The organism is Chitinophaga sedimenti (genome assembly GCF_023156195.1).
Taxonomy (GTDB): Bacteria; Bacteroidota; Bacteroidia; order Chitinophagales; family Chitinophagaceae; genus Chitinophaga; species Chitinophaga sedimenti.
Map to the genome: position 1 here is coordinate 730119 of NZ_JAKUKA010000001.1, position 110340 is coordinate 840458.

A 110340-nucleotide genomic window follows, 5' to 3' on the forward strand; every position below is an offset into this window, starting at 1 on the left:
TTTATTTAGCAAGACGGGACTGGTTATAAATGCGGCCTGTTTGTCTTAATACATCCCCTATAATGTCGCTTTTACCCACCATCGACGGTGTGGAAAACATGCACCTTTGTTGAAAACGGTCAAATCATGGAAACAAATCTTTCGCAACAGGCAGGGCAGGTGCTCGCAGCAATGTCAACACGGTTTTCGGCGTTCCCTGAACCGGACGTAAACATCGCACCCTTTGCCGGGAGCTGGACGCCCGCGCAGGTAGTACAACACATTTTGTTGTCGTTGGATGGATGCCTGGCCCTGCTAAACGGACCTACCGCCGCTACCGGACGTAATCCCGAACAACACGTGCAGGAGCTGCGCGACATCTTCCTCAATTTTGAAGAGAAGTACCAGTCGCCGCCGGATATTGTGCCCGAGGAAAAGATATACGATAAAACTGCATTGAGCCGGCAGCTCGACGATCTGCGCCGCAACCTGGAAACGGCTATCAGTTCCCACGACCTGACGCGTACCTGCACTACGTTCGAGTTTCCGACCGTCGGCTACCTGACGGGAATAGAGGTCGCGAATTTCGCTGTGGTGCATACGCAAAGGCATATCCATCAACTTGAAGAGATGCAATAGCTGTTTAACAGGAGGGTTACTTGCACGGAGGTGTTGCCGATGACGGTTATCAGTCTACTTATATTGAGAAAGAAGTCCCGGCATCCGGAACTATTTTTGCAGCTGTTATCCTAAACGATCTTATGGATACACCAAAAACTACGGAACCAGGCGGCAACGCCAGCAATCCGGCTCCAGGCCACCATGAACAACAACCTGGCAAAGGGCTGCTCGATGAAAAGGCAGAAAAGCTCTTCCGCGAAGCCGGCGCCCATGAAGATATGCCCGATGCGCAGGAGGACCAGGAGGCGATCGACCAGATGAAGGGCGAAGAGGGGTGAAGTACACCCAATTGTTTGAATTTTGTAAGTTTTCCTTTGGATGGTATAATTCCCGGGCCTGCCCGCCACGCTACTTTTGTGGAAAGGCATAAATTTGCACCGAATGGATAATCGTAGAAACATTTCCGCCACAGAAACGATCGAGCAGTTTTACCTGCACAAGTTTTACGAACTGCCGCCGAACCTTAATGCGCTGGCGAACCACTTCAATGTGTTCCGCCTGGAAGAGGTGCTGCGCTGCCAGCAGGCTTCGCCATATAGCCGCCGTGATTACTATAAAATCTGTCTCATCCGTGGTACCAACCGCTACCATTACGCCGATAAAACCCGGAAGTGACGGGCACCACGCTGATGTTCTTCAGCTCCAACGTGCCTTATACCTGGGAGCCTGTAGCGGGCGATCCTACCGGGTATTTCTGCATTTTTAAGGAGGGCTTTTTCCAGGAGGGACTGCGTGGCAGTATCCGGGATCTGCCCATGTTCGCGCCGGGCGGAAAACCTTCTTTCATGTTGAATGAGGAACAGGAGCGCATAATCGCCGGTATTTTCGAAAAGATGCTGGGCGAAATGCAATCTGATTACACCTATAAGTTCGACCTGATCCGCAACTATGTCACGGAAATCGTGCACAATGCGCTGAAGATGGAGCCATCCTCGCTGTTTTACCAACACCCGGATGCCAACTCCCGCATTACGGCCGTATTTACTGAACTGCTCGAACGCCAGTTCCCTATCGAATCGCCAATGCAGCAGTTTTCGATGCGCTCCGCGAAGGATTACGCCGAAAAAATGGCCGTACACGTTAATCACCTGAACCGGGCCATCAAACTGACCACGGGCAAAACCACCACCGAACATATTGCAGAACGGCTGGCCAACGAAGCCAAAGCGCTGCTTAAACACACGGATTGGAACATCTCTGAAATAGGTTACTGCCTTGGCTTCGAAGAGCCCTCCCACTTCAATAACTTCTTCAAAAAGCAGGTAGCGGTTACCCCGTCTGCTTACCGTATCGCATAAAAAAACGGTGTATATACTGTTTAGGCATATACACCGTTCGCTATCAATGTTGCGTTTATTGGTTATTCACGAATATTTTCTTCGTGTAGATGGTATGTCCTTTCTGGCCTACTGTAAACACATACATGCCATTGGGCAGCCCGCCGATGTTGATCGGTGAGTTTTGTCCCGATAAGCGCACGCCGCTGGCCCTTACGCCATTCAGGCTGAAAATCTCCACATCATACAGGTCGGTCGACGCGGGCGCATTCAGGTAAATGCTTTGCGAAGCCGGGTTGGGCCACAGGGACGGCAAATTCAGTTCCACCGGTTGGGAAACGCGCGCCAGCGGCGCTGCGAGCAACAGGCTGGAGGCGTAGGTAAACGGATAGTCGAACTGTGCCTGACGGAACTGTGCCTCGTAGGTATCATTCCAGCCAAACGCGGTATCTGCCTGGTTTTTCAGGTTGTAACCGGCTGCGCCGCTCCAGAAATGGATGAATTCACCCATGTTCAGGCCGCGGATATAGCTGCCGTTGCGTTGCGGGAAATATTCCGCCAGCAGTTCAAAATAACGGTTCAGCGCCTGGCTCGAATCAGCATTGGCGTAAATAGGGTAGAACCAGTTTTTGAACCACAACGTATTCGCACGGGGGAAGTTGTCTTTATTCGTTTGCATGTCGTTGTACAGCGAAGTCGCTTCCAGGTTCCAGCCCACGCGTTTGTACACATCGTAATTGAAAATCTCACACCATTTACTATCACCCCATATACCGAAGGAGTGCCCACCTTCCACGTTGTGCGCGGAGAACTCCACGATGTGGCCTACTTCGTGCGTGGTAGCGCCGTAATTCCATCCGGTACGTGTTTCCCATTGTCCGCCAAGGTCAATGGTGTTATGATAGTCGTGCGGTACATCGTACGTAGTGGCAGGGTGGCCGCCGGAATAGCCGGCAATGCTATGGAACACTGCATACAGGCGCGGATCGCTGAAGCTGCCGTAGTTCTGTTTGGTGTACTGCCATACGTTCGTGAAATCGGTAAACATCCAGTTGATGGCGGGATTCACCGCACTGTCGTAGTAAATCGCGATGTCGTTGTTCACGTACGTGCGGGTCAGCAGTTCATCGTGCTCAAACCAATGCTCGGTCCAGTTGAGCGGCGCTGCCCCGGTAGGCGTGGCTTTCTTTGTAAAGGCATAAGCCGAAGATCCATTACTGTTGCCGGATTTGATACGGTAGTAATAAGTTGTGAGCGGGGTCAGGTTGCGGGAGAAGTATTTTGTGTTGTTCGCCGGTACTACCGCATCGGTTACCCAGTTGGCGCTGTCGGTAGAGCGTTCGATGGTGAAGTAGCTCTCCGTGGTGGCATTGTCGGTCCAGCTGAGAATAAGCTGGTAGCCGTCCGAATTCGCCGCGCTGAAGTTGGAAGGTGCGGCAGGAGCGGCGGTGTTGCTGGTGCCGGTACCGGTGCCGTACAGTTCCAGTTCGGCCATCTGCGTATATGCACCGCCATTGTTCGCGGTGATATGCAGGCGGTAGTAAGTATAGGAAGTGCTGTTCACAAATGCATATAACTGTCGCTGGTAGCGCTGGTTAAACGTCTGGTTTTGTTTTTTGTTCAGGTCTGTCCAGGTAGCGCCGTCGTTGGAGCCCTGTAATACGAAGTTTTTCGGATCGCGGTCAGATGCGTCGTTTGCGGAAGTCAGCGCATAACGGTTAACGGTGGCGCCGCCTGGCAGGTAAAACTGCAGCCAGGTGGTGTTTTGCCGCGCAAGATATTTACCGTACGGATCGTTGTCGAATGCTTTCGGCAACCCTTCGCCGCCGGTGGTGTTCCATTGGTCAGTTACCGTGGCGTTGGTGAAGTCGGTTACGTCAATGCCCACAGTGGCGGTAGTGGTCGAAATAGCGGCCGTAGCGGGCGCAGAGGGACCATTGGCATTCACGGCCAGCACGCGGTACAGGTAAGCCATGCCGGTCGCGGTACTGCTGTCAATATAAGAAGTAGCACCAGGTGATAAAGTGGCTATGGTTTTATAACCGGCGCCGGCAATACCACGCTCGATGTTGTAACCGGTTTCGGTAGTGGCGTTGTCTGTCCAGGTAAGCTGCGTGCGGAAGTTGCTGATGTTGCTGGCACTCACGCCTGTTGCCGCTGCCGGTGTACCTGCCGCGATCACTTCCCATTCGGTGAACTGCGTGGCAGATCCGCCATTCACGGCCGTGATGGCGAGGCGATAATGCGTGTACGGAGTGGTGTTGGTAAAGCTGAACGTTTTACGCAGCAGGCGGGAGCTAAACGTTTCATTGGTGCGGGTGTCCAGCGTAACCCAGCTGCTGCCGTTCGTAGACCCCTGGAAGGTCCAGGTTTTGGGATCGCGGTCAGCCGCGTCGTTCCCGGAAGTGATGGCGTATTGCGTAACCACGGCGGAGTAGGGCGACTGGTACTGCACCCACAAATTCGTTTGAGGAATGTAGTATTTCGTAGAAGTACGGTTATCGACCAGGTTATGATAGTTTTCATTTTTCTGGTTCGTGTTGCTGTACTGGGCGGTAATGGAACCGTTAAAATCTGTAAGATCCGTTTGTGCGTTGGCGTTAGCAGCGAGGAAAACTGCTCCCGTACACAGGATCACCTTGTGTAGAAGTTTTGATCTCATTGTGGGTTTGTCTTTATTTTTTGGTTTATGTATTGGAGGATATCCGGACTTAGAATTTGGTTAAACAATTATCGGGTTCATTTACTATACGCTTCGCTCAAAAATGCAAGGGTCACAAAAATCTGTAAATGAATGTAGGCAATAAATTGCGAATAAATAAAACGGGGCAAAAGGGGCGCAGTTGCTAAACAAGTTGCTGGCTTGGTGTTAGCACCGGTAGTATATTGTTTTTAAAGTAATTAGGCCTGCTTAATATTTAGCGAAATGCTAAACGGCTATACGGCGTTTTAAAAATAGTTGCGGGTACAGACAAGCACTTGGCTTTGCTTATTCTTTAGCAGCCAAAAAAAAAAGCCGGCGTTAAGGCCGGCTTCCGTTATTTCCTGGTCGCTATGATCGTTTGTAAAGTTCCTTCTGTCCCTTGTTTCACTACTTTGATCACATGGCGGCCTTTGTTCAGCTGTACTTCGCCGTCTGCACGCTTCCCATCTACCCAAATCACGGCGCCAGCCGCTTCAGGAACGGTGGAGAAGCGGAACGTGCCGGTTTTCGTCACATGCACGCTATACTGGAGCCATTCGCCCGCTTCAAAATGATTTACTTCGTAGGTATCACCGCTGCGCTGGATGTCTACGCCATCGTTCCGGTAGGCCCGGCCACGGTTGCCGCCCTGCAGTTTAGGATCTACCGTGCGGAAGTTAGCCGTATCCGGTCGTAATAAGCAATACCATTGGGCCCCATATCATAATCCACGGCAGCGATCTCGGTGCGGCTTTCCAGTACATGCGTTTTAAACGGAATGGCAGTACGCTGGTGCGGCTGGCGGATCATGGCGTCGATCACATCTCGGTGCAGGATGTTGTGGCGAATATCCGTATCCGTAGCCAGTTGCATAAGGCCGGTACGTGCAGTGGCCGCATCCGGTGCGGCGCCCTTACCCGCCCAGTAATCCAGCAGCTGCTGGTATACGGGATTGATGGGAATTTCCAGCGGGTTATTGTTGCCCAGCTTTTTCAGCGGCCACCACGACCAGCCAATATTGTGTTTCTCCAGCAACTGGATGGCATCTGTAAACCACACGTTCGAGTTCTCCCCGGTTTCGCCGAGCCACGCGGGAATGTTGTAATCCTTCCGTGCTTTCAGGATATGCCCGATCGAGGCGTCGTCGTTATAATTCCAGTATTTGTGATAGCTGAGCACCATGTTTTTATCCCATGGCGGAAATATCCCGTTATAGTTATTGCCCCAGCCATTTCCTTCTATAATGATGATGTGCTTTTGATCTACTTCGCGGATCGCCGCGGTAATGTCTACCATCAACTGGCGCAGCGGGGCGTTTTTCTTTTCCTTCAGCCCGTTTTTATCGCCCTGGGGGTCTTCAAACCCCCAATTGGGTTCATTTAAGATATCATAGGCGCCGATCCATGGCTCATTTTTGTAACGTTCCGCCAGTTTGCGCCAAAGCGCAATCGTTTTATCCTGGTTGGCTTTACTGTCCCACAGCGAGGGTTTGGACGGATCGCGGTCTGCGATGTTCAGGTCGTTGCCCTGTCCGCCCGGCGCCGCATGCAAGTCAAGAATGAGATACATGTTGTTGGCCTTACACCAGGCCAGCAGGCTGTCTGTCATCGCAAATCCTTTGTCCAGCCAGGTGTTTTGTCCCGCAACGGGTTCTTTCTCCACCGGCAGCGTGTAAAGGTTGTAGTGCATGGGCAGGCGCACCGAGTTAAAGCCCCATGCTTTCATGGAATCGATATCTGTCTTCGTGGTGTGATGCGCCAGCCAGGTGTCGTATATCTCTTGCGTACCGGCTTCGCCCACCAGCTCTACCATCCGTTCGCGAATGCGGTATTGCTGTTGTCCCTGGCCGCTCACACGCAGCATATAACCTTCCTGCAACATCCAGCCGCCCAGGCCAATACCGCGAAGTAATACGTTTTCATGCTGTTCATTAACGATGTTGGTCCCCGATGTTTTCAAGAATCCCTGGGCATAAGTTGTGTTAACTGATAACGCGGTGAGCGAAAGACCGCAAAGCAAATGTCTGAGCATAACGTGTGTGGAGTTTGGGCTGTTAAAGTAAATAATACTTTTTTACAAAGGATGATATCATTTTACCATTCATCAAAAAGCGTCCCCGTGGCTGAGAACAAGATCAGCGGGCGCTTTATGCAATTATACGGGCCTGCACAACTGCTTAATCGTGTAAGCCGTCATAAAGCGTGTCATTTTTACACTTGAAGATGTTAGCTTACAATGATGTTGATATTTAAAACAGATAATGTGGCGAATCTTTCTAACTTTGCATTACATCATTTACTAGTTAAATTTTTTTCTTTTAGGTCTACAGGCCGCGGTATCCACTGCGGCTTTTTTATTGGCTTCATCAAAATGTTAAGGAAAATACAAAGTGTGGTGTGGGCTTGTATGTCAGGCCCTGTCAGACTTGCAGGCGAAAATGAACTTAAGATTAATTCATGCCGAACGGCATATTTCTTGCGTATTATTCAGTAAAATGCAATAAATTCAAGAAAATGACACAGACGATGAGTGACCATAACCAGAAAATACCATTTGACTTCCGTCCGGAAGATATGATTCCAGCAGTAAGAAGCTTCGAACCTGTATTATACCGCCAGGGTAACCTTTACTATTGTTTATTAGGTTCCGATGGTGAGCAAGGCATCATGGGATTTGGCGCTACACCCAGGCTGGCGATTGCCGATTGGGAGAGCAAGTTGCGTATGCGCATGGCTAGCTGATTACAAGGGGAGGTAAATAGAAAATACAGCCCCTTCACCACTTTTGCTATCCGCCATGATAAACCCTCCATGGTTTTCCACGATCTTTTGCACAAGGCCAGTCCGACGCCTGTACCGGCGTACTGGTCTTTGTTATTTAAGCGCCTGAAAATAAGAAATATCTTATCCGCATATTCCTGGTCAAACCCAATACCGTTATCGCGGAGGCGGATCAGTGCGTACTGTTGTGCTGTATTGCCGGTTATATCCTGCGGTAATGCCGATGCAGGCACGGTTTCATAACTAATATCGATGTGGGGACGGCCGGTGCAAAACTTCAACGAATTGCCCACGAGGTTACGGAACAGTTGCACCAGTTGGTGATGAACGCCCTGTACGACAGGCAGTTTAGCGCATTGCAGGCGGGCCTCTTTCTCCTCCAGCAGCAGGTCAAATTCCGAGAACACTTCGTTGAGCACTACATTCAGATCCACTGGTTCCGGCAGCTCCTGCCCGTTGGAAAGGCGGGAGAAGTTAAGCACCTGGCGGATCAGTTCGGACATATGCCCGGCTGCCTTATTGATTTTGGGCAGGAACTTGTCGCGCAGTTCCGGATCTTCCGGGTTATCGTGAATCATGCCGGAGAAGGTCTGTATTTTACGCAGCGGCTCCTGCAAATCGTGGCTGGTGATATAGGCAAACTGCTCCAGCTCGCGGTTGGAGCGTTGCAGTTGTTCATTGATCTGTTGCAGTTCGGCGGTGCGTTCGCGCACCAGTTCTTCCAGGCGTTGTTGCGCCAGTTTTTCTTCGGTGATGTCCAGCAGCGTACCGATGATGCTTTCTGCTTTTCCCCGGTGATCAAAAACACCTTACCCTGTATGCGCAGCCAGCGCAGCATGTTGTCGTGTATGCGGAAAAACCGGAACACGATGTCAAAATGGCCGCTTGTTTCGGGTGAGAAAAAGCTGCGTGCAGTGGAAATAAGCTGTAGCGCATCCTCCGTATTTACATGATCGAGCAGTGTTTCAAAGGGAGTATCTTCGCGGTGCTGGATGCCGCAGATAGCCAGACTTTCGTCACTCAACGTAAACTCGTTCTGTAGCACGGAGTAGTCCCAGGTGCCCAGTCGGGTGGCAGACATGGCCATGCGAAAACGTTCTTCTTCCTCGCGCAGTTTGCGTTGCATCTTTCTTTCTTCCGTGACGTTCCTTACGATCTTGGAAGCGCCGATAATTCTCCCCTGTCATTTTTGATGGGGAGATGGTGAGCGATACATCGATGAGCTGCCCGCTTTTTGTTAGCCGTTTCGTTTCGAAACAACTTAACCTTTCGCCATTGCGTATTTTTTGGAGGATCAGCGGTTCCTCTGCATGCCTGTCGGGCGGAACCAGCGTTAATATCGATTTACCAATAATTTCTGGCGCGGTATAACCAAACATGCGTTCTGCCGAAGCGTTCCAGCTGGTCACAATGCCTTCCAGCGTTTTACTGGCAATGGCATCGTCGGACGAAGCTACGATCGCGGCCAGGTGAAAGGCCTTTTCCGCCGCGTGCTGCTGTTCGGTAATATCGGTAAGGATGTTTACCCCGCCTACAACCTTATTCTCCTCATCGAACACCGGCATGGGATTGCTGGTAACGAGGCGGTGCTCGCCATCCGGGCGTTCAATTACAATATCTTCACCGGAAATAGCCCTGCCTTCACGGATGGCCCTGCACAAAGGGCTTTCTTCGAAGGGCATGATCCTGCCATCCGGATAAAAAATACGGGAAGAGCCGCACCAGCGGTCTTGCCCGATGACTGGTTCGCGGCCCCAGAGTTTGGCGGCGGCGCCATTATAGAACTGCAGCACGCCGCTGGCGTCGCAGGCAAATACAGGCAGCGGCAAACTGTGCAACAGTTTGACGTACATACTGCCGGTAGTACCGGAGCGCTGTTCGTTGTTGATAAGCGTTTTGATGATGTCCAGGCTGCTGAGTGTCTCCATGGCCTTCCTAATTTAAAACAAACCGCTCAGCTTTTCCACCAGCAGGGGAAGGCTGGGCTGTTTTTCGATATAATCCCGGGCGCCCATCTGCAAGGTTTCCTGTTTGTCGCGGGGGTCCGAGGAAGTTGAATACATGATCACGGGTACTTCCTTCAATTGCGGCAACTGCCTGATGGCTTCGAGGCATTGCCGGCCGTCCATGCTGGGCATGTTAAGGTCCGAGGAAGATATAGTCAGGCAAATTTGTCGCTTTTTTCAGATCGGCAATCGCCGTTTTTCCATTGCTGAACACCATACATTCAATCTCTCTACTAATCTGCTGCAGGGCATATTGGAATATCTCCTGGTCGTCTGTATCATCGTCTATTAAAATGCACCAAAATTTCCGGGCCATGCTGAAGTTTAAGGTTTTCCTTATGGAATTTGTTCTGCTACCCAATATAGTAAAAAAACAGGTAAATTTCAACCGGGTAAATTCTAATCGGATTCTAATGTGAGCACGAAGTCTGCCGTATTTTGCTCGCTGCCGTTGAGTATAACCGCCACGCGATGCCCGCCCGCATAAAATTTTCGTGTGGTAATGATCTTAAAGGACTGTTTCCGTTCTATTGCCAGGCTTTCGCCCGCCCGAATTTCCCTCTCACTTATTTTGAATACCTTTTTAGAGAACTGGTCGCGCTGCATGCGGTAGTAGATGGCATACTCAAGCCGCAGTACGCGGGTAGTGGCGGCGGTATTGCGTACGGAAAAGCGGAAATGGAGGTGACCGCCTGTTTTCACCTCTGGTGTCAGCACCCTGAACTCCGAAAAGTGGAGGCCGGTGCTGTCCAGCTGATAATGACTTAAAATGGCCGTATTGCCGCGTTTAAGCAGGGTACGGCAGCCGTGTTTGATAATCGCGTCCGTATCGGCACCAAGCCCTTTCCAGCGCGCGGCGACGTCGAGTACCAGGTCCGGGTGATCTTTGGATATGTCATTCAGATTATTGGCCACGCTTTTACGCACCCAGGGGTGCGGATCGTCCTTCAAATTTTCGAGAATGCGTAATACCGGTGCCGGGTTTTGTTTGAGCGATGGCACCGCCATGGCCCAGGGCAGTTTGGGCCGCGAGCCCTCGCTCGCAAAACGGCGCACGTGATGGTTTTTGTGTTTGGACCATTTTTCCATCTGCGCCAGCATTTTATCGCCATACTTTAACAGGAAAGGTCTCACCGCGAATTCACAGCTGATAAATTGCGTTACTTCCTCCAGTGCTTTCACCGATGCGGTGTAATGCTGCAGACCGTAACACTCAATATAATCGGGCAGGAAGATGAACGCGAGTGAGTAGTCCGCGAAGTCGTATTGCTTCAGTATTTTTATTAAGGAAGATATTTGTTGTAGCGCCTCCGGGTAGTCTTTCGACAAATGCGCGTGCAGCACCTGCGTGGTGTGGCGCATGCGGGCTTTCAGCTCCATGCCGGCCAGTGCTGGCACGTTTGCCTGTTTAAGGAATTGTTTGCTGTTAAAGCCGGGAACAGCCTGTTCAAGGGCGTTGGCGAGGTGTTTGTAGAAAGTGGGATTGTAAATGTCTTTGAGTGCAGCCATGAGGGAAAGATACGAATGCTTCGTTATTTATAAATTCATTATCTTAATTAATAGCCTTTTTATTCCGTTAAGCGTTTATCGAACCCAAACGCTTATTACTCCAGGATTTACAACGACAGGCCGATTGTACAAATCGTCTGTTCCCGGATGTGCCCCAGCTCTGTTACGCCGAAACGATTGTTGCCGCCGGCCCATTTTGGAGTATGAATTGCTCGCCAAACTTGTGACTCATGCGATACGTCATGGCGTTTTTTCTTGATTTTGACTTTTCTTTCGTTTAAAGAATGAATAATGATATTGACCTCCCGAGGGTAGCCCCGCCGGTACCCGTTTTGTTTCCCAAACGGCTAAAAACTGTTCCTGAACGGTCAATCATCCGGTTTAGTTATACCCTGGCTACACCCTCGGTGTAACATGGATATACGAAGGATATACAACGTATATAAACAGGATAAACAAAGCATACAGGAGGGCTGATAATCATTAATTTATCCTGAGCCTTCCCCCATACCATCTTTTTTCCCTACATTTATGACTTATGATCATCCGAAGCAACAAAATCATGGAGGACTACCTCCGCGAACTTTCTTACGATTTCCGCACCACTCCGTATGAATTACCGGGGTCCATCGCCGATGTGCTTAATCAGGGATTTTCCCAGAAGGATGGCACCGTTCTGTTGACTGCAATCAATACGCAAACCTGCTGGCCCACTTTTACGGACGACCAGGACAGGATGGATTTCGAATACACGAACAATAAGTTCAATACCGATTCGCCCGAAGAGGATGAGGAGCTGGAATATCTTAAACGTGCGCTGGAATGCGGCAACCGCATCGCCAATAAACTGAAGGAAGAATTTCCGGGTAAGATTTTTAAGGTGCTGGTGTTCTTTAATGAAACAAATTTCGAAAGCGAGCATATCGCGCTTTTTGCCGCCTCTTCCGTACGCTTTTATGAAGTAAAGCAACCCGACGGGGAAAACGACCTGGAAAGCTACCAGGGCGAGGCGGTGCTGGAAATTGAAGTGCAGTAATCATCGAATTTTTAATATAAAAGGCTGCCTTGTTGAGAGGCGGCCTTTTGCGTTCTTTACATCTGCTGGTCGTTCGCTTTCACGATCAGTTCTAGCTGGTGGTAATAGCGTTAAGGAATTATTAAGGAAACGTTATGACCAAATTCTGACGCGATTTCCTATCTTTCCGGCCTAAATACAGCATCAAGCTCATGATCATAGACACGCTTCAGCAGGCGCACCTTTACGCCGGTCTCGGCCCTCAGTTCGTAAAGGCTTTCGAATATCTTACTACAACAGATGTAGCAGCTTTACCAAAAGGAAAATATGAAATAGACGGGCAAAACATTTTCGCCATCGTGAATGAATACGATTCGGTAGATGCAGCCACTGAACAGATGGAGGCGCATAAAAAGCACATCGATGTGCAATACATCGTGAGCGGCGCGGAATTGATCGGGCATGATTTCCTGGTAAAGCAAACGCCGTCAAAAGCATATGATGAAGAAGCAGATTATATGCTGTTCGCCGAAAAGCCAGCCTTCTTCAGCCAGTTGTCGCAGGGTTGCTTTGCGATCTTTTTTCCAACAGATCTGCACATGCCCAACATCAAAATAGATGCGCCGGCGCCGGTAAAAAAGATTGTGATCAAGATCCGTGTTCCCGAATAATCTGCAAACGATGAAATATTTATTATGGCTGCTGCTTTCGGGCGGCATTATCCAGACCAGTAATGAGCACATGTTGTTTGAGCAGCTGCAGCAACGCATGCCGGGCAACATTTGTTCCGATACTAAAGTGCACGATAATGATAAGCAGGCGAAAGGCCGCATCACCTTTCTGAACCGCGATTTCCGCACCGCGTATTTCGCCGCCGCTACGTCGGTACGCTTTTTCGAGTGCGAAGACCGCCGCCTGCACCTGGCCATGATCAGCCTGGAGTTTAAAAACGAACAGGATATGGACCTCGCCATGGCCGCTATTACGGCAAGCCGGCGCACCGCTTTCCGGTTACCCAATAAAACCCGTTTCGCACCTAAGAAACTAGGCAACGAGCTGGTGATCATCTACTCCCAGACTTTTACCGACCAGCGTTTCCAGGATTTCGTGAACCGCAATTAATGCAGCGGTAAAAATACCAGGGTGGTATCTAACCGCGATGGCCCGCTGATCATTACATCTGCCATCAGCGTGCTATCTTTTTCATAAACGAGGAACATATAATGATGGCCGTCGCCCGCATTTGCTTTTACGTGCGAAAAGCTGGCGGTAACGCTGTCTAGGTAAGTAAAGCGCCATTCGTTCGCTCCCCTGGACTGTGGTATTACCTGCAAACTGTCGCGGAAAAAGGGGAGGCGTTGCATTAACGTATCGGTCGTTTTTAGTGAGATGTTGAACCGGTTCATTTTAAGCCCGTGTCCCAGCGTGATTTTGAAGTGGTCGGGATTTTCGGGTTTCCCTGGCTTCTTTGCAGGCGTAAAGTGACAGTAACAGGCATACAATGCCGGATGATACACGCTTCATGAGGAGCTGGATTTGTGTGAAGGTTCGGACTGGTGTTGCTCAAATTTTGTCCTCAGCTGCGATAAAAGTATTTTTTATTTTTTTAGAAAGTAGGGTAAGAGGTGCGATGTTTTTTACTCCAGCGGTATTGATGGGTCCAATAAGCCACTTTCATGGAAAGATAACCAAACCCCGCGCCGGCCAGCACATCACTGATGTAATGGCGGTTATTTGCAATGCGCAAAGCGCCCACCGTGGAAGCCAGGCCATAAGCGGCATAGGGCATCCATTTAAAACGGTGTTTATATTCTTCACTTAAAAACGTAGCCGCTGCAAAGGCATTGGCCGTATGCCCCGAAGGCCAGGAATTGTAGGTCGTTTCATCAGGCCGCAGTTGCCGGGTGAGTTTTTTCAATATGTTAACGGTGGCGTAATTGATCACTGCGCCTTTGGCCAGGATGATGCTCCGTTCCACAACCGGGTTGCGCGATTTAACCCCGAGGGCGTCCAGTCCGTAGGCAATCACCACCGGTGAGTACTGCAGGTAGTTATCGAACTTTGTACGGAAGTCGCGCATATTGTTGTTGCGCATTTCTTTTATTTCCATTTTGATGCTTTCCTCACCATTCCCGTTAAACAGGATGCCTGCCGTAATCAGCGCTGCGGGCGCGAACAGTTGTTGGGGGAATAGCGGATAGGCGGAGGTAAGCGGAAGGTATCCGATTTAGTTTGGTCCAGTGCCGGCCGGGCTCACCGTATCGGGACCAGGCTGCGCGTGCACCAGGAAGCCCTGAAGCAACAGCAGTACCAAAAGGCCAGCTCTCATGTTGTAGGTTTAATACCCACATATTAATAAAAAAATCCGGGATTTCCCGGATTTTAAGCTAAAAATGTATCGGTTACTGTTCCCATACCCATTCCTCGAATTCCGCTGTTAAACCGGGAGGATTGCCCTTGCGGGTCCAGGCGACAGGTTCATCGTAGTATTCCAGTTCATGGATGATTACGGGAACATCGCGGCCGAATTTGCGGCGGATCGTTCCGTCTTCGTGCAGTCGCAGCGACAGGCTGGTCATGATATGCAGGAAGGCCTCCTGTATTTTCACGCCCTTTTCAAAGGCGCCGTCATAATCTTCTTCCTCGTCGTCATCTGAGTAGTAGAAGGGGAGGGTTTTTACCCAGGCGTCGAAAGCCGCATCTTCGTCCCCCAATATTCAGTTCTTCATTTTGTAACCAGAAGGCATAGTTCCATTTAGCTTCTTCCTGGTAGGAAGGCGCATCTCCCGGGGCACTCAGTTTCCAGTTGGTAACGGTGTTGTAACCAACGGTGAGCAGGGGAAGGCGCAGGTCGTCATCTACATTACTCTTGTAAAAGGAAATGACGTAAATATCGTCCGTATCTTCTTCCGAAAAGTCGCGGATGGCGGCTTGCAGTTTCTCGTACGTCAGTTTGATGAATTTTTCCGTGGTCATGTTGCGAAGTTAATTGAATTTTCTATTGAGCTGTAGGATCATCCCAAAAGGGAAAAATGTCAATTCAGGCGTTTGGCGTTGGTGCGCGCGAAGCCACGCCATTATATTTGTATATGAAAAGTACGCTCCTGGTGCTATGGGCAGTATTACTCGGCGGCTGCGGCTTCTACGGCAAATCGTTCCGGCCTACTCCCTCGGAGCGCAACGATGCGTGGGTATATGTGCCCACCGGCCGTAAACAGGAAAAGATGCTCACCTTTCCGGCTGCCAGCTTTACCCGCGCGATCAGGGATTATAAGCTGTCGTATGGAAGCTTTCCGCAGGAAATATACATCCTGAAATCGTACAACCATAAAGCAATGCAGGACATGACCGATATGGGATACACAGACCTCCGTATTACCTATCTTTTTCTTGATTCGATGGAGATGGATTTTGTACGTGTACCGAAATGGACGCGGGATAACGATTACAAAACATTGGAGATGCGCATTGCCGGTAAGTTCGTTTTTTCCATGAAAGACTCATCGATGTTTACGCACACCGTGGTGTATTAATTACAGGTCGCCCCGCGCTGCAAGCCGCATCCGGTAAGCGTTGATCGCTGTTTCCCCGAGTTTGTTGATCAGCCGGTAGTTCACCACTACGCCCACCGCCGCCCCGATCACCGGTACTAGTTGCGCCATTTTGGCCAGGTCGATGTGGTCGCGGTATTCCTGTTGAAAGTGCAGCCAGTCAAATGCCTGTATATCTTCGGGCAGGTCCTTTGCTTTTTGCTTCCAGTTTTCTATTTCTTTGAACACCTTTTGCCGGTGCTGCTGGCTGCTGAAGGCTAGTATGAACACCTGCAGTATGTACACCCGCTCTTTATAGTCCTTCACATCAAACCCGTAAAACGTAGCGATATCAAATAGTAATTTCAGTTTGATAGCGAGCAGGATAGGGAAGTCGGCCAGTCCCATCAAAAATCCGCCAGCCCCCGTGATACCGCCTTCTGCGGCAGCGGTGTGCCTGTAAATACTGACCCTTTTCCGCACGGCCTCTTCCAGGTCGTGCAGTGAAGCAAATTCCTGGTTCGACGGCGCCGTATAGGCCGAGCCAAACAGTACGCCCCGCACCATTTGTTTGATGGCAGTGGTAATGACCTCATGAACGCTTTCAGGAATCATCTTGTTGATGCGGTCCTGGACGCCTTTGGTGGCCCTTTCTATCCAGGACGGGCGTTTGCGCATGCGTTGCTGCCAGTGTTCCATTTCCAGTTTGGCCTGTTGCTCATATAACATGCGCTTTTACGAGCATATAAAGTGCCGGAAAATTGCCTGCTAAAAAAATGAGTAGTGATTGAATGAATTGCTAAAAATATTAGTAATTTGCATTCATGGTAGAGGATGAAGACGTAAGGGTGAACTATTACTTCGCCCTTGACAATAGTGTGGTACGGATAAAGGCGGATGATCTTCGCCTCATGCCGTCGCTGGCCACGGATTTGCAGCCGCTGCGGATCACGGGGGACGATTATTTTCGCTGCAGTTCACGCCGGTGTTCGGATCGAATAATACCATTTGGGAAAAGTCGTTCGGCGGCATTACCGTACGCCTGAAAGCTACTAACAGTGACCGCTGGCTGGTGGAGCTGGATAAAACGGGCAAACTGCGGTACGTCCAGTACGTGCACCAGCTGCAGGATATGTGGCGCGGCCTGTTCGATGAACCCCTGCAAAGACGCGTCGGTGATATTAAAGTAGAAGTCCCCGTATTGAAACTGCGCCCGGAGTACCAGGTAAGCGTGGTGAGCGAAAAAAAAAAAGAGGTCTGCGTATCCCTCTGCAACGTTTGCCTTTCAGCCGCAGCAATTTTACCTGACCTGGGATTGTTTGTTCGTGGTATGCACGATGCCCCTGGTAGTATGGAAGGTGGTGGAAGATGATGCCTATTACAACTGGGGCGGCCGTAACTGGGGCTTTCAGTGTGTGTATGGAAAGGTGGATAAAAAGCTGACGGATAAAGCAGCGGATTGGGTGCGGGGCGAGTTGGTGAGCAAGCGGATGAAGAGTTGACTAACAACTGCAACCAGCTAATAAATACCCCGATAAAGCTAAAGAATGTCAATGATCAGTTAATTGATGCGAAACGCCGCCCGTTAAATCCGCCTACTTTTAGCAAATGGGAAAAAAATGGATCGTGGCCACATTGGCCCTGGCCGGTCACCTGGGCGCCTGCTTATGGAACGCCAACACGGCGATGGCGCAAGCGCCCACCCGCTTTCAACCGTCGCATGACGAACTGGTAGCAAGGTACAAACGGGCGGCCCGCATCGATAGTCTGACGAAAGACGCGGTATTCAAATATACTGTAGACGCGCATTGGCTGCCGGATGGCAAAACCTTCTGGTATTGTAATTTTTTAAAAGATAGTGTAGAAGAATATATTTACGTGGATGCCGCGAAAGCCGTCCGCCGCCCCGCCTTCGATGCGGCCGCGGTAATGGCCGCGCTCCGGAAGGCTGGCGTGCCGGTAAGGCCTGGCTACCTCGGCATACGGGAATTATTCCCCGAAAAGAATGGCCTGCGTCTCCGGATCGCCGGCAAATGGTACCGTTATCAGCAAAATGAGGTAACTGCCATGGAAGCACCGGCGCCTTCCACCGGGCACGAACGCGCCGCAAGGGCCGCGTTGCTGTCACCCGATAAGCAATGGGAAGCTGCAGTCAAAGACGGTAATGTATTCGTAACGCCAGTAGCCGGCGGTACTTCCATTCAATTTACGACGGATGGCACCCCGGACAAGCCTTATGGCCGTTTGAGCTGGAGCCCGGACAGTAAATCGCTCACGGGCTACTACATCCAGCCGGTGCGTGATACGCCGGTGTATTACATCCTCACCTCCGTTGCTAACACTACGCGCGGACAACTACGCTCACAGCCTTACAAGCAACCCGGTGATCCTTTCACCACCTTTACGCTGTTCGTGTTCAACCTTGAGCAACGCAAAGCCATCAAAGCGGAAGCCGATCCCATAGATTTCCTCCAGGCGCCCGAGCCGCACTGGCGTGCCGGCAACTCCCGATACTTCACTTACGAAAAAACGGACCGCGGTCACCAGCGTTTCCGGGTGATAGAAGTCGACGCCCTCACCGGCAAAACCAGGAACATCGTAGATGAAAAAACGCAGACGTTCATTTACGAATCCACGATGTTTACAGATTATCCCGAAGGCAGCACCGTATTGATTCGTACCTCCGAAAAAGACGGTTGGAAACACCTGTACCTGACCGATCTGCTGACCGGTAACGAGCAGCCCATCACGAAAGGCAACTGGGTCGTGCGCGGCGTCGACAGCATCGACGCAAAGAAACGCCAGATATGGTTTCACGCCAGCGGTATGCACGCTGGCGAAGACCCCTACAACATCCATTATTACCGCATCGGCTTCGACGGAAAAGGCCTGCTGGCCCTGACCCCGGAAGCGGGCAACCACGATATCGTGTTTTCGCCCGGCCGTGAATATTATACAGACAATTACTCGCAGGTGAACGTGCCGCCGGTTACCCGCCTGCGGCGGTCGGCCGATGCTAAAGCATTGCTGCTGCTGGAAGAAGCGGATGTTTCGGTGTACAGGAAGGCCGGCGTACAACCGCCTGAAGTGTTCGTCGCCAAAGCCCGCGATGGGGTAACGGATATTTATGGCATCGTTAGTCGTCCGTCTGATTATGATCCAAACAAGAAGTACCCCGTACTGGAGAATATTTATGCAGGACCGCACAGTTCCTTCGTCCCTAAAACGTTTACGCCCTACAGTGAAATGCAGAGCCTCGCCGAACTGGGCTTCATCGTGGTCATGATCGACGGTATGGGAACGGCGAACAGGTCAAAGGCCTTTCACGATGTTTGCTGGCAGAACCTGGCAGACGCCGGCCTGCCTGATCGCATCGGCTGGATAAAAGCCCTGGCGGACAAGTATTCTTATGTAGATGATGAGCACGTGGGCATTTACGGCACTTCCGCAGGCGGACAAAACACCGTATCTGCATTACTGTTCCACCCCGAATTTTATAAAGCCGGTGTATCCGCCTGCGGTTGCCACGATAACCGGGTAGACAAACAATGGTGGAACGAGCAGTGGATGGGGTACCCGGTGGGGAAACATTACGAGGAACAATCCAACGTGACCAACGCCGCCAAACTCCGGGGTAACCTGCTGCTGATCGTCGGCGAATACGATACCAATGTACCACCGGAGTCTACCTATCGCGTGGCCGACGCACTGATCAAAGCCGGCAAATCATTCGACTTCTGGCCGTGCCGGGGATGGGGCACAGCGATGGAGGCCCTTATGGCCGCATGAAGAAGCGCGACTTTTTCGTAAAACACCTGATGGGCGTGGAGCCGCCCGCGCATAACAATGGCGAATTGCCGATGGGCGCTGAGGTAGGTAGGGAACGATGGACATTTAAATAGATTTGCGATGATTTTGCCATCATTAGTGATGATTTAGTCAACTGTCCTCTACGTGCCCCCTTTCTCCGGAGCACAGATATGGCTATCTTTACCGTCGGCCGTCGCCATCGTCTATGAGGTTTTTGATTATTATTTGTTTGCAGTGCTGCTTTGTCCTGTCCGCTTTTTCACAGAAAGCGCGGTCAGGCAGGGAGTTGTCTGCTATGCAGGATACGGTGGCTATCCGTAAGCTGCTGCGACAGGCGAGTGCGCTGGTGTACAAGCCTGGAGAAAGGAAAGCGGATCTGCAGGCGGCCCAGTCGCTGCTGGACCAGGTGTTCAAAAAAGCCGGCAGATAGCCGATTCCAATGGTATCCGCATAGCGAATGACATACAGGTGCAACTCTTCACGGAGACTAACAACCGTTCGAAAGCCGCGGCGCTACTGCCGGAATTGCGGCCATCCAAACGTATTGAGTTGATAAAAGAGCTCATCATGAGCTATATCGGGGAACAACAAACCGACAGCGCGTTTTACTATGCCCGCATGATGAAGTCAGAAGGCCAGCGCAATCATCTGCCCGACGTGGCTAACGAGGCGGAGTATTACCTGTCACGTTGCCACTATCAACGCCACGAATGGCGGGAGGTAAAGGAGTGTTATCTTAACATGATCCGTTATCACCGCGCTAATCATGACCTCATAGCGGAGGCGAAGGCATGGGAGTTTCTGGCAGCTTCGACCAGTGAAACGGATACAACATATCCTACTAAGGAATTTTCTCTCAGGCAAACAATGATGATGGCCCTCCTTCGGGGGATAAATTGCAAAGCGCCTTATCCCTGGCCGAGCTGGGGCGCGTGCACTTTGCGTATGGAGCAATAGATCTGGCGGAGGGCGAGCTGTTAACTGCCGATGAGCAACTGAAGGCGCTGGGTGTGCAGGAACGGTCATTTGTGTACGAATGCCTTAGTCGCCTCTACGTGCAAAAAGCCAATGGAGGTAAGGCCCTTTACTATGCCCAGGCCACACTGGAAAATATGCGGCTCAATGGCAAATGGAGTAGCGATAATGCGTTCTATTATGTACGGGTGGCGGAAGTGTACCTCACCTTCGGGCAAACTGAACGCTATCACAGTACCCTTTTCAAAATGCTGGAGGGGCGTAATCCGGCCACGGAAACCGATAACTATTATGTGGTGTTGTTTGCCCGGCAGATCAATCTGAAACAGGGGCCCGCAGAGGCGATCAACTACTTGTCTGCCCGTCTCACCAACAAAAAAATATTTAATGATTCCGCGGATATAGCGGTAGGACATATGTACATAGGCGACTTTTACCGGCAGCTGGGACAGTCTCAAAAGGCCATGGAGTACTACCTGGTCGCTGAAAAGGAGATGATCCCGAATGACCTCTACCGGCGTACAGCACCGCTCGAGTTGAACCTCCGTTTGGCCACGCAGCTGTACGATCAGGGAAAATATACGAACGCACTCGAATACCGGATAAAGTACGGTGGATGCAGCAGGCGGGCCCGGTGCCGCTGCGGAAGCAGATAGAAATGTATGGCCTGTATTATCGCATTGATTCCATCCAGGGACGTTACCAGTCGGCTTTACGGAATTATGCATTGACTAAAATGATCAGCGATTCGGTGTTCAATATAGAAAAATGGGGACAGATTGAAGAGCTGCAACTTAAATACGAAACGGCGCGCAAAGACCGGGAACTGCAGCAACGCGCACACGACATAGCCTGGCTAACTGAGCAGGGGATACTTCGGGAAGCTTTGTTTGAACAAAAGAACTCAGTACACGGCAACGGGAAATGCTGAAAGACCGCGATATTGCGCAGGCGCAGCAGCAGGCCCGGCAACGCGGCGATTCCCTGCGGAACAAAGAGGAACGCATTGCACTGCTGGATAAGAAATCGGAACTGCAGCAGGTACTGCTTGATCAAACCCGCACCACCCGAAATATTATCATTATCGGCAGTGTGCTGGCTGTGTTACTTTTTTGGGTGATCTACTACCAGAAACAGCGCAGCAACGGGCAATTGAAGAAACAGCAGGAGCTCATCAAAAATAAAAATGAGACCCTTGAAAAGCTGCTGAGTGAGAAGGAATGGCTGTTAAAAGAAGTGCATCACCGGGTGAAAAACAACCTGCAGGTGGTAATGAGCCTGTTGAACATACAGTCGTTTTACCTGCAGGATGACAATGCCATTTCCGCGATCCGTGATAGCCAGCGCCGCGTGAACGCAATTTCTCTTATCCACAAAAAATTGTACCTGTCGGACAACCCCGCGCTGGTCGACATGCAGCTGTACATCAAGGAGCTGGTAGACCATCTGCGCGAATACGCCGACGATCGCCGGGGCATTACGTTCGGGCTGTCTATCGACCCGATTTCGCTGGATGTGGGACAGGCCCTGCCCGTTGGGTTGATATTGAACGAAGCCATCACGAATGCCTTCAAATACGCGTTTACCGTGGGTAATTCCGGGAAAATACAAGTGGTGCTAAAGAACGGGCCGGAAGAAGGCTGGCTTACATTGCTGGTGGCCGACAATGGCATTGGTATGGATCAGGCGTCCAGCGCTATGCAGGACTCGCTGGGCATGAACCTGATGAAGGGCCTGGCTAAAGACATGGATGGCACACTGGTCCTCCAGAACCAGGACGGGTTATCGATTACTGTGATGTTCCCCGCCGAAACAGAAGTGCGGCATCACGCTAAATCTTCAGAAATAATTCAGGCATAAACAGATAGTTGCAATGAGACATTGTACGTTACTCCTCCTTTTGTGTTGCGGCATGATACACGTCTGTGCCCAGGATGCCCGTGCCAGGCTGATGCGCGGCTTTCCGGCGGACCATGTGTACACGCTGCGCGATACTGCCACTATCCTCGATATACTTAATGTTGCCTGGTCCTGTGTAACGAAGCCCGGTGAAGAAAAAGGTAGATATCGATAGCGCACGGTACCTGGGAACGCTGGCCATGACGTACAGCAAAAAAATCGGCTTTGCCCAAGGTGAACGCATCGCAGGCGCGACGCTTGCCCAGGTGGCATATGAGGGAAGGAATGTAGTGGACCTGGTGCGATTCAGCAATTACATTAAACAGCCCGATCGGGTATGGTACATGCGTAACATGGTGTTCCTGGTGGCGTCGGGCGACGCTAAAAATAGCCCGGATTCGTTGCTTCGCTGGTCGCAGTTGACGAAACAGGCTGCCCTGGAGGCGAAAGATGCAACTGTCGCAAATGAGGCGGAATATTACATAGGATGGGCGTACTACAGGATGGGCAAACAGCGCGAATGCAAACGGGCCTTTCTGACCATGATCAACTACCATAGCCGGCGCAACGATCCCGAGGCCGAGCTGGAGGCATGGTATCAGTTGTCAACATTGGTAGATGATGCTGATACGAGTTATCCTTCTACGATCGAGGCGGCGGAGAAAGTGCTCGCATTAAGTAAGATTACCGGGCATATGTCCTATATGGCTCATGCCTATTTGAAAGCCGGTTACGGCTATTATGTCCGTGGCAACATCGAAAAATCGCAGGCCGTACTACTGGAGGCAGAAGAAGTATTGTTCCGGGTAGACGTGAAAAACCGGCGGTTTGTGTATGAATTGCTGACTAAAATATACGCTGTAAAGGGCGACGGCGCCCGGGCGTTGCACTATGCCGAAGCTACGCTGGACCACGTACGGCGGTATGATAATACACCGGAGAACATTCGCCTGTACAGCATTCGCCTGTCGGAAGTGTTCCTGCATTTCGGTAAGACTAATGAGTACGAGGCCACATTGCGCAGCGTGCGGGTAGCCTCCCCGCCGGAAAAGGCGACAGACTGGTTTTATATTATCATGCTGGCGCAGATTATGCGCCGCACCGATCCACAGGAGGCTATTGACTACCTGCTCGATAGAAAAAAATGTACCCATTAACGAGCTGATACGCGAAGTGGAACTTAACCGGGAGATAGGGTTGAACTATCAACTTCTGCAAAACTATCCTGCCAGTTTAAGCTACTTATCCGAAGCCGAACGGCTGATGAAAGGCTTGGATATCCGCTTCCATGGGACGTTTGCGGATGTATGGATCAACATGGCAAAGTCCTCTTTTTTAACGGACAATGGGATAATGCGGAGAAGTACGTTACGAAGGTAGAGTCCGTGCCGAAAGGTGTGGTGCCGATTAATACACAGCTGTACGCGGAGTTCCTCCGGTTTAAGATCGATAGTGCAAGGATGCAGTATTTGTCGGCCATCAGGCACTACACGCGGCATAAAATTTTAAACGACAGCATTGCCAACGTGCAAAAGATGAATGAGCTGGAAGTGCTGAACGTTCGCTACCAGACGGCACAAAAGGAACATCAGCTGGCGCAGAATGCGCAGCAAATCGCGTTCCTGGACAGGGCTCGTACACTCAGCGACGAGCTGCTGCGCAAAACGCAGGACAGTGCACAGCAGGCGAAAATATTGCAGGAGCAGCGGTTATATATTGTTGGTAACGAGAGCCGGCAACGCGCCGATTCGTTGCGGCATGCAAAGGAAACCAACCGCCTCCTGAATATTGAAACGGCGCTGAGCAAAGATCTGCTGGCCCAGGCCGATAGTCGCCGCAACTGGATGATCGCCGGCGGAGTGTTGCTGGCAATGCTGCTGCTGGTGACTTATAGCCGTTATCTCCTGAAACAGCGCAACAACCGTCAGCTGGAACAACAGCAGGCTCTCATTACCAGTAAAAATGATTCCCTGCAGAAACTGGTGCACGAAAAGGAATGGTTGTTGAAAGAAGTACATCACCGGGTGAAAAACAACCTGCAGGTGGTCATGAGCCTGTTAAACATTCAATCGCATTACCGGAAGATGATACGGCGATTTCTGCCATCCGGAACAGCCAAAACCGGGTGAACGCCATTTCGCTGATCCATAAAAAACTGTACCAGTCTGACAATCCGGCGATGGTGCATATGCCGCATTATATTAAGGAACTGGCCGAGCAGCTCAGCGATTACTCGGAGCAGAGACACGATGTCAACATGGTATTGGCGATTGATCCCATTGTGCTTGACATCAGTAAAGCATTGCCGATTGGACTTATCCTGAACGAAGCCATCACCAATGCCTTTAAATACGCCTTTCCGGACGGTCGCCGGGGAACCATTACCGTTCGGCTGACGCAGCCTGCGTTGGATGAGGTACTGCTTATGATTGCCGACAACGGGATCGGGATGCCCGATGCGCAGGCGCGTGCGGACGGCAATTCACTCGGCATGAGCCTGATGAAAGGGCTAAGCGCTGATATGGACGGAGAATTCTGTATAAAAGTGGAGCACGGAACGCAAATAACGGTAACGGTTAGACTCGATGGTCAGGCTTCTTCCGGGTAGAGCTTTTCTACTTCCTGCAAAGTGGCTTTCAGCTCCTGTAGCTGAGCGCGGGTGAAATTTCTTTTCCAGACGCCGGCCAGCTCCTTTTACCACGATAGAAATACAAACGGTCGCGGAAAGAGAGTACACGCCGCTGCTCTTCATAATAGAAAAAATCGTCAAAAGGAATGATAAAGGTTTTACCGCCTGTAAGCACGCGAAGCACCTTCAGCGTAACGGTTTGGGCGCTAAAATCAAACCGGATGGATGCAATGTGTTTCTTGAAGAACGAATACACCAGTACCAGCAGGCAGATAATGGTCACAATCTGTTTATCTGTATCGAAATTAAGTACAAACCGGCCTTTCAGGATCGATATGCCGTAGAACAGTACAAATATGATACATAACATGAACAGGGTGGAAGCCACGTAACCGAGGCGGCTTTTAAGCGATGGGTTATGTATGGTAACGGTTTCCGGCATGCGTTAAAAATAGTAAAAGATCATGAATGAGGACGAATGACATTTTTTTGCGGTAACTTACTTATCATTTAACCGGAAAAGCATGAATTACACCCTACTTGTTGTTATCCGGTCATCGTGGTGCTGTTTACATGGGCGATATCGCTCTATAACAGGCTGGTGGCTAACCGCAACCGCGTAAAGGAATCGTGGAGCGGTATTGATGTAAGTCTGAAAAAGCGGTACGACCTGGTACCTAATCTCGTTGAAACGGTGAAGGGGTATGCCCGCCATGAACAGGATACACTGGCGAAAGTGACCAGCTATCGCACCGCTTCCGTGAACGCCACTACGCCCGAACAAAAGGCGGAAGCCGCCACCGGCCTTACCCGCGCACTGGGATCATTATTCGCCGTAGCCGAAAATTATCCTGACCTGAAAGCGAATTCCACCTTTTTACAATTGCAGACAGAGTTGGCCAACATCGAAAATAGCCTCGAGTCGGCCCGCCGGTACTACAATGGCACCGTGCGCGAAAACAACAACCTGGTGGAAAGTTTCCCGTCTAACGTCATCGCCGGTATGTTTGGTTTTAAAACCAGTCCATTTTTTGAAACGGAAGATAATACTCACCGCGAAACGCCTAAGGTTACTTTTTCATGATGAAACATTTATGCTTACTGTTCTTCGCGCTGTTTTGCGTGATGGGCCGCCTTTCAGCACAGGATGATGGTTTGCATCCCTACTACAGCGAGGGTATTATTCTTTTTCATTCGGATATTGATATTGCCCGCGACGGGGTGGTCCGTGTGGCCGAAACGATCCGGGTATATGCCGCCGGCGACCAGATCAAACGGGGCATCATCCGCGAAATACCGCAGTACCGCACCGACAAGTATGGCCGCAAAAAGCGCGTTAAGATACATGTGGTAGAAGTGCTGAAAGACAGTGTTACCGCCTCCTACAGCGAACAGGAGGAGGGTACTAACCTAAACATCCGCATCGGAGATCCGGACGTGATACTGGGTAATGGTGTATATGAATACAAAATCGTTTATGAATCGCGTGGCCATATCGGCTTTTTCGATGGGTTTGATGAATTGTACTGGAACGTAACGGGTAACGACTGGCGGCTCCCGATTGTGAAGTCCTCGGCCACGGTACATTTACCCGGGGGTGCGAAGGTAAAGCAATCGGCCTGTTATACCGGTGTAAAAGGCGCTACAGATACAGATTGTACGATTGAGTACGATGCAAATGGTACGCCCACCTTTACCACCTCGACGTTGTTATCACCCGGCGCAGGATTTACCATCGCCATAGGCTTTACCGCCGGCATCATCCAGCGCCCGCAGCCACCCGGTCCATGGGAGCGGTTACTGGAGTGGTTCGATATTGCGAAGGCGTATTTGCTGGCAGTCATTGGCATGCTGGTACTGGTGCCCGTATTATACCGGAAGTGGCGTAAACACGGTAAGGACCCGGACAGGAAGGTGGTAGTGGCACGCTTTGATCCGCCACGTAACTATTCGCCGGCAGCGTTACGTTATATCTTCACAAAAAGCTGGACCATAAATCCTTCGCGGCCGCCCTCGTGAACATGGCGGTGAAAAAGTCGATCCGGATCACTAATGAACCAACCGGATTCGTGCTCACCCGCGGCGATAATGGGGTAAAGTCATTAAGTGCCGACGAACGCGAGTTATATGATAAGTTGATGAAAACGCGTGATACACTGTTGCTCGATGATACACACGCCAGTTACGTTCGTGACGCGAAAGATGCATTAGAGACCAGCGTAAAAGGGAAACACGACCTAAAAAATATTTTCTCCGGAATACCAGACAGATGTGGACCGGTGCGCTGGTCACCATGGCAGTACTGGCGCTATACCTGCTGGCAATAAACTGGAAATCATTGCTGCTGCTGGCTTTTATCACACCTTTCCTGGCTATCGGTGTTACCGTCTTTATTTCTGGTATTCGTTCTTTCAGGGAAAGCGGCTGTGCGGCATTTTTTATGATCGCCTTCGGTGGCGTATTTACCGCGGTACCTGGCTTTATGTTTTTGATGATGGCGACGGAGTTGCCCTTTATCGCCATTCTTTTCGTGATAACGGTAGTAACTATGTTCGGCTTTTATCTCTGGTTGATTCCCGCACCCACAGAGATTGGCGCGGAATTGAAAGCGGAAATAGAGGGCTTTAAGGAATATCTCTCTGTAGCGGAGGAACACCGCCTGAACATCTTAACACCACCCGAACATACCCCTGAACTGTTCGAACGGATGTTGCCCTATGCCATCGCATTGGAGGTGGAAAATGAATGGGGGCGCAAGTTTAAAGACCTGCTGGAGTCTATCGACTACATGCCGGACTGGTACGGTGGCCGCAGCTTTGCGTATGGCCGCATCGGCGATACCTTCAGCGACCGTTTTGCTACTACCGTACAGAAATCATCGGCGCCGGTACGGTCGTCGTCCGGCTCGTCTGGCTGGTCGGGCCGCAGTTCGTCCGGCAGTTCCAGCTGGAGCAGCGGTTCGTCCGGTGGTGGTTCCTCCGGCGGCGGTGGTGGCGGTGGCGGCGGCGGTGGCTGGTAAATCAGCCACAACTTAATATTCCGGGCAGGGAAAGCGGTCCAATCCGGTTCCTTGCCCTCTTTTTTGCCGGCGAACGCTCGATAAAATGTACAACACACCCATTATTTGTTAGTTGTTCACCGCAGTGGCCGCCCGTAGCTTTACAGGGAGTACCGCAACAATTTACGGGCGCTGCTGTTATTGTTGCGGGCTTTAATCATCAGTTAAAGAACTTACATATATGAATCAGGGCAATATCCTCGCCATCGATATTGGCGGCTCGCACATCAAAGCGTCAATAATCGACCCGCGTGGTACCGTCCGGCAACACTACCAGGCTGTAAAAACACCTAAAAAACCGGAGCCGGGCAAAGTGATCGAAATGATCCGCGAACTGGTGAAAGATTTTCCGACTTTCGGTAAGGTTTCCGTCGGTTTTCCCGGGTATGTGGATAAGGGGGTAGTCATGACCGCCCCCAACCTGGGAACCGATAAGTGGTACGGCACGCCTTTCCGCGAACGCCTGGAAACCTTGTTCGGAAAGCCAGTACAGGTACTGAACGACGCTGACCTGCTAGGGCTTGGACTCATCCATGGTAAAGGCCGCGAAATGGTGGTGACGCTTGGAACAGGATTTGGTACAGCTTTGTTCTATAATGGCGCTTTACAGCCGCACCTGGAGTTAGGACAACATCCTTTTACTTCTAAACACACGTACGATAGGTATATCGGCGCCAAAGCCCTCGCCAGAGAGGGCGCCGAAAAGTGGAACAAACGCCTGAAAAAGGTTATCTCCGTATTGCAGACCGTTTTTAATTACGATCATCTGTATATCAGCGGCGGCAATGCCGAAGAAATCAATTTCGCACTGGATAAAAACATCAGCGTGGTCTCGGCGAAAGACGGCATGCGCGGCGGCGCCAAACTCTGGATGACGGCGGAAGAAGAAGTAGTGTTACAGGAATTATAAAAAATATCAGCACATATTATGGGATCTTATTCAGTTAACATCGCGGAACGGGCGATCAATACAGCCCGATTACTGGCCATCGACGGCGTGGAGAAAGCGAAATCCGGTCACCCGGGCATGCCCATGGGTGCAGCTCCTATGGCACATACGTTATGGGCGCATCACATGCGTTACAATCCCCGAAACCCACACTGGGCTAACCGCGACAGGTTTGTGTTATCGGCAGGACATGGTTCCATGTTGCAGTACGCCTACCTGTACCTCACCGGTTATAACATCAGCATAGAAGATCTGAAACAGTTCCGCCAGATGGGCAGCAAAACTGCGGGCCACCCGGAGTACGGGCTGCTCGATGGCATTGAAGTAACGACCGGCCCGCTGGGACAGGGTTTTGTAAATGGCGTAGGCATGGCCATTGCGCAAAAGCACCTGGCTGCGCGTTACAACAAGCCCGGGTTCGAGCTGTTCGATTACCACATCTATGCAATTTGCAGTGACGGCGACATGATGGAAGGTGTTACTTCTGAAGCCGCGTCCATCGCGGGGCACCTGCAGCTGGGCAACCTGATCTACTTTTATGATGATAACCATATTTCTATAGAGGGTGATACCGCTGTAACGTTCAGCGAAGACGTGGCTAACCGGTTCGAAGCTTATCACTGGCACGTGCAGGTAGTGAACGACGGCAACGACCGGAAGCGCTTTCAGAAGCAGTGGAGAAGGCCCGCGCCGAAAAGGACCGCCCATCGTTGATTAAAGTGCGTACGCATATTGGATATGGTAGTCCGAACAAAGTGGATACCGGCGGCGTGCACGGTTCGCCGCTGGGGCCGGATGAAACGAAGCTGGTTAAGCAGCGCTTTGGTTTTAATCCGGAAGAATCTTTTGCAGTGCCGGAAGATGTGTTTAATTATTACCGCGAATCGGGTGATAAAGGCGAGGGATTGGAAAAGGAATGGAACAAATTGTTCGCTGAATACAAGAAGAAATACCCGGAGCTGGCTGACAGATACGAGGAAGAAAGCCGGAACGAGCAGCCTGCCGAATGGCAACTGGACCTGCCGGAGTTTGAGCCGGTAAAAGGCGGTATTGCTACACGCAAGGCTTCCGGGAAAGTGTTGAATGCGATTGCGGACGCGCTGCCGGGTTTACTCGGCGGTTCCGCAGACCTTGCGCCTTCCACGGACACGAACCTCGACAAATACACTTCGTTCGCCGCCGGTGACCGCAACGGCCGCAATTTCCATTTCGGTATCCGCGAACATTCGATGGGGGCTATTCTGAACGGCATGGCCTTAACACCGGGCTTGATCCCATATGGCGCCACGTTCCTGATATTTTCTGAGTACATGCGCCCGCCAATCCGCCTGGCCGCTATCATGAAAATACGGCCCATCTTCGTGTTTACGCACGATTCCATTGGTTTGGGTGAAGACGGTACCACCCACCAGCCTATCGAACAGTTAATATCGCTGCGCTCCATTCCGAACCTCATTGTGATTCGTCCGGCTGATGCCAACGAAACCGCGCAGACCTGGAAAGTGGCGATCGAACATACTACCGGCCCGGTGGCGATTATCCTTACGCGGCAGAACTTACCCGTACTGGATCAAAAGAAATATACCAGTGCTGCTGAACTGGCCAAAGGCGCCTACATTCTTTCAGAAGCTCACCAGGAGCCGGACCTGATTTTAATGGCGACCGGTTCGGAAGTGCAGCTGGTGCTGGAAGCGCAGGAAAAATTGAAAGCCGATGGCATCGCGGCACGCGTGGTGAGCATGCCCTCCTGGGAGTTGTTCAACAGGCAGGATGCGGCTTACAGGGAAAAAGTACTGCCGACAAATATTCGTCGCAGACTATCGGTGGAAGCAGGTTCTACGCTCGGCTGGCTGAAGTATGTAACCGAAGACGGAGATGCCATGGGTGTGGATACTTTTGGTGAATCTGCCCCCGCTGCGGAGTTGTTCAAACACTTCGGTTTAACGGTGGATGACGTTGTAAAAAGAGCAAAAGCATTAATAAGATAAAATGGACGCCACCAATGTAAAAGTGTTGTTCCCTGGACGTGGGCGGCGTGCTGCTCACCAATGGCTGGGGACATAAATCACGCGAAAAGGCCGCGCAGCAATTCAATATCAGCTATGCCGAAATGAATACCCTGCACGATTTCATCTTCAATGTGTATGAAATTGGGCGTATCTCCCTGGACCAATACCGGATTTTACGGTATTTAATCACCCACGCGATTTCACGAAGGAGGATTTTAAATCCTTCATGTTTTCGCAGTCGGAAATGTTGCCGGATATGTTGCCATGGCTGCTGGAATGGAAACAGTCGGGCTGCGGGTTCCGCATTATTTCCATCAATAATGAAGGGAAGGAGTTGAATGATTATCGCATCAAAAATTCAGACTGCATCAGTGTTTCGATGCGTTCATTTCCAGCTGTGATGTGGGTATGCGCAAACCCGATCCCGGTATATTTCAACTGGCTATGGGTATTGCACAGGTGAATCCCGATCAGTGTTATTATTTTGATGATCGTATAATGCTGACTGAAACGGCAAAGGGGCTTGGTATCAACGCATTTCATCACACCGATTTCAAGACCACTAAAAGCATTATCGAGCACTTATAGGGTGAAAGTCTCATCGAAAAATTGTAGTTTCAAATACCGGGGAGCAGCAATGCTTCCCGGTAGATGATGCTAAAAACCGATGGTATGACAAGAGAAGCAGCAAGACTGGCACAACATTACGACAAGCAGGAGAATTGGCTGAAATGGGGGCCTTATTTGTCTGAACGGCAATGGGGAACAGTGCGGGAGGATTACAGCCGCGACGGCAGCGCATGGGACTATGTATCGCACGATATGGCCAGGAGTAAGGCTTACAAATGGGGGAAGATGGTATTGCAGGCATCAGTGATGAAAAACAGCTGCTCTGCACCAGCCTCGCCCTCTGGAACGGCAAAGACCCCATACTGAAAGAACGCCTGTTCGGCCTGACCAACGGCGAAGGCAACCACGGTGAAGACGTTAAAGAACTCTATTACTATCTCGACAATGTTCCTACGCATTCTTATCAGCAGTACCTTTATAAGTATCCACACGAAGCCTTCCCCTACAATTGGCTGGTGGAAGAAAACGGGCGGCGCAATAAGCAGCACCCCGAATTTGAACTGACAGACACCGGTATTTTTGCTGATGGCCGTTACTTCGATGTGTTCGTAGAATATGCCAAGGGCGGGCCGGATGATATTTGCATGTTGTATACCGCGTATAACCGTGGCCGTGAGGATGCCGACATTCATCTCATTCCCCAGCTTTTTTCCGCAACACCTGGAGCGGACCATCTCCCGCGCCGAAGCCGTTGATTACCTATGCAGGCGAAGGCAAACTGGTATTAAACAGCGAGGCTGCAGGCAATTATTTTTGTTATGTTGATGGGCAACCACAGTTACTGTTTACCAATAATGAAACCAATCACCGGCGTTTAGGCGGTCGCCAGACGAATACTTCCCCATATGTAAAAGATGCGTTCCACGAGAAAATTGTACAGGGCCGCGAGGGCGCTGTAAATGCGATGCTGGAAGGTACAAAAGCAGGGTTATGGTACCAGTTGCGCGTACCGGCAGGCGGCAGTGTACAGGTTCGTTTGCGTTTAAGCAGTGCGGCTATTGCCAATCCCTTTGCGGATTTTGAGCAGGTGTTTGCTGCGCGAAAGGCGGAAGCAGATGAGTTTTATGCGGAGAAACAACCGCCGGGCAGCAGCGTGGACGAGCAACTCGTACACCGGCAGGCCTGGGCGGGCATGTTGTGGAACAAACAATTTTACGCCTATAATGTAAACCAGTGGCTGCACGAAGATCCTGACCGCACGGGCGGTGAAGTGACCATGCGCCATGCCCGAAACCGTGAATGGCGGCATTTTGTGGCAGAAGATATTATCTCCATGCCCGATAAATGGGAATACCCCTGGTTTGCGGCCTGGGACCACGCATTTCATGCGTTGGCATTTGCGCCCATTGACCCTGATTTCGCGAAACATCAGCTGGAGTTGCTGCTGAAGGTCCGGTACATGCACCCGAACGGGCAATTGCCTGCCTACGAATGGGACTTTAGTGATGTAAATCCGCCGGTGCATGCCATGGCGGCTTACAAGGTGTTTAAAACCGACTGGAAGCTGAAAGGCAAACCCGATCACGTATTCCTGGAAAAGGTTTTTCAAAAGCTGCTGATGAACTTCACCTGGTGGGTGAACCGTAAAGACAGTAATGGGAACAACATTTTCGAAGGAGGGTTCCTCGGGCTGGATAACATCGGCATTTTTAACCGCAGCGCCCCGGTACCCGGCGGCGGCCACCTGGAGCAGGCCGATGGCACCAGCTGGATGGCCATGTACGCTTTAAATCTCACACAAATAGCCATAGAACTGAGCTTGTACAACCCTGTGTACAAATCGATGATCATAAAATTCTTTGAACACTTTTTACAGATAGCGGGTTCCATTACCCACATGGGAGATGATTCAGAAGGTTTGTGGGATGACCAGGACGGCTTTTATTACGACGTGCTGCGTCGTCCGGATGGGAGCTGGGACAGGCTCCGCCTGCGATCCATCGTGGGGCTTATTCCGATGTATGCCACCATCCTGTTCGATACACCCACCTGGGAAAAGCTCCCGGACGTGAAAGAGGAACTTGACCGTTTTGCGGTTCGCCGCCCCGACCTGGCGGCACTCGTAAGCCGCTGGCGCGATGAAAAAGGAGATGAGCAGCACCTGATGTCACTGTTGCGTGGCCATCGCCTGAAATTGCTGTTGCGTCGTATGCTCGACCCCAACGAGTTTTTATCCGACTATGGTGTAAGGTCGCTGTCGAAAGTATACCGCGATCAGCCTTACGGGTATTGGCTTAACGGCGAAGATTACTCCGTACGCTATGCTCCCGGCGAAAGCGAAACCAATATGTTCGGTGGCAACAGCAACTGGCGCGGGCCTATCTGGTTCCCGCTGAACTTCCTGCTGGTCGACGCTTTGTACAGCATGCATGATTATTATACGTCGGAATTCCGGGTAGAGTATCCTACCGGCTCCGGCCAGTATTGTTCCCTCGCCGATATTGCCAATGCGCTAAGCAAACGGTTGAAAAGCATTTTTCTGAAGGATGCGAACGGCGCGCGCCCGGTATTTGGAGGCGATCCGCTGTATAACAACGATCCGCATTTCCGCGATTACATTTTGTACTACGAGTACTTCAACGGCGATAATGGTAAAGGCCACGGCGCCAGCCACCAGACGGGCTGGACGGGGCTCATTGCCATTATGGACGCGGTTTGCAGGATGCACTAGGGACGCGATGCAATGGTGGGGTCAACGACCACCGGCATCCATACGCGGAACAAGGATGTTTCGTCCTGCGTGTTTCCGGCCGATGCATAGTCGCAGAACGTGAGCGTAGTCGCCCCTGAACCACCTTCCTTATAAGATTCCATCACAAAATTTGCCTGCCATTGCATCCAGATATTGGATGTGGTGGCAGTTTTTGGTTGCAGGGAGATGTAACCAGGCCTGACGGGCAGCACCGGCATCCCCTGATCCGGCCCGCCGAGCCGTATATCGCGCGAAAGCAGGATAGGCCCACGGCTCAGCGCAATGTAATCATTGTTGCGAAGTATGCGCCCGCGCATATCGAGTGTGAGTGTTATGTTATCACCAGGCTGCCACCGGCGTAGCAGGCGCACATAGCTGCCTGTTTTAAGGGCGGTTACGGGCTCGCCATTAATCGTGAGGCGCGTTTGTTCACTCCATTCCGGGATACGCAGGTTTACTGCGAAAGTGGCCGCATTGCGCGGTGCTACAGTGATCACGATTACACTATCTACGGGGTAAGTGGTCTGCATGGCTATGCGTGCGCTGTTCTTCTTCGGCAATGGTATTTCATACGCGCCGGGCAGGTAGAAGTTTACCTGGCAGCCGCTGTCGCTGCTCATCACTGCTGTAGACGGCAGTGTGAACAAACCTCTTGGCCCGCTGGCCACACAGCAGTTCAAACCCATTTTACACTGCTCGCTGCCCGGCATACGTACGCCGTTCAGTGGTGTATATTTTGCCCAGTCGCTGCCATCGGCAGACATGGCGCCGAGTAAGGCATTATAAAAGCTTTTTTCAACTGCGTCTGCGTACCTGGCTTCACCGGTGAGGCGTAGCAGTTGCTGGCTTAGTTTGATCCAGGTAGCGGTCACACAGGTTTCCTGGTAGTGTTTAAGCGGCAGCGACTGAAGCCTGTTGCCTTTTACCCAGCATTCCATGGCCGAGCCGGAGCCGGCCGCATTTATTTCTGTTTGCAGGATATTTTCCCAGGTATTGATCACCGCCTGTTTATAGGTTTCGTTCCCAGTAACCCGGTACAGTTCCAGCAGGCCCTCGTAACAGGACATCATTTCGTATGCTTTTTGTCCCTGGTCCCAGCCATACCATTTACCGGGGCCGGGTAATGGCCAGCGTTCCGATACATCGGTTTTACTCTTGCCGATTAATTGCGGACCATCGGGTGTTTCCCATTGCTGTACGATGGTTTGGGCGAAGTCGAGGTACTTTTTATCGTGTGTACGGTAGTACAGCAACACCACCGGCTCCAGCACAGAGCTGGCCGCCATGCCACGATGGTTACCGGTTTTAACGATCAATTGATTTTTATCCGCCAGTTCTTTGATGAGATGATCGGCGAGGCGTTTAGCGGCTTTTAACGCCTGTTGGTCGCCTTCGAGGTCGTACCAGGCAAGAAGGCCGAGCAGGCAATATTTACGTCCCCAAACGTCCCATTGCTGCAGGTGTTTATCGTCGGCATAGTTACCAATATACCCATCGGCCGATTGTGTGGCAATAAGTCCGGCCACCGCTTTTGACAATTTAGCTTTCAGCGCCGGTTCGGGATGATAGCGGTACGCCAGGACGGCGGAAGTGAACCATTTACCCCAGAATTCACTTTGCCAGCAACGGTCTTCATGGCGGTCTTTAAATGCGTTCACGAGCCGGTCGGCATCCTGTGCGAGGATGCGATGCTCGTACGCGGCGTTAAACCGGTTGGCAGTATAGCCATCCAGTTGCTGCGTGTAAACGGGATGAAGCACATCTTTTACAGACTGTGCCTGTACAGCGAACGGAAAAACCAGGAGAAAGAACAAACGGCGCATGTAACGTGGATTTATTGGGGTAAGATAGAAAAAAATAAATGGAAGTGAGTGACCAACGGGGCTGAACAGCAATTTGGGGTTGGCTGCACAAAAAAAATACCGTGCCGGAGCACAGTATCTTCTATTTTTCGTACAACTCAATTGGCAGCCCATCAGGGTCTGCAAAGAAGGTGAATTTTTTCTTCGTGATCTCGTCGACGCGCACATCCTCCACGGCAATGTTGTGCTGGCGGAGCTTGGATACTTCGCCCTGTACATCGTCCACTTCAAACGCGAGGTGGCGTAAGCCCTGCGCCTCTGGCCGCGATGGGCGGGGCGGGGGCGAAGGGAAGGTGAATAATTCGATGAGGTATACGCCATCCAGCGAAAGGTCCAGTTTATACGATTGCCGCTCCAGTCGATACGTTTCCTTAATGATCTGGAAGCCCAGCACATCGGTGTAAAAGGCTTTGGAACGCTCGTAATCGGAACAAATAATGGCAATATGATGGACTTTATTCAGCTTCAGCATAAATGGCTCGTCTTGGTAATAATGGCCGCAAATCTAAAAAATTATTCTTTGCTGGCCGGATTATTGTGGCAAAACCTCCATGAAAAACGAAAAAACAACTATTGTTTCCGAGCTCATTACCCTCATTCAGAAGGGCAATGCACACGTGTCATTCACAGAGGCCGTTGCGGACCTGCCGGCCGGTCTGCGTGGCAAAAAAGTTCGTGGTTTACCATATTCCATCTGGCAATTAGCCGATCATCTGCGCATTACGCAATGGGATATCGTGGAATTCAGTACCGGGGAAGGACATGAAAGTCCGAAGTGGCCGGAAGGATATTGGCCGGAGCATCAGACGCATGTTGATGATGAGACGTGGAATCATACATTGAAGCAAATTGCAGCTGATCAAAAACGTTTCTTTCAATTGCTGAAGGAACGTGAAGACCAGCTGCTGGATGTTTTTGCGTGGGGAGAGGGACAGTCGCTTTTCCGCGAGGCCTTGCTCATCGCCGATCACAATGCTTATCATGTTGGTGAGATCATTGTGCTGCGGCGATTAATGGATGCCTGGCGTTAATCTGTTTTCACTGTTTCCCCGTATTTCTCTAATGCTTTTTTCAATTCGTCTTCGTGGGTAAGGTCGAGTCGCAGCGGGGTGATAGATACATATCCGTTTTCCACCGCCCAGCGATCGGTGCCTTCCTCCGCGGGTTCCAGCGGTGTAACTGTAAACCAGTAGTGTTTACGGTTCATTGGGTCTACACCCGGTACAATGGTACCATCGTATAGCCTCACGGACTGCCTCGTCCAGCGGATCCCTTTAGGACTCGGCGGGAAGTTCACGTTGTAAAGGGCGAGTCCGGGTTCTGCAAGCAGGAGTTCGAGTACTTCGGCTACAAATGGCGCCAGTGCTTCGAAGTCCGGTTCCGTTTTGCCTACGGGCGTGCTGAGTGCGATGCCTTTGTAACCCAGTAACACCGCCTGTTTAGCAGCCGCCAGCGTGCCGGAGTGCCACATGCCGTTGCCCAGGTTCGGTCCCATATTGATGCCGGATAATACCACATCTGTTTTGGTCAGGTGGGTACCCAATGCCACACAGTCGGCCGGCGTACCGTTTACCCGGTAGGCCTCCATGCCCTCAAAATGGATGGGTGATTTCTTCAATGTCAGCGGGCGCGAATGCGTTACCGCATGTCCCATGGAAGACTGTTCCACATCGGGCGCCACCACTGTTACTTCCCCGAAACGGGAAGCCACTTTGGCCAGGGCCGCGATGCCAGGACTATAAATGCCGTCGTCGTTTGCGATAAGTATTTTCATGCCCAATGCGCCCCCAATACCATGCCAGTGCGACTTGGTATTCTTTTTGTCTGCCCAGTACATATGCCTCAACACATGAAAACAGTCAATCTGCTACATAATCCCAAAGCTGGAGACAAGGAGCACTCAGAAGAAACACTGATCAAACAGATCGAATCACATGGATTTAAAGTCATTTATTCTTCTGTAAAGGAAAAAGGATGGAAAGATATTGATCCGGAAGTAGACTTCTTAATCGTGGCAGGCGGCGACGGTACCGTGCGAAAGGTAAGTGTAGCGTTGCTGGAACGCGATCTGCACCTGCCGGTCGCGGTATTGCCGAAAGGCACCGCTAACAACATCGGTAAGGCGCTGGAAATCTCCGGTAAGGAGAAAGATATCATTGCTTCCTGGCGTAAAGAAACCGCCCGTAAATTCGATGTGGGGAAGATCCACGGGCATCATGAAACCATGTATTTCCTGGAGGGATTTGGTTTTGGCGTATTTCCGAAATTGATGAACGATATGCGCGAAGGTGCAGATAAAAAGGACGTGTCGCCCGAAGAGCGCATCGATAATGCACTGCACGTGCTGCACGATGTCATCGAAAACTATAAGGCAAAAAACTGCCAGATATTGATCGATGGGGTAGACCATTCCGGTAATTTTTTACTGGTTGAGGTGATGAATACGCCATCCCTTGGCCCGAATCTTGATCTGAACCCTTTGGCGAACACAAACGATGGTGAGTTTGAGGTGATACTGATCGCAGAAACACAGCGGGAGAAGTTTGCCACTTATATTTGGGATAAGATACGCGATGGTAATACACCGTTCACGTTTTCTACCCTGAAAGCGAAAGAATTAACGATCACCTGGGAGGGCGTTCATGCGCATGTAGACGATGAGGTGATCAAAGATATTAAAGGGGTAGTATTCGAGGTTAAAGTTATTGACGGCGCGCTGCAGTTTTATGTGCCCGAGAAATCTACTACCATATCAAATGATTAACCGTTCACCACTGAATACACAAAAAGAGAGGGCGTTGCACGAGCAGCGCCTTTTTCATTTTAACATTTCCTGCAGGTTACCTTTCAACTTTATCCGGATAAACAGGAAATTATCCCTTTTATGCGTAATTCATTGTTGTTCTACGGGGCCATAGCGCCCGCATGCCTCTTATTGTCCTGTCAGCAGGTTCCACACGAAGGTGCGCCGACAGCCTCGTTGAGGCAGGAAAAAATTGATTTGAAGGTTGTTCCATTACAAGACTCTACCCGCAAACGCATGCGCAGCGCAGACTTTCACTGCCGGGTAAAAGACGTACATCAATCCACCGAACGTATCGAAAGACTGGTCAGCGCACTGGGCGGGGTCGTAGAAGAAAGTACGCAGCGAAATATTTATCATGCTGCAAAAACGCTACAGTACAAAACAGATTCTGTTAAACGGGTGCAGTTGTACACCGCAACGTCAGACCTTAAATTGCGGGTGCCGGTAGCGCAACTGGATTCAGTCGTGTACACATTGTCCGTTATCGCCGATTTTATAGATACGCGTACGTTGCGCGATACGGACGCCACGCTTTCTTACTATGCCAACCAGTTGGGCAACCAGGACGTGAAGCAGCTGGGACCTACGCGGAACGACAAAGCCATCGATATGAACGCGGTAGCGCAAAACGATCAGCAGGAGCGGATCAACAGGATCATTGCGAACAAACAGATCGATGAGAACGTGGCGTATTCCACCCTGGCGGTATCGTTGTTTCAGCCGGAAGTGGCGGACATACAGATATTGGCAGATGAGGATGCACTTACCCGCGCCGGTTTCGGAGAATCATTATGGCAGTCGTTGCTCAGCGGTTTACGGGTCTTTTGCAACATCCTGGTTTACCTGGTAGCGATATGGCCGTTATGGGTATTGCTGCTGGCGGGTTATTGGCTGTACAGGAGCCGTCTGCGCAAGTGGTTTGCCGGGGCAAAGTAACCCGGTATTATTCCGACCGCGAAAAATGGTAAATTTGCCGGAAGGCCGGGGCAACCAACCGGCGTACGAGCTCATTTATGGAATTGACGAACGAATCAACATACCAGGCTGCGACAAAGATTTCCGGGATTGTAGAAGATCATTTTTTAAAACATATAGCCCTGGCGGCCGACAATGGTGAAGAAGACCTGGCGGACGTACCCTCCGGCAAAATCATCGAAACCATGATCGATGTGGCCTTCTGGGCCAGTTTACGAAAGGAGGAGGGCAATGAACCCCGTATTTCGCTTGCATTCCTGAAACCCAGTCAGGCCGGCCGGCCACTGTTATTTGCACAACGGCTGCCGCTGTCGCCCAAAACGCTGGTGAAACTGGCGCCCGGGGTAGAGCGCGCCGGTGTGTACGTAGGCGTATGGCACGAAAACGGGGAACTGTACGTGTGGGGGACCACCATCAAACTGCCCAATTATTGTTTTGTACTGGACGTGTCGGAACCCGGGCTGCTCGTGGTGAAACACCGCCGGATCATCGGTCTGGGTAAATTCGCCAACGTGGCCGTGCTCAAAGGCGACCAGGTAAGGGTGGTAGACGAAGCCAGCGCGCTGCTGGACGATACTCCATCTATCCTCGCATCGCTGCTGGGACACAATGCTTCCGGCGTATGGAACCATCCTGTAAATGTATTGATCCAGATAGCGGTGTCGATGCGCGCCCATAAACACGGGGGCATCCTGCTCGTAACGCCCTCCGGCAGCGAGGCCTGGAAGGAGTCGATCGTGCACCCGCTGCAATACCGTATAGATCCGGCGTTTACCGGTGTAGCCGATCTGTTGCGACAGGAAGCTAACAAGGTAAGTACGGAAATCTTCTGGCAAAACGCATTGCGGAGAGAGGTGGATAATATTACCGGTCTTACCGCGGTGGATGGCGCTACGTTGATCAACGACCGCCACGAGCTGCTGGCTTTTGGCGCTAAAATCATGCGCGCGAGCCGCTCCGAACCGGTAGAGCAGGTGCTCTGGATGGAGCCGGTTATCGGCGGGCATCCTTCGCTCATTCATCCTTCGAGCATCGGCGGCACCCGGCATTTGTCGGCCGCGCAGTTCATCCACGATCAGCGCGATGCGATCGCGCTGGTAGCTTCGCAAGACGGTAACTTCACGATTTTTTCCTGGTCGGAACAAACACAAATGGTGCAGGCCCATCGCATCGACGCATTATTACTGTAGTTAAGGAAGTTTGGCCACCAGGCGCTCGGGCATATACTTCAGGGCTGTATAAATTAATTTCCATTTCAAACCGGGCACGATGGTAAATCCACTGCCCGCGTTTACTACCGCGTTGGCAATAAACGCCGGTTCCAGCATGAGGGATTCTGGAAGATTCAGGCCGGCGGTCATTTTGCTGCGGATGTAACCCGCTACGATCACGTTAACGGTGATACGCCGGGCGAACAAGTACTGGCGCAAACCAGCCAGGTATTGGGTAAAAGCGGATTTGGTACTGCCGTAAATAAAGTTGCTCTTCCTGCCTCGTACACCTGACAAGGACGAAAGGCCAATGATCCGTTCCAGCCGTTCGTTCTTCGCATCCATCGCGATGATGTTCAGGATGGAAACCGCGCCGGCATAATGTACCTGCATCATGCGGAACGCACCGTCAAAATCCAGCAATGCTGCTTCATTATTTTTCAGGAACCCCGCCGCATATACGACGATATGAGGTTTCTCCGGCAGCTGCGCGTAAAACGGGGCATGGCTGCCGAAATCGGCCGCATCGAAGTATTGAATGGTCACCAGTTCCCGTTGGGGAACCGATTGTTTCACAAAACTTTCCAGCGCCTCCGTACTGCGTGAAGCCGCGATAACGCGGTAACCCTTTGCGGTATACTGCTGTATAGCTGCCTTGGCAACGTCGGAATTAGCGCCCAGGATAAGAACGGTTTTGGTTTGCATGGGGGCAAAGATAAACATTCCATGTTCCCGAAAAACAGCGCTGGTGCTAACGTTTAGCAGAATTTGGGTTTGAAATAACGAGGCTAATCGGCTAACTTGCCAGTCTATTGCCAACGAATTATTATCTCATCGTACCCATGAAAAAATTAACCTGCCTGCTCTTCGCCGTGTTTTTGGCGCGGCTTCCGGCCTGCATGCGCAGTTCCGGCTGATTAAAACGTATTCCGGTCCGGATGCCGGCGCCATCGCCAGCCTGTACGACCAGGGGAAATATAAAGAAGCCGCCGCGGCAGCCGACCAGCTTCGTAAGCAACATGGCGAAGCCTCCGCTAAAGAAACCTATACTTTTTCCCGCGCCTACGCACAGGCCGGCGAAAGGACAAAGCCCTGGCATGCCTGAACGAGGCGATCGACAAGGGCTTCTGGCGGGTAAATAATATTAAGGAGGATGCGGTGCTCCGTAAAGCGCTGGACGGCCCGGCACTGGACGGCGCCCTCGAACGGGCCCGCGCAAAAGCGCAGCCTTACTTGAAAGGTATCGCACCGATCACACAGGCCGATAAAGAAAAGATCGTGGCCATGGTGCGCAAGGGACTTAAAAACACTTATTTCGATACCGCAGTGGCGAGGGAAATGTCGTACGAACTTAAACGCATGCTGGACGGTGGCTTCTTCAATGCGATCGACACGTCTGCTGTATTCCTGCGCGAAATCACTAATTACCTGCGAGCGAAAACGAACGACAAACACTTCTATGTGGGGATTGACCGCAACGCCCTGGCGGAGCGTGTGCCCAATGAAAGTGTAACGACGCCGGCAGAACGGAATTATGGTTTCCGCGAGGTAACCGTGAAAGCCGGTAACATCGGTTACATCCGCTGGGAGGAATGTATTGCAGGCCCGGAGGCGTATAAAACGGCGCAGAGCGCCCTGAACTTCCTGCGGAACACCCGCGCGATCGTGATCGACATCAGCCGCAATGGTGGCGGATCTGGGAATATTTCCACCTTCCTTTACCACTACCTCTTTGCGCAGGATGATGAACGTTTTGAAACGTTGCTCATCAAAAAATGCAGGGGAGAGGCGGAGTGGCATCGCAGCGAGCCTACGGTAGCACCTTTGCCGGGCGGGCCTTCGCTGGGAGACAAACCAGTGTATGTTGTAACGTCCGGTCGCACTTTTTCGGCCGCCGAATATTTTGCTTTTATCATGAAAGAACTGGGCCGCGCGACTATTATAGGCGAAAACACCGGTGGCGGCGGTAACCCGGTATCGCTGATGACCGAGGATAACTACGTGTTTTATATCCCCGTATGCCAGATCAAAACCACCGAAAATAAATCGCTGGAAGGTAAAGGTGTAGCGCCTGATATTACCCTGACCACCAACGATTGGCAGCAGGAAATGCTGGAAAAAGTGACAGCCGATCTTAAATCGAAGGGGAAATAAGGCAGGCGTAAAATAACATTAGAACGGGCGAATCGGGCGTTAGGATCATTCGGGTCGCCAGCGTATATTAGTTGCCACACGACACGCTTATGAGAACAATATTGCTTTTTTCGCTCGCGCTGACCTGCGGAGCTACCGTAAAAGCCCAGCAATCCTTAAAGCTTTGGTATAACAAACCCGCTACCGAGTGGGTAGAGGCCCTGCCATTGGGCAACGGCCGCGTAGGCGCCATGGTGTTCGGGAAGGTGGAAGATGAAATTTTACAACTGAATGAAAGTTCGCTGTGGAGCGGCGGCCCCGTTAAAAATAATGTGAACCCGCAGGCGTATAGTCATTTACAGCCCATCCGGGACGCCCTGTTCAGCGAAGATTATTCAAAAGCCGATCAGCTAACGCGGAAGATGCAGGGACTGTTCACAGAATCCTTCCTGCCACTGGGCGATTTGTTGCTGCGCCAGTCGCTGAACGGCGCAAAGGTGACCGGTTACTACCGCGACTGGACCTGGCCACGGCCATTGCCACCACTAAATTTGAAGCCGGCGGCGTTCAATATACCCGCGAAATGTTTACGTCCGCCCCGGATAATATACTACTCATCCGCCTCTCTGCCAATAAAGCCAAGTCGCTGTCGTTCGATGTGGCTGCCCGCAGCCGGCTGCGTTATCGCTTGTCGTCGAATGGCGCCAACGAACTGGTGATGAGCGGAAAGGCGCCTTCGCACGTGGATCCCAATTATTACAATCCAAAAGACCGTGAGCATGTGATTTACGAAGAACCGGGCAGCTGCAACGGTATGCGTTACCAGCTCAGGATCCGCGCAGTGGCGAAAGGGGGCAGGGTGCTGACGGACACCACGGGTATTCATATCAGCGGTGCCTCCGAGGTGCTGTTGTACGTGGCTGCAGCAACGAGTTTTAACGGATTTGATAAATGTCCGGACACGCAGGGGAAAGATGAAAAGGCAATTACTCAGTCGCTGGTTCGAAATGCGATGAATAAGGGATATAATGCATTGATGACGGCTCACCGTGCAGACTACACGAAATACTTCAACCGTGTAAAACTGGAGCTGGATGGCGACAAGGCCAATGCTGCATTGCCGTCCGACGAACGTTTGCAGGCTTACTCGAAAGGCGCCTCCGATCCGGGTATGGAAACACTGTTTTTCCAATACGGCCGTTACCTGCTGATTTCGAGCTCACGGCCTGGTACGCCGCCTGCTAACCTGCAGGGCATCTGGAACAAGGAGTTACGCGCACCACGGAGCTCGAATTACACCATCAACATCAATACACAAATGAACTACTGGCCGGCGGAGGTAACCAACCTGCCGGAAATGCACCAGCCGTTGCTCGACTGGCTCAAAGGGCTGTCGGTCGTTGGTGGGCGTGTGGCAAAAGACTTTTATCACGCCGATGGATGGGTGGCCAATCACAACTCGGATATCTGGTGCCAGGCGAATCCCGTGGGTGATATTGGCAGCGGCGATCCTACCTGGGCTAACTGGCCAATGGGCGGCAACTGGCTCACCCGGCATCTTTGGGAGCATTACCTCTATACAGGCGATAAGCAGTTCCCGGCCACGCAGGCCTACCCGCTCATGAAGGGCGCGGCGGCTTTCGCATCCGACTGGCTGATCAAAGACAAAGACGGCAAACTGGTTACGGCTCCTTCTACCACACCCGAGAACAAATTCAAAGATAAAGACGGCAGAGGCCGGGGCGTATCGATCGCCACCACGATTGACATCTCCATCATCCGCGACCTGTTCACCAACCTGGCGTCTGCCAATCGTATACTGGGTTTGGATAAATCCCCGGATGCGAAGCTGGATAAACAGTTGCAGGACCTTTATCCCTTTAAGATCGGCTCCAAAGGCCAGTTGCAGGAATGGTACAAAGATTTTGAAGAAACCGAACCGGAACACCGCCATGTATCCCATTTGTATGGCCTGCATCCCGGTTACCAGATCACCCCTTCACAACCCGAACTGTTCGCTGCCGCCCGCAAAACGCTGGAGCTGCGTGGTGATGCGGGGACCGGCTGGAGCAAAAGCTGGAAAATCAACTTCTGGGCCCGTTTGCTCGATGGCGACCATGCCTACACGCTCGTGCGGCAGTTGTTGCAATATGTGCCGCCGAAAGGTGGCGGTGCCGGCGGTTTATACCCGAACTTCTTCGATGCGCACCCACCGTTCCAGATCGATGGTAACTTTGCAGGCACTGCCGGCATAGCAGAAATGCTGTTGCAAAGCCATCGCGAATACAAACCAGGCATTTACGAAATTGAACTATTACCCGCTTTGCCTGCCGCCTGGAAATCGGGCCGCGTCACCGGCCTCAAAGCCCGCGGCAATATGACCATCGACATGGAGTGGGCAAATGGCAAACTAACTTCCGCCCGGATCGTCAGCAATAACGGGAACCCGGTGGTGGTGAGCGCCAAATCCCGCCTGAAATCGGACGTTGCCCATGAAAATGATGGTAACAGACTGATTTTTAGTAAGAAAGAGAAAGTTTACAAAATAACAGCAGAGTAGGATCCTTACACCATCCTTGCTACATCCTTCGCTGATCCTTCGCTCATCCTAGGCTTATTCGGCCATAGTGGCGGTTTGAACGTAGGTTGAGCGAAGGATCAGCGAAGGATGCAGTTACCATCCTCGAAGGTTACAGTATGTTAAGGCGACTTTTAAGCGATCATAGCAGTAGTCCGGGAAGATCATACATACTGTAAAACACCGGGCGCCAGCCTCCTTCAGCGCTACCGGGTCAGCATGCTTCGCATAGCCGAATACCTTAAAACCGCCGGCAATCCCTGCCTGCACCCCGGCTTTACTATCTTCGACCACCACGCAGTGTTCCGGGGCAAAGCCCATTTCGCGGGCGGCGTAGAGGAAAATGCCGGGATCGGGTTTCCAGCTGGCGATGTCGTAACCACTGTAGATGCGGTTTTCGAAGTAGGGGAGCAGCCCGGTTAAACGGAGGTTCAGCTTAATCTTTTCAACGGGACCGCTGGAGGCCACGCAGAACGGCACCTGCAGGCTGCTGAGTAGCTCGCGAATACCTTCTACGGGTAATACTTCGGTTTCAAATACCTTATAGGATTGTTTGCGGAAGGACTGTTCCAGGTCGACCGGGAACGGCGTTGCGGTTTGGGTTTGCAGCACATCGATCACATCCCGCAGCCGGCGGCCGCTGAATTCGCCCACGGCTTCCTCAAAGTCCATAGCCACGCCGTATTCGGCCGTCATGTCAAGCAGTATTCTGATGCCGATCGTTTCACTGTCGACCAACACGCCATCACAGTCAAAAATAATACATCCGGGTTGGGTCATAAGGTAGTCAGATATCAGGTTGATAGGATAAATATATAAAAAATAGAAAGTACTAGGTAGTTGCCGGCTGTGGCGGCGGTTCCTTCAATTGCGACACCAGTATGGCGATCAATAAGCCGAAGCAGGACATGATCCCGAATGCCCAGCGCAGCCCGGCCATCTGTGCAATGAACCCCACGACAGGCGGCACCAGCAGGAAGCCGATATAACCTACCGTGGAAATGGCTGCTATGGCTGCACCACTGGTCATTTTGCTGGCCTTCCCGCCTAAGCTGAATACCAGTGGCACCACGCAACTAACACCCAGGCCGGCCATCATAAATCCCATGGAAGCGGTAACCTCGTAAGGGAAAACGGCTGCCAGCAGCAAGCCGCAGAACAATAAGATGCCACTGAAGCGGATGATGGTGACGGCCCCCATCTTATTTACAAGCCTGTCGCCGGAGAAGCGGCCCACGGCCATCATGGTCATATATATCGTAAAACCTGCACCGGCCAGCGCGGGGGTGGCATGCACGGCTTTTTGAAAATAAATATTGCTCCAGTCGTACATCGTGCCTTCGCAACTCATAGAGCCAAAGGAGATGAGGCCGTATTTAATCAATGTTTTATCCGGGAAAATAAACCCTTTGCTGCCGCGCGGGGCGGGTGGTTGTTGCAGGCTGTCCGGGTAAGCGATGAAGCCCAGTATGACCATGGCTATACCTACGCCCAGCAAATGCCATAGCGGCGCAACGTGAAAGGAATTCATCAGCCATCCCAAACCGGAGCCGAGCGCGCAGGCCACGCTCCATACCGCATGAAAAGTGGTGATGATGGAGCGGTCGTAGCGTTGTTGTACGCCTACGGATTGGGCATTCATCGAAATATTGAGCAGGTTCCGGGAGCTGCCGAAAGCGAAGAGTACGATAGCGAGCTGCCAGGCCAGGTTGGCGAACCCTATCAGGCTGAGCATCACGTTAAAAGCCAGGGCGCCGGCAAACATGATCCTGCGGCTGCTGTACCGTTGCAGCAGCGCGCCTGTAACGGGCAATGTGAGCGCGAGGCCCAACGGAAGGGCGAAAAGTACCCCGCCGAGTTGCGCTTCATTGAGCCCCAGGTGGCGCTGAATATCAGCGATCCGCGCCCCCAGGAGGCAAAGCCAAATCCTGATATAAAAAAGAATAGCGTAATCGCCAGCCGGGCCTTCTTTGGGTCATTCATCGTTACATTCCCTTTATTCAACCGACAAAAGTAGCGTTTAGGATCCGCGTTTTACAGCATTATTATGCACTGTAGGAGCACGGCCCCTGTTGTTCCCACAAACTGTGGGGTGGTAGATACATTCCCTCCTTTTCCGCGCCGGATTTTATCAGCAGGGATTCAACTGGCACAGATTTTATTTTGTTATATATTAAAAAACACCCCGAAGGATTATGGATCGACAGCACGAAAGGAATGCCGGGATACTTATGCATATTACATCTTTGCCTTCTCCGTTTGGCATTGGTGACCTGGGACAGAACGCGAGGGAATTCGCCCGTTTTCTGCACCGCGCCCGGCAGCGGTACTGGCAGATACTCCCACTCAATCCCACCGATAACAGCGGTTCGCCCTACAGCGCTTTATCCGCCATGGCGGGGAATACACTTTTAATTAGTCCCGATTGCCTCGTAGACGAGGGGTTACTGGAGGCCAGTGACCTGAAAGCACATTCGTTGCCGCAACAGGGGAAGGCCGACTTCAAGGCCGCCAAACTCATTAAGGGAAAGCTGCTGGCGCGTGCGTTTGATAATTTTCAGTCAGGTGATTTTGCAGACCTCAAGATCGCCTTTGAACGCTTTTGTGAAGCGCAGGCGTACTGGCTCGATGACTGGGCTGCTTTTGCCGTGCAAACGACAGCGTGTAAAGGAAAGCCCTGGTATGACTGGCCCGAGAAGTATAAAAACCGCGATGAACGGCCTACCGACGAACAGCTGCTTCGCCGCGAAAAATGGGCGCAGTTTATTTTTGAACGCCAGTGGAAAAACCTCCGTAACTATTGCCGCAGCCTGGATCTGCAACTGTTTGGCGACCTCCCGTTTTATGTGAGTTACAATTCGGTGGATGTATGGGCTAACCGCGACCTGTTCCGCCTTGGAAAAAGGGAGAGATGCAGGCCGTGGCAGGGGTGCCGCCGGATTATTTCAACGATGAAGGGCAATTATGGGGAATGCCCATTTTCAACTGGGACCAACTGAAACATACACATTACGAGTGGTGGTTGCAACGCATCCGCCGCAATATGGAGTGGTTCGATCTGCTTCGCCTCGATCATTTCCGGGCTTTTTCGGCATATTGGGAAGTGCCGGCCGGGGAAAAAACGGCCGTAAAAGGAATGTGGATAAAAGGACCGGGCCACGAGCTGTTCCGCCTGCTTCAGAAAGAAATGAAGGAGCTGCCCTTTGTGGCGGAAGACCTGGGTGAGATCGACGACGAGGTATATGAACTGCGCGATAAGTTCAGGCTGCCGGGCATGAAAGTGCTCCAGTTTGCTTTTGGGGAAGATATGGCCACATCGCCCCATATTCTACACCATCATGCGGAGAATTTTATCGCGTACACCGGTACGCATGATAACAACACAACCCGTGGCTGGTATTTCCAGGATATGGACCGCAACGGCCGCAGGCGGCTGAATGATTATACCGGCCGCCGCGTGTCGGAGAAGGATGCGCATAATGTGTTGTGCCGGTTGGCCTACAGTTCCGTGGCTAAAACGGCGATAATTCCCATGCAGGATGTGCTGGGGCTGGATGGTGAGGCACGCATGAATAAGCCGGCCGCTACGACGGGGAATTGGCTCTGGCGCATAATGCCGGGGCAGCTTACCGAGAAAGTGGTGGAACAGCTGAAAGAATGGACGGGCACTTACGACCGCGATCCGATAGACCGGGCGTAGTAATTGTAAAGGAATTATTCAAAAGACAACAACTATGACGATATATCCGCAGCAGGGCGCTATCCTGTCAAATACCGGCAGTTGTACCTTCCGGGTATGGGCGCCCTACCGCAAACAGGTAGCGCTGGTGATTACCGCGCCGGTGAAAGAGCAACTACCCATGCAGCGCGACGAACAGGGGTACTGGTCGTACACGTTGCCTGGTTGCCCATCTGCCCTCCGCTATCATTACTTGCTCGATGGTGAACTGCACCGACCCGATCCCGCCTCGCGGCACCAGCCCGACGGCGTGCATGGCGAATCGGCCGTAGTAGATACGGGCAGCTTCAACTGGACCGATATTTCCTGGAAAGGTCTGCCGCTGAAAGACATGTTGCTCTATGAGTTGCATACCGGCACCTTTACTGCCGCCGGTGATTTCGATGGAGTTATTGACCGCCTCGATGATCTGTTGCACTTGGGGGTAAATACCATCGAAATAATGCCTGTAGCGCAATTTCCCGGAACGCGCAACTGGGGCTACGATGGCGTGTACCCGTTTGCGGTACAGCACTCTTACGGCGGTCCCCGCGGTCTCATGCGCCTGGTGAACGCCGCACATGAAAAGGGATTGGCGGTGGTGCTTGACGTAGTGTACAATCACATGGGCCCCGAAGGCAATTACTTCCCTGATTTCGGACCGTACTTCACGGAGAAATACCGTACGCCATGGGGACAGGCCATCAACTACGACGATCGCGACTGCGATGCGGTGCGCGGTTTCTTTATTCATAACGCGCTGATGTGGCTCGATACTTTTCACCTCGATGGCCTGCGCCTCGATGCGGTGCATGCCTGGTGGGACAGCAGCGCCTGTCATATTGCAGAAGAGCTGGCAACAGCCGTGAAGGAACTTGAGGCGCGAACCGGCCGAACGAAAGTGCTGATCGCCGAAATCGACCTGAATAATCCCCGGTACATTTCTCCGGCAGACAAAGGCGGTTATGGATTGCAGGGGCAGTGGTGCGATGAGTTTCATCACGCTTTACATGCCATGTTGACCGGCGAGAAAAATGGCTACTACGAAGATTTTGGCGAGGCGGAACAGATTGCGGCCGCGCTGGAAAACGGGTATGTATATACCGGGCAATATTCAAAACACCGCAGAAGGCACTTTGGTGCAAAGCCGAAAGACAATCCTGGCAGCCAGTTTGTCGTATTTACCCAAAACCACGACCAGGTAGGCAATCGTATGTTGGGCGAACGGTTGATTACCATTGCCGGAGAAGCAGCGGCAAAGCTGTCGGCTACGGCGATGTTGCTATCGCCCTTTACACCTTTACTTTTTATGGGGGAGGAATATGGGGAAACGCGTCCCTTCACGTACTTCACGAGCCACAGCGACGAAGCGCTGATCAAAGCGGTGCGGGAAGGCCGCCGGAAAGAGTTTGAGGCGTTTCATTCGGGGGAAGAAGCGCCCGATCCGCAGGATGCAACAATTTACAACGACTGCGTGTTGAGCTGGAAACGGGATACGCCGTTGTATGAATACTACCGGCAGTTGATCGCTTTGCGGAAAACGCGGAAGGCATTGCAGAACGATGAGCAGGGAGGCATTAGTGTGCATCCGGTGTATCATGCCGCGGTAGTGGCTTTCGAGCGGCATGGCTGCGGGGAGAAGTTGCTGGTGTTATTGAATTGCAGTAAGGACGGGCAGCATTGCGCTCCCGCGCCTACCCATCAACTGAAAAAATTATTGACACGGGGAATGCCGCGCCGGAACAGGTACTTCCGGGTGGAAATATTGTATTAGCGCCTTTATCGGCGGTGGTTTATGAAATGATCTGATTATGGAAAACGGCAATATCAATACGGCTGGGGCAACTTATAGGTTGCAGTTTAACGAACGGTTTACTTTCGCGCACCTGGATAATATCCTGGATTACCTGCATGCGTTGGGCATTACAACTATTTACGCATCGCCGATTTTCGAGGCCGCACCGGGCAGCCTGCATGGCTACGATGTGCGATCCGCTACGGATCAGTCCAGCCATTGGCACCATTGACGAATTCCGCGAGCTAAGTAAAAAATTGAAGGCCAAAGGCATGACCTGGTTGCAGGACATTGTACCCAACCACATGGCGTTTCACATGCAGAACCAACGGCTGGCGGATGTGCTCGAGCGCGGGCCGCATTCACCGTACTACAACTTTTTTGACATAGACTGGCAATCGGCGGAACCTTTGTTGAACGGCAAGCTGATGGTGCCGTTTCTCGGAAAACCGCTGGTGGAGAGTATAGACGGCGGCGACATTAAGCTGGTGTTTACACAGAAAGGGTTTGCGATGCAGTGTAATGGGCAGGATTACCCGTTATCAATGCCTGGATATGAAGCGCTGCCGGACATCGCCGCTGATATACCCCAGCTCCGCACCCTGAAACAGGAGGATGTAATCGGCCTGCCGTTGCAGGACTGGATCGCCTTTAAAGAAAGGTTGTTCGCGGAGGTGTCCGCAGACGCGGCCCAACGGATCGTAGCGCAGGTAAATAACAACAAATCATTGTTGCAAGATATTTTGAAGCAGCAGTATTATCAATTTCATTACTGGCGGGATGCGGATACAATGATCAATTACCGCCGTTTCTTCACCGTAAATGAATTGATTACGTTGCGGATGGAAGACCAGTTCGTGTTTGATGAATATCATTCCTTCCTGCATCGCCTGTACCGCGAAAACCTTATCCATGGCTTGCGGATAGATCATATCGACGGGTTGAAAGATCCCGGAAAATACATCGACCGGCTGCGGCAACTGTTCGGTAATAACTGTTACATCATTGCCGAAAAGATTTTGGAGCATGATGAGCAACTGCCCGATCGGTGGGCATTGCAGGGCAGTACCGGGTACGAGTTTTTGTCGCTCGTTAACCAGGTGCTGACGGATAATGGAGGTGTGGAAAAACTCGCGCGTTATTATCGAGCCCAGTTCCCGGAATTGGCGGATTATGGTCAGCTCGTCTACCTGAAAAAGAAAATGATGCTCGAAACTTATATGGGTGGCGAGTTGGAACGACTGACCCAATACGCCTACCAGCTGAAAATAGCCGAAGGTATCGATAAGAAGAAATTCAAATCCGCCCTTGGCATGTTCATGCTGCATTTACCCGTTTACCGGCTGTACCCGCAGGAGTGGCCGCCGTCCCCGGAAGATATTGCCATCCTCAACGATACGATGGAAAAGGCAAAGGTGAAGGAGCGTACGCTGGAAAACGTACTGGACGTGATACAGAGCTGGTGGGAGAAGCCCGTCAACAATAAGAAATATAATGATAACCTGCTGATATGGTTTAAGCGGGTGATGCAGATCACTGGCCCGCTGACGGCCAAAGGTGTGGAAGATACCACGTTTTACGTATACAACCTGCTGATCTCTCATAATGAAGTGGGTGATTCGCCGGGCTCGTCGCTGTATACGCCGGAGGAGTTTCATAAACACCTGTCTGCCCGGCAATACCTGTACCCTCAGGCGCTCAGCGCCACGGCCACGCACGATACCAAACGGGGGAAGACGGCCGTCTGCGCCTGAACGCACTTTCCGCCATACCCGATCGCTGGATCCAGCAGGTGCAGGAGTGGCATACGATGAATAAAGATTTTATCCGCGAAGAAGGCGAGCAGACGTTGCCCACAGCAAACGATCAATATTTTATCTACCAATCCATATTGGCGGGATTGCCGGCGGATAGGCACGTGGACGAAGCGTTCATTAATCGTGTATGCGACTTCGTGATAAAGGCGTTCCGGGAGGCGAAAGTCAATACCAATTGGGCCGATCCCAATGATAGCTACGAATCGGCGAGCCTTGCTTTTGTCCGTGGCATCTTGTCTTCCCCGGATTTTATCAATAGTTTGACCAGCTTCTATGAGCAAATTGCCAACCTGGCCATGGATCACTCCCTCGCGCAGGCGCTGTTGAAATTTACAGCGCCTGGCGTGCCGGATATTTACCAGGGTTGCGAGTTGTGGGATCTCTCATTTGTTGATCCGGACAATCGCCGCGATGTGGATTATACCTTGCGGCAGCAATACCTGGCCGACCTGGAAGCACAGGGCAGCATTCACAACCAGCTGTCGTGGGCCATTGCCGGCCGCGAAAATGGATTGCAGAAGTTTTACCTGACGCATAAAACATTGCAGGTGCGTAAAGAGCATAGCGCATTGTTTGCGGATGGAGATTACGTGCCCTTAAGCACCAACCGTCCGGCAAACGTGATTGCCTATGCGCGTTGTAACCGCAGTGAATGGGCATTGGTCGTGGCGCCTTTGATGGCTGCGCCGGCGAACGAGATTACGGACAGGGATTACGTGATCCTGGCGGACGGTGCGCCTTCGCGCTGGCGGAATGTGTTCACGGGAGAGTTGATCAATGTGAGCAATGCGCGCCTGCCGTTGTCGGTCTTGCAGAAATTTCCGGTGGCATTATTAGTGAGTGTTTGATAAAATGAAGGCGGCGATGGATTCGCCGCCTTTTTTATCTGCTTACAACTGTATGTGATAACACTACAATTGACAGCCCGTCTACCTGTATCGTGTCTTCTGCCTTATGCACGGCGCCGTCTACAAATCCGCTCACCGTATCGATTTCCACGCGCCAGTCCTTTGCATAATGCGCCTGCGGTAATTTAAAATCCAGGGGTTCGTGATGCGCATTAAAGATGATATAGAAACTGTCATCGATGATCTTCTCTCCTTTAGGTCCCATCTGGTGCAGTGACCGGCCATTCAGAAATACCGCAACGGTTTTTGCGAAATGCTGGTTCCAGTGTTCTTCGGTCATTTCACCGCCATCCGGTAAAAACCAGGCAATATCTTCCACGCCGATGCCTTTGATGGGATGACCGCGGAACCAGCCTTTGCGGCAAAAGGCCGGGTGCTTGTGCCGGAAATGGATCAACTTGCGGGTAAAATCCAGCAGCGATTGATCCGCCTTGTCCCAATGCAGCCAGGATATTTCATTGTCCGGGGCAATAGGCGTTATTGTTGCCGTTTTGCGTTCGGCTGATCTCGTCACCCGCCACCAGCATAGGTACGCCCTGCGAGAGAAATAAGGTGGTGAGCAGGTTCCGTTTTTGCCGGGCACGTGTTTCATTGATCATGGGATCGTCGGTAGGCCCTTCGGCGCCGCAGTTCCAGCTGCGGTTGTGACTTTCTCCGTCGTTATTGCCTTCGCCGTTGGCTTCATTGTGTTTTTCGTTGTACGATACCAGGTCGTGCAGGGTAAAGCCGTCGTGCGCGGTGATAAAGTTGATGCTGGCGGTAGGGCGGCGGTAGTCTTCCTTGTAAAGATCCGAGCTGCCGGTGAAGCGTTCGGCAAGTTCGCCCAGTACGCTGTCCGCGCCGCGCCAGTAGTCGCGCACACAGTCGCGGTACTTGCCGTTCCACTCGGCCCATTCCGGCGGGAATTTGCCTACCTGGTAACCGCCTTCTCCGATGTCCCAGGGCTCGGCGATCAGCTTTACCTGCGAGATCACGGGGTCCTGGTGGATAATATCGAAGAATGCGCTGAGGCGGTCTACTTCATGCAGTTCGCGGGCTAAAGTGGCGGCCAGGTCAAACCGGAAGCCATCTACGTGCATCTCCAGTATCCAATAGCGCAGGCTGTCCATGATAATGCGCAGTACATTCGGCAGCCGGGCATTCAGCGTATTGCCAGTGCCCGTATAATCCATGTAGTACCGCCTGTTTTCAGTCAGCCTGTAATAACCTGCATTATCGATGCCGCGGTAGGAGAGGGTGGGGCCAAAATGATTGCCCTCGCCGGTATGGTTGTATACCACGTCGAGAATTACTTCGATGCCGGCCTTGTGTAAGGCTTTTACCATCGATTTAAATTCCGTGACCTGTTCGCCGGTGACGCCGTTGGAGCTGTAACGCACATCAGGGGCAAAAAAGCCGATGGTGTTATAACCCCAATAATTCGTGAGGCCCTGTTCCGCAAGGTGCCTGTCCACAATAAAATGATGCACGGGCATCAGCTCGATGGCCGTTACCCCTAAATCTTTCAGGTATTGAATGGTTACCTCGTGCCCGATGCCTGCATAAGTGCCGCGAAGGTTTTCGGGGATGTCCGGATGTAATTTGGTAAAGCCTTTTACATGCGTCTCGTAAATCACCGTTTTGTGATAAGGCGTTTTAGGATGCTGGTCGCCTTCCCAGTCGAAGGCGGAATCTACCACCACCGATTTTGGAATGAAGGGCGCACTGTCCAGTTCCGAAAAGCTGAGGTCCTCATCCGGATGACCCACTTCGTAGCCAAACAGCGCATCATGCCAGTCTATACGGCCGGCGATGGCTTTGGCGTAGGGGTCTATCAATAACTTATTAGCGTTGAAACGAAACCCATTCTGTGGTTCGTAAGGGCCGTGCACACGGAAGCCATATAGTTGTCCTGGTTTAACATCGGGCAGATAAGCATGCCATACATGATTAGAACGCTCTACCAGGGCTATTTTGGCGTATTCAGTCTCATCTTTCGGAGTTTTGAATAAACAGAGTTCCACATTGGTGGCACATTCTGCGTATAAAGCGAAATTCACTCCTTTTCCATCCCAGGTGGCGCCAAGCGGATAAGGCTGGCCGGGGTACGCAATCATGTTCATAAGCAACGTTGTATATGGGGATAAGAAGCACAAGTATAGTGCCTTTTTTTTATCTTTGTAAAACTGATGAATATCAGTTGCCCGAATGCCCTGAGTTAATAAATTTACAAGCGCATATTACTATCAATCGGAACTTATGAACGACTTCCTCGCCGCCCGATCGCAGATGGCCCTTTCGCTTGGTTTTCACATTGTCTTCTCCTGTATAGGCATGGTTATGCCTTTCTTTATGGCTGTATCACATTTTTACTGGCTGAAGACCAACAAAGAAATCTATAAAAACATTACCAAGGCCTGGAGCAAGGGCGTGGCTATCTTTTTCGCTACCGGAGCGGTTTCCGGTACGGTGTTGTCGTTTGAGCTGGGACTGTTATGGCCCGGCTTCATGAAACATGCCGGACCTATTTTCGGGATGCCTTTTTCCCTTGAGGGCACAGCGTTTTTCATCGAAGCGATCGCCCTGGGCTTCTATCTGTATGGGTGGAAACGCTTTAACCGTTGGTTTCACTGGTTTACCGGGGTGGTTGTGGGAGTAAGCGGACTGGTATCCGGGATCCTTGTAGTGGCGGCTAATGCCACGGATGAACAGCCCGGCTGGTTTTGATTTCGTGGATGGCCAGTACCTTAACATTGATCCTATTGCCGCGATGTTCAACGATGCCTGGTTTTCGCAGGCCCTGCATATGACGGTGGCGGCTTTTGTGGCTACTGGATTTGCGGTGGCGGGTGTACATGCGTTCATGATCGCGAAAGGGAAAAACACGGAGTTTCATACTAAATCTTTCCGCATCGCCGCCATCTTTGGCTGTGTGGCCGCGGTGTTGCAGCCGCTGAGTGGCGACATTTCCGCTAAAGATGTAGCCCGACGTCAGCCCGCCAAACTGGCCGCCATGGAAGCACATTTCGAAACGCGGGAACGGGCGCCGCTGATTATTGGTGGCATTCCAGACGAAAAGAATAAAACCGTTAAATACGCGATCCCTATCCCGGGCATGCTCAGTTTTATGGCGCATGGCGACTTCAACGCCGAAGTAAAGGGCCTTGACCAGATCCCTGCACAAGATCATCCGCCGGTAGCGGTGACGCACTATGCGTTCCAGGTCATGGTGGGATTGGGAATGGTGATGTTGTTGCTCGCCTTTTTATATTTCATTGCCCTGTGGAAGAAAAAAAAGCTGGCTGCGCAGCAAATGGTTGCTCAACTTCTTTGTGCTGGCCACTCCTATGGGCTTTATCGCCGTGGAGGCGGGCTGGACGGTCACCGAAGTGGGAAGGCAGCCCTGGATCATCCACGGCGTCATGCGTACAGCCGACGCCGTTACCCCCATGCCGGGTATTGCTTACTCATTTTATCTCTACACAGGTGTGTACATTTCGCTGGCATTAATCGTGACCTTCATGCTCTACCGCCAGATCAGGATGGTAGATAAATTATATGATGTTCCTTCATCTGAAAACCCTGAAAAGCATTAAGACATGTTGTACGTAGTGATCGTTTATCTCTGGGCTTCCATCTTGCTGTACCTGTTGCTGGGCGGGGCCGATTTCGGGGCGGGCATCATAGAACTGTTTACGTCTGAAAAGAACCGTAACCGCACCCGCAAAACTACTTACCAGGCCATTGGCCCTATCTGGGAGGCTAATCACATGTGGCTGATCATTGCCATCGTGATCCTGTTCGTGGGATTTCCGGCCATCTATTCAACCATGTCTGTATACCTGCATATTCCCTTAACGATTATGTTGATGGGCATCATCGCGCGGGGAACGGCGTTTGCGTTCCGGCATCACGATGCGGTGGTGGATGACTGGCAAACGGTATATAACCGCATTTTTACCTGGTCGAGTTTAACCACGCCGTTATTTCTCGGCATTATTGGCGGGAGCGCGGTAAGCGGCAGGATCAACCCTGATGCTACTGATTTCTTAGATGCCTATGTTTTCAGCTGGCTCGACTGGTTTACCGTAGCTGTGGGCTTTTTCACGGTGACCATTTGCGCGTTCCGGCATCGGTGTATCTTATTGGCGAAACCGATAACGAAACCGACCGTAAACGCTTTATCGCCAAGGCGCAAACGTCGAACATCCTGGCGGTGTTCTGCGGCTTCACGGTATTCGTGGCGGCACACTTTGAGGGCATCCCGCTACTGCACTGGATATTTGGTAACACTGTGGGGGTAGTGGCTATTTCGGCGGCAACCTTGTCGCTCGCGTTGCTCTGGTACCTGTTGCGGAAGGGGAAGACAAAGATTTTGCGGGTGCTGGCCGGCTTCCAGGTAACGATGATCCTGCTCACCGTTACCTGGCAACACTATCCCAATATTGTACTATTATCTGGCGGCGGCTATTTGTCGCTGACGGAACATCACGGTCATGATAAAACTATTGCTTCTCTGGGTTGGGCGCTCTTGCTGGGCAGCATTTTCATATTGCCCGCGCTGTTTTACCTGATTTACAGTTTTCAGCAGAAAAACGGCGCCCGCGAAGCGCATTAGCCGGCCTGCTGGTCCAGGAAGTCGCCCAGGGCGTCCAGTTTATGGTTCCAGAGGTCGCGGTATTGTTCCGTCCATTCCGATACTTCGCGCAGTTTACGCAGGTCGGCGTGGCAAAAACGTTCGCGGCCCTGTTGTTTCACCACGATCAATCCGCATTCGGTGAGGATGCGGATATGTTTGGATACGGCGGGCCGGCTGATATCAAAATGACCGGCTACGGCATTGAGATTCAATGCCTGGCGGCTTAATACATTAATAATTTCACGGCGGGTCGGATCGGCGATAGCCTGGAATACATCTCTTCTCATACTGCAAATGTAGTGATACCTATTGGTTACAATATCAATTAACAGCAGGGATTGATCTTTTTTCTTACTTTTATCGCCCCCGAACCCAATTTTCCATATGCAGATATTTCCGACCCAGTATTCGACCCTTTCGGCCGCCGCGCTGAAACATCGGATTGCTGATAGCTATCGCCTGAAAGTACGCAGCTGTCGCTATTTGATGCGTGGCGTAAGCGATACCTATGTAGTTGAAGCCGAAGAAGGCAAATTCATTTTTAAGATTTACCGCGACATGCACCGCTCTGCGGATGCGATCCGTGGTGAAGTGGAGTTGATGGACATCTGGAAAAACAGGGCGCCCGTATTGCCGGTGTGGTAAAGAATCGCGCCGGACGTGAGATGGAATCGTTCCAGGCGGCCGAAGGCGTGCGTTATGGCGTACTTACCCGGTTTGCCAAAGGCAAGTCCTACATCGACATGAGTGATGCGCAGCTGGATGTACTGGGTTACGAAATCGCCTTTAACCACAACATTACCGCTAATTTGCGCCTGCACAACGAGCGCGGCGTATACGACCTGGAAACAACCGTGCATCGTCCGCTGCAAACCCTGTCTGTGGCTTATGCCGATTACCCGGAGGATTACGCCCAGCTCAAAGAGACCGCGGCGGAAGTGTTAGAAAAGCTGCAGGCCTTCGATTTAGACAACTTCAGTTACGGCTATTGCCACTTCGACTACTTCCCTAAAAACTTTTTCTTTGATGAGCACAATAACCTCACCCTGTTCGACTTTGACTTCGCGGGAAAGGGCTACCTGGTGTACGACCTGGTGACACTATATTGCCATTACACTTTTCATGTGGCGCATCAGAAGATCACAAAGGAGGAGGGACAGCGCTGTATGGACCGTTTGATTGCATCGTACCGCAAACTGCGTCCATTAACGGAGCAGGAGGTGGCGGCATTGCCGTACCTGAATTTCACCTTTATGCTGTTTTTCCTCGAGTATCATTATTTACATTTTGATGATTGGTCTAACACATTTTTCGGCGAGCGCCATTTGAAGGGGTTTGCGAAACATATGCGGGATCAACTTACGATATTGGCTTAAATCAAAACGGGACAACAGTTTGCGCTGTTGTCCCGTTTTGTGGTAAGATGGCCACAAATATCTTATACTTTCAGTTTTCCCTGCACGCCATCGTCCATCTGTTTGCCCGTAACAGCGCCCACAGCTATCTTTACCAGCGATACCGCCTTGTTATGTTTGGTGTCCCAGTAATACGCATCCCTTGGTGTTACTTTGATAATCTCGATCGTGGGATCATCTTTTCCTTCGGTAAACCAGGCTTTAGCTATCGGGCTCCAGAGTTCCTCCACCTTGTCACGGTTTCTCAGCAACTCTGCTTCGCCATATACGCTCAGGTATTCTGAGCTGTTTTTATTGGAATAGAAGAGTTGTACACGGTTGTCGTTTTTGATTTCATGTTCTTTCTCCGAATTTTCTTTACTGAAAAACCAGAGGCAGCCGTCGTCGTCCACCTGCATTGTACTCATTGGCCGGGAGGAGAGTGGGGTTTCGCCCGTTAGTCACAAAAATGCAGATGTTGGCCGCATTTACCAATTCCTTTAACTTATCAATTGCTGCTGCGCCGGTCAGGTTCTGGGTAGTACTCATGGTGTAATGGTTTAAGAACAATGGGTTACAAAGATTGTTCCATGCCGCGAATGCCTTATTTTAGCCGCAAATTATCCTTATGCAGATACTATTTCAGATTTTAGTGGCCGTGGTCGCTTTAGAACATATCTACATTTTATGGCTTGAGATGTTCGCCTGGGAAACGCGCGCGCCCAAAGTATTTACAAGTTTACCCCCGCATCTTTTAAAGAAACGAAAACACTGGCCGGCAACCAGGGGCTCTACAATGGATTTTTAGCGGCCGGACTGATCTGGTCATTCTTTATCGACGATGAGGCCTGGGCAATGAACATTCGTTTCTTCTTTCTGGGCTGCGTTGCCGTAGCAGGAATTTACGGTGCGGCGACCGCGAGCAAACGGATTTTTTTTCGTACAGGCATTGCCGGCAATTATTGCAATCGGTGTCGGTATAATTACACGTTACAACGGGTAAGCCTTTTACAGGTTGATAACCGCCATTAAAACGAAAATTGATACCAGATACTAACTGACGGTTTGACGTGCGAGGCAGCCGCCTTTATCTTTGCGGCCATATTTTCCTTTAATCGTTAACACCCATTTTACAATGAAAAAACTGATTCCTACTGCAGCCTCGCTGTTGATCGCATTTAACCTCAGTGCTCAAAGACCACAAGAAGAAATTCAATCTTCCGAACTGCTTTACCAGAAAGTTAAAAAGCCTACGATGGCCATTCCGCAAGGTCCCGATGGGGAAACGCCAGCTTCGCCTGTTCGTGTGGGCAGACTGAAAACCATTACGCCTGCACGGAAAGCCATCACGCTCACACCCGCCCAACAACTCATCGTTACAGAAGCCGATGCGCCTAATATGGCCACACGTTCGCTCACGACCATATGTGCGTCGCCGGTAGTAGATGAGGAACTGGAGCCCGTATATGAATCTGTAAAGGCGCATATGCCTTTGTACCTGCCCTATAAAAACGCGAAAGCCGGTGTATGGCAGGGATTCTACTATAGCTGGGACAAAAACGGCGATGGCGCTAAAGATCTGCACGCGGCTATTGATTACGGCAAAACCAGCGTAGATGCGAATGAAGACCCTACGTTCGCGATATACGCGATCGCACCGGGCAAGGTAATTGACGTGCGCTGGAACAACGGTGGCGGTAACACGGTCGTTATCGAGCATACTGCGCCCGATGGCTACAAGTATCGCAGCACCTACCTGCATTTACGCAACGGTTACGATAACGACCGCGCCAATGCGAAAAATTCACCTACCGATAAATACAAGAAGTTTGCAAACAATGGCACTTCCAGCCAGCTGTGCTGGGGCACCAATGCGCAAACCATCAAAGTAAAAGTAAATGACAACGTGCAGGCCGGCCAGTTCATCGCCTACGCGGGCAATACGGGTTCGGGAGGTATTGGCGTCATCCTGGACGACGACGGTACCTTTACCAGCAGTGCCGAAGGTACCCGCTCTTACAACGTGCACCTGCACTTTGAAGTGAGTGTGAAAGATACGCGCGCCGGTCATACTAATGAATGGGTAAACGTAGATCCGTATGGCGCGTATAACCACGCCGGCGTGGATTGTTACGACCGGAGGCAAACAGTCCGTTCGCACGCCTTTATGCGCCGTTTTATCCCAGCTTCCACAACGTTCCGCTGGACCTGGTGAATAAATATTGGGGTTACTTTACCGGTATGGGTATGGCGCTGCAAACCGTGAGCGTGGACCGTAACGGCAATAACCTGTACGCTGCAGGCTCGTTCCAGTGGGGACTGCAGGGCGCATGGTATACCCGTTTTTACATGAGTTCCGATACTTACCAGCAATATTTCAATCAATATGATAAAGCCGGGTTCAGGCCAAGGCAGTTGTCGGTAACGAAAGATGGCAGCGGTAATCCGCGCTTTTCGGCCATCTGGGAAAAGAAGCCGGCCGGACAAAGCGATGTATCAGTGCATAACCGCGACGATGCTAATTTTGGCGAGCTGTGGAAAGATTATGTGACCAATAAGAAATGGCATGTGCAGGAACATGTGGATTACATGGTGAACGGAAAACGTCTTCACGCCGCAGTGTTCGTGAATAAGCCCAACGATAATGGTTTCTATCTCTATTATGGCATGAACGCTACCGAATTTGATAAGAAGTTCAATGAGCTGTATAAAACCTGGGAGCTGACCAGCATTAACGTGAATGGTAATACGGTCGGTGGTGTTTGGCGCCCTAAGAAGAGCAACTATGCTGCTTATTATGGGATGACGTCAGCCGGCTACCAGAGCAAATTTGATGAATTTTCCGGACAGGGACTGCGCCTTGTAAAAGTGCAGAACTATGCGGACAACGGGCGCTTCAGCGCAATTTGGGCGAAATAATGAGCACTGTATACTATGGACAACGGCTCCCAGCTTAGGGGGCCGTTTTTTTGCGGAAAGACTGCTCATCACATTTAAAGTGTGTATTTTGGTCGTAATTTTTATATTCGTCCAGACTATTTAACTAAACGTAAATGATGAAAAAGACACTGTACAGCCTTTTGTTTTTATTACCCTTAAGCGCCACAGTGAACGCGCAGACGGCCAAGCCCGGTAACCCGGTTTTTGAAGGCTGGTATGCCGATCCCGAGGCCGCTGTTTTTGGTAAGAAATACTGGATATTTCCCACCTTTTCCGCGCCATATGGTAAGCAGGTCCACTTCGACGCGTTTTCTTCCAGCGACTTGGTTCACTGGAAAAAGCATAAAGAGATCCTGGACACCGCCGCGGTTAAATGGGCGAAAAGGGCCATGTGGGCGCCTTCTATCGTAGAGAAAGATGGTAAAAATACTTTTCTTTTTTGCAGCCAACGATATCCAGAAAGAATCGGAATTGGGCGGCATTGGCGTAGCGGTGGCCGACAAACCGCAGGGGCCTTACAAAGACCTGCTGGGCAAGCCATTGATCAATGATATCAAAAACGGTGCGCAGCCCATCGATCAATATATTTTTAAAGATAAAGATGGCCAGTACTACATCATTTACGGTGGCTGGGGCCATTGTAATATTGCCAAACTGAAGAGCGATTTCACCGCGCTGGTGCCGTTCGAAGATGGCAGCATTTACAAGGAGATCACACCGGAAAAATATGTAGAGGGGCCGATCATGTTCATTAAAGACGGTAAATATTATTTCATGTGGTCCGAGGGCGGCTGGACGGGCCCGAACTATAGTGTGTCTTACGCCATTGCCGATTCTCCCATGGGACCTTTTAAACGGATTGACCGGATATTGCAGCAGGACCCGAAAGTGGCCACCGGCGCGGGGCACCATTCGGTAATTCACAATCCTAAAACAGATAAATGGTACATCGTGTATCACCGGCGCCCGCTGGGTATCACGGATGGTAATCACCGAGTAACCTGCATCGATGAAATGAAATTTGATGCGGATGGAAAGATACTTCCGGTAAAGATGACGTTCGAGGGCGTGAAACCCAGCAAACTGTAAATCAAACCAGCATACATAAAAAAGCTGCAGCCCATGCGACTGCAGCTTTTTTATTTAGCGGCAGTTCACCTGTTTCCAGGGAATGCTGTCATATACCAGGGCCTGGTCCTCCGCCGGGAAAAGCGGATCGCCAATGGAGGAGAACTTATCAGGGCGGGCTTCAACGAGCTGGTCGCCGTTGCGCTTAAATATTTTGTCCTGGGTAGTGGTGGTACCTTCGCTTTGGAACGCATACCGCAAGCGCAGAATATTGTTGCGCAGCACACCGGTGAAAGCGCCTTTCGCATCATCTTTTTCAAAGAAATTATATTCCAGTGTACCCGTTACCGAATCCCCCGCCTGTATGAGATTCAGGAAGAAGCTGTCGCGGCCCGTTACCTGCTGATAACAATTGATGCCGGAGGTGGTTTGGGTGGCATTGGTGGTGTCTATACTAACACTGTCGCGGTTATCCGTTGTTTTACCGGCCTGGTTGCAGGCGCAGAGGCTTGCGGCGGTGATGGCAGACAGTAAAAGGTGTTGTTTCATGGTGTTGTATTTAGTCTTCCTGAAAAAACAAAAAACATTCCATTTATGGAAAAAGGGCCGGCAGGCATCTAAAGACAAAGTACGGCTTATGAAAAGTGCCCTGTTAGTTTGTTTTTCCTTTTTTATGTTGATCGGCGGCGTGTTTGGCCAAACGTTGGAGAATATAGCCCTTCCTGACGGATTTCGCCGCGTGCCGGCTGCTCCCGGATCATTGACCGCCTGGCTGCGAAAAATGCCGCTAAAAGCCGACAAGACGGTGTATTTATTTAATGGAGAAAAGAAGCGAAATCAATCGGCGCAATTCGCGGTGCTGGATATCAGTGTGGGTAACAAAGATCTGCAGCAGTGTGCGGATGCTGTAATGCGCTTATATGCCGAATACCAATATGCACAGGGTCGGTATGATAAAATTGTGTTCCACGCTACGGATGGTACCTTGCTTTCGTATAGCGATTGGCGTGCGGGATATCGTTATCCGTTGCAGGGACAACGCTTGCGCAAATTAAAATCGGCTGCTGCCAATACCACGCGTGCCGGTTTTGACGCCTACCTGGAGTTGGTGTTCAGTTACGCCGGCACCCTATCACTTAGTAGAGAATTGAAGCGGGTAAAAAATACCGGCGATATACAACCTGGCGATGTGATATTGGAGGGCGGTTCGCCCGGCCATGCGGTGATGGTAATGGATGTGGCGGTGAATGCGGCGGGAGAGAAGCGGTTTTTATTGGCGCAGAGTTACATGCCTGCGCAGAACATACATGTACTACGGAATCCAGGCGCCTCCCATCCCTGGTATAGCAACCAATGGGGCAATTCCCTCGTGACGCCGGAATGGATTTTTGGAAAAGATTGTCTTTATCGTTGGCCCTGAGGATGTCATGGAACTCAATTTCCTGGCCTACCTGATTATTTGCCCCTTGTGATGCTGGTAACCTGGTATGTTGCCCGCACCACGGAGATATCTTCTACAATACCGGGCAACCCCCAATTACTGGAAACATCGAGTTATAAACTTGGTGGCTTCTGCATTTATTTCGGTGTCATGTTATTCGTCAATCTCTACTTGTTTTTCAGCGGGAGAAGAATTTCCCGCGAGCGTGCGAAGCTGCAGCAATTGCCCCAATAGTAGTGTGTGTTAATAGCTGCAAAGAAAAAGGTCCTCCTCGCGGGGAGCTTTTTTTCTATCAAGAAGCAAAGAAAAAGGCGGTAAGAATACCGCCTTCAGTTATTTTAACCATATCCTATGAAAAACCTGACACAAAGATAAGCTTGTGCAGTTTGTCGTCAAGTAAATATTGGTGAACGTTGTGATTTGGTTCGTGAACGTAAAGTGTCGTATGGTGTTAACATGAATTTAACCGGAGAAGGTTGATGGTATTGGTTTCCAGGGGTAAAAAAAAAAAGGCGGTAAGAATACCGCCTTCAGTTATTTTAACCATATCCTATGAAAAACCTGATACAAAGATAGGCTTGTGCAGTTTGTTGTCAAGTGAATATTGGTGAACGTTGAGATTTGGTTCGTGAACGTAAAGTGTCTAACGGTGTTAACATGAATTTAACCGGAGAATGTTGATGGTATTGGTTTCCAGGGGTAAAAGAAAAAGGCGGTAAGAATACCGCCTTCAGTTATTTTAACCATATCCTATGAAAAACCTGACACAAAGATAGGCTTGTGCGGTTTGTCGTCAAGTGAATATTGGTGAACGATATATTTTGCTTGGTAAACGTAACCGGAATATTGCCGTTAACAAGAATTTAACTGCTATAAAAGCGCCTCCAGCAGCAGGTAGCAAATCAACAATAGCAGGGAGATCCATTCCTTTTTCATGATGCTGTTTTAAGTGATTCAAAATGAATGAATTTACTGTTCAAACTCGTCGATTTCGCGCAGGGTGACCAGTGCTTTGCGGATCGGTGCCATTTCCCGGCCACGGAGAATGAAGCGGCGAAACCATGGTTTGTCTACATTTTGGTAGTTCAGGTGGCGATAACACCATATGCCCGCCCAGGTGAAAAGTAGCACAATGATCACGTAGATGATGCCGGTTATGCGTTCCTGTGGGGTAAACATAACGGGGTCATCTGGAAACTGACGAATACCGGCAGTTGTACGAGCAGTATCCGGCCGATCTGCAGGCTCGATGCTTCCAGCCGTGCCAGCTTCCGTTGTGTTTCTACTACGTTGTCGCTGTTGTTTACTTCCCGGAGCAGTGACATGTGATAAATGTATACACCGACCGCTACCGCGGAAACAATCCAGTGAATACCGGCCGATATCACGAAAAAGATCTTTTCCCAGCTAAGGGAATAACGGATAAGGAAGCCAACGAACGCCAGCCATATACATCCAAAAATGACGCCCACCAATTTAATGTTGTACAAGGGCCGCAGTACAGATTGCACTTTTTGCAGTTGTATCGCTTTTACTAGTTGCATGTTAAGCGCGAGGGTACGCTCCAGCTTCCGGTCGTAGGCTGCCCATATTTTTTAAGCGCTTCGTCCATGTTGTTACAGTTTAATCGGGTTTACTATCGTTCGTTTTCGTATGCCTGTTTATTAATTATTCGCTATCCGCAAACTTTTGCCGCAGCTTTTGTTTAATGCGGCCAACCTTCGTTCCTACGTTGCTTTCAGAAATGCCAAGTATATCCGCCATTTCCGCATGTGTTTTTTCGTCCAGGTATAGTAACATTAACGCGCGCTCCAGTTCCGGCAATCCCTGTATGAATTGCTGCAGTAACGCAAGTTGGTGTTGGGTTGCATCCGGCTCCGGAGGGCCGTCCGCTATTTCCAGCAGGTGTTCGGCCGGGGCAGGGCGCGGGTTTCTTTTTTCTTTTCGATAGAAAGAAATAGCTGTATTTAATGCCACGCGATACATCCGGTGCTGAACTTTACACCTAGTTCTATTTGTTGAAAAGACTTCCAAAGCTGGTAAATGATCTCCTGCGCCAGGTCTTCCCGGTCGTCCTGGTTTTGACAATAGGAATGGCAGATTTTGTAAATGATCCGCTTATTGCCATTGATTAGCTGGAGAAAGGCCTCATCGCCCGCTTGTTTGTTCATGTCGTATTATTAGTCGCAGGAAATACCGGAAAATCACAGTATCGGGGAAATATTTTTGATGGGCTGTCCCAAATATAGAACTTAGTGGCCATGAGGCTTAAAGTATTTGGTCAACACCCGCGCGGCACTTCCATGACGCGCATCCAATCTTCTCCTAACTACCGCGAGGGAAAATTTCATAATCTGACGCATTCGCCGTTGATGAAAGACGGCTTCTCCGTCCGCGCGATGTGGGGATTTTTTTACGGCTAAAAATACCCGCCCGCCAGGGCCGTTGCCTTCCGTTAAACGTAATCTCCTGCACCCGGCTCCCGGTCAAACGGAACTCACCTGGTTCGGTCACTCTTCCTATTTAATTCAATCCAACGGCCTTAATATCCTGGTAGACCCGGTGTTCAGCCGTCATGCTTCCCCGTGCCGGTTGCCGGTAGGAGCTTTGACGGCGCCAATGTATATGCGGCTGCAGACATGCCGGCTATCGACCTGCTTGTTATTACGCATGATCACTACGATCACATGGATTACGATACCATCCGCGCACTCCTCCCGAAAGTAAAAATGGCCTGTACCTCGCTCGGCGTAGGGGCCCACCTGCAATACTGGGGCATACCAAAGGAAAAGGTGTTGGAATTCGACTGGTGGGAAACGCAGCAGGTTAATCCGCTGGTAACGCTTACCGCCACGCCTGCACGACATTTCTCCGGCCGCGCCGTCCGCAGTAACCGCACGCTGTGGAGCGCGTTCGTGCTGCAACTACCCGGTATAAACATCTTCATCGGCGGCGATAGTGGCTATGGTGATCATTTCACGGAGATAGGGGCGCGGTTCGGTCCTTTCAGCCTGGCTTTGCTGGAATGTGGCCAGTATAATGAACGCTGGCCCTATATCCATATGATGCCTGAAGAAACCATACAGGCGGCCATCGATCTTAAAGCTGAGGTATTGATGCCCGTACACTGGGGTAAATTCGCACTGTCGTTACACACCTGGGATGAGCCCATTAACCGCGCAACGGCCAGCGCCGCACAACGCAATGTAAGGGTAACAACGCCCCGGATCGGTGAGGCCGTGATTATCGGACATCATTATCCAAAGGAGCCCTGGTGGAAATGGTAAGCAGCTGCGTTGTGGCAAAGTAATTGATGCATTGCCGTGACTAATAGCGATCTTATGAAACTTTCACTTCCCATTTTAGGTACCGGATTCAGTTTAATGATGATGGCCTGCGGCGGAGGCACCAGACCGGCCAATACAGACACATTAGCACAAACAACGCAAGGCGATTCGCTGCCAGCGCCTTCCAAGTCGATGAACAAATTCAGCAAAGTAATCGGCTGGGAGAGTGGCAAAACGCCCGTAGCCCCAGAAGGCTTTACGGTAGCAAAGTTTGCAGATGGATTCAATAATCCGCGCTGGATTTACGTAATGCCGAATGGCGACATCCTTGTCGCGGAAGCATCTACCAAACCCAAAGTAAAAGAGAAGATGGCCGCCGTGGCCTCTGGCAAAGCAAAGTCCCAGAACCTCGGTAACAGTGCCGACCGCATCACATTGCTGCGCGATACCAATGGCGACGGCGTTCCCGATTCCCGCAATACATTCCTGGCCAACCTCAACCAGCCTTTCGGCATGCTAATGTTGCATAGTAATTTCTACGTGGCGAATACGGATGGCCTCCTGATGTACCCCTACAAAGAGAATGCTAACACCATCAGCGGCGAAGGCAAAAAGATACTGGAATTGCCGGCCGGCGGTTATAACAACCACTGGACGCGCAACCTGCTGGCGGCCAAAGACGGAAAACATATATACGTATCCGTTGGTTCGGGCAGTAATGTGGCCGAACATGGCCTGGAGAACGAAGTGCGCCGCGCTAATATTCTCGAGATCAACCCGGATGGTACCGGTGAAAGGGTATATGCATCGGGATTGCGCAATCCCGTGGGCATGGACTGGGCGCCTGGCTCAAACGTGCTGTGGACGGCTGTGAACGAACGCGATGAACTCGGCGACGAGTTGGTACCCGATTATATCACCGGGGTGAAGGAAGGCGGCTTTTATGGCTGGCCTTATTCCTATTTTGGTCAGCATGCAGATCCGCGGATGAAAGGTGATGGCAAAGACCTGGTGGCAAAGGCCATTGTGCCGGACGTGCCGCTGGGGGCACATACGGCGTCGTTAGGACTGGCATTTTACACGGGTGAGGCCTTTCCGGATAAATACCAGAACGGTGCGTTTGTGGGGCAGCACGGCTCCCGGAATCGCTCGGCGTTGTCGGGGTACAAAGTGGTATTTGTGCCCTTTTCCGGCGGCAAACCATCCGGTGAACCGGAAGATTTCTTAACCGGTTTTATTGCAGATAATGATAAAGGCGAAGTGTATGGCCGTCCGGTGGGTGTAGCAGTGGCAAAAGACGGCTCGTTGCTGGTAGCGGACGACGCATCCAACACCATCTGGCGGGTGACTTATAAAAAATGATTTTTATTAACCGTACAAAGAGACGCCGTATCTTCCCGCAAGGGGAGATGCGGTGTACTATTTCAGCCCCTTTTGTAATTTGCATATTATGTTGAGCAGATATTTCGTCGTTATTGTTTTTTTATTGGCGCCAGGCAAATTGTTGGCGCAGCAACCGGATACCGCGCAATTGCGGGAGGTGGTAATATCGGCTTATCCCGGTAGCCAGCCGCTGGTATCGCTGCCCGCATCGGCCGCGGTGATCGGTGAGCGGCAGTTGCAAATGCAGCCAGGCAATACGCTGGTACCGGCGCTTAACACCGTACCGGGCATCCGTATGGAAGAACGTTCGCCGGGAAGCTACCGGCTGTCTATACGCGGCAGCCTGTTGCGTTCACCCTTTGGCATTCGCAACGTGAAAGTATACATGGATGAAATGCCGCTTACGGATGCGGGTGGCAATAGTTACCTCAACCTGGCCGACCCCGGGGCTGTGCAAAGTATAGAAGTATTGAAGGGACCGGACGGCAGCCTGTTCGGCGCCAACTCCGGTGGTGTGGTATTGCTGCGGCCTTTCGCCATGCGCGATAGCAGTGGGGCATCGTTCGGGATACAGGGAGGCTCTTATGGCGCTTTCCAGGAAAGGGCCGGCTGGAACGGCCAGTGGGGGCGTTTCAGTTCAAAGCTTTACCAGGCCTGGCAACAGGGCGACGGCTACCGCGATAACAGCCGGATGCGCCGCCTGTACCTGCAATCCCTCCAGCAATGGCGGTATAACGAAACCAACAGTCTTAAATTCCTCGCTTTTTACAGCGATCTGGGATACCGTACGCCCGGCGGACTCAATGCCGCGCAGGCGGCCGCTGATCCCCGCGGGCAAGACCGGCTACCGCTACCTTGCCCGGGGCTGTGGACCAGCGTGCCGGTATTTATAACCGTACTTTCCAGGCCGGACTGGTACACGAATCGAACTTTGCGCCGCATTTAAAACATGTGATAGCGGTGAGCGGGGCGAACACGCATTTCGAAAACCCATTCATCACCAATTACGAAGCGCGTGATGAAAACACCGGCGCGGTTAGAACGTATTTTTCATTGCATGATAAAGCGCTTGGCAGTACCTACCTGGATTGGAACCTGGGACTGGAATGGCAGCAAACCGGATCCGATATTACGAACTATGGTAATCGTGCGGGCAAACGGGATACCGTACAGGCATCGGATTACATTGCGGCAAGACAGCAGTTTTATTTTACACGTTTCACCTTCCGCTTTCCTTTTAATCTGACGTTGGAAGCTGCTACCAGCCTAAACTATTTCAGGTATGATTTCCGGAATGATAGTACAGCCTCGCAAACCCGCCGCTTTTCGCCGCAGTTGATGCCCAGGCTGGCGCTCTCTTACCGCGTCAATACGCAAATGGCGATACGCACCTCTGTGAGCCGTGGATACTCGCCGCCCGCCACGGCGGAAGTGCGGGCCTCCGATAATGTGATCAATACTGCATTGCAGGCGGAGAATGGCTGGAACTACGAATTAGGTTTCCGCGCAGGTGGCGCTCGCTACTGGATAGATGCGAGCATATTTCAATACCGGTTGCAGGATGCAATCGTTCGCCGCCTCCGCGACGATGGCACCGAATTTTTCACCAATGCCGGCGGCACGAAGCAGAACGGATTAGAGTTACAAGGTATGCTTTGGTTGCTGCGTCCATCGGCCAAAGGTTTTATCCGCGGTGTGCAGTTGACAGCAGCTTTTACCTGGAGTGACTTTACCTTCCGTGACTACAAAAGCGGGAACGATAATTTTTCCGGGAAACAAATGACCGGGGTGCCGAAACACGTGTTGGTGACAGGCTTGCTCGTGCAGCTGCCGGAGCGTATTTACCTGTTTGCACAACATAATTTTACAGAGAAATTACCGCTGAATGATGCCAATACCGCGTTCGCGGACAGCTATCATTTGCTGCAGGCGAAGGTGGGATGGAGCTTCCGCAACCTGTCGGTGTATGCGGGAGCCGATAATCTGTTAAATGTGTATTACAGTCTGGGCAACGATTTAAACGCCCTGGGACAGCGTTATTATAATTCGGCGCCGGAACGGAATTACTATGCGGGGATCTCGTACCGCTGGTAATTCGTCAACATAAAGGAAAATCAGGAAGCTCCCATAACGGGGGCTTTTTTACGGGCAGCAATGTACGCTGAGGGGAGCGGTAAGAAGCGTATCCGTAGATACACGGGTTTTAGTAAATAGGTGCCATTACAGAAATGGCGATCAACATCGCGGTGCAATTTTGCAGCATCTCGAATCATCTGTCTAAAACCTCGAAAGAAATGAAAAAGATGTTAAGAAGCCTTGCGGTGATGTTGACCGCGGCTACGCTGTTTTCCTGCAGCGACAAAGACAAAAAGACGATAATCCCAATCCAGGCGGCCCCGGAAATAATACGCAGCCGGAGATTATCGACAAACCTGTCAGCGAAACGCGTACGCTGACTGATCGCGTGGCTGATCCTGCGGTGCCGGATTACCTGGTGACGAGGGATGTAGCGGTGACGGCGCAACTCGTGGTGCAACCCGGTGTAATGGTGGCTTTTGAAGATAATGCCCGGCTGGATATCAACGAACAGGGCAGCATTGTGGCCAAGGGTACGGACGAAAAACGGATTGTATTTACCGGCAAGCGCAAAGTACGCGGCAGCTGGAAGGGAATCGTGATTTACAGCCCCAACGCCAACAACCTGCTGGAGAATGTGGATATCCAATATGGGGGTGGTTATGTAACCCTCAACGGGCTTAAAGCGGGACTGACCTTATTCGGCGTCGGAAAGTCGAAAGTGACCATCAACAAAACGAAGATCTCTGAGAGTGGCGGTTATGGCATTCACGCGGCTGCGGGCGCTGTGCTGAACGGCTTTAGCACCAATAATATCAGCAACAACACGGAGGCGGCGATTTTTATGACAGCCGACAACCTCGCACGCATCGATAACCAGACCGTCTTTTCCGGTAATGGTAAAGATGTGGTGGAGCTGGGGCCCACGATTATCGAGGGCAACATGGAAACTGTATGGGATACGCTGCAAAACAATGTTCCGTATCGATTTAACGGTGATTTAACGATCAAATCGCCGCTGCGCCTCAAGCCCGGGGTTATCATCGAAATGGGCAACGATGCCACCATCGATATCGATGCTGCTGCTTACATCAAAGCGGAAGGTACCGCATTACGTCCGATCGTGATCCGCGGTGCACAGCCAGTGGCGGGCCATTGGCGGGGACTTCGCAGCTTTTCGACCAGTGCTGCCAATGAGCTGAATTACGTGCATATCAGCGACGGTGGCAGTAAAGCATTAACATCCACCTGGAAAGCTAATGTGGCTGTAACCGGCCAGGGATCCAGGATGCAGATTAAGAATTGTACAATCGCCAGGAGTGCCGGTTATGGCATTTTCGTTTCCTACAATTCGGCGGTAAACGCCGATGCCGCCACGGTTAACTCATTTGTGGCCAATGAGTTGGGGACGCTCAAACATGAATAAATGATCTTGATGATCTGCTCTGAAAAAGCGCCGGAACCCGCGAGGGACGGCGCTTTTTGTATATTTGTAAATGAGTGTGTAAATAATGCCACACTTTGATGTCCGCATTTTCGCTTATGTTTATAGTTTATAAGCATGAATTAAACCTGTATGTCAATGAATGTTGTTTTCTCGGACGAGCTCAGGATGGGCACCAAAACCGAGCATGCACAACTGGAGAAGAAACTGGTGTCAAACATCAAGAAGATCAGCGCCGTAACGGGTTATACGTCACTACTCAAATTGTTTTATGGCTTTTATCAGCCACTGGAACAGCAGCTTGAACCTTTTCTTAACGGAGTTTTGCCAGATTTTGCCGACAGGCGAAAAGCCGAATTTATCCTGCGGGATTTAGCCACTCTGGGAGAGGATAATGCCCATTATGACCTGGCCAGCGATCTGCCCGATATTCACTCCCGCGCTACAGCATTGGGAGCGGCCTACGTTTTGGAGGGCTCTACATTGGGTGGCGCTATTATTGCCAAAATGATCAGCGGCCAACTGGGGGTACCTGTCAGCGGCGGTTTTGCTTTTTTACAGGATATGGCGAACGTACGTTGCCGATGTGGGAGCGCTTCCGCGCCAGCCTGAATACCCTGTCTGGTCAGGACGAGCAGGCCAGCGCCATAGAAGCGGCACGGCAAACTTTCATAAAATTCAATCAATGGGCCGGAAACTATGAGCCAATTCTCTAAATACGATTCTGAATTCTGCGGCAACCTGCCGATCCATATCATCAATACTATCCAGCGCTATGGGGTGCTGCTCGTCTGGAAGCTGCTTCGTGCCGCATTGTCCAGGCCAGCGAAAACACAACGGCACTTTTTCCCGCATCTGCCCGCGAAATGGTGGAGCAAGGAGCATTGTCGGCCTGGCTGGAACCTGCGGCCGTAAAAGAGTTGGAAGCATTTTCCGCTGCAGCTGAAGGCGCTGAAAAAACGGTACTCTGGAAACTTAATGACCAGCATCACCACGTTACCCTGCACATTTCGGGGCAATTGGTGTTAGTAGAGATAGATATTGAGCCAACGCCGGTAGTCACCTCGTCCTTTACAGACATCTACCAGGGGTTGAAATCGACCATAGTGGCCATTGAACAGTGTAGTAACATTGACGAACTGTGCGACGTTACCGCCAGCGAACTAAAGGCCATTGCCGGTTTTGATAAGGTAATGGTCTATTCTTTCGACCCGGACTGGAACGGCCTGGTACTGGCCGAAGCGATGGAGCCGGGTATGGAATCCTACCTGGGGTTCACGTTTCCCGCATCGGATATTCCTAAACCCGCGCGTGACCTGTATCTTCGCAATCCTTACCGCATCATTCCCGACCGTGAGTTTGAGCCGGTAAAATTATACCCGGTAATTAACCCGGTAACCCGCGCGTTTGTGGACCTGAGTTCCTGCAATCTTCGGGGTGTGGCCGCAGTACACGTGGAATACTTGAAAAACATGCAGGTAACTGCTTCCGTTTCCGTGCGTATCATCAAGGACCGTCAGTTATGGGGATTGATAGCCTGTCATCACCGTACGCCTAAAAATATTTCGGGACAGATGGCCGCTGTATTCGAGCTGCTGTCGTCCGTGATATCGGCCAAGGTGGGCGCGCTGGAGCACAAGGCATTCCATGACCTGAACCGCCGCCTGGGCGATTCTTATACCAGGACGATCGGCAACATCTACCAGGATGGTAACCTGGTACAAACGTTGTTGAACGGAGAACCGAACCTGCTGGATTTGTTTAATGCCAGCGGGGCGATCGTCACCTTTCGCAACGAAGTGCATAGTGTGGGATACACGCCGGACCGCGCGCAACTGGAAGACTTGCTCCTATGGCTGCATCTGAAGGAGTTGCGCAATGTATTTAGCACAGATTCGCTGTCGCGGCAGTACGACATCGCCTCGGAATACCGGCAGAAGGCGAGTGGGCTGCTCGTCATCCCGATCAATGCGGCGAAAGATGAATATATCTTGCTGTTCCGCCAGGAGTTTGTGCAAACCATTAAATGGGGGCAACCCGGAGGAACGCATTTTATTTGAAGAGAACAAACAGATTTACCACCCGCGGCACTCCTTCAAATTGTGGCAGGAGAACGTAGACGGCTACTCGCGGCCATGGCTGAAGGAAGAAGTAATGGTGGCCGAGAACATGCGAAGCTTTATCTTTGAACAGATCGCTTCGGCTTATAACTAATAAAGAATACACAAGTTTTGACACATCCGCATTACATCATTGCGTTGGGCGCTTCTGCCGGTGGTCTTGAGGCCATCCGGGAGTTTTTTGATAATATGCCCCGCACGGAGAATATGTCTTTCGTTATTATCCAGCACCTGTCGCCGGACTTTAAAAGTCTGCTGGTGGAGCTGGTGGCCCGCCACACGCACATGAAAGTGGTGGAAGCTGCCGACGGACAACCCGTGCAGAAGAACCATATCTACGTTATTCCCAATAATAAATTCATTTCTATCAGGAAAGGACGGATGGTGCTCGCTGCCAAGTCGCACGACAGCTCGCCCAATAATGCGATCGACATCTTCTTTTCTTCGCTGGCGGAGGACAAAAAGGATTGTGCCATCGCTGCGGTGCTGTCTGGCACTGGTTCTGACGGGACAAAAGGCATCGCAAAGATCAAGGAGCATGGTGGCATGGTGCTGGTACAAGAGCCCAACACCGCGCGTTTCGACGGGATGCCCAACAGTGCCATTAATTCAGGAAATGCCGATATTATAACCTCTCCGGCGAAAATGCCCGAGGCAATTTTGTCTTTTATGCAGGAGCCCAGTCCCGCGTCGATAAACGAAGTGGAACTGGACGAAGAGCTGCTTTCCCGCATCTTCGCACTTATTGCCAAAGAGGCGGGACAGGATTTTCATTACTATAAAACGCCTACCATTCTCCGCCGCATCAGCCGCAGGGTAGTAATGGGGAATTATAAAAATGCCGAGGCTTACGTGGAGCGCCTGCAACAGGATCCGGCGGAGGTGAAGAGTCTTGCGAAGGACTTCCTGATCGGGGTAACCCGCTTTTTCCGCGATAAAGATGCTTTTGAAATATTGAGCGACAAAGTGTTACCAGGCATCATTTCCGCCAAAGAAAACGGGGAACAGATCAAGGTGTGGATACCGGCCTGCAGTACCGGCGAAGAGGCGTATTCCGTGGCAATGGCCATCGAGGAGGCCCTGGCACAAACGAATAAACGCGTAGAAGTAAAAATATTTGCCACCGATATAGATGCCGCGAACCTCGAAGTGGCATCGGCAGGCATATACCCCGCCAGCATCGAAAAGGATGTGACAGCGAGCGAGCTGCTGGAGAAGTATTTTATCTTTAAGAATAAGCACTATCACATCACTTCCCGCATTCGTAAAAAGATCGTATTTGCGAAACACGACATTATCAAGGACCCGCCATTTATCAAAAACGACCTGGTATGTTGCCGCAATATGCTCATTTACATGAACAATGTGTTGCAGGAAAGAGTATTCAGCATCCTGCATTTCGCGGTAAGCCGCGGCGGTTACCTGTTTCTCGGTCCCAGCGAAAACCCGACGTTCGAAAAAAGTACAGTACAGCTGGTGAGCCAGAAATGGAAAATATATCGCAAAACATCCGACAGCAAGCCCCGCCCTTACCTGACGGACGGTTTCCGAACGTTGCCGGCCATGCCCGGCGATACACTGAAGGTGCGGCGGCAGAAAGATAGTGAAACGCGTGGCCAGCAGGAATTATGGGACGATATTAAAGCGACCGTAACTACCGACCTCGGTTTTCTGGCGGTGTATATCGACAGGAGTTTCGATCCGCGAAACCGTAGGTAACTACGAACTCCTGCTATCCCTGCCCAAAAAGAACCTTAGCCTGAACCTGGTGCGCATGCTGCCCCAGGACCTCTCTATCGCCCTGAATAAAGAAATTCGGCGGGCCTGGAAAACAGGGGAGAAGATAAAAGTCGAAGGACTGGCCTTCGTGCGCAGTACCGAAACGCAGCTGTTGAACGTGGTGATCAATCCGCACGTGCCCTCATCAGAAGATTATACGCTGGTGGTCATCAGCAAGGCCGGCACGGTAAATACCGAAAAAACGGAGCAGCACCTGCAGCAACACCGTTCCTCACCGGGACAGGATCAGGATTACATTATGAACCTGGAATCGGAGCTGACAGAGGTGAAAAATAACCTTCAGATTGCTGTGGAGGACCCGGAGACCACGAACGAAGAGCTGCAAAGTTCCAATGAAGAGCTGTTGTCTTCCAACGAAGAACTGCAAAGTTCCAACGAAGAGCTGCAGTCGCTCAACGAAGAACTTTACACGCTCAACACCGAGCATCAGCTGAAAATCCGCGAGCTGGTAGAGTTGAACGATGACTTAAATAACTATTTCCGAAGTACCGATATTGCGCAGATATTCCCGGATAAAAACCTGCTGATCCGCAAGTTTAACCCGGCTTCCGCCAGCATGATCAACTTCATTGAAAGTGACCTGGGGCGGCCTATATCGCACATCTCCAACAACATCCGTTATGAAACATTGCTGGATGACATCCGCCAGGTGCAGCGGTCGCACGAGGTGGTGGAAAAAGAAGTGGAGCTGAACGAAGGACGTCACCTGCTGATGCGCATTATGCCTTACGTTACCCGCGAAGACAAATATGAGGGCATCATCATTACTTTTGTTGATATCACAACGATAACGGACCTGAACAACATTGTTCGTGGCGTGTTCAATGCCAGCATGAGTGCGATTTTTGCCTTCCGTGCGGTGCGTGATGCCAAGGGAAGAATTAAAGATTTTACGATTATCGCGGCAAATAATGTAGCCCGGAGGCTGTTTGCACTGGAGGTTAAAAAAGTGGAGGGTGGCGATCTGCGGGATCTGGCGCCTGAGCTGATCGGCGGAGAACTGATGGAGCAGTATGTATCGGTCGTGGAAAACGATAAGAGCATACAGCGCGACATTTATCTGGAGGAAAAGGAAAAATGGTACGAGCTGACAGCAGTAAAAATGCAGGACGGCTTTGTGGGCACTTTCACGGACATTACCGATAAAAAGCGTGGCGAGCAGCGGATACGCAAGAGTTACAGCGAATTGAACGAGGCGAAGGAAACGCTTAAAAAACTGAATATCGATCTTGAAGATAAAGTGAAGGGCCGTACCCGGGAGTTGTCTTTTAGCGAGGAGCGCTTCCGCCTGGTGGCGCGCGCCACTAATGATACTTTATGGGATTGGGACCTTACGGGCAACAACGTATGGTGGAGCGAGTCCTTTTCGAAGATGTTCGGTTTCCATCAATCCGGTTTCAGCAGGGCTGACTGGGCACAGCACATTCACCCGGATGAGCGCGACCAGGTGGAAGCGGCATTGTACACGGTGATCAACGAAAACAAAAGCCAGTGGAGCTGCGAGTACCGTTTCAAAAGGGAAAACGGGGAGTACGCACATATCCCGGACCGCGGTTATGTGTTGCATAACGAATTCGGCGTGCCTTACCGTATGCTGGGGTCGATGCTGGATATGACCGCGCTGAAAAAGGCGGAAATGGAAGTGGCGAACAATATTGCCCAGCGTCAGTTCCTGGCCGAATCGATGCCATTGATGGTATGGACCGCCGATGCCGAAGGTAAAGTTGACTTCGTGAACCGCCAGTTCGAGTTTTATACCGGTATTTTTTATGATGACGCGATGGAGGAGGGCTGGCAGCAGGCGGTTTTCCCGGAAGACCTGCCCATGTTGCTGGACACACGGGAACGTGCGGGGGCAGTGAAGGCCGATTTTCACTGTGAAGTGCGCATTATGGTCTCCAAAACGGATTTTCGCTGGAACCTGTTACGGGCCAAGGCACGCAAAGACCCACGTGGAGCACTGATCAGCTGGGTTATTACGACCACGGACATCCACGAGCAGAAGGTGATGAACGAAATATTGGAGGAAAAAGTAGAGGAACGCACCCGGCAACTGCTTGCCATCAACCATGAGCTCGAGGCCAGCAATAACGATCTGCAGCTGTTTGCTTCCGTAGCGTCGCACGATTTGCAGGAGCCGTTGCGTAAGATCCACATGTTCTCCAAATTGGTGAAAGACCGGCACAATGGCGATCTGCCGGACGATACCCATCTGTATCTTGATAAAATAATGCAGTCGGCCCGACGCATGAAGGCGCTGGTAATCAATATATTAAACTTCTCCAAGCTCTCGGCCGGCCACGACGATTTTGCCGTGACGGACATCAGCCAGGTGGTAAGGGAAGTGATGGAGGATTTTGAAGTGATTATCCGTGAGAAGAACGCGAAGATTCACGTGCAGGACATTCCACCGCTGGTGGTGAATAAACTGCAGGTACAGCAGGTGTTCCAGAACCTGATCAGCAATGCGCTGAAGTTTACGCAGCCTGGCGTAACGCCGGAGGTGATCATTACCGGCAAGCGGGTCTCGCAGTTATCTTTCACCGCGCCGGAAGACCCCAATGGGCGCTGGTGTCGCATCACGATAAAAGATAATGGAATAGGATTTGATACGGAGTACAAGAGCCGGATATTCGGATTATTCCACCGGTTGCACTCCAAAGACAGGTTTGAAGGAACAGGTATAGGCCTGGCCATCACGAAGAAGATAGTGGAAAAGCACAATGGTATTATCACTGCGGAAAGCAATGAGGGCGAAGGTGCGGTATTTACAATCATTTTACCCATGGAACAATGAGTATAGCAGCGGCGACTAACGCAAAGACATACAGGAAAATTCTACTAGCCGAGGATGACGAGGATGACAGGCTGATTTTTTCGGCAATTGTAAATGATCTTGGCCATGACGGCGAGTTTAGCTTTGAGGCGGTGGAAAACGGCATTGACGTGTTACAGTACCTGGACGCGCATTCAACAGCGCTTCCCAGCCTGATTATATTAGACCAGAACATGCCTAAAATGAACGGCCGCGAAACCCTCGCAGCCTTAAAATCGGACGAGCGTTTTGCGCACATCCCGGTGGTAATATATTCTACTTACAACGACACCCGCCTGATTCATGAGTGCATGACCGGTGGGGCAGAGCAAATCATTACCAAGCCCGATTCGTTCGACGGCTTCCGCGATATGATCCTGAAACTCTCTGGCCGTTACCTTCAATCTGCTCAATTACAGAATAAATCTGCCTGATCCGATCTTTTTCCGGGTCGTTTCATGGAGTAAGCCGTACGCTATTTCTGCGAATGGGTATATAAATCCTCAACACTACTGGTATAAATCACCACAGCTGGCCCGGGCCGGCTTTTCCCTTTAATAAGCTAGCATAAGTGAGGGCGGCTGAGTAGTGCGCCGCCGCTGGTACCCGTTCACTATGCTATCCTTCCGCCGGACCTTCGCCGCGCAGGAAGCATAAACATTCTTTCGGTCCGTATTAAAAAGCCGGTCGTGGTAATCGTCGAGTTTGGTGAGGAGGAACAGCAGGTCCTGTTTTTCGTCGTCGGTCAGGTTGCCGGCGGCCAGGGTGCTTACCATTTCCATTTTCCTGAATACCCCGGCCAATACATCTCGTCCTTTAGGGGTAAGCCTCAGTAGTTTACTGCGCTGATCGGTCGGATCATCCTGCTGGTCTACCAGCTGCGCGTTGAGCAGGCGGCGGATAATTTCCATGCCGGTAGGCTTTTCGTGGATGTTTTGGGTGATAAGCTCCGTTTTTTTCAACTGGCCATGCTTAAGCAGGGTGGATAGGTAGCTGAATTCTTCCAAACTCTGCAACGGGGTGTGCTGTAGTGCATTGCGCGAATACAGCCGGACGTACCGGTGGAGTTTTACTATTTTTCTACCGATAGATGCTTCCAGGCTAACATTTACTTCGGTGTTGTCTGCGAGTTTCACGCTCTTCCTTTCCCGTAACACCTTATTTCCCAGCCATCCCGCAAAATCGGACAGGTCGGCATCCGCGCGGGCATGATGCTCCTGCTCGAATATTTCGAGATGGGAAACGAGGGAATTAAGTAAAACATAATTCATAGTCGATGGTATAATTAGTGTGTTATAATGCTAACTTCCTTTTTTAGTTTGGTGTCATTCTTATTCACGGTATGCAATAGCTTTCCTATGCCCGTGGCAGGTATTGAAACAAAGCCCGTAATATGCTTTTTCTTAGCTTTCCGTGGCTGGGGTAGTGGGTATCAGACGATCACAGTTAACAGGTCCGTACGTCACAGGATTTTGGATGCCTCATAGCTAAATTCTTAAATGCATACAAATTTTAAAGCCGCTAATTTAATTAGCGGCTTTAAGTTAATAAGTGTTGGCTGAATATGATCTAAAATATTTGTTAATGACAGGAAATCACCCGTGAACGTCGTAAATTCGTTCGATAGCGTCTTTATATTTCTCCATCACTATTTTCCTTTTTAAACTAAGTTTAGGTGTCATCTCCCCGGTTTCGATGCTCCATTCGCGGGGCAGCAGTTCAAAACGTTTGATCTGCTCCACGTGGTTAAAATAATTATTGAAGCTCTCTACCAGGTCTTTGAACAGCGCTAGCACCTTCGGTTCCGCAATAGCAGCCTCATTGGAGGTAAACGTAAGGCCGTTTTGCGGCATCCATTGTTTAAGCATGGAGAAGGACGGGACGATAAGCGCCCCTACAAATTTGCGTTCGTTACCCACGACCATGATCTGCTCCACGAAGGGGCTTTCTTTCATTTTATTTTCGATGGGCTGAGGCGCCACGTATTTACCGCCGCTGGTTTTGAACAGTTCTTTTTTGCGGTCGGTTATCTTTAAGAATTTCTGTTCGATCCATACGCCGATATCGCCCGTGTGCAGCCAGCCATCGATCACTGTTTCGGCAGTGAGGTCGGGGCGTTTGTAGTAGCCTTTCATGACGGTGGGACCTTTCACAAGGATCTCTCCGTCTTCAGCCAGTTTTACGTCGATGCCGGTGATTACAGGGCCCGTGGTGCCGAAGTACCGGTCGCCCACTGGTTTGCGGCGGTTTACGCTGATCACCGGGCTGTTTTCTGTAGGGCCGTAGCCTTCGTATACGGGGATTTGTGCGGCGTTAAAGATACGGAGCAGCTTTTCGTTACAGGCGGCGCCGCCCGTTACAATAAACCCGATGCGCCCGCCTAACGCCTCGCGCCATTTAGAGAATACCAGTTTGTTCGCTATTTTCAGCTGCAGGTTGTAGAGCAGTCCGAGGTTTTTTTGTTATCGTAACGCCCGGCCAGCGACACCGACCAGAAAAACAGTTTTCTTTTAATGCCCGTCAGTTCGTTGCCTTTCGACATGATTTTTTCGAATACCTTTTCGAGCAAACGGGGAACGGTGGTAAAGCCATCCGGTTTGATCTCGCGGAGGTTATCGGCTATCTTCTCCATGTTCTCCGCATAATAAATGCTGTAACCTGAAAACAGGTAAATGTAGGTACACGTTTTCTCAAAAATATGATTCAGCGGTAAAAAGCTGAGGGATCGGGCTTGCGGCGCATCTTCAAAAGGAAAGCTTTCTTTTGAGAAGAACACATTGCTCACAATGTTATGATGCGTGAGCATCACGCCTTTGGGCTGGCCGGTGGTGCCCGACGTATAAATAATGGTAGCCAGATGCTCCCAATCAATTTGTTTTTTGATGACTTCTACCTGTTGCAAGAGTTCCGGCGTGGCCGCGTTTTTACTTTCGTCCAGTGGTCGGCCTGCGGTGTTTCGTCAAAGGTATAGATATTACGCAGGGTAGGTACATTGTTACTGATGCCGCGCACTTTTAGGAGTAATTCTTCGCTGCTTACAAACATATATTTCACCGCTGCATCGTTGAGAATGAACTCCAGTTCCTGGGCGCTGCACGTAGGATAAATAGGCACGAGCACGGCGCCGGTCTGCTGTACGGCAATGTCCGTAAACACCCATTCGGGACGGTTGTTGCTGATGATCGCGATCTTATCTGCTCCCTCGGGCGTGTAATCGTTACCGCTAACACCAAGCTGCAACAAGCCTGCGCTAAACCTGTTGGTGATGTCTCTGACTTCCTGCGTGCTGAAGGGTTTCCATTCACCGTTTATCTTGGCGGAAAGCATTTCCTGTTTGGGAAATTTTTCCAGTTGAACATCAACGGCGTCGAACAGTCTGTACGGTTTTATCATAAACGTAGGGAATTACAGATGGAAAGATAAAAAAATTATGCATTGTGTCGTGCTGCAATAAAGTTAAAGTCGGTTATCTTTATTGTTGAACCAGTTAAACATGACCCCCTTAACAGCTGCCATCCACGCGATGAGTCCTTTATCTGCCGCCTCCATTGCGGACTTTGACGCCGAAGTAAAGTATTTGCCGCGGGTGCCGCGGTATACACAGTTGCTGGAAGTTGGGGAGGTGTCGCGACAGGTGTATTTCCTCGAAAGCGGGCTGGCGCGTGTGTTTTATTACCACAAGGGACTCGATGTAACAGATTACTTTGCAATCGAGGGACAGTTCATCGGCGGCGTGGAAAGTTTGTTTACCGGGCAGCCTTCTAAAAAGGCGATCCAGGTGCTGGAAAACAGCAATGTATATGCGATTACGTTGGAGGCGCTGGAGCGGATGAGCAGCCTGCATCACGACGTGGAGCGGGCAGGCCGGAAGATGATGATTTTTGCGTTCCTGGAGGGACAGCGCCGCATTGAATCGATCCGTTTTCATGAGGCAAAGGAACGGTATCGTGAGCTCGACAACAAATACCCCGGATTACTGAACCGCGCACCGCTGAAATTCGTGGCTTCGTACCTGGGTATCACGCCGGTGAGCCTTAGTCGTTTACGCGCCTCGCTCGATTAATTATCATATGAGAAGCGGTTTTACGTTAGTTTGATTCAATTTTGCGGCATGAAGATGACTATTATAGGCGCGGGCATCGCCGGATTAACGACTGCCATAGCCTTAAAAAGAGCCGGCTTTGATGCCGAAGTGTTTGAAGCCGCCCCACAAATTAAAGCCGTAGGCGCCGGCCTTGGCTTAGCGCCCAACGCTATGTTAGGTTTGCAAAAATTAGGACTTGCCGGTAAAATTATTCCCCTCGGCGCGAAGCTGCCCCATTTTTCGATTTTAACCGCGCGTGGCAAGGTCATTTCGCGGAACGACAGCGCCGTTATCGGTGAAAAGTTCGGGTTAGACAACTTTACCATACACCGTGCGGAACTCCATGATGCATTGTTTTCGGAACTGCCCGCGGGCAGTGTACATACCGGCAAACGTGCATTGGATATAGAACGCGAAGGCGATAACATCCGCCTCTATTTTGCAGACGGCAGCACCCACGATACCAGCTGCCTGCTGATTGCCGATGGTATTAACTCCGCGTTGCGCAAAAACTGGTACCGGATGCGGAAGTGCGTTATTCCGGTTACACCTGCTGGCGTGCAGTAATAGCGAATGTAGGCGATGAGCCGCCCGGGGCCACAGAAACCTGGGGAGCTGCGGGCCGTGTAGGCGTGATACCGCTCACGCAACAGCGCATTTACTGGTTCGCCTGCATTAATGCCCCGGCAAACGACGAAGAGTTTAAACGCTTTAAGGTAAAAGATCTTTACGAACACTTCCGGCATTATCATGCGCCGATTCCCGGTATACTGCGTCAAACCAAAGACAGCGCGCTTTTGCAGAACGATATCTACGATCTTAAACCCCTGAAAAAATTTGCCTACGGGAACGTATTGTTGTTAGGCGATGCTGCGCATGCCACCACGCCCAATATGGGACAGGGCGCCTGCCAGGCGATAGAAGATGCCGTGGTGCTGGCGGAGGAGTTAAAACGCCATGGTAGTTACCATCAAGCATTTCCGGCGTTCGAGCAACGCCGGTTGCGGCGCACGCGCGATATTGTTCGCCAGAGCCGTGCGATCGGGCAGGCCGCGCAACTCGAGAACAGTTTGTTGATCGCCGCGCGCGACCTGTTGCTGCGTGCGATGCCGGCGGCGCTGCGTTCGAAGCAGTTCGAAAAATTGTATACCGTTGATTTTAAGGGCGCGGCTTTTTAATAACACCTAACAAAATATTGGCGATAAATACCAATTGCGCGAGCAATGGCAGGGTACCTACTGCAATGCCGATGATGGTGAGGTAAGCCGCCTCCTGCGCTTCGGGCTGTGGCAAAAGGCGCAGCAGGCAAATCAATGCAAACGAGAGTAGCATCATTCCAATCGTTACCCAGCTAAGTGCTTTGGAGTATAAGTACTGATCCGTAGTCCGATAGAGCAGCCACGCTATTAAAAAAAGAAAGCTACCGGTATATAGAGGTAATAGGATGGCATAATAAAGTAGGTATCCGCGATTTGCAGGTCGACGGATCGCTGGTCGAACACAGCGGTCAGTAATACAATCAATGTGGGTAACAGGAGCCAGTTGTGTGGCTTTGAAAAGAAGTTGCGCATATCAGGCCGTTGTGTTTTTTTTTCATTACCCCCATAATAAGGTTGACCAACCATAAAAGATAAGCAGCTACGGGCAATACGCCGATTTGTTCCATAAACATAGCGGCATAGGTGATATTCTTCGCGTTGCTGATATCTATGAAAAGGTCAGTTTGTACGAGGTTTGATTTAAAGTAGAAGATAAATGCAACGATCAGCACAAATGTAACCAGCGCCATGATGACCGATACCAGGGTAAGTTTGGGAGCATGCAGTTGTTTGTTGGTGACGATGTACAGCAGCCAGAGCAGCACCAGCGGTCCAAGCAACAGCGTATGGAAGGTTAGCGGCGTAAGGTGCACCATCTCATTACCGGCAAGAATATCCATTCCGCCGTGATGAAACGGGCGGTATAGCAGCGTAATGATTACCGGCAATAACAGCCAGTTGTATGGTTTAGCCATGAAATTGCGCATAGAAAGAGTCGCTTCTGGAAACGAACGGGCAGCAAGTTAAGTAAATAAATGATTTACATTGGGTGTATGCCGGGTTATAAAAAAGGCATAACGCCCGTTATGCCCTCTTAAAATGCCATGTTATAAAGTGATTACGTCCGGGGTGTTACATACCTTGGCAGTATGAACAGCTTGACCACGGTGTGCGCCACCACGGAAAGCACTACCACTACCAGCAGCAGCAACGCCTGTTTACCGGTTGAGTCAAAAAGATCCACCACTGACGATACACCTTTACCTGCATACAAAACAGTGGTGAGATAAGCAACTACGCCAGTGATCCATAACGTGAGGTGAGACCAGAAATACTTCTTCTTGTTAAATCCTGTTTTGCTGAATGAGGTGAAAAGGAGCATTACGTGTGCAACAAAAAAGGCTGCTGCTATCACGAGCATTGAGGTAAAAGCAATCATAGTTGTATATGGTTTAATAGTTGTTAATGCTAATTTAATCATTTAGATGAGAAAAACAACAGCAAAGACCGATAGGAATCCTGCCTGCTGAAGGGTGTGACACAACTGCGGCTGATAAGCGTTGTAACGCTGATCCCCTAAGTATTAGTACTGAATCCTGAAAATCATGACTGTAACGGATTTTCAACCGCTGCTTAAGCAGTTATTTTGTATCCGTAAAACAGTTAAAAAGATGCAATCCCAACAACCGAAAAAGATATTATTTGCCAACATGGCCGCAGATGGCCACTTTAATCCGCTTACGGGCATCGCTGCCTGGCTGCGCGACCAGGGGCACGATGTGCGCTGGTACACCAGCAAGTTTTATGAAGATAAAATCGTGCGGATGAACATTCCGACCTATCGCTACAAACGTGCGCTCGAAGTGAACATGGAAACGATGGACCAGGTATTTCCCGATCGTGAAGACAACCAGGGCAAACTGGCCAAATTGAAATATGATATGAAGAACTTCTTTATTCTGCGCGGACCGGAGTTTGCCGAGGATATTAAGGAGATCTATGAAGAGTTTGCGTTTGATGTGCTGGTGGCCGACATCCTTTTTACCGGCGCTCCGCTGGTACGCGAAGCCCTGAAGGTGCCGACAGTTGCTATTGGCGTTTGTCCGCTGATGGAAAGCTCTCGCGACCTTCCGCCAACCGGTATGGGCATGGTACCGGCGGGTAATATCTTCGGCAAACTGCAACACCGCATACTGCGCTGGATGGCGGAGCATTTAATTTTTAAGGAAGTGAACCAGTGCATGAACGAGGTGTATGGTCGGTATGGCCTTCCGCCGGTAAAGGGTATCCTGTTCGACGGATGGATGCAACGCTGTGACCTGCTGCTGCAAAGCGGCGTGCCGGGCTTTGAGTTTCATCGGAGTGATTTAAACCCCAATGTTCGTTTCGTAGGCGCATTGCTGCCCGATCATATGAAAAAGTCGGCGCGTTTAAACTGGAGGCTAAACGGAAGCAATATAAAAAAGTGATACTGGTAACACAGGGCACGGCCGAGCGCGACGTGGAAAAGCTGATCGTTCCTGTGCTGGAGGCTTACAAGAACACCGAATACCTGGTCGTGGCCACTACCGGCGGTTCGCGTACGCAGGAACTGCGGGAACGTTATCCCCAGGAGAACATCGTGGTGGAAGACTTTATCAACTTTAACGAAATAATGCCCATCGCCGATGTATACGTGACCAACGGTGGTTATGGTGGCGTGATGCTGGGCATTCACCACCAGTTACCCATGGTACTGGCCGGCATCCATGAGGGTAAAAGTGAAATTACCGCCAGGGCTGGCTATTTTAAACTGGGTATTAACCTTAAAACGGAGAAGCCAACCGTGGCACGGATTAAACAGGCAGTGGATAAAGTGTTGAGTGACAAGCAATATAAAACCAATGTAAGCCGCCTGTCCGAAGAGTTTGCCCGGTACGACACGTACCGCCTGTGCGAGGAGCACATCATGGGGCTGCTTGACGGTAAAAATACCATGGTACGCCGCCTGTCCGGCGAGTTCTCCCTCTCCTGAGTCGTTTTGTTACCAAATACCCCTAAACCGCTGCTTCGTGGAATGGCAGCGGTTTTCCTTTTAGATAAAAAAATTCCCGATCCGACATAATACCCCGGAAAGGCGGCAGTAATTTTGGGGGTATGCAAACGGAGAAAGGTATCAATAAACCAGGATCAGCTAAAAATCAGCCTGTTAAGAAAAAGAAGCAGGGCAAGTCGTTGTTCGGCCGCGTAAACGCCTGGCTGCATCTCTGGCTCGGATTGATCAGCGGCGCCGTGGTATTTATTGTGAGTGTTACCGGTTGCATCTATGCCTTCCAGCGGGAGATCACGGACATAACCCAGCCGTACCAGTTTACCCAAGTGCAGGACAAGCCTTACCTGCCGCCTTCCCAGCTGCGGACGATCGCCGCTAAACATGCATTTGGCCCGGAGGGCGAAACTGCCGTGAATAAACTGACCGGCGTGGCGTACGGTCCCGGTAAATCGGCCGTGATCAACTATGGTAACCGTAAAGATGGCTTTAAAGCCGTATACCTGAACCCTTACACCGGTGAGGTACGCGGGGAGAAGGACTGGAACAAAGACTTTTTCCGTTTTATACTGAATGGTCACTTTTACCTGTGGTTGCCGAATGAGATCGGTCACCCGGTAGTGGCCTCGGCCATATTGATTTTCGTGATACTGCTGATCAGCGGTCTGGTCATGTGGTGGCCGAAGAACCTGAAGAAAGCGAACGCAGATAAGAGTTTTAAGATAAAATGGGGAGCGAGTTTCAAGCGTGTGAACTACGACCTCCATAATGTGCTGGGCTTCTACGTGATGCTGCTGGCACTGATAATTGCCCTCACCGGGCTGGTATGGGGATTTGAATGGTTTGCAAAGGGCAGCTACTTCGTCACCTCTGGCGGTAAATCCCGTCCGCCGGTGCGCGAAAAGGTGTTTTCCGATTCTACCGCTACGGCCATGTATGCCGCGCCGGAAGATGAGCTGTTCGCGAGGATGGACAAGCAATATGCTGGACAGTACGCTTACCTGTCCGTGTCGTTTCCTTCGGCCAAAACCGATCCTGTTGTCGTGAATTTTAACCCCGAGGATAAAACCTATTATCGACGTTTGTTCCGGTACTTCGACCGGAATACCCTGAAAGAGATCCCGAGCAATGCGATGTACAGCAAGGCTTATGAAAAGGGGGGCTGGCAGACAAAATATACCGCATGAACTACGATATACACGTGGGTGCTATTGGCGGTCTTACCGGCAAGTTTATTGCCTTTTTCGCATCGTTCATTTGCGCGAGCTTACCGGTAACGGGCTTCCTGGTATGGTGGGGCAGGCGCAAAAAGAAACCGGCCGCCAAAAGCATTAGAGTGCCCCAGCCGGCCGGCAAACCTTCCATTGCGGAAGTATCTGTAGCTTAAATTAATTTATTGAAATCAGGTGCTCATCAGCGCCGGGAATGTATATTGTTTCCGGCTGAATTCGTAGAAACGCCTGCCTGTAGTGAGGCATTCCTCGAACGTGTTGGGCTTGATGACGTAAGAGCTGGCACCCATCGCCATACATTCCCTCATCTGGATCTCGTTAAGCGAGGTGGAAAAGATGATGATCGGGATGTTTTTGTACAGGTCGTGCGTTTTCAGGATCTTCAGTGTTTCGCTGCCCGATAATTTGGGCATATTCAGGTCCAGCACGATCAGATCGGGCAGGTATGTGCTACCGCTCACTTCCCGGAGGTATTCTATTACACCCGTACCATCTTCAACAAAAAATATATCTGCCGACAAGTCCAGCTCGTCGAATACAATTTGCATAATAGAACGGTCTTCAGGATCATCATCCGCCAGTAGTATTTTAACATGCTGGTTATTCATACATACTTTTTAATGTTTTCTGTCTCTAAGCTGCTTGTTCAAGTTGGCTTTATGCACTCAGACAAAATATCTCCGCTAATTAAATGTTTAGGTTAATTTTCGTGGGCCCGTTCCTTTAACAGACTTACACACTTCGATAAAGCTAATTTAACTACCGCTTTTTTATCATATAAAAGTGAAATATTTTTGATAGTAATTTGTAAAGTTATGTATTTAATAAATTTATCACACTGGTCAATTGTAGTGCAGGCATCTTTCACCAGTTGGCGGTGTAGATATTCTTCCCCGGATTTATGCAGTACATACATCGATAAAATCTATGCCAGAAAACTACTGTTTTAAGCAACGAGCGTTGATTATTGCCCGTCGGCGGCGAAATGTCGGCTGGATACCGGGGGCTGATGAAGGTATTTTAATATTACGGATTTTACCTTTAATGTGTAGTAAAAGTTTGAAACCTGGTTAAATTGCGAAGGTAGCTGAAAAAGAAAAGGGCGGTAAGAATACCGCCCTCAGTAATTTTAACCATATCTTATGAAAAACCTACACCAAAGGTACACTCCTGTGGGATATTGTAAAGAGAGAGTTCGTGAACGGCCTATTTTGGTTGGTAAACGTTTTGTTTTAGCCCATGTTAACAGCGCTTTAACGAACGTTAACAACGACTAAACAGTACTGGTGCCTGCTATGTGACTGGGAGCGAGCGAATTGTGCTATATTTAGGAAGCAAAACCGATTTATATGAGTAGCGCCGCTGCGATCATGGCTGAACTGGAAAAACTGGGTACCGCGCAAACGAAGAAAACCTGGCTGAACCACGGCGCGCCGCCGTCGGTGTACGGCGTTAAGGTGGCCGACATGAAAGTGATCCAGAAGCGGGAAAAGAAGAATTATCCGCTGTCTATGGCGTTGTACCGCACGGGCAATGGCGACGCCATGTACCTGGCCGGCCTTATCTCCGATCCTGCAAAAATGACGAAAGCCGATTTGCAGGAGTGGGCCGCCGCGGCGAACTGGAGCATGCTAAACGAATGCACTGTCCCATGGACTGCGGCCGAAAGCCGTTTCGGTCATGAGCTGGCCATATCGTGGATGGCCGCACCGGAACCCTCACTGCGTGCTTGCGGCTGGAGCACTTACAGTTCGCTGGTGGCTGTCAAAAAGACGAGGAGCTCGACCTCGCTGAAATTGAAAAGCTGCTTATACAGGTTTCCCAAAACATACACCGGGAAGAAAATCGCGTAAAATACACGATGAATGGCTTCGTAATCGCTGTTGGCAGCTACGTGCCAGCGCTGCTCGAAAAAGCCCGGGAAACGGCCGGAAAGGTCGGTCCGGTAACGGTGGATATGGGCGGCACTGCCTGCAAAGTGCCGGATGCGCTTGCATACATTGCTAAAGTAGAAGAGACGGGGCGCGTAGGGAAGAAGCGTAAGACCGCCTTTTGCTAAGAATGGGAATGGGCTAACCAGGCATCCGGAATGGACAAATTATGAACTTATAGCATTACGGTACAATTGCGGTCCTTCAAGTCATTTCAAAGGACTGTGTAAGATGCCGCTACCGAAGCGGGTGAAACACTGCGGCGGCTGACCATGATAAAAGGCGGGTTGTCCTATCTCTTCACAATCCGTTCCGCCAGCTCCAGTTGGAGTGCTTTAATGTCTTTTAATACAAGTTGGGCAACGAGTCGTGCGCCGAGTTCGGAAAAGTGAGTGTTGTCGTCTTTACCCGCAGGGTAGTTGGGGTGCTCGCCGGGTTGCAGTTGCAAAAACAGTAGTTTGGATGTTTCGGGGCCAAACTGCTGGTACAATTGCCGGCTGCTCGCATCCAGGTCGATCAGCGGCGTTTTTTCCGCGGCGGCTACCTCCAGCACGTAAGCGGTATAGTCATGCGTTTCCGGTACCACACCGGTACTGTCGAACCGCCGGCGGCTTACTGGTGTTATAAGTACGGGGAACGCTTTTTTGGCGCGGGTGGCGCGGATGAAGCGTTGCAGGTTGGCTTTGTATTGTTCCGGGGTAGTATAGCTTTTTTCGTGGGCACTTCATCGTTATGTCCGAACTGGATCAGTACATAATCACCTTCCTGCAGGCTGCTTTCGATCTTTTGCCATAGTCCTTCGGCGATAAAGGTGCCCGTACTGCGCCCGTTCTTTGCATAATTTTCTACGCTCACTGTAGAATCGAAGAACCAGGCGAACGGCATGCCCCAGCCGGTTTCGGGATATGCGCGCGGTTCTTTTACAGCAATCGTGGAGTCGCCCGCCAGGTACACTTTTATTTTCTTTTTGGAATGATAAATGATGATAATAGCAGGAGAGAACCGGCTAACAGCCAGTTGGCGGAAGTTCTGGTCATTGGATAACGTGAATTTATGCGTTCCAAAATAGGGATTAGATCATAATCGGGCGCGGGATTTTACGCAAACGATACCGGTAATATTCAATTAATTTGTCATTCCAAATATCCTACTGATGAAAAACACGATCCTGCCTTTCCTGGCAATGGTGCTGCTGCTCTTAGCCGGCAGTACGGCAAATGCGCAATTGAAACGTTTTAGTATTGGCCCTTATGTGGAAGCTGGCTTCCCCCCGGCGACTTTAGTGATACGCACAGCACAGGCTGGGGAGCCGGTCTTAATGCCGACATCAAACTGCTGGCGGGCTTCACAGCTACAGGCTCGGTGGGTTACATGCGCTTCGGCGGACAAAAGTTTACCACCGATAATGGCATGACCGCCGAATATGGCGCCATCCAGGCGATTCCGGTGCGCGTTGGTCTTAAATATAAACTGGTATCGGTACTGTACGCTAAACTGGAAGCCGGTTCAGCCAATTTTGCGGGCGATGACGGTCCCAGCGGCAGCGCGTTCATCGTATCGCCGGGCATCGGCATACGCATCCTGATGTTCGACATACAGGGTAAATACGAGGGCTGGATCCGCGAAAATGGTTTCGGATTCTTCGGCCTCAAGGCCAGTCTGAACTTCTAAACTTGTATTAATGGCAATCGGATATTGCCTGTGCTGCGCAAGCGGTACAGGCAATGTTTTTTAGATTGCATGGTGTTTAATCGAGCAGCACTTCGCTGCCGCGCATACGCGATGATTTGAGCCTTTTTACAAGGCCGGCTTCTACCATCAGGTACATTAAGTGATCTACCGGCATCGGGTAGCTTAATTGCTGCAATTGACGCCATTCATGATACATGCCGAAGCGTTCGAGCACGGGTTCCAGCTGTGTATTGTCATAGCGTGCATCATCGGGCAGGCCCAGCTGCAGGGCCGAAAAATCTTCGTTGACACCATGTATCTGCAGTATCACGAAGAACGGTTTCATGGCCGCTCCCGGTAAAAAATGAGATGATGGGAAACGTAAGTAAATCTTTTTCTCCGTCACGTTTGTGTAGGTCATAGATCGGAATTGATAAAAAATATATAGCCTTTTCTCTGTCTGTTCGGGTGGTTCTTATCTGTCTATAGAACGCATAGTTAGTTAAAAAGTTCAGGAATATATCTTAAGCGTTCGTTATTAAACTATGCTAATTTATCGCAGTGCTAAGTAATTGATCGTTATGTTGTTATCGCTGCGAAAGAGCAGCAGTGATATTAAAAATAAAACCGGCCCCTTTTGAAGGAGCCGGTTTACTCATAAACTGGTTTAGGTTATGCATTATTCTTCCCATCCGGTGTTTTGCTTTAACACAAATCCGTTTGTTTTGTACAGTGTGATCTGGTCCAGTGGCAGTGGGTTCAGGTACAGGCGGTCGTTGTTGAACACCCTTTCTGTTTCCACTTTGGGAGCAGGAATTATATAGCCTTCGGTGCCGTTTGTCAGCACCACATCGGTAGTGGGGAAAGCGGCTTTCGTGATCCGGCGCCGCGGTTAATGTCCACGTTTGCTTTGGTATCGGTATAAGCCAGTTTTTTCCATCTTTTCAGGTCGATGAGGCGGTTACCTTCAAACATCATCTCCACGCGGCGTTCGCGGCGGATTTCCCACAGCATGGAAGGCACGGTAGGATCACGTTTCGGATCGTCATAAGCTACATCGCCACCGGCTGTTGCAGCTACCGGGTTGCCGCCTACAATTTTCAGGCGGGCTGTTTTAGCCCTGTCGCGCAGCTTGTTGATAGATTTATCCAGGTCTGCCTGCGTCAGTTGTCCCAGTTCATAGGTTGCTTCTGCATAGTTGAGCAGTACTTCGCCAAAACGGATAATCGGTGCATCGGTCTGGTTCAGCGCGTTGCTGCCTTCCGCAATGTCTTTTACCGATTCGTTCAGGAACTTCTGGCTGGAATAGGCCGTACTGCTATAGTTCGACGCTACTTTGATCACCCGGTAAGCTTTCACGAATGTAGCCGACAAACGGCCGTCACGCGCAGTGAATATACTGGTCAACTGTTTTGTCGCCTGCATATTTCGGCGATACGCCGATTGGCAAACCATCGTCGCACAGGTAAGATTCTACCGCATTTTTAGATGCACCGGTTTGAGGCTCTTTATTGTTATAGCTCATCAGCGAGTGTGTAATCTGGTTGGTTTCGTACTTCCTGAACAACAGCACTTCTTTGGAAGCAGCCAGGCTCATCGAGCTAAACACACTCCGGTAGTCCGCATCAAGTGAGTAGGTATTGGTGGCTATTACCGCATCCGCTGCTGTTTTAGCCGCAGTGAGGTATTCGGTGGATTTAGCCTGATCCAGGTTGTGATATTTATACCAGGTGCCTTCGTGCAGCATAATGCGCGACATGAAAGCATTCACTACGGCGCGGTTGATTACCAGTCCGGCGTCGCCTGTAATGGAGGCATCGCTTACACGAACGTTGGCAGAGGCAAATTTCAGGTCGGACAGGATGCTGTCTACCACCTGTGTGCGCGGATCGCGTGGTTTGTATAACGCCTGCAGGTCGCTTTCTTCCAGCGGTGTGTTATAAAACGGCACATCGCCGAACGTGCGCACCATATCGGCATATTCCATGGCACGGAAGAAACGGGCGATACCGAGCCAGTGGTTCATAGCCTCTTCGCTCATCGGCACACGTTTGATCCTGTCTATCCAGAGATTGATGTTACGCACGTTGGTAAAGCTCCAGCCACCACCGCTTGCCGGCGATTGTTTGGTAAAAGCGCTTGGCGTGGTGGGGGCAAAGTCGTCGTTCAGGCTCTGTACGGAGAAGTAGGTTCCCCAGGTATTACCGTTGCCGTAACCCGGGAAATAAAGCGGGTAAAAGCGCCAGGAATAAATGCGGACATTTTTTCTGATGTCCAGAACGTGAGGTCGGACAGTTCGTCTTTCGGCGGACGGGTAATAAAGTCTTTTTACACCCGGAGATTGCCAGGGCCGACAGCGTAAGTATATAGAGAAGTTTTTTCATTGTAGCTCGCTTTAAATTTTATAAAGACACCTGTACACCAAAGGCGAATGATCTGCGGTAAGGGTAGTTCCTGCCAAAAGTGGCGGTAGCGATGCCGGCATAGCGGAAGTCCACTTCCGGATCGATCGGTACGAACAGGTTGTCTTTTTCCCAGAGGTTTTCACCGCTTACATATATGCGCAGGTTTTGCAGTCTCGCGCGTTCTACCAGGCGTTTGGGCAGGGTATAACCCAGCGAAACGTTTTTCAGGCGCAGGTACGACATGTCCATCAGGTATTTGGTTTGCGGATAGAAGTTCTGCGTAGCCGTCTGGTTAGTGTTAGACGGTCTTGGATAGAACGCGTTCGGGTTGCTTGGCGTCCAGTAGTCCATCTGGTGCTCGTACATCGCATCGCCCGGGTTGAAGCCGGCGATGGTCATCATACTTGGCGCCCACAGTTCGCGTTTGCCTACGCCCCGGAAGAAGATGTTGAAGTCAACGCCTTTCCAGTTAGCGCCCAGGCGGATGCCGTATTGGTAGCGTGGAGTGCTGTTACCGATCACACGCATATCACCATGATCTGCAACGGTATTGCGGCCGTTGTTGATAGCGGTGTCGCCATTCAGGTCTTTATATTTCACGTCGCCAGGGCCGTACCAGAACCATGCGGAAGTCTGGCCTTCCGGGAACTTCTGGTTGGCTACGCCTTCTTTCAGGATGTATTTGCCGGTACCGTCGGTGATCAGTTTACCATTAGCATCTTTCTGGAAGTCGTTTTCGGTAAAGTAACGGTCTGTTTCATAACCCCAGATCTCGCCCAGATATTTACCCCTGGTAGTAACCGGTAATGGTGGTACCCGCGAATTTAGTCAGCTTCTCACGGAAGTCGGAGAGAGACAGGGTGGCATTAATAGACAGTTCGTTATCGAAAGTATGGTTACCATCGAGGGTGATCTCCCAACCAGTGGTCTGCATTTCGCCATAGTTGCGGTAGGGCGGGGTGGCGCCAAAGGTGCTGGGCAGCTGTACGCCGGTAGTCACCATGTCTTTCGTTGTTCTCCTGTACCAGTCGAACGTTAAGCCAATTTTATCATTCCAGAAGCGGGAGTCAAAACCAAAGTCGACGGTGTTGATGGTTTCCCAGGTCAGCATCGGCGGAATAATTTTAGGAGGATTGGCGGTCAGCGGGTTGGTGCTGCCGATCCACCAGCCGGAAGACGCAGAGGTCATGCTGGGACGGAAGGTAGCGCCGTTGCCGGTGATGTCTGAGTTGCCGATAGAACCATAGGAGCCGCGCAGTTTCAAATAAGAAACAACGTTACGGGAGTCTTTCATGAATGCTTCTTCTGTAAGGATGTAACCTGCGGACACAGACGGGAAGAAGCCCCACTGGTTGTTGGTCGGGAAGTTCGAAGAGCCATCGTAACGGCCGTTCACTTCCAGCAACAGTTTATTTTTCCAGGCGTAGTTGATACGGCCGAAGAAGCCCATCGTGGCCCAGTCGTCGTGGCTGGAACCTACGAACTGATCACCGGTAGAGAGGTTAGGCTCGCCAATGGCAGGGTCAATTACGTTATTTCTTTTGGAATAATGAGAAGTGTTCTCCTGTGTTTCCGCGTCCATACCGCCCATGATCTTGAAGGAGTGGTCGCCCAGCTCTTTCTGGTAGGTAGCAAAGGTTTTGAAGGTATGGTTTTCGTACCACCTCGAAGTATACTGGGAGTAATCGTAGGAGGTGTGTACGTTTCATATTTTAACGGCGCGCCACCCCAGTTGTTCCAGGCAGTGAGCGGGCCGCCTACTTCGCGGACGTGCGCCTGGTTGTTGGTGTACGTATAGTCCGCGTCGACGGTAAGGCCTGGAGCGATTTTGATCGTACCTCCCAGTGCAAAACGGCCGTAGTTGGCTTTTACGGTCGACATCTGTGCTGCCTGCATTTCCGATACTACGTTGCGGAAAGGTTTGCCTTCATAAGTACCATAAGGGTACAGGGCATTCCAGCGGTACAGGTAGTACAGCGGATCATATTGTACGCTGGCGAAGGAGAATGGTGTTTCCTGGTTGGTGCGGGTCAGCATCACGCGGCTGCGCAGGTCTAACCAGGGTTGAACGGAGCTCGTTACATTCAGGTTTACGTTGGTACGCTGGAATTTATCCGTTTGTACTTTCATCAGACCTTCCTGGCCGAGATAACCCAGGCTCAGGCTGTACGCAGTTTTATCGTTGCCGCCGGCAAAGTTCAGGTTGTGGTTCTGCTGCGGTGTCCAGTCGCGGATAAACAGCTCGTTCACGTCCCAGGGACGATAGTAATACACGGCGCCGTCTTTTACTTCAAAGTCGCGGCCCATTACCATTTCAGGTCCGAGGTTTTTACCACCCCAGTCTCTTTTCCATTGCCTGATTTTCTCAATGCTCGCAGAGTCGAAACGCATACCGATGGCGCTGGAGAATTTAGCCGCCGGGTTGGTGCGGATCGTTGCCGCCAGGGAATACTCGAGGCCGTCGTCGTCTGCCGGAGTAGGCAGGGTAGTGGGCTTAGACCGGGAGAAGTTGTTGGAATACGTGATTTTGTTCTGGGTATTCTTTTTACCCGATTTGGAAGTGATGAGCACAACGCCGAATGCGGCGCGGCTACCATAAATTGACGTGGATGCCGCATCTTTCAATACGGAAATAGATTCAATATCATCCGGGTTTACCATCAACAGGCTCTGGATTTCCACGTTATCTAGCAGGATCAGTGGCTGTGCGCCGTTAACAGCGTTCGTAGAGCCAGTTAAACCACGCAGGCGGATCGTCGGATTGGTACCGATGTCGCCGCTGGTGGTGGTGATGGTTAAGCCGGGAACGGTGCCCTGTAAAGCGCGTCCTGCGTCCGTGATGGTACGGGCCTGCATGGTTTTGGCCACATCTACAGTAGTAACAGCGCCGGTCAGGTTCGCTCTTTTTGCGTACCATAACCTACTACAACCACCTGGTCCAGCGAACGGTCGTCTACCGGAAGCGATACTTTGTAGTGGTCTGCCGCACCAGGGTAATGATTTGTTGTTTGTAACCAATGAAGGAAATCGTAAGGGATTTGGTGCCATCCGGCACGGCAAGGGTGAATTTACCATCCGTATTGGTGGTAGTGCCCACCGATTTACCAGCTTGCACGGTGGCGCCGATTACCGGGCCGCCGCTGGATTGATCCAATACCTCGCCCGTAATCTTCCTCTGCGCCCATGATACTGCAAAAAACAGCAATAGCAGCAAAGTGCTGAGTAACTTTTTTCATAAATAGTTTGTGTTTAGCGTAGCGAAAACAATAACTCGGAATAGAAATTTAGTTGCTTGTTGAGTTGTCCTATGTATTAACGTCCCCTGGCCACTCTTTCTTCCCGGTGTTTTTTTGGTTGATGAATTATTCTTTTTGCGTGTTTTTGCGTTTTTACGTTGTCAATTTAGGGAGAAAATCGAAAATAAAAAAGAGTTTATGGAAAAATAACGCAAAATCCTGCAAGAAATGTAATTTAGGTTAAGGAAAGATGCAAGAAACCGATTAAGGGGCAAATTCAACTTAATTTTTAATTTTGCACATTCCTTTAAGATATGCTAAAAGAAGAAAGGCAAACATTTATCATGCGCCAGATTAATCTGCACAACAAAGTGTTGTCGGCAGACCTGAGCGCAATGCTGAGCGTTTCAGAAGATACGGTCCGTCGCGATCTGAAAGAGCTGGCCGAAGATGGCAAGGTGCTCAAGGTGCACGGTGGCGCTATCGGAAAGTCGTTCCATTACCCGTTCAACGGCAATAGTGAAGTATATGCCCTCGAGGCAAAGCAGCAAATAGCCGCAAAGGCTATCAAACTGTTGAAGGACGATATGTTCGTCCTCACCGGCGGTGGTACGACCATGATCGAATTCGCGAAAAAGATACCCGAAAACCTGCGGGCTACTTTCTTCACGATCAGCCCGCTGGTGGCCATTCAGCTGGCCGAACACGCGGAGCTTACCGTGATTACTATCGGCGGACAACTCAGCAAAAGTTCCAATGTGCACATCGGTTCCAGCGTGATTAACCAGCTGGCGGATATCCGTGTGGACCTTTGCCTGTTTGGTACCAACGGCCTGTCTATCCAGGAAGGAATGACGGATTCTGACTGGGAAGTAGTGCAGGTCAAGAAGGCCATGTTGCGTGCTTCGAAAAAGATGGCGGTGATGAGTATCGCCGAAAAACTAAATTCTACCCAGCGCATGAAAGTCTGCGATATTAACCAGGTAGATTACCTGATTACAGAGCTGGCGCCGGATAATCACTTCTTATCGCCTTACCGGCACCTCGACCTGGAGTTGCTTTAACACATAAAAAAGCGGGAGTTTTGCTCCCGCTTTTTCGTTTATACCTTCTTCGGAAACTTCATCACTTTTCCTTCTATAAGACTGATCCATATATCGCCGTTTTTATCGGCGGTAATTTTGTTGATCGACGAATTGCCGGCCTTGTGCACCCATTTCAATTGGTGCGTAGCCACGTCAATCGCGATCAGCAGGCCGTTTTTAGTGCCGGTGTATAGTGTGCCATTGCTTTCGAAGAGCGGGCAGGGATTGTGCTCGTAGCCGTAATGCGCATCCGTGTACCACAGCAGTTCAAAGGATGGGGCAGTCGTAGAAACCGCTATTACCGTGTCTTCCATCAATTTGGCGTAAACAGCCTTCCCGTCCGGCGACACCTCCATAGATTCTCGTACCCGGTACCGGTTGTTGCGCCAGATCGTTTGTCCCGTTTTCAGATCAATGGCCGTCATATAACGGTCGGGCGCTACAATGAACACGCGATCGTTAACAATGGCGGGTTTCACATTGCCCGGCGAATACAGTTTCTGCATGCTGCCATTGTTCCATTTCCATTTTAATTCACCTGTAGCCTTATCGAGACAATAAAGGTGCCGGTCCCAGGCGCCGAATACGATCTCCTTCGCATTGGCGGTCGGTTTGCCCTGCATCTGCCCGTTCATCGACGTGTTTTTCCAGATAACCGCGCCGTTTTCTATGTTAATGCAATAGAAAGCGTGGCTGCCAACGCCGATATACAGCAAATTACCTTCTACCAGTCCTTCGGCGATAACGGGTTCGGTTACACCCAGTTTCCATTTTTCTTTACCGGTTTTTGCATCCAGGCCGTAGATGAAGCCGTCGACCGTACCTGCGGTCACAATGCCTCTACCGGTAAGGGGCGTGGCATAAATAGAGCCGGTAAACTTCCTGCGCCAGTTCACCTTTTTGCTGGCCGCGTTCATGGAAATCACTTCTCCCTGCGAGTTGCCGAAGATCACTTGTCCGTCCAGCGGCAGCGGACCGGTAAACGACGCGCTCGTGTCCTGGAAGGTGAATACGGGCTTTACCTTCGGGTATGTGTTGTTGATGCTGTAATCCGGGAGGGGCATGGATTTCACGTCCTTAATTATGTCTTTATTTAGCAGGCTGAAGGCTTTGAAGGGCACGGCATCCTGTGTAAGCGTTTTTTCAAAGAAGAACGCGCTGTCGTTCCGGAGCTGAACAATGTTGTAGCCGGGCAGCTCCGTGCCTTTGTAAGGCAGCGAGGAGCGGCCCATTACCCCGGGAATACCGTCAAAGTTGTGCAGTGACAGCCTGTGGCCGTGGCCGCAGAGGTCGAGACGGGTGTTATGGGCTTTGAGTATGGGCGTAACGTTCTGCCAGTTGTCCAACCCATCTCCCAAAGGGTAATGGCAGAGGGAAACCACCGTTTTGCCTGGCGTTACTTTCTGCGCCAGCGTTTTCTTCAGCCAGTGAATGTCTTCTTCCTTTACATGACCGTCGCCCATTTTCATGTACGGGCCGCTGTTAAAGCCTACGAACACATACTTTCCCTTTTCAAAATAAAAGCGGTCGTTGCCCCAGAGGCGCACAAACGTTTGGGCCGCGCTCTCGGACCAGTTGGTTTCGTGGTTGCCGGGAATCACGTACAGCGGGAATTTCAGGTCCTGCACGATCTTGTGTACCGCCTCCAGCTCCGCATCGTTGCCGGTGTTGGTCAGGTCGCCCGTGAGCACCACGAAGTCGAATTGTTGGGTGTTGATTTCGCGTACAATATCGGCGAGGCCTTTTTCACTCGGGATGCCCGGCGATACGTGAATGTCCGTCAGGAACGCAAACCTGATCGGCTGGTCGCTTTGCGCCTGTGCGCGTGCGGCCAATAATAATACCAGGAAACCTGATAGCAGCTTTCTCATAATTCTCAGCATGATGTAAATGTATGGTGTAAAAAGCGCGCAAAAGCACTGCCGGCGGATGGCCGGAAAGAAGATCACATCAACATAAAATAAAAACGAAAAAAACACCTGGGACGCGATTGCAAGTTAGAAAAAGCATTTTTAAAACCAAATGTTGTGTGAGCAGCGGTAAATGAGGCGGATGGTACAGGATGCCAAAACTGTAAGCACGCCTTACATTTAAGGGGCCGTTATGAAAAACTGATCTTTTGCTGATTACATAATGTCGTTCCGGTTTTAAAATGAGAGAATATACTACCAGCTTTGGGTAAAAATCAAAACCGGGAAGCGCCTAATTTTACGAACAGATAATGAGCTTATGAGAGTAGGACTATTTATTCCCTGTTATGTAGACCAGTTCTATCCGAACGCGGGGATTGCCACGTTGCAGCTGCTGGAAAAACTGGGAGTGGAGGTGGTGTATCCATCGGACCAAACGTGTTGCGGACAGCCAATGGCTAACTCGGGGTTTGAACACCTGACAGAGGGGTGCAACCGGCTTTTTACCGACCAGTTTTCTGGATTTGATTATATCGTATCGCCTTCGGGCAGTTGTGTGCTCCATGTAAAAGACCACCTGCACCTGCATGGCCGGGAACAGGAGGCCGCACAGGTGCGCGATAAGGTATACGAGATCACCGCCTTTCTTACGGATATTTTAAAGGTTGATAAACTACCCGGGCGCTTTCCGCATAAAGTGGGACTGCATCAGAGCTGCCATGGACAACGCGGCCTGAAGCTCGCGTCTATGACCGAACTGGTAGCGCCTAAATTCTCGAAACCCTTACAGCTGCTGCAGATGGTGGAAGGCATTGAACTCATCAACCTTAAAAGAGAAGATGAATGCTGCGGGTTTGGCGGTACTTTTTGTGTAACCGAGGAAGCAGTATCCGTAAAAATGGGAAAGGACCGTGTGGCCGATCACCTGGCTCATGGAGCAGAATTTATAACCGGAACGGACATGTCGTGCCTGATGCATATGGAAGGCATTTTACGCCGCGGGAACAGTAACGTTAAAGTCATGCACATCGCAGAAATACTCAACGCCGGATCATGAAGAACCACGCACAATTATCACAGGAATTTAATGCGAACGAGCCGCGGGTAAACTGGCACGATGAAACGCTGTGGTGGGTACGCCAGAAGCGCGACAAAGCCGCCAACACCTTACCAGAGTGGGAAGCGCTGCGCGAAGCGGCGTCCGGCATCAAATACCATACTTTATCTAATTTGAATGCATACCTCCAGCAGTTCGAGGCCAATGCGCAGGCCAACGGTGTAACCGTTCACTGGGCGGCTGATGCGGAGGAGCATAATGCTATTGTACATACGATCTTAAAGGAACAGGGCGTAACCCGCATCGTGAAAAGTAAATCGATGCTTACGGAGGAATGCCACCTCAATCCTTACCTGTCCAGGCATGGCATTGACGTGATTGATACGGACCTGGGCGAACGGATCGTGCAACTAGCGGATGAACCACCGAGCCACATCGTATTACCCTGTATTCATAAAAAGAAAGAGGAGATAGGCGAGCTGTTTCACGAGCACCGGGCACCGCTGCTGGTGAATCCGATCCAAAAGTGCTGACGGCCGCCGCGCGTATTCACCTGCGCGAAAAATTCCTGACCCGCCGCGCTGCCATTACCGGCGTGAATTTCGCAATTGCAGAAACGGGTGAGTTCGTGGTATGCACCAACGAAGGTAACGCCGATATGGGCGCACACCTGGCGGATGTGCACATTGCCTGCATGGGCATCGAGAAATTGATACCGCAGCGCAAACACACGGGGATTTACCTGCGTTTGCTGGCGCGCAGCGCTACCGGGCAACCGGTTACCACGTACTCCAGCCATTTCCGCAGGCCGCGCGAAGGCCAGCAGCTGCACATCGTGCTGGTGGATAATGGCCGCAGCACGCAACTCGGCCGTGAGGAGTTCCGCAATTCGCTGAAATGTATCCGTTGCGGGGCCTGTATGAACACTTGTCCCGTGTACCGCCGCAGTGGCGGACACAGCTACCATACTGCGATTGCGGGACCTATTGGTGCTATTCTCGCCCCCAATCTGGATATGAAGCAATATGCCGATCTGCCGTTCGCATCCACACTTTGCGGCTCCTGCTCCAACGTATGCCCGGTAAAAATCGACATTCACGACCAGTTGTATAAATGGCGGCAGGTGTTAATGAAAGATGGGCAAGGCGGCGCCATGAAAGGGCTATCGATGAAAGCGATGAATTTTACCCTGTCGTCGCCGGGCGTATACCGCACTGCCGGTAAAGCAGGGCGCTGGTTTTACGGAACGTGCCGTTTGTGGTGAACAACGGCATGAATCCCCTGGTACAAGCAACGTGAAATGCCCGAACCGCCCAGTCAATCATTCGGGGAATGGTATCAACAAAACAGGAAAAAATGAGCAGCAGAGAAAGGATTTTATCAGCCGTAAAGAAGAACCAGCCGGAATTAACGGAGCTGGTGGCGTATATACAACCCGAAAGCCAGGAAGACTTGCTCGGCAGATTTACGTCGGTGCTGGAAGGCATTGGCGGTACGGCAATAGTAGCACAGGATCTGGCAGGGGTGAAAAGTTATTTAAAGGAAATGTGGCAGGGAAAAGGGCGAATTGTGTCCATGATCCCCGAACTGCAGGAGCTGGGCGAACTGGCTGGCGAGGCGGATCCGCATAACTTCGAAAACGTGGAGCTGGCAATTATCCCCGCCCACTTTGCCGTGGCCGAAAATAGTGCGGTGTGGGTAACCGAGGAGTTGTTGCAGCAAAGGGTGCTGCCTTTTATCACCCAAAACCTGGCAGTGGTAGTATCGAAAGCGCGATTGGTGGCAACGATGCACCACGCCTATGATATCATCGGCAGTGGCGATTATGGCTTCGGCACCTTCATTGCGGGCCCTTCTAAAACGGCGGATATCGAGCAGTCGCTTGTGTTAGGGGCTCATGGCTCCAAAAGTATGACAGTCTTTTTAATATAGCCGTGCGGTTTCATCCCGGTTTTCTCCTGTTTAATCACATTTCGGGGCATTGGAGCGGGGTGTTTATTATCATTGCGGTAAATATTGTCAACCGCATACATGAACACATACCGTAAAATAGAATTCTGGACAGCTACCGCGCTGTTCCTGTTTGGACTCTTCACCGCCCTGTCCCATACGCTTTTTGTCGGCATACCCGACCTGGAACGCATGCACGGTGGCCGGTTCCGTGCTAACGGGCTGGTGTTCGATTATTATATTAATTACTTATTGCCGCACCTGGCGCAGCTGCTTACTATGTACCTCGCGTTTATCACGATGGGGCAGCTGGTGATGGGCCGGTTTATTCCGCAGAAACGGTATGACCTGGCCGTGCTGACAGCGGTAGGGTGCTTTGCGGCCTATTTCCTCGTATTGCTGGTGTCGCAAACCTATGAACGCGCAGAACTGCTGGTACGTTACCGGACCTTGCGCGGCGCCTATATGAACTTCGCCAAAAACGCCTTCGTTAAAACCTTGTTTATTGCAGTTATTTACGCCGCCTATGCCTTGCTGCAGCTTAGCTACCTGGAGTTGCTGAGCGAGCGCGTAAACAAAAGCGCCCGTCTCCGGAAAATATTGGTGGAACTGGCGGTGGCAGCGGGTATATGGATATTTCTGACGACGGTAACATTCAATATGGGGGCGCAGGGCATTGGCATTTACCTGCTGTTCATGTCGCCCGCGGTCATTCAATCCTGGTTCCTGCTGCAGTACCGGTTGTTGCCCGACTATTTCAGTAAAAAGATTAACAGGTGGATCATGTTTCGTAACCTGGCGGTGGTTACGGTAGTAGTGACCGTCTTCTGCTTCCTGATTTGCCTGGCGGCGACCAACACTTCGGGCATATCTTTTTCCTGTTGATGACGCCCGCGCTCGTGTTGGGCTGCGTTTGGCCGGTGGCATATGCGCGTTACAATGAGATCCATAAACAAAAGCAGACCGTTAAGAACCTGGAAGTGGCGCTGGGCAGCTCCTCCGCCAACCTCGATTTCCTGCGCTCGCAGATTAATCCTCATTTCCTGTTTAACGCACTGAACACCTTATACGGTACGGCCTTGCAGGAAGATGCATCGCGCACCAGCGAGGGCATCCAGCGGCTTGGAGATATGATGCGATTTATGCTGCACGAAAATCACCAGGAGCAAATCAAACTGGGAAAAGAACTCGCTTACCTGCATAACTATATTTCGCTGCAACGTTTGCGCATACAGGCTTCCGACGATATACAGATCGAAGTGAACATCGATGAGCGACAATGTGAACATATGATTGCGCCGATGTTGCTGATCCCTTTCGTGGAGAATGCTTTTAAACACGGCATCAGCCTGCGCAACCGCTCCCGTATTTCCATCACGCTCAATTGCGACGATAAGAAAATCTATTTCGATGTACATAATTCAGTACATCAGCGGCCGGACAATGATCCTGAGCGTTACAGTCTCGGTATCGGTCTGAATAATGTAAGGAATCGCCTGGACTTACTGTACCCCGGCAAACATGAACTGACCATCCGCCAGACCGCCGCGGAGTTTTTTGTACACCTGACGATTGAAGTATCAAAATAAAAAGACATGCAGCAACAACCGACAATTATTGCGGACAATGAACCCGATGGTCTGAGCCGCTTCCTGTGGTGGCTGGCGGCCGCAGACGGGGATATACTGAAAGATTGTAAAGCAGATAAAGAGCGCTACCGCATCGTGGGCATCGCTGTACTCGTTACCGGATGTTCGCCACGCTGGCATGGGGGTATTTCTTTTCTACTATTATTGACGATGGGATGATCGTAGGAGCGCTGGCCCTGTTCTTCGGGTTCGCGATCCTTTCCATCGACCGCAGCCTGATTGCGGCTATGTCGCGCAATGATAATAAGAACAAGTTTGTACCCGTTGCCTTTCGCCTGCTGCTGGCCGTTACGATCGGCCTGTTTATATCGCAGCCGGTTGTGCTGATGTTGTTTCAGAAAGATATCCAGGCCCAAATAGTGCTCAACAAACAGTCTAAGCTGGATACCTTCCGGAAAGAACTGGTAGCGTTAAATGCCGCACATAAGAGTGAAGTACAGGGGGCGCTCGACGGCCTCAACGCCGAAGTAAAGGCGAAAGAGGACCAGGTGAAGGACTATAAGGATGCCTATATCCGTGAAACCGACGGCACGGGCGGGTCGGGCAGGATAGGCGAGCTGGCCATCGCCCGGGTAAAGAAGAATGAATACCTGAAAGCGGAGGAAGAACTGCTGAAGCTGCGGAAAGCTAATGCACCCAAAATCCTGGAGCGTGAAAAGCAGCTGGCAACCATGGTAAAAGAAGATAGTGTTAAAGAAGAGGCTTACATGGCCACGCTGACCGATGGGTTCCTTGCGCAAACCGAAGCCCTGCATGATTTGCTGGACAAACATCCGCCGCTGAACCAGCGGTACCGCCTGGTGGTTTTCTTAATTACATTGATAGAAGTAATGCCTTTGCTCAGTAAACTGTTGATGCCCAAAGGAGAATACGATGAAAAGCTGGCGTCGATCACCGCGCAAAGCATCTCCGACGCCAAACTCGGGCTGGAAAAGGGGCGGGAGCTGCAGCAACACTACCATGCCGCAGCCACGGCCGCCGACCAGGAAACGATGGACCACATCTTTGAACTGACGCGGGAACCGAGGCGCAGGCATGCGGAAGAACTGGTGCAGGAGTGGAAGGAAAACGATGGTAAAAAACTGCCCTCACTGTGGCAGCGGGCGCGGAAAACCTTGTTGCTGCAACGCGGCTGGTAAGTAATTTTTATTAAATTGGGTATATGAAGTTGAATACGATTGCCATTGACGATGAACCCGTAGCGCTGGAAGTGATCCGCTCCCACGCGTCCCGCGTGCCCTTCCCGGATATGAAGGGATACTTCACCAATGCTTTTGAAGCAGCCGATTTCCTGCGCCGCGAAAAATAGACCTGCTTTTTCTCGATATCAAAATGCCGGACATCAATGGCATCGACTTCCTCACCAGTCTGCCCGAACCGCCGATGGTGATTTTTACCACGGCTTACTCGGAGCATGCCGTGCAGAGTTTTGAGCTCGATGCCATCGATTATCTCTTAAAGCCATTTTCGCTGGCGCGTTTTCTGAAAGCCTGCAACAAATCCTATGCGCTGCAGCAATTCAAACAGGAAAAAGTGACACCTCCTGCCGCTGCCAATTTCATCTTTGTAAAAAGTGGCTACGAGCAGTTTCGGGTGGAATTGGACGAGGTGCTTTACCTTGAGAGTGCGGGCAATTATGTGAACTTTGTGTTCAGCGATCGCAAGCTGTTGTCGCGGCTGAGCATGCAGGAGGCAGTGGCATTGTTGCCTGCAACGCAGTTTACGCGGGTACACCGGTCGTATATTGTGGCCAATAACAAAGTGCAGCGCATCGACCGGAATTATCTGTACGTAAACCAGTTTCCAATCAGTATCGGCGCGGCCTATGCGGATGCGGTGGAGAAAGTGGCGGGAGGAAAATTGAGTTAAACATTTTTAGCTGCATAAATAAAAGGGCGCCCCAATATGAGGGCGCCCTTTTTTATAATTCTATGTATATCTGCTGTTATGTTGTACTTAATTGTGAATGCGTGCGAACAGGCGTTTTCCGCCCACCGCATACTCCAACGCCTGCAACAGCTCATCGTTTTTAAACGGTTGTTGCAACCAGGCATCGCTACCGCCATACACGATATTTTTAGCGGGATTTACCACGTAGGTGGCGGGGGCGGGTACATTTTCGTTGATGCCCGAAACCCTGTCCCACAGTGGGGCCGATTCCTGGTAGATGCCCAGTTTGGCGGCTACCGCATTATCCTTATCGTGGATAATGTCGAATGTAAGCCCGTACTGATCTATCAGCGGTTGAATGAATCTTTTATCTTCTGCAGTCAACAGCAGCAAGGTGCCGCCGGCTTCGCGTATTTGTGCGTGCAGCGCCTGGAGCGATTGCAGGTGCTGAACACCATAGTCATTCCAGTGAATAGAAAAGAAGCTAAGTACAAGCGGACGTTCCAGCAATTCTACCAACGGTAAAATGCCCTTGGGATTCACCGCTGCCAGATCGGCCTGTTGAATGATTTCTTCTCCATGAAAGAAAAGCGGTGGCAGTTTATCGCCGGCCACAGCCACAGGTACACGGTCGGCGCTGTTTTTATATAGACTAACGAAACGTTCGGGTAATGCAAAAGTGATATAGTCGCCGTATTTAATATGATTGCTGGACATGTTAGAAGGATTTTGGGAATGAGTAAAAAGTTGTAGGTGTATATGTTATATGCTTAACAGCTTCGCATGACGCAACATGTCGGCTGCGCGCTAAGGTAAGGTTGTTGCGTCGCCATGTTCGGACTGCCATATAAAGGCATGGTTGGTTTTTGATTCATCATGCGTTTTTTTATGTTGATTACGATGTAAAGATAAGGTATTTTCTATAAAGTCTACCAATTAGGTAGGGTAATAGAAAAAAATGACAAAACATCCGGAATTGTCATAAAAAATGATAGGAAAGTAAATGGGAGCGGATGGGGGTGTATCGGCCCCGGGTTCAGGGTAGTTATACCGGCCTTTTTTTATGAATATGATGTTTGATAATTGGTAACGCATTTGTTTTTAATTTATATGAGCCAAAGTTGGGCCGATTTTTGTGGTGGTTCCCTGATCCTTCGGGACTTGTTATCACTATTTTATTACATATAAATAGCCTGACTATAGATAAATTAAGACGATCACTTTTAAAACGAACAATTGGCCTATGAAGACAATTATAGTTTCTAACAGACTGCCGGTAAAGATGAAGGAGAAAGACGGGGAATTTATTCCCACGCCCAGCGAAGGAGGCCTCGCTACAGGGCTTGGATCTATCTACCGGCAGGGAGATAATGTATGGATAGGGTGGCCCGGCATCGTAACCGGCGAAGAGCATTACGGGGCCATTACGGAGAGGTTACAGGCGCATAACCTGAAACCGGTATTCCTCACACAGGAAGAGATCAACAACTTTTACGAAGGTTTCTCCAACGAAGTACTGTGGCCCGTTTTTCATTACATGTCTACGTACGCCCGCTACGAGCAACAATATTGGGATTGTTACGTGCAGGTGAACCAGAAATTCAAGGACGCCATTATGGAAGTGGCGGAGCCCGGCGATATTATCTGGATACATGACTATCAGCTGCTGCTGACGCCGCAGATGATACGTGAGGAACAACCCGAGGCGACGATCGGGTTTTTCCAGCATATTCCATTTCCGTCGTACGAACTATTCCGTCTTATTCCCTGGCGAAATGAACTGCTGGAAGGGATGCTGGGAGCGGATTTACTGGGCTTCCACACGTTCGACGACGCCCGGCATTTTTACAGGCAGCGAGCAGATTGCTGCCG

General features: G+C 50.9%; 134 protein-coding genes and 9 pseudogenes (1 of these 143 cut by a window edge). 93 read left to right on the forward strand and 50 right to left on the reverse strand.

The window, feature by feature from the left end; genetic code table 11:
- Positions 1–126 precede the first annotated feature (126 nt).
- From MKQ70_RS04295 to MKQ70_RS40960, 4 genes are all read left to right on the forward strand, one after another.
- A complete protein-coding gene (locus tag MKQ70_RS04295) occupies positions 127–618 on the forward strand; it encodes a DinB family protein (protein WP_248068475.1) in 492 nt (163 codons plus the stop codon).
- A gap of 122 nt (positions 619–740) precedes the next feature.
- Entirely contained in the window at positions 741–938 is a 198-nt protein-coding gene (locus MKQ70_RS04300) for a hypothetical protein (protein WP_248068477.1), read from the forward strand.
- 103 nt (positions 939–1041) lie between these two features.
- Positions 1042–1275: a hypothetical protein gene (locus MKQ70_RS04305; protein WP_248068478.1), complete on the forward strand. Its 234-nt coding sequence runs from the start codon at positions 1042–1044 to the stop codon at positions 1273–1275.
- Positions 1272–1958: a helix-turn-helix domain-containing protein gene (locus tag MKQ70_RS40960; RefSeq protein WP_248068481.1), complete on the forward strand. Its 687-nt coding sequence runs from the start codon at positions 1272–1274 to the stop codon at positions 1956–1958. The genes MKQ70_RS04305 and MKQ70_RS40960 overlap by 4 nt, the downstream gene beginning before the upstream one ends.
- A gap of 55 nt (positions 1959–2013) precedes the next feature.
- On the opposite strand, the gene MKQ70_RS04315 is transcribed toward MKQ70_RS40960, so the two are convergent.
- The 9 genes from MKQ70_RS04315 to MKQ70_RS04355 form a co-directional block, all read right to left on the reverse strand.
- A complete protein-coding gene (locus tag MKQ70_RS04315; RefSeq protein WP_248068484.1) occupies positions 2014–4599 on the reverse strand; it encodes a discoidin domain-containing protein in 2586 nt (861 codons plus the stop codon).
- 376 nt (positions 4600–4975) lie between these two features.
- Positions 4976–5155: a hypothetical protein gene (locus MKQ70_RS04320; RefSeq protein WP_248068487.1), complete on the reverse strand. Its 180-nt coding sequence runs from the start codon at positions 5153–5155 to the stop codon at positions 4976–4978.
- 128 nt (positions 5156–5283) lie between these two features.
- Positions 5284–6651 (reverse strand): glycoside hydrolase family 5 protein, encoded by a 1368-nt coding sequence (locus MKQ70_RS04325; RefSeq protein ID WP_248068490.1) that lies wholly within the window; start codon positions 6649–6651, stop codon positions 5284–5286.
- A 598-nt stretch (positions 6652–7249) separates the two neighbouring features.
- Positions 7250–8017: a sensor histidine kinase gene (locus MKQ70_RS04330; RefSeq protein WP_248081042.1), complete on the reverse strand. Its 768-nt coding sequence runs from the start codon at positions 8015–8017 to the stop codon at positions 7250–7252.
- Positions 7975–8526, reverse strand: coding sequence for a hypothetical protein (locus tag MKQ70_RS04335; RefSeq protein WP_248068492.1), 552 nt, complete (start codon positions 8524–8526; stop codon positions 7975–7977). The genes MKQ70_RS04330 and MKQ70_RS04335 overlap by 43 nt, the downstream gene beginning before the upstream one ends.
- Positions 8417–9328 (reverse strand): PAS domain-containing protein, encoded by a 912-nt coding sequence (locus MKQ70_RS04340; RefSeq protein WP_248068495.1) that lies wholly within the window; start codon positions 9326–9328, stop codon positions 8417–8419. Before MKQ70_RS04340 ends, MKQ70_RS04335 begins: the two co-directional genes overlap by 110 nt.
- Before the next feature lie 12 nt (positions 9329–9340).
- Positions 9341–9529, reverse strand: coding sequence for a response regulator (locus MKQ70_RS04345; RefSeq protein ID WP_248068497.1), 189 nt, complete (start codon positions 9527–9529; stop codon positions 9341–9343).
- 10 nt (positions 9530–9539) lie between these two features.
- Complete coding sequence (locus MKQ70_RS04350; protein ID WP_248068499.1) at positions 9540–9722, reverse strand: hypothetical protein; 183 nt, start codon at positions 9720–9722, stop codon at positions 9540–9542.
- A gap of 83 nt (positions 9723–9805) precedes the next feature.
- The gene (locus MKQ70_RS04355; protein ID WP_248068501.1) at positions 9806–10915 is read right to left on the reverse strand and encodes a DNA alkylation repair protein; all 1110 of its coding nucleotides are present in this window, start codon (positions 10913–10915) and stop codon (positions 9806–9808) included.
- Between the two features lie 562 nt (positions 10916–11477).
- Between MKQ70_RS04355 and MKQ70_RS04360 the strand changes: the two genes are divergently transcribed.
- The 3 genes from MKQ70_RS04360 to MKQ70_RS04370 all read left to right on the forward strand — a co-directional run bounded on the left by MKQ70_RS04360 (position 11478) and on the right by MKQ70_RS04370 (position 13052).
- Positions 11478–11951, forward strand: coding sequence for a hypothetical protein (locus MKQ70_RS04360; protein ID WP_248068504.1), 474 nt, complete (start codon positions 11478–11480; stop codon positions 11949–11951).
- Between the two features lie 191 nt (positions 11952–12142).
- The gene (locus MKQ70_RS04365; RefSeq protein ID WP_248068506.1) at positions 12143–12601 is read left to right on the forward strand and encodes a NanQ anomerase/TabA/YiaL family protein; all 459 of its coding nucleotides are present in this window, start codon (positions 12143–12145) and stop codon (positions 12599–12601) included.
- Between the two features lie 10 nt (positions 12602–12611).
- Positions 12612–13052, forward strand: a complete 441-nt coding sequence (locus MKQ70_RS04370) for a hypothetical protein (protein ID WP_248068509.1) — start codon at positions 12612–12614, stop codon at positions 13050–13052.
- Here MKQ70_RS04370 and MKQ70_RS04375 read toward each other — a convergent pair.
- The 4 genes from MKQ70_RS04375 to MKQ70_RS04390 form a co-directional block, all read right to left on the reverse strand.
- Entirely contained in the window at positions 13049–13447 is a 399-nt protein-coding gene (locus MKQ70_RS04375; protein WP_248068512.1) for a hypothetical protein, read from the reverse strand. The two genes, MKQ70_RS04370 and MKQ70_RS04375, sit on opposite strands and share 4 nt — an antisense overlap.
- A gap of 89 nt (positions 13448–13536) precedes the next feature.
- Positions 13537–14040 carry a phosphatase PAP2 family protein gene (locus tag MKQ70_RS04380; RefSeq protein WP_248068515.1) on the reverse strand — a complete coding sequence of 168 codons (504 nt, stop codon included), beginning with the start codon at positions 14038–14040 and terminating at the stop codon, positions 13537–13539.
- Between the two features lie 292 nt (positions 14041–14332).
- Positions 14333–14644, reverse strand: a complete 312-nt coding sequence (locus MKQ70_RS04385) for a hypothetical protein (protein ID WP_248068518.1) — start codon at positions 14642–14644, stop codon at positions 14333–14335.
- Positions 14580–14906: a hypothetical protein gene (locus MKQ70_RS04390; protein ID WP_248068523.1), complete on the reverse strand. Its 327-nt coding sequence runs from the start codon at positions 14904–14906 to the stop codon at positions 14580–14582. The genes MKQ70_RS04385 and MKQ70_RS04390 overlap by 65 nt, the downstream gene beginning before the upstream one ends.
- A 113-nt stretch (positions 14907–15019) precedes the next feature.
- Between MKQ70_RS04390 and MKQ70_RS04395 the strand changes: the two genes are divergently transcribed.
- On the forward strand, positions 15020–15463 hold the full coding sequence (locus MKQ70_RS04395) for a hypothetical protein (RefSeq protein WP_248068525.1): 444 nt from the start codon (positions 15020–15022) through the stop codon (positions 15461–15463).
- Here MKQ70_RS04395 and MKQ70_RS04400 read toward each other — a convergent pair whose 3' ends face one another.
- Positions 15464–16189: an EcsC family protein gene (locus MKQ70_RS04400; protein WP_248068528.1), complete on the reverse strand. Its 726-nt coding sequence runs from the start codon at positions 16187–16189 to the stop codon at positions 15464–15466. It abuts the gene before it with no gap.
- A 256-nt stretch (positions 16190–16445) separates the two neighbouring features.
- Here MKQ70_RS04400 and MKQ70_RS04405 point away from each other — a divergent pair, with 256 nt between their 5' ends.
- The 11 genes from MKQ70_RS04405 (at position 16446) to MKQ70_RS04450 (ending at position 24752) form a co-directional block, all read left to right on the forward strand.
- A complete protein-coding gene (locus tag MKQ70_RS04405) occupies positions 16446–16832 on the forward strand; it encodes a hypothetical protein (protein WP_248068531.1) in 387 nt (128 codons plus the stop codon).
- Positions 16819–16962, forward strand: a complete 144-nt coding sequence (locus tag MKQ70_RS04410; protein WP_248068533.1) for a hypothetical protein — start codon at positions 16819–16821, stop codon at positions 16960–16962. The genes MKQ70_RS04405 and MKQ70_RS04410 overlap by 14 nt, the downstream gene beginning before the upstream one ends.
- Positions 16963–17086: 124 nt before the next feature.
- Positions 17087–19249: a DPP IV N-terminal domain-containing protein gene (locus MKQ70_RS04415; RefSeq protein ID WP_248068535.1), complete on the forward strand. Its 2163-nt coding sequence runs from the start codon at positions 17087–17089 to the stop codon at positions 19247–19249.
- Positions 19250–19565: 316 nt separating this feature from the next.
- The gene (locus tag MKQ70_RS37625) at positions 19566–19700 is read left to right on the forward strand and encodes a hypothetical protein (protein ID WP_282456210.1); all 135 of its coding nucleotides are present in this window, start codon (positions 19566–19568) and stop codon (positions 19698–19700) included.
- A gap of 38 nt (positions 19701–19738) precedes the next feature.
- Entirely contained in the window at positions 19739–20227 is a 489-nt protein-coding gene (locus MKQ70_RS04420; protein ID WP_248068537.1) for a hypothetical protein, read from the forward strand.
- The gene (locus tag MKQ70_RS04425) at positions 20167–20901 is read left to right on the forward strand and encodes a tetratricopeptide repeat protein (protein ID WP_248068539.1); all 735 of its coding nucleotides are present in this window, start codon (positions 20167–20169) and stop codon (positions 20899–20901) included. The genes MKQ70_RS04420 and MKQ70_RS04425 overlap by 61 nt, the downstream gene beginning before the upstream one ends.
- Complete coding sequence (locus tag MKQ70_RS04430) at positions 20862–21176, forward strand: hypothetical protein (RefSeq protein ID WP_248068541.1); 315 nt, start codon at positions 20862–20864, stop codon at positions 21174–21176. Before MKQ70_RS04425 ends, MKQ70_RS04430 begins: the two co-directional genes overlap by 40 nt.
- Positions 21170–22105 carry a sensor histidine kinase gene (locus MKQ70_RS04435; protein WP_248068544.1) on the forward strand — a complete coding sequence of 312 codons (936 nt, stop codon included), beginning with the start codon at positions 21170–21172 and terminating at the stop codon, positions 22103–22105. Before MKQ70_RS04430 ends, MKQ70_RS04435 begins: the two co-directional genes overlap by 7 nt.
- 188 nt (positions 22106–22293) lie before the next feature.
- The gene (locus MKQ70_RS04440; RefSeq protein WP_248068546.1) at positions 22294–23301 is read left to right on the forward strand and encodes a tetratricopeptide repeat protein; all 1008 of its coding nucleotides are present in this window, start codon (positions 22294–22296) and stop codon (positions 23299–23301) included.
- 150 nt (positions 23302–23451) lie between these two features.
- Positions 23452–24273: a histidine kinase dimerization/phosphoacceptor domain -containing protein gene (locus tag MKQ70_RS37630; RefSeq protein WP_282456211.1), complete on the forward strand. Its 822-nt coding sequence runs from the start codon at positions 23452–23454 to the stop codon at positions 24271–24273.
- Entirely contained in the window at positions 24270–24752 is a 483-nt protein-coding gene (locus tag MKQ70_RS04450; protein ID WP_308198930.1) for a sensor histidine kinase, read from the forward strand. The genes MKQ70_RS37630 and MKQ70_RS04450 overlap by 4 nt, the downstream gene beginning before the upstream one ends.
- A 28-nt stretch (positions 24753–24780) precedes the next feature.
- Here the strand turns inward: MKQ70_RS04450 and MKQ70_RS04455 are convergent, their stop codons facing one another.
- Positions 24781–25215 carry a hypothetical protein gene (locus tag MKQ70_RS04455; RefSeq protein WP_248068549.1) on the reverse strand — a complete coding sequence of 145 codons (435 nt, stop codon included), beginning with the start codon at positions 25213–25215 and terminating at the stop codon, positions 24781–24783.
- A 117-nt stretch (positions 25216–25332) separates the two neighbouring features.
- On the opposite strand from MKQ70_RS04455, the gene MKQ70_RS04460 reads away from it, so the two are divergent.
- From MKQ70_RS04460 to MKQ70_RS04510, 12 genes and pseudogenes are all read left to right on the forward strand, one after another.
- The gene (locus MKQ70_RS04460) at positions 25333–25857 is read left to right on the forward strand and encodes a LemA family protein (protein ID WP_248068552.1); all 525 of its coding nucleotides are present in this window, start codon (positions 25333–25335) and stop codon (positions 25855–25857) included.
- Positions 25854–26792, forward strand: a complete 939-nt coding sequence (locus tag MKQ70_RS04465; RefSeq protein WP_248068554.1) for a DUF2207 domain-containing protein — start codon at positions 25854–25856, stop codon at positions 26790–26792. Before MKQ70_RS04460 ends, MKQ70_RS04465 begins: the two co-directional genes overlap by 4 nt.
- Positions 26793–26800: 8 nt before the next feature.
- Positions 26801–27100: a hypothetical protein gene (locus MKQ70_RS04470; protein WP_248068557.1), complete on the forward strand. Its 300-nt coding sequence runs from the start codon at positions 26801–26803 to the stop codon at positions 27098–27100.
- Positions 27043–27792 (forward strand): DUF2207 family protein, encoded by a 750-nt coding sequence (locus tag MKQ70_RS04475; RefSeq protein ID WP_248068560.1) that lies wholly within the window; start codon positions 27043–27045, stop codon positions 27790–27792. Before MKQ70_RS04470 ends, MKQ70_RS04475 begins: the two co-directional genes overlap by 58 nt.
- Before the next feature lie 220 nt (positions 27793–28012).
- The gene (locus tag MKQ70_RS04480; protein WP_248068563.1) at positions 28013–28741 is read left to right on the forward strand and encodes an ROK family protein; all 729 of its coding nucleotides are present in this window, start codon (positions 28013–28015) and stop codon (positions 28739–28741) included.
- A gap of 18 nt (positions 28742–28759) precedes the next feature.
- Positions 28760–30282 (forward strand): annotated as a pseudogene (gene tkt / locus MKQ70_RS04485) (transketolase); the annotation flags it as partial.
- Positions 30283–30435: 153 nt separating this feature from the next.
- Positions 30436–30768 (forward strand): transketolase-like TK C-terminal-containing protein, encoded by a 333-nt coding sequence (locus MKQ70_RS04490; RefSeq protein ID WP_248081047.1) that lies wholly within the window; start codon positions 30436–30438, stop codon positions 30766–30768.
- Positions 30769–31015: 247 nt separating this feature from the next.
- Positions 31016–31252, forward strand: coding sequence for a hypothetical protein (locus MKQ70_RS04495; protein ID WP_248068566.1), 237 nt, complete (start codon positions 31016–31018; stop codon positions 31250–31252).
- A complete protein-coding gene (locus MKQ70_RS41970) occupies positions 31198–31377 on the forward strand; it encodes an HAD family hydrolase (RefSeq protein ID WP_372489928.1) in 180 nt (59 codons plus the stop codon). The genes MKQ70_RS04495 and MKQ70_RS41970 overlap by 55 nt, the downstream gene beginning before the upstream one ends.
- A gap of 84 nt (positions 31378–31461) precedes the next feature.
- Positions 31462–31725 carry a hypothetical protein gene (locus MKQ70_RS04500; RefSeq protein WP_248068569.1) on the forward strand — a complete coding sequence of 88 codons (264 nt, stop codon included), beginning with the start codon at positions 31462–31464 and terminating at the stop codon, positions 31723–31725.
- Positions 31635–32114, forward strand: a complete 480-nt coding sequence (locus MKQ70_RS04505) for a hypothetical protein (protein WP_248068573.1) — start codon at positions 31635–31637, stop codon at positions 32112–32114. The genes MKQ70_RS04500 and MKQ70_RS04505 overlap by 91 nt, the downstream gene beginning before the upstream one ends.
- A complete protein-coding gene (locus tag MKQ70_RS04510; protein WP_248068575.1) occupies positions 32111–34090 on the forward strand; it encodes an MGH1-like glycoside hydrolase domain-containing protein in 1980 nt (659 codons plus the stop codon). The genes MKQ70_RS04505 and MKQ70_RS04510 overlap by 4 nt, the downstream gene beginning before the upstream one ends.
- On the opposite strand, the gene MKQ70_RS04515 is transcribed toward MKQ70_RS04510, so the two are convergent.
- A complete protein-coding gene (locus MKQ70_RS04515; RefSeq protein WP_248068577.1) occupies positions 34087–35934 on the reverse strand; it encodes a glycoside hydrolase family 127 protein in 1848 nt (615 codons plus the stop codon). The two genes, MKQ70_RS04510 and MKQ70_RS04515, sit on opposite strands and share 4 nt — an antisense overlap.
- A gap of 121 nt (positions 35935–36055) precedes the next feature.
- Positions 36056–36445 carry an SMU1112c/YaeR family gloxylase I-like metalloprotein gene (gloA2, locus tag MKQ70_RS04520; RefSeq protein WP_248068579.1) on the reverse strand — a complete coding sequence of 130 codons (390 nt, stop codon included), beginning with the start codon at positions 36443–36445 and terminating at the stop codon, positions 36056–36058.
- A gap of 79 nt (positions 36446–36524) precedes the next feature.
- Between gloA2 and MKQ70_RS04525 the strand changes: the two genes are divergently transcribed.
- The gene (locus tag MKQ70_RS04525) at positions 36525–37004 is read left to right on the forward strand and encodes a DinB family protein (RefSeq protein WP_248068581.1); all 480 of its coding nucleotides are present in this window, start codon (positions 36525–36527) and stop codon (positions 37002–37004) included.
- On the opposite strand, the gene surE is transcribed toward MKQ70_RS04525, so the two are convergent.
- Positions 37001–37810: a 5'/3'-nucleotidase SurE gene (gene surE, locus MKQ70_RS04530; RefSeq protein ID WP_248068583.1), complete on the reverse strand. Its 810-nt coding sequence runs from the start codon at positions 37808–37810 to the stop codon at positions 37001–37003. The two genes, MKQ70_RS04525 and surE, sit on opposite strands and share 4 nt — an antisense overlap.
- Before the next feature lie 12 nt (positions 37811–37822).
- Here surE and MKQ70_RS04535 point away from each other — a divergent pair, with 12 nt between their 5' ends.
- The 3 genes from MKQ70_RS04535 (at position 37823) to MKQ70_RS04545 (ending at position 40944) form a co-directional block, all read left to right on the forward strand.
- The gene (locus MKQ70_RS04535) at positions 37823–38737 is read left to right on the forward strand and encodes a diacylglycerol/lipid kinase family protein (protein ID WP_248068587.1); all 915 of its coding nucleotides are present in this window, start codon (positions 37823–37825) and stop codon (positions 38735–38737) included.
- Positions 38738–38974: 237 nt separating this feature from the next.
- Positions 38975–39715 (forward strand): DUF4349 domain-containing protein, encoded by a 741-nt coding sequence (locus MKQ70_RS04540; RefSeq protein WP_248068591.1) that lies wholly within the window; start codon positions 38975–38977, stop codon positions 39713–39715.
- Positions 39716–39792: 77 nt separating this feature from the next.
- Positions 39793–40944, forward strand: coding sequence for a putative sensor domain DACNV-containing protein (locus MKQ70_RS04545; protein WP_248068593.1), 1152 nt, complete (start codon positions 39793–39795; stop codon positions 40942–40944).
- Here MKQ70_RS04545 and MKQ70_RS04550 read toward each other — a convergent pair whose 3' ends face one another.
- Positions 40945–41670 carry an SDR family NAD(P)-dependent oxidoreductase gene (locus MKQ70_RS04550; protein WP_248068596.1) on the reverse strand — a complete coding sequence of 242 codons (726 nt, stop codon included), beginning with the start codon at positions 41668–41670 and terminating at the stop codon, positions 40945–40947.
- Between the two features lie 453 nt (positions 41671–42123).
- Between MKQ70_RS04550 and MKQ70_RS04555 the strand changes: the two genes are divergently transcribed.
- The 3 genes and pseudogenes from MKQ70_RS04555 to MKQ70_RS41975 all read left to right on the forward strand — a co-directional run bounded on the left by MKQ70_RS04555 (position 42124) and on the right by MKQ70_RS41975 (position 45658).
- The gene (locus tag MKQ70_RS04555) at positions 42124–43119 is read left to right on the forward strand and encodes a S41 family peptidase (protein ID WP_248068600.1); all 996 of its coding nucleotides are present in this window, start codon (positions 42124–42126) and stop codon (positions 43117–43119) included.
- A gap of 89 nt (positions 43120–43208) precedes the next feature.
- Positions 43209–45304: pseudogene (locus MKQ70_RS04560) on the forward strand (glycoside hydrolase family 95 protein); the annotation flags it as partial.
- A gap of 54 nt (positions 45305–45358) precedes the next feature.
- Complete coding sequence (locus MKQ70_RS41975; RefSeq protein ID WP_372490090.1) at positions 45359–45658, forward strand: glycoside hydrolase family 95-like protein; 300 nt, start codon at positions 45359–45361, stop codon at positions 45656–45658.
- Between the two features lie 114 nt (positions 45659–45772).
- On the opposite strand, the gene MKQ70_RS04565 is transcribed toward MKQ70_RS41975, so the two are convergent.
- On the reverse strand, positions 45773–46456 hold the full coding sequence (locus MKQ70_RS04565) for an HAD-IA family hydrolase (protein ID WP_248068602.1): 684 nt from the start codon (positions 46454–46456) through the stop codon (positions 45773–45775).
- Positions 46457–46508: 52 nt separating this feature from the next.
- Positions 46509–47621 (reverse strand): MFS transporter, encoded by a 1113-nt coding sequence (locus MKQ70_RS04570; RefSeq protein ID WP_308199409.1) that lies wholly within the window; start codon positions 47619–47621, stop codon positions 46509–46511.
- A gap of 286 nt (positions 47622–47907) precedes the next feature.
- Here MKQ70_RS04570 and MKQ70_RS43695 point away from each other — a divergent pair, with 286 nt between their 5' ends.
- Genes MKQ70_RS43695 through MKQ70_RS04590 form a run of 6 tightly spaced genes read left to right on the forward strand, consistent with a single transcriptional unit; the run spans position 47908 to position 53854 of the window.
- On the forward strand, positions 47908–48675 hold the full coding sequence (locus tag MKQ70_RS43695; protein WP_282456212.1) for a 4-alpha-glucanotransferase: 768 nt from the start codon (positions 47908–47910) through the stop codon (positions 48673–48675).
- Entirely contained in the window at positions 48588–49376 is a 789-nt protein-coding gene (locus MKQ70_RS43700) for a 4-alpha-glucanotransferase (protein WP_282456213.1), read from the forward strand. The genes MKQ70_RS43695 and MKQ70_RS43700 overlap by 88 nt, the downstream gene beginning before the upstream one ends.
- Before the next feature lie 34 nt (positions 49377–49410).
- Positions 49411–51168, forward strand: coding sequence for a malto-oligosyltrehalose trehalohydrolase (gene treZ, locus MKQ70_RS04580; protein ID WP_248068604.1), 1758 nt, complete (start codon positions 49411–49413; stop codon positions 51166–51168).
- Positions 51169–51205: 37 nt separating this feature from the next.
- On the forward strand, positions 51206–51421 hold the full coding sequence (locus MKQ70_RS37645; RefSeq protein ID WP_282456214.1) for an alpha-amylase family glycosyl hydrolase: 216 nt from the start codon (positions 51206–51208) through the stop codon (positions 51419–51421).
- Positions 51422–51446: 25 nt separating this feature from the next.
- Complete coding sequence (locus MKQ70_RS04585) at positions 51447–52943, forward strand: malto-oligosyltrehalose synthase (protein ID WP_282456215.1); 1497 nt, start codon at positions 51447–51449, stop codon at positions 52941–52943.
- A gap of 56 nt (positions 52944–52999) precedes the next feature.
- Positions 53000–53854 (forward strand): malto-oligosyltrehalose synthase, encoded by an 855-nt coding sequence (locus MKQ70_RS04590; RefSeq protein ID WP_248068606.1) that lies wholly within the window; start codon positions 53000–53002, stop codon positions 53852–53854.
- A 34-nt stretch (positions 53855–53888) separates the two neighbouring features.
- On the opposite strand, the gene MKQ70_RS04595 is transcribed toward MKQ70_RS04590, so the two are convergent.
- Together MKQ70_RS04595 and glgX are read right to left on the reverse strand one after the other, a co-directional pair.
- Positions 53889–54428 (reverse strand): GlgX family protein, encoded by a 540-nt coding sequence (locus tag MKQ70_RS04595; RefSeq protein ID WP_248068608.1) that lies wholly within the window; start codon positions 54426–54428, stop codon positions 53889–53891.
- Positions 54370–56016, reverse strand: coding sequence for a glycogen debranching protein GlgX (glgX, locus tag MKQ70_RS04600; RefSeq protein ID WP_248068610.1), 1647 nt, complete (start codon positions 56014–56016; stop codon positions 54370–54372). Before glgX ends, MKQ70_RS04595 begins: the two co-directional genes overlap by 59 nt.
- Before the next feature lie 136 nt (positions 56017–56152).
- Between glgX and MKQ70_RS37650 the strand changes: the two genes are divergently transcribed.
- From MKQ70_RS37650 to MKQ70_RS04610, 4 genes and pseudogenes are all read left to right on the forward strand, one after another.
- Positions 56153–56620, forward strand: a complete 468-nt coding sequence (locus tag MKQ70_RS37650) for a cytochrome ubiquinol oxidase subunit I (RefSeq protein ID WP_282456216.1) — start codon at positions 56153–56155, stop codon at positions 56618–56620.
- Positions 56598–57119 (forward strand): annotated as a pseudogene (locus MKQ70_RS37655) (cytochrome ubiquinol oxidase subunit I); the annotation flags it as partial. The gene MKQ70_RS37650 and the pseudogene MKQ70_RS37655, both read left to right, overlap by 23 nt.
- A 121-nt stretch (positions 57120–57240) precedes the next feature.
- Positions 57241–57489, forward strand: coding sequence for a cytochrome ubiquinol oxidase subunit I (locus tag MKQ70_RS37660; protein ID WP_282456217.1), 249 nt, complete (start codon positions 57241–57243; stop codon positions 57487–57489).
- Between the two features lie 3 nt (positions 57490–57492).
- Positions 57493–58511: pseudogene (locus tag MKQ70_RS04610) on the forward strand (cytochrome d ubiquinol oxidase subunit II).
- Here MKQ70_RS04610 and MKQ70_RS04615 read toward each other — a convergent pair.
- Positions 58508–58819 carry an ArsR/SmtB family transcription factor gene (locus MKQ70_RS04615; protein WP_248068612.1) on the reverse strand — a complete coding sequence of 104 codons (312 nt, stop codon included), beginning with the start codon at positions 58817–58819 and terminating at the stop codon, positions 58508–58510. The pseudogene MKQ70_RS04610 and the gene MKQ70_RS04615 overlap by 4 nt on opposite strands.
- Positions 58820–58916: 97 nt before the next feature.
- Here MKQ70_RS04615 and MKQ70_RS04620 point away from each other — a divergent pair, with 97 nt between their 5' ends.
- Both MKQ70_RS04620 and MKQ70_RS04625 read left to right on the forward strand, forming a co-directional pair.
- Positions 58917–59177, forward strand: a complete 261-nt coding sequence (locus MKQ70_RS04620; RefSeq protein WP_248068614.1) for a hypothetical protein — start codon at positions 58917–58919, stop codon at positions 59175–59177.
- Positions 59171–59908, forward strand: a complete 738-nt coding sequence (locus MKQ70_RS04625) for a phosphotransferase enzyme family protein (RefSeq protein WP_248068617.1) — start codon at positions 59171–59173, stop codon at positions 59906–59908. Before MKQ70_RS04620 ends, MKQ70_RS04625 begins: the two co-directional genes overlap by 7 nt.
- Positions 59909–59970: 62 nt before the next feature.
- On the opposite strand, the pseudogene MKQ70_RS04630 reads toward MKQ70_RS04625, so the two are convergent.
- Positions 59971–60360: pseudogene (locus tag MKQ70_RS04630) on the reverse strand (pyridoxamine 5'-phosphate oxidase family protein); the annotation flags it as partial.
- Between the two features lie 194 nt (positions 60361–60554).
- On the opposite strand from MKQ70_RS04630, the gene MKQ70_RS37665 reads away from it, so the two are divergent.
- From MKQ70_RS37665 to MKQ70_RS37680, 6 genes are all read left to right on the forward strand, one after another.
- Positions 60555–60734, forward strand: a complete 180-nt coding sequence (locus MKQ70_RS37665; protein ID WP_282456218.1) for a DUF1304 family protein — start codon at positions 60555–60557, stop codon at positions 60732–60734.
- Positions 60698–60958 (forward strand): DUF1304 domain-containing protein, encoded by a 261-nt coding sequence (locus MKQ70_RS37670; protein ID WP_282457092.1) that lies wholly within the window; start codon positions 60698–60700, stop codon positions 60956–60958. Before MKQ70_RS37665 ends, MKQ70_RS37670 begins: the two co-directional genes overlap by 37 nt.
- 103 nt (positions 60959–61061) lie before the next feature.
- Complete coding sequence (locus MKQ70_RS04635; protein ID WP_248068622.1) at positions 61062–62141, forward strand: M23 family metallopeptidase; 1080 nt, start codon at positions 61062–61064, stop codon at positions 62139–62141.
- The gene (locus MKQ70_RS04640) at positions 62138–62845 is read left to right on the forward strand and encodes a hypothetical protein (RefSeq protein ID WP_248068625.1); all 708 of its coding nucleotides are present in this window, start codon (positions 62138–62140) and stop codon (positions 62843–62845) included. The genes MKQ70_RS04635 and MKQ70_RS04640 overlap by 4 nt, the downstream gene beginning before the upstream one ends.
- Positions 62846–62979: 134 nt before the next feature.
- Entirely contained in the window at positions 62980–63417 is a 438-nt protein-coding gene (locus tag MKQ70_RS37675) for a family 43 glycosylhydrolase (RefSeq protein ID WP_282456219.1), read from the forward strand.
- Positions 63338–63955: a family 43 glycosylhydrolase gene (locus tag MKQ70_RS37680; protein ID WP_282456220.1), complete on the forward strand. Its 618-nt coding sequence runs from the start codon at positions 63338–63340 to the stop codon at positions 63953–63955. The genes MKQ70_RS37675 and MKQ70_RS37680 overlap by 80 nt, the downstream gene beginning before the upstream one ends.
- A gap of 54 nt (positions 63956–64009) precedes the next feature.
- On the opposite strand, the gene MKQ70_RS04650 is transcribed toward MKQ70_RS37680, so the two are convergent.
- A complete protein-coding gene (locus MKQ70_RS04650) occupies positions 64010–64483 on the reverse strand; it encodes a hypothetical protein (protein WP_248068628.1) in 474 nt (157 codons plus the stop codon).
- 88 nt (positions 64484–64571) lie between these two features.
- Between MKQ70_RS04650 and MKQ70_RS04655 the strand changes: the two genes are divergently transcribed.
- Positions 64572–65354 (forward strand): DUF4846 domain-containing protein, encoded by a 783-nt coding sequence (locus MKQ70_RS04655; RefSeq protein ID WP_248068631.1) that lies wholly within the window; start codon positions 64572–64574, stop codon positions 65352–65354.
- A gap of 48 nt (positions 65355–65402) precedes the next feature.
- Positions 65403–65609, forward strand: a complete 207-nt coding sequence (locus MKQ70_RS04660; protein WP_248068634.1) for a hypothetical protein — start codon at positions 65403–65405, stop codon at positions 65607–65609.
- A 735-nt stretch (positions 65610–66344) separates the two neighbouring features.
- Here the strand turns inward: MKQ70_RS04660 and MKQ70_RS04665 are convergent.
- From MKQ70_RS04665 to MKQ70_RS04680, 4 genes are all read right to left on the reverse strand, one after another.
- Positions 66345–66554 carry a hypothetical protein gene (locus MKQ70_RS04665; RefSeq protein WP_248068637.1) on the reverse strand — a complete coding sequence of 70 codons (210 nt, stop codon included), beginning with the start codon at positions 66552–66554 and terminating at the stop codon, positions 66345–66347.
- A complete protein-coding gene (locus MKQ70_RS04670) occupies positions 66530–66919 on the reverse strand; it encodes a hypothetical protein (RefSeq protein ID WP_248068639.1) in 390 nt (129 codons plus the stop codon). The genes MKQ70_RS04665 and MKQ70_RS04670 overlap by 25 nt, the downstream gene beginning before the upstream one ends.
- A 124-nt stretch (positions 66920–67043) precedes the next feature.
- Complete coding sequence (locus MKQ70_RS04675) at positions 67044–67352, reverse strand: RNA polymerase sigma factor (RefSeq protein WP_248068642.1); 309 nt, start codon at positions 67350–67352, stop codon at positions 67044–67046.
- Positions 67343–67546 (reverse strand): sigma factor, encoded by a 204-nt coding sequence (locus MKQ70_RS04680; RefSeq protein ID WP_248068645.1) that lies wholly within the window; start codon positions 67544–67546, stop codon positions 67343–67345. Before MKQ70_RS04680 ends, MKQ70_RS04675 begins: the two co-directional genes overlap by 10 nt.
- 90 nt (positions 67547–67636) lie before the next feature.
- On the opposite strand from MKQ70_RS04680, the gene MKQ70_RS04685 reads away from it, so the two are divergent.
- From MKQ70_RS04685 to MKQ70_RS04740, 13 genes and pseudogenes are all read left to right on the forward strand, one after another.
- Positions 67637–67798 (forward strand): hypothetical protein, encoded by a 162-nt coding sequence (locus MKQ70_RS04685; RefSeq protein ID WP_248068648.1) that lies wholly within the window; start codon positions 67637–67639, stop codon positions 67796–67798.
- 22 nt (positions 67799–67820) lie between these two features.
- A pseudogene (locus MKQ70_RS40965) lies at positions 67821–67910 on the forward strand (hypothetical protein); the annotation flags it as partial.
- A 50-nt stretch (positions 67911–67960) separates the two neighbouring features.
- Positions 67961–68662, forward strand: coding sequence for an MBL fold metallo-hydrolase (locus tag MKQ70_RS04690; RefSeq protein ID WP_308198931.1), 702 nt, complete (start codon positions 67961–67963; stop codon positions 68660–68662).
- Positions 68663–68716: 54 nt separating this feature from the next.
- Positions 68717–70024, forward strand: coding sequence for a PQQ-dependent sugar dehydrogenase (locus MKQ70_RS04695; protein WP_248068650.1), 1308 nt, complete (start codon positions 68717–68719; stop codon positions 70022–70024).
- Positions 70025–70112: 88 nt separating this feature from the next.
- Positions 70113–70991, forward strand: coding sequence for a TonB-dependent receptor (locus tag MKQ70_RS04700; RefSeq protein WP_248068652.1), 879 nt, complete (start codon positions 70113–70115; stop codon positions 70989–70991).
- Positions 70913–72139, forward strand: a complete 1227-nt coding sequence (locus MKQ70_RS04705) for a TonB-dependent receptor domain-containing protein (RefSeq protein WP_248068654.1) — start codon at positions 70913–70915, stop codon at positions 72137–72139. The genes MKQ70_RS04700 and MKQ70_RS04705 overlap by 79 nt, the downstream gene beginning before the upstream one ends.
- A 370-nt stretch (positions 72140–72509) precedes the next feature.
- A complete protein-coding gene (locus MKQ70_RS04710; protein ID WP_248068656.1) occupies positions 72510–73547 on the forward strand; it encodes a hypothetical protein in 1038 nt (345 codons plus the stop codon).
- Between the two features lie 156 nt (positions 73548–73703).
- On the forward strand, positions 73704–74177 hold the full coding sequence (locus tag MKQ70_RS04715; protein ID WP_248068658.1) for a biliverdin-producing heme oxygenase: 474 nt from the start codon (positions 73704–73706) through the stop codon (positions 74175–74177).
- An 87-nt stretch (positions 74178–74264) separates the two neighbouring features.
- A complete protein-coding gene (locus MKQ70_RS04720; RefSeq protein WP_248068659.1) occupies positions 74265–74480 on the forward strand; it encodes a hypothetical protein in 216 nt (71 codons plus the stop codon).
- Positions 74432–75779: pseudogene (locus MKQ70_RS04725) on the forward strand (GAF domain-containing protein). The gene MKQ70_RS04720 and the pseudogene MKQ70_RS04725 overlap by 49 nt, the downstream one beginning before the upstream one ends.
- A 17-nt stretch (positions 75780–75796) precedes the next feature.
- On the forward strand, positions 75797–77404 hold the full coding sequence (locus MKQ70_RS04730; protein WP_248068661.1) for a chemotaxis protein CheB: 1608 nt from the start codon (positions 75797–75799) through the stop codon (positions 77402–77404).
- 55 nt (positions 77405–77459) lie between these two features.
- Positions 77460–80282 (forward strand): PAS domain-containing protein, encoded by a 2823-nt coding sequence (locus MKQ70_RS04735; protein WP_248081053.1) that lies wholly within the window; start codon positions 77460–77462, stop codon positions 80280–80282.
- Positions 80279–80734 carry a response regulator gene (locus MKQ70_RS04740; protein WP_248068664.1) on the forward strand — a complete coding sequence of 152 codons (456 nt, stop codon included), beginning with the start codon at positions 80279–80281 and terminating at the stop codon, positions 80732–80734. Before MKQ70_RS04735 ends, MKQ70_RS04740 begins: the two co-directional genes overlap by 4 nt.
- Positions 80735–80854: 120 nt before the next feature.
- Here MKQ70_RS04740 and MKQ70_RS04745 read toward each other — a convergent pair whose 3' ends face one another.
- The 4 genes from MKQ70_RS04745 to MKQ70_RS37700 form a co-directional block, all read right to left on the reverse strand.
- On the reverse strand, positions 80855–81571 hold the full coding sequence (locus tag MKQ70_RS04745) for a MarR family winged helix-turn-helix transcriptional regulator (RefSeq protein WP_248068668.1): 717 nt from the start codon (positions 81569–81571) through the stop codon (positions 80855–80857).
- Between the two features lie 324 nt (positions 81572–81895).
- A complete protein-coding gene (locus MKQ70_RS37690) occupies positions 81896–82747 on the reverse strand; it encodes an AMP-dependent synthetase/ligase (RefSeq protein WP_308199410.1) in 852 nt (283 codons plus the stop codon).
- Positions 82726–83202 (reverse strand): AMP-binding protein, encoded by a 477-nt coding sequence (locus tag MKQ70_RS37695; protein WP_282456225.1) that lies wholly within the window; start codon positions 83200–83202, stop codon positions 82726–82728. The genes MKQ70_RS37690 and MKQ70_RS37695 overlap by 22 nt, the downstream gene beginning before the upstream one ends.
- Positions 83190–83693 (reverse strand): AMP-binding protein, encoded by a 504-nt coding sequence (locus tag MKQ70_RS37700; RefSeq protein WP_282456226.1) that lies wholly within the window; start codon positions 83691–83693, stop codon positions 83190–83192. Before MKQ70_RS37700 ends, MKQ70_RS37695 begins: the two co-directional genes overlap by 13 nt.
- A gap of 100 nt (positions 83694–83793) precedes the next feature.
- Between MKQ70_RS37700 and MKQ70_RS04755 the strand changes: the two genes are divergently transcribed.
- Genes MKQ70_RS04755 through MKQ70_RS04765 form a run of 3 tightly spaced genes read left to right on the forward strand, consistent with a single transcriptional unit; the run spans position 83794 to position 85562 of the window.
- The gene (locus MKQ70_RS04755) at positions 83794–84363 is read left to right on the forward strand and encodes a Crp/Fnr family transcriptional regulator (RefSeq protein ID WP_248068670.1); all 570 of its coding nucleotides are present in this window, start codon (positions 83794–83796) and stop codon (positions 84361–84363) included.
- 48 nt (positions 84364–84411) lie between these two features.
- The gene (locus MKQ70_RS04760) at positions 84412–84951 is read left to right on the forward strand and encodes an FAD-dependent monooxygenase (protein WP_248068672.1); all 540 of its coding nucleotides are present in this window, start codon (positions 84412–84414) and stop codon (positions 84949–84951) included.
- Positions 84915–85562: an FAD-dependent monooxygenase gene (locus MKQ70_RS04765; protein WP_248068674.1), complete on the forward strand. Its 648-nt coding sequence runs from the start codon at positions 84915–84917 to the stop codon at positions 85560–85562. Before MKQ70_RS04760 ends, MKQ70_RS04765 begins: the two co-directional genes overlap by 37 nt.
- Here the strand turns inward: MKQ70_RS04765 and MKQ70_RS04770 are convergent.
- From MKQ70_RS04770 to MKQ70_RS04780, 3 genes are all read right to left on the reverse strand, one after another.
- The gene (locus tag MKQ70_RS04770; RefSeq protein WP_248068676.1) at positions 85543–85719 is read right to left on the reverse strand and encodes a hypothetical protein; all 177 of its coding nucleotides are present in this window, start codon (positions 85717–85719) and stop codon (positions 85543–85545) included. The two genes, MKQ70_RS04765 and MKQ70_RS04770, sit on opposite strands and share 20 nt — an antisense overlap.
- A 184-nt stretch (positions 85720–85903) precedes the next feature.
- On the reverse strand, positions 85904–86410 hold the full coding sequence (locus tag MKQ70_RS04775; protein ID WP_248068678.1) for a hypothetical protein: 507 nt from the start codon (positions 86408–86410) through the stop codon (positions 85904–85906).
- A 131-nt stretch (positions 86411–86541) separates the two neighbouring features.
- Complete coding sequence (locus MKQ70_RS04780; RefSeq protein WP_248068680.1) at positions 86542–86862, reverse strand: hypothetical protein; 321 nt, start codon at positions 86860–86862, stop codon at positions 86542–86544.
- 232 nt (positions 86863–87094) lie between these two features.
- Between MKQ70_RS04780 and MKQ70_RS04785 the strand changes: the two genes are divergently transcribed.
- From MKQ70_RS04785 to MKQ70_RS04800, 4 genes are all read left to right on the forward strand, one after another.
- On the forward strand, positions 87095–87892 hold the full coding sequence (locus MKQ70_RS04785; protein WP_248068684.1) for a glycosyltransferase: 798 nt from the start codon (positions 87095–87097) through the stop codon (positions 87890–87892).
- Positions 87889–88437: a glycosyltransferase gene (locus tag MKQ70_RS04790; RefSeq protein ID WP_248068687.1), complete on the forward strand. Its 549-nt coding sequence runs from the start codon at positions 87889–87891 to the stop codon at positions 88435–88437. The genes MKQ70_RS04785 and MKQ70_RS04790 overlap by 4 nt, the downstream gene beginning before the upstream one ends.
- 122 nt (positions 88438–88559) lie before the next feature.
- Positions 88560–89639 carry a PepSY-associated TM helix domain-containing protein gene (locus MKQ70_RS04795; RefSeq protein WP_248068689.1) on the forward strand — a complete coding sequence of 360 codons (1080 nt, stop codon included), beginning with the start codon at positions 88560–88562 and terminating at the stop codon, positions 89637–89639.
- Positions 89636–89839, forward strand: a complete 204-nt coding sequence (locus tag MKQ70_RS04800; RefSeq protein ID WP_248068692.1) for a PepSY domain-containing protein — start codon at positions 89636–89638, stop codon at positions 89837–89839. Before MKQ70_RS04795 ends, MKQ70_RS04800 begins: the two co-directional genes overlap by 4 nt.
- 15 nt (positions 89840–89854) lie before the next feature.
- Here MKQ70_RS04800 and MKQ70_RS04805 read toward each other — a convergent pair whose 3' ends face one another.
- Positions 89855–90292 carry a response regulator gene (locus MKQ70_RS04805; protein WP_248068695.1) on the reverse strand — a complete coding sequence of 146 codons (438 nt, stop codon included), beginning with the start codon at positions 90290–90292 and terminating at the stop codon, positions 89855–89857.
- 741 nt (positions 90293–91033) lie between these two features.
- Between MKQ70_RS04805 and MKQ70_RS04810 the strand changes: the two genes are divergently transcribed.
- Positions 91034–91537 carry a DNA alkylation repair protein gene (locus MKQ70_RS04810; protein ID WP_248068698.1) on the forward strand — a complete coding sequence of 168 codons (504 nt, stop codon included), beginning with the start codon at positions 91034–91036 and terminating at the stop codon, positions 91535–91537.
- A gap of 8 nt (positions 91538–91545) precedes the next feature.
- Positions 91546–91743 (forward strand): hypothetical protein, encoded by a 198-nt coding sequence (locus MKQ70_RS04815; protein WP_248068701.1) that lies wholly within the window; start codon positions 91546–91548, stop codon positions 91741–91743.
- A gap of 164 nt (positions 91744–91907) precedes the next feature.
- Here the strand turns inward: MKQ70_RS04815 and MKQ70_RS04820 are convergent, their stop codons facing one another.
- The gene (locus MKQ70_RS04820) at positions 91908–92201 is read right to left on the reverse strand and encodes an SGNH/GDSL hydrolase family protein (protein WP_248068703.1); all 294 of its coding nucleotides are present in this window, start codon (positions 92199–92201) and stop codon (positions 91908–91910) included.
- 35 nt (positions 92202–92236) lie between these two features.
- Entirely contained in the window at positions 92237–92569 is a 333-nt protein-coding gene (locus tag MKQ70_RS04825; protein WP_248068705.1) for an SGNH/GDSL hydrolase family protein, read from the reverse strand.
- A gap of 408 nt (positions 92570–92977) precedes the next feature.
- Here MKQ70_RS04825 and MKQ70_RS04830 point away from each other — a divergent pair, with 408 nt between their 5' ends.
- Positions 92978–93286, forward strand: coding sequence for a hypothetical protein (locus MKQ70_RS04830; protein ID WP_248068708.1), 309 nt, complete (start codon positions 92978–92980; stop codon positions 93284–93286).
- 76 nt (positions 93287–93362) lie between these two features.
- On the opposite strand, the gene MKQ70_RS04835 is transcribed toward MKQ70_RS04830, so the two are convergent.
- The 8 genes and pseudogenes from MKQ70_RS04835 to MKQ70_RS04870 all read right to left on the reverse strand — a co-directional run bounded on the left by MKQ70_RS04835 (position 93363) and on the right by MKQ70_RS04870 (position 98905).
- Entirely contained in the window at positions 93363–93707 is a 345-nt protein-coding gene (locus MKQ70_RS04835; protein ID WP_248068712.1) for a hypothetical protein, read from the reverse strand.
- Between the two features lie 258 nt (positions 93708–93965).
- A complete protein-coding gene (locus tag MKQ70_RS04840; RefSeq protein ID WP_248068715.1) occupies positions 93966–94136 on the reverse strand; it encodes a hypothetical protein in 171 nt (56 codons plus the stop codon).
- Positions 94127–94693, reverse strand: a complete 567-nt coding sequence (locus tag MKQ70_RS04845) for a RagB/SusD family nutrient uptake outer membrane protein (RefSeq protein ID WP_248068718.1) — start codon at positions 94691–94693, stop codon at positions 94127–94129. Before MKQ70_RS04845 ends, MKQ70_RS04840 begins: the two co-directional genes overlap by 10 nt.
- Positions 94668–95372, reverse strand: coding sequence for a RagB/SusD family nutrient uptake outer membrane protein (locus tag MKQ70_RS04850; protein ID WP_248068720.1), 705 nt, complete (start codon positions 95370–95372; stop codon positions 94668–94670). Before MKQ70_RS04850 ends, MKQ70_RS04845 begins: the two co-directional genes overlap by 26 nt.
- 316 nt (positions 95373–95688) lie before the next feature.
- The gene (locus MKQ70_RS04855) at positions 95689–96291 is read right to left on the reverse strand and encodes a hypothetical protein (RefSeq protein WP_248068721.1); all 603 of its coding nucleotides are present in this window, start codon (positions 96289–96291) and stop codon (positions 95689–95691) included.
- A 184-nt stretch (positions 96292–96475) separates the two neighbouring features.
- Positions 96476–97315 (reverse strand): annotated as a pseudogene (locus MKQ70_RS04860) (TonB-dependent receptor domain-containing protein); the annotation flags it as partial.
- Positions 97219–98739, reverse strand: a complete 1521-nt coding sequence (locus MKQ70_RS04865) for a TonB-dependent receptor plug domain-containing protein (RefSeq protein ID WP_282456227.1) — start codon at positions 98737–98739, stop codon at positions 97219–97221. The pseudogene MKQ70_RS04860 and the gene MKQ70_RS04865, both read right to left, overlap by 97 nt.
- A complete protein-coding gene (locus MKQ70_RS04870) occupies positions 98645–98905 on the reverse strand; it encodes a carboxypeptidase-like regulatory domain-containing protein (protein WP_248068725.1) in 261 nt (86 codons plus the stop codon). Before MKQ70_RS04870 ends, MKQ70_RS04865 begins: the two co-directional genes overlap by 95 nt.
- A gap of 336 nt (positions 98906–99241) precedes the next feature.
- Here MKQ70_RS04870 and MKQ70_RS04875 point away from each other — a divergent pair, with 336 nt between their 5' ends.
- Positions 99242–99991, forward strand: a complete 750-nt coding sequence (locus MKQ70_RS04875; protein WP_282456228.1) for a DeoR/GlpR family DNA-binding transcription regulator — start codon at positions 99242–99244, stop codon at positions 99989–99991.
- A gap of 38 nt (positions 99992–100029) precedes the next feature.
- On the opposite strand, the gene MKQ70_RS04880 is transcribed toward MKQ70_RS04875, so the two are convergent.
- Positions 100030–101895, reverse strand: coding sequence for an outer membrane protein assembly factor BamB family protein (locus tag MKQ70_RS04880; RefSeq protein WP_248068729.1), 1866 nt, complete (start codon positions 101893–101895; stop codon positions 100030–100032).
- Positions 101896–102241: 346 nt separating this feature from the next.
- Between MKQ70_RS04880 and MKQ70_RS04885 the strand changes: the two genes are divergently transcribed.
- The 10 genes from MKQ70_RS04885 (at position 102242) to MKQ70_RS04930 (ending at position 108447) form a co-directional block, all read left to right on the forward strand.
- Positions 102242–102979 carry a (Fe-S)-binding protein gene (locus MKQ70_RS04885; protein WP_248068731.1) on the forward strand — a complete coding sequence of 246 codons (738 nt, stop codon included), beginning with the start codon at positions 102242–102244 and terminating at the stop codon, positions 102977–102979.
- The gene (locus MKQ70_RS37705; protein WP_282456229.1) at positions 102976–103512 is read left to right on the forward strand and encodes an LUD domain-containing protein; all 537 of its coding nucleotides are present in this window, start codon (positions 102976–102978) and stop codon (positions 103510–103512) included. Before MKQ70_RS04885 ends, MKQ70_RS37705 begins: the two co-directional genes overlap by 4 nt.
- Positions 103506–104243, forward strand: coding sequence for an LUD domain-containing protein (locus MKQ70_RS37710; RefSeq protein WP_308198933.1), 738 nt, complete (start codon positions 103506–103508; stop codon positions 104241–104243). The genes MKQ70_RS37705 and MKQ70_RS37710 overlap by 7 nt, the downstream gene beginning before the upstream one ends.
- A gap of 92 nt (positions 104244–104335) precedes the next feature.
- Positions 104336–104911, forward strand: coding sequence for a LutC/YkgG family protein (locus MKQ70_RS04900; protein ID WP_248068733.1), 576 nt, complete (start codon positions 104336–104338; stop codon positions 104909–104911).
- Between the two features lie 99 nt (positions 104912–105010).
- A complete protein-coding gene (locus MKQ70_RS04905) occupies positions 105011–105814 on the forward strand; it encodes a hypothetical protein (protein ID WP_248068736.1) in 804 nt (267 codons plus the stop codon).
- Positions 105769–106518: a sensor histidine kinase gene (locus tag MKQ70_RS04910; protein ID WP_248068739.1), complete on the forward strand. Its 750-nt coding sequence runs from the start codon at positions 105769–105771 to the stop codon at positions 106516–106518. Before MKQ70_RS04905 ends, MKQ70_RS04910 begins: the two co-directional genes overlap by 46 nt.
- A gap of 6 nt (positions 106519–106524) precedes the next feature.
- Positions 106525–106737: a hypothetical protein gene (locus tag MKQ70_RS04915; RefSeq protein ID WP_248068742.1), complete on the forward strand. Its 213-nt coding sequence runs from the start codon at positions 106525–106527 to the stop codon at positions 106735–106737.
- The gene (locus MKQ70_RS04920) at positions 106680–107717 is read left to right on the forward strand and encodes a DUF4407 domain-containing protein (RefSeq protein WP_248068745.1); all 1038 of its coding nucleotides are present in this window, start codon (positions 106680–106682) and stop codon (positions 107715–107717) included. Before MKQ70_RS04915 ends, MKQ70_RS04920 begins: the two co-directional genes overlap by 58 nt.
- Positions 107718–107740: 23 nt before the next feature.
- Positions 107741–107887 (forward strand): hypothetical protein, encoded by a 147-nt coding sequence (locus MKQ70_RS04925; RefSeq protein WP_248068748.1) that lies wholly within the window; start codon positions 107741–107743, stop codon positions 107885–107887.
- A 23-nt stretch (positions 107888–107910) separates the two neighbouring features.
- Positions 107911–108447 carry a LytR/AlgR family response regulator transcription factor gene (locus MKQ70_RS04930; RefSeq protein ID WP_248068751.1) on the forward strand — a complete coding sequence of 179 codons (537 nt, stop codon included), beginning with the start codon at positions 107911–107913 and terminating at the stop codon, positions 108445–108447.
- An 87-nt stretch (positions 108448–108534) separates the two neighbouring features.
- Here MKQ70_RS04930 and MKQ70_RS04935 read toward each other — a convergent pair whose 3' ends face one another.
- On the reverse strand, positions 108535–109185 hold the full coding sequence (locus MKQ70_RS04935; protein ID WP_248068753.1) for a peroxiredoxin family protein: 651 nt from the start codon (positions 109183–109185) through the stop codon (positions 108535–108537).
- Between the two features lie 565 nt (positions 109186–109750).
- Here MKQ70_RS04935 and MKQ70_RS04940 point away from each other — a divergent pair.
- Positions 109751–110340: pseudogene (locus tag MKQ70_RS04940) on the forward strand (bifunctional alpha,alpha-trehalose-phosphate synthase (UDP-forming)/trehalose-phosphatase); it runs 1566 nt beyond the window's last position.

What these genes read in the sequence shown, in the direction of transcription:
- MKQ70_RS37645 (WP_282456214.1), top strand. Translation starts at nt 51,206, where the DNA reads ATGGAAAACGGCAATATCAATACGGCTGGGGCAACTTATAGGTTGCAG.
- MKQ70_RS04395 (WP_248068525.1), top strand. Translation starts at nt 15,020, where the DNA reads ATGAAAAGTACGCTCCTGGTGCTATGGGCAGTATTACTCGGCGGCTGC.
- MKQ70_RS04680 (WP_248068645.1), bottom strand. Translation starts at nt 67,546, where the DNA reads ATGAACAAACAAGCGGGCGATGAGGCCTTTCTCCAGCTAATCAATGGC.
- MKQ70_RS04885 (WP_248068731.1), top strand. Translation starts at nt 102,242, where the DNA reads ATGAGAGTAGGACTATTTATTCCCTGTTATGTAGACCAGTTCTATCCG.
- MKQ70_RS04390 (WP_248068523.1), bottom strand. Translation starts at nt 14,906, where the DNA reads ATGACCACGGAAAAATTCATCAAACTGACGTACGAGAAACTGCAAGCC.
- MKQ70_RS04300 (WP_248068477.1), top strand. Translation starts at nt 741, where the DNA reads ATGGATACACCAAAAACTACGGAACCAGGCGGCAACGCCAGCAATCCG.
- MKQ70_RS04365 (WP_248068506.1), top strand. Translation starts at nt 12,143, where the DNA reads ATGATCATAGACACGCTTCAGCAGGCGCACCTTTACGCCGGTCTCGGC.
- MKQ70_RS04400 (WP_248068528.1), bottom strand. Translation starts at nt 16,189, where the DNA reads ATGTTATATGAGCAACAGGCCAAACTGGAAATGGAACACTGGCAGCAA.
- MKQ70_RS04325 (WP_248068490.1), bottom strand. Translation starts at nt 6,651, where the DNA reads ATGCTCAGACATTTGCTTTGCGGTCTTTCGCTCACCGCGTTATCAGTT.
- MKQ70_RS04335 (WP_248068492.1), bottom strand. Translation starts at nt 8,526, where the DNA reads ATGCAACGCAAACTGCGCGAGGAAGAAGAACGTTTTCGCATGGCCATG.
- MKQ70_RS04295 (WP_248068475.1), top strand. Translation starts at nt 127, where the DNA reads ATGGAAACAAATCTTTCGCAACAGGCAGGGCAGGTGCTCGCAGCAATG.
- surE (WP_248068583.1), bottom strand. Translation starts at nt 37,810, where the DNA reads ATGTACTGGGCAGACAAAAAGAATACCAAGTCGCACTGGCATGGTATT.
- MKQ70_RS04315 (WP_248068484.1), bottom strand. Translation starts at nt 4,599, where the DNA reads ATGAGATCAAAACTTCTACACAAGGTGATCCTGTGTACGGGAGCAGTT.
- MKQ70_RS04810 (WP_248068698.1), top strand. Translation starts at nt 91,034, where the DNA reads ATGAGTAGCGCCGCTGCGATCATGGCTGAACTGGAAAAACTGGGTACC.
- MKQ70_RS04455 (WP_248068549.1), bottom strand. Translation starts at nt 25,215, where the DNA reads ATGCCGGAAACCGTTACCATACATAACCCATCGCTTAAAAGCCGCCTC.
- MKQ70_RS04925 (WP_248068748.1), top strand. Translation starts at nt 107,741, where the DNA reads ATGAAGTTGAATACGATTGCCATTGACGATGAACCCGTAGCGCTGGAA.
- MKQ70_RS04480 (WP_248068563.1), top strand. Translation starts at nt 28,013, where the DNA reads ATGAATCAGGGCAATATCCTCGCCATCGATATTGGCGGCTCGCACATC.
- MKQ70_RS04880 (WP_248068729.1), bottom strand. Translation starts at nt 101,895, where the DNA reads ATGCTGAGAATTATGAGAAAGCTGCTATCAGGTTTCCTGGTATTATTA.
- MKQ70_RS04380 (WP_248068515.1), bottom strand. Translation starts at nt 14,040, where the DNA reads ATGGAAATAAAAGAAATGCGCAACAACAATATGCGCGACTTCCGTACA.
- MKQ70_RS04475 (WP_248068560.1), top strand. Translation starts at nt 27,043, where the DNA reads ATGTGGACCGGTGCGCTGGTCACCATGGCAGTACTGGCGCTATACCTG.
- MKQ70_RS04700 (WP_248068652.1), top strand. Translation starts at nt 70,113, where the DNA reads ATGTTGAGCAGATATTTCGTCGTTATTGTTTTTTTATTGGCGCCAGGC.
- MKQ70_RS04875 (WP_282456228.1), top strand. Translation starts at nt 99,242, where the DNA reads ATGCTAAAAGAAGAAAGGCAAACATTTATCATGCGCCAGATTAATCTG.
- MKQ70_RS04795 (WP_248068689.1), top strand. Translation starts at nt 88,560, where the DNA reads ATGCAAACGGAGAAAGGTATCAATAAACCAGGATCAGCTAAAAATCAG.
- MKQ70_RS04760 (WP_248068672.1), top strand. Translation starts at nt 84,412, where the DNA reads ATGAAGATGACTATTATAGGCGCGGGCATCGCCGGATTAACGACTGCC.
- MKQ70_RS41975 (WP_372490090.1), top strand. Translation starts at nt 45,359, where the DNA reads ATGCTGTTGCAAAGCCATCGCGAATACAAACCAGGCATTTACGAAATT.
- MKQ70_RS04805 (WP_248068695.1), bottom strand. Translation starts at nt 90,292, where the DNA reads ATGAATAACCAGCATGTTAAAATACTACTGGCGGATGATGATCCTGAA.
- MKQ70_RS04545 (WP_248068593.1), top strand. Translation starts at nt 39,793, where the DNA reads ATGGAATTGACGAACGAATCAACATACCAGGCTGCGACAAAGATTTCC.
- MKQ70_RS04920 (WP_248068745.1), top strand. Translation starts at nt 106,680, where the DNA reads ATGTTCGCCACGCTGGCATGGGGGTATTTCTTTTCTACTATTATTGAC.
- MKQ70_RS04345 (WP_248068497.1), bottom strand. Translation starts at nt 9,529, where the DNA reads ATGGACGGCCGGCAATGCCTCGAAGCCATCAGGCAGTTGCCGCAATTG.
- MKQ70_RS04785 (WP_248068684.1), top strand. Translation starts at nt 87,095, where the DNA reads ATGCAATCCCAACAACCGAAAAAGATATTATTTGCCAACATGGCCGCA.
- MKQ70_RS04670 (WP_248068639.1), bottom strand. Translation starts at nt 66,919, where the DNA reads ATGCAACTAGTAAAAGCGATACAACTGCAAAAAGTGCAATCTGTACTG.
- MKQ70_RS04715 (WP_248068658.1), top strand. Translation starts at nt 73,704, where the DNA reads ATGAATGTTGTTTTCTCGGACGAGCTCAGGATGGGCACCAAAACCGAG.
- MKQ70_RS04340 (WP_248068495.1), bottom strand. Translation starts at nt 9,328, where the DNA reads ATGGAGACACTCAGCAGCCTGGACATCATCAAAACGCTTATCAACAAC.
- MKQ70_RS37700 (WP_282456226.1), bottom strand. Translation starts at nt 83,693, where the DNA reads ATGATAAAACCGTACAGACTGTTCGACGCCGTTGATGTTCAACTGGAA.
- MKQ70_RS04720 (WP_248068659.1), top strand. Translation starts at nt 74,265, where the DNA reads ATGAGCCAATTCTCTAAATACGATTCTGAATTCTGCGGCAACCTGCCG.
- MKQ70_RS04735 (WP_248081053.1), top strand. Translation starts at nt 77,460, where the DNA reads ATGCTGCCCCAGGACCTCTCTATCGCCCTGAATAAAGAAATTCGGCGG.
- MKQ70_RS43695 (WP_282456212.1), top strand. Translation starts at nt 47,908, where the DNA reads ATGCATATTACATCTTTGCCTTCTCCGTTTGGCATTGGTGACCTGGGA.
- MKQ70_RS04740 (WP_248068664.1), top strand. Translation starts at nt 80,279, where the DNA reads ATGAGTATAGCAGCGGCGACTAACGCAAAGACATACAGGAAAATTCTA.
- MKQ70_RS41970 (WP_372489928.1), top strand. Translation starts at nt 31,198, where the DNA reads ATGCGCAAACCCGATCCCGGTATATTTCAACTGGCTATGGGTATTGCA.
- MKQ70_RS04815 (WP_248068701.1), top strand. Translation starts at nt 91,546, where the DNA reads ATGAATGGCTTCGTAATCGCTGTTGGCAGCTACGTGCCAGCGCTGCTC.
- MKQ70_RS04535 (WP_248068587.1), top strand. Translation starts at nt 37,823, where the DNA reads ATGAAAACAGTCAATCTGCTACATAATCCCAAAGCTGGAGACAAGGAG.
- gloA2 (WP_248068579.1), bottom strand. Translation starts at nt 36,445, where the DNA reads ATGCTGAAGCTGAATAAAGTCCATCATATTGCCATTATTTGTTCCGAT.
- MKQ70_RS37665 (WP_282456218.1), top strand. Translation starts at nt 60,555, where the DNA reads ATGCAGATACTATTTCAGATTTTAGTGGCCGTGGTCGCTTTAGAACAT.
- MKQ70_RS04800 (WP_248068692.1), top strand. Translation starts at nt 89,636, where the DNA reads ATGAACTACGATATACACGTGGGTGCTATTGGCGGTCTTACCGGCAAG.
- MKQ70_RS04305 (WP_248068478.1), top strand. Translation starts at nt 1,042, where the DNA reads ATGGATAATCGTAGAAACATTTCCGCCACAGAAACGATCGAGCAGTTT.
- MKQ70_RS04590 (WP_248068606.1), top strand. Translation starts at nt 53,000, where the DNA reads ATGAATAAAGATTTTATCCGCGAAGAAGGCGAGCAGACGTTGCCCACA.
- MKQ70_RS04500 (WP_248068569.1), top strand. Translation starts at nt 31,462, where the DNA reads ATGACAAGAGAAGCAGCAAGACTGGCACAACATTACGACAAGCAGGAG.
- MKQ70_RS37630 (WP_282456211.1), top strand. Translation starts at nt 23,452, where the DNA reads ATGGATCAACATGGCAAAGTCCTCTTTTTTAACGGACAATGGGATAAT.
- MKQ70_RS04515 (WP_248068577.1), bottom strand. Translation starts at nt 35,934, where the DNA reads ATGCGCCGTTTGTTCTTTCTCCTGGTTTTTCCGTTCGCTGTACAGGCA.
- MKQ70_RS04620 (WP_248068614.1), top strand. Translation starts at nt 58,917, where the DNA reads ATGCAGATATTTCCGACCCAGTATTCGACCCTTTCGGCCGCCGCGCTG.
- MKQ70_RS37650 (WP_282456216.1), top strand. Translation starts at nt 56,153, where the DNA reads ATGAACGACTTCCTCGCCGCCCGATCGCAGATGGCCCTTTCGCTTGGT.
- MKQ70_RS04635 (WP_248068622.1), top strand. Translation starts at nt 61,062, where the DNA reads ATGAAAAAACTGATTCCTACTGCAGCCTCGCTGTTGATCGCATTTAAC.
- MKQ70_RS37625 (WP_282456210.1), top strand. Translation starts at nt 19,566, where the DNA reads ATGCAGGATACGGTGGCTATCCGTAAGCTGCTGCGACAGGCGAGTGCG.
- MKQ70_RS04905 (WP_248068736.1), top strand. Translation starts at nt 105,011, where the DNA reads ATGAACACATACCGTAAAATAGAATTCTGGACAGCTACCGCGCTGTTC.
- MKQ70_RS04930 (WP_248068751.1), top strand. Translation starts at nt 107,911, where the DNA reads ATGCCGGACATCAATGGCATCGACTTCCTCACCAGTCTGCCCGAACCG.
- MKQ70_RS04770 (WP_248068676.1), bottom strand. Translation starts at nt 85,719, where the DNA reads ATGATGCTACTCTCGTTTGCATTGATTTGCCTGCTGCGCCTTTTGCCA.
- MKQ70_RS04650 (WP_248068628.1), bottom strand. Translation starts at nt 64,483, where the DNA reads ATGAAACAACACCTTTTACTGTCTGCCATCACCGCCGCAAGCCTCTGC.
- MKQ70_RS04505 (WP_248068573.1), top strand. Translation starts at nt 31,635, where the DNA reads ATGGGGGAAGATGGTATTGCAGGCATCAGTGATGAAAAACAGCTGCTC.
- MKQ70_RS04935 (WP_248068753.1), bottom strand. Translation starts at nt 109,185, where the DNA reads ATGTCCAGCAATCATATTAAATACGGCGACTATATCACTTTTGCATTA.
- MKQ70_RS04430 (WP_248068541.1), top strand. Translation starts at nt 20,862, where the DNA reads ATGCAGCAGGCGGGCCCGGTGCCGCTGCGGAAGCAGATAGAAATGTAT.
- treZ (WP_248068604.1), top strand. Translation starts at nt 49,411, where the DNA reads ATGACGATATATCCGCAGCAGGGCGCTATCCTGTCAAATACCGGCAGT.
- MKQ70_RS04550 (WP_248068596.1), bottom strand. Translation starts at nt 41,670, where the DNA reads ATGCAAACCAAAACCGTTCTTATCCTGGGCGCTAATTCCGACGTTGCC.
- MKQ70_RS04565 (WP_248068602.1), bottom strand. Translation starts at nt 46,456, where the DNA reads ATGACCCAACCCGGATGTATTATTTTTGACTGTGATGGCGTGTTGGTC.
- MKQ70_RS37705 (WP_282456229.1), top strand. Translation starts at nt 102,976, where the DNA reads ATGAAGAACCACGCACAATTATCACAGGAATTTAATGCGAACGAGCCG.
- MKQ70_RS04835 (WP_248068712.1), bottom strand. Translation starts at nt 93,707, where the DNA reads ATGACCTACACAAACGTGACGGAGAAAAAGATTTACTTACGTTTCCCA.
- MKQ70_RS37675 (WP_282456219.1), top strand. Translation starts at nt 62,980, where the DNA reads ATGATGAAAAAGACACTGTACAGCCTTTTGTTTTTATTACCCTTAAGC.
- MKQ70_RS04685 (WP_248068648.1), top strand. Translation starts at nt 67,637, where the DNA reads ATGAGGCTTAAAGTATTTGGTCAACACCCGCGCGGCACTTCCATGACG.
- MKQ70_RS04900 (WP_248068733.1), top strand. Translation starts at nt 104,336, where the DNA reads ATGAGCAGCAGAGAAAGGATTTTATCAGCCGTAAAGAAGAACCAGCCG.
- MKQ70_RS37660 (WP_282456217.1), top strand. Translation starts at nt 57,241, where the DNA reads ATGGGCTTTATCGCCGTGGAGGCGGGCTGGACGGTCACCGAAGTGGGA.
- glgX (WP_248068610.1), bottom strand. Translation starts at nt 56,016, where the DNA reads ATGAACATGATTGCGTACCCCGGCCAGCCTTATCCGCTTGGCGCCACC.
- MKQ70_RS43700 (WP_282456213.1), top strand. Translation starts at nt 48,588, where the DNA reads ATGCAGGCCGTGGCAGGGGTGCCGCCGGATTATTTCAACGATGAAGGG.
- MKQ70_RS04775 (WP_248068678.1), bottom strand. Translation starts at nt 86,410, where the DNA reads ATGCGCAATTTCATGGCTAAACCATACAACTGGCTGTTATTGCCGGTA.
- MKQ70_RS04780 (WP_248068680.1), bottom strand. Translation starts at nt 86,862, where the DNA reads ATGATTGCTTTTACCTCAATGCTCGTGATAGCAGCAGCCTTTTTTGTT.
- MKQ70_RS04915 (WP_248068742.1), top strand. Translation starts at nt 106,525, where the DNA reads ATGCAGCAACAACCGACAATTATTGCGGACAATGAACCCGATGGTCTG.
- MKQ70_RS04695 (WP_248068650.1), top strand. Translation starts at nt 68,717, where the DNA reads ATGAAACTTTCACTTCCCATTTTAGGTACCGGATTCAGTTTAATGATG.
- MKQ70_RS04525 (WP_248068581.1), top strand. Translation starts at nt 36,525, where the DNA reads ATGAAAAACGAAAAAACAACTATTGTTTCCGAGCTCATTACCCTCATT.
- MKQ70_RS04745 (WP_248068668.1), bottom strand. Translation starts at nt 81,571, where the DNA reads ATGAATTATGTTTTACTTAATTCCCTCGTTTCCCATCTCGAAATATTC.
- MKQ70_RS04865 (WP_282456227.1), bottom strand. Translation starts at nt 98,739, where the DNA reads ATGGCACCAAATCCCTTACGATTTCCTTCATTGGTTACAAACAACAAA.
- MKQ70_RS04370 (WP_248068509.1), top strand. Translation starts at nt 12,612, where the DNA reads ATGAAATATTTATTATGGCTGCTGCTTTCGGGCGGCATTATCCAGACC.
- MKQ70_RS04615 (WP_248068612.1), bottom strand. Translation starts at nt 58,819, where the DNA reads ATGAGAAGAGATGTATTCCAGGCTATCGCCGATCCGACCCGCCGTGAA.
- MKQ70_RS04490 (WP_248081047.1), top strand. Translation starts at nt 30,436, where the DNA reads ATGGCGACCGGTTCGGAAGTGCAGCTGGTGCTGGAAGCGCAGGAAAAA.
- MKQ70_RS04360 (WP_248068504.1), top strand. Translation starts at nt 11,478, where the DNA reads ATGGAGGACTACCTCCGCGAACTTTCTTACGATTTCCGCACCACTCCG.
- MKQ70_RS04355 (WP_248068501.1), bottom strand. Translation starts at nt 10,915, where the DNA reads ATGGCTGCACTCAAAGACATTTACAATCCCACTTTCTACAAACACCTC.
- MKQ70_RS04665 (WP_248068637.1), bottom strand. Translation starts at nt 66,554, where the DNA reads ATGTTTACCCCACAGGAACGCATAACCGGCATCATCTACGTGATCATT.
- MKQ70_RS04755 (WP_248068670.1), top strand. Translation starts at nt 83,794, where the DNA reads ATGACCCCCTTAACAGCTGCCATCCACGCGATGAGTCCTTTATCTGCC.
- MKQ70_RS04435 (WP_248068544.1), top strand. Translation starts at nt 21,170, where the DNA reads ATGCTGAAAGACCGCGATATTGCGCAGGCGCAGCAGCAGGCCCGGCAA.
- MKQ70_RS04350 (WP_248068499.1), bottom strand. Translation starts at nt 9,722, where the DNA reads ATGGCCCGGAAATTTTGGTGCATTTTAATAGACGATGATACAGACGAC.
- MKQ70_RS04495 (WP_248068566.1), top strand. Translation starts at nt 31,016, where the DNA reads ATGTTTTCGCAGTCGGAAATGTTGCCGGATATGTTGCCATGGCTGCTG.
- MKQ70_RS04465 (WP_248068554.1), top strand. Translation starts at nt 25,854, where the DNA reads ATGATGAAACATTTATGCTTACTGTTCTTCGCGCTGTTTTGCGTGATG.
- MKQ70_RS04655 (WP_248068631.1), top strand. Translation starts at nt 64,572, where the DNA reads ATGAAAAGTGCCCTGTTAGTTTGTTTTTCCTTTTTTATGTTGATCGGC.